A 115,343-nucleotide genomic window follows, 5' to 3' on the forward strand; every position below is an offset into this window, starting at 1 on the left:
TCGCGCTTGATTACTCTCATTGTCAATCGTCATAAAGTTCTTTGCAAACTCTTTATAATTAAAAAAACATAATATCCTTATGCTTCTTCAATAGACCAATTTCCTGAGATAAATTCTCAACGTGCGGTTAACAACGCCGGTATCTTATATGTCGCATACAATGCCAACATAAAAAATACAAAAAAATATATCTTCTATTCAATTTTCAAAAAACTCTTGCTCCAAAAAATCAGAACAAAATTCCATAATTACGCCAATGGTGGAGCCGAGCGGAATCGAACCGCTGGCATCCTGCTTGCAAAGCAGGCGCTCTACCGACTGAGCTACGGCCCCCTGAACAAAAAGTGGTGGGCCCAGGTAGATTTGAACTACCGACCTCACCCTTATCAGGGGTGCACTCTAACCACCTGAGCTACGGGCCCTCAAAACCAAATATTAACGACCCCCCATCATCGCAAAAAATCCGAAAAGAAAGAGAAACATGGACGGCGATCCTTTTAAAAACGCTGCTTCACAACAGCAAATTTATATCAAGCTTAATTAAAAGCTTTAATCTTCAAAAAACGTTCAGATCACTCAATAAATTCAATGATACTCAACATCTTCCTTAGAAAGGAGGTGATCCAGCCGCAGGTTCCCCTACGGCTACCTTGTTACGACTTCACCCCAGTCGCTGACCCTACCGTGGCCGGCTGCCTCCTTGCGGTTAGCACACCGTCTTCAGGCAAAACCAACTCCCATGGTGTGACGGGCGGTGTGTACAAGGCCCGAGAACGTATTCACCGCGGCATGCTGATCCGCGATTACTAGCGATTCCGACTTCATGCACTCGAGTTGCAGAGTGCAATCCGAACTGAGATGGCTTTTGGGGATTAGCTCCGCCTCGCGACTTCGCAACCCATTGTAACCACCATTGTAGCACGTGTGTAGCCCAGCCCATAAGGGCCATGAGGACTTGACGTCATCCCCACCTTCCTCCGGCTTATCACCGGCAGTCCCTATAAAGTACCCAACATCTAGGTAAAAACCTAAACTTGATGGCAACTAGAGGCAGGGGTTGCGCTCGTTGCGGGACTTAACCCAACATCTCACGACACGAGCTGACGACAGCCATGCAGCACCTGTGTAAAGGTCTCCGAAAAGAAAATACCATCTCTGATATCGTCCTATACATGTCAAGGGCTGGTAAGGTTCTGCGCGTTGCATCGAATTAAACCACATGCTCCACCGCTTGTGCGGGCCCCCGTCAATTCCTTTGAGTTTTAATCTTGCGACCGTACTCCCCAGGCGGAGTGCTTAATGCGTTAGCTGCGCCACTGAATGGTAAACCACCCAACAGCTAGCACTCATCGTTTACGGCGTGGACTACCAGGGTATCTAATCCTGTTTGCTCCCCACGCTTTCGCGCCTCAGCGTCAGTATCAGGCCAGTGAGCCGCCTTCGCCACCGGTGTTCCTCCGAATATCTACGAATTTCACCTCTACACTCGGAATTCCACTCACCTCTCCTAAACTCTAGACAACCAGTATTAAAGGCAGTTCCAAGGTTGAGCCCTGGGATTTCACCTCTAACTTAATCGCCCGCCTACGCGCCCTTTACGCCCAGTTATTCCGAACAACGCTCGCCCCCTTCGTATTACCGCGGCTGCTGGCACGAAGTTAGCCGGGGCTTCTTCTCCGAATACCGTCATTATCTTCTCCGGCGAAAGAGCTTTACAACCCTAAGGCCTTCTTCACTCACGCGGCATGGCTGGATCAGGGTTGCCCCCATTGTCCAATATTCCCCACTGCTGCCTCCCGTAGGAGTCTGGGCCGTGTCTCAGTCCCAGTGTGGCTGATCGTCCTCTCAGACCAGCTATAGATCGTAGCCTTGGTAGGCTCTTACCCTACCAACTAGCTAATCCAACGCAGGCTCATCTCTCTCCAATAAAATCTTTCCCCCAATAGGGCGTATACGGTATTAGCACACGTTTCCATGCGTTATCCCGTAGAAAAAGGTAGATTCCTACGCGTTACTCACCCGTCTGCCGCTCGTATTCGCATACGCGCTCGACTTGCATGTGTTAGGCCTGCCGCCAGCGTTCGTTCTGAGCCAGGATCAAACTCTCATGTTCTTGCCAAAGGCACTGCCATGTAAAATCCAATGCTACAAACATCTTCCAACGTCATAACAACAGAAAAACATGAACAACGAACCTCTCACATCGTAATTAATAACATAATTACAAAAATAAAAAAAACCGCCGTCCACGTCTCCCTTTCTTCTCTCTATTCTATTCTCAAATAACGTCACCAGTACTAAACAGATCACATAACCAAGTCAACCAAAATTACTCAAAAAAAATACTCCAACCAATAATACTCAAAGCAGGAAGACAGACCTATAAAATAAAATGGTACATGTCCGTTTCAGATGGAAAATCTCCTATATGCAAACGCACGTATTCAGCATCAATCACAACGGTTTTTTCTTGCAGATCCGAAGCAGAAAAAGATATATCCTCTAAAACCCGCTCCATCACTGTTTGCAAACGGCGAGCTCCTATATCGCCAACAGTGCTATTCAAATTCACCGCGACATCAGCAAGCGCATCTATTGAATCCTCTGTAAAATCTAGAATTATACCTTCTGTTTTCATCAACTCTTTATACTGGAGTATAAGATTTGATTCCGTATCCGTTAAAATCAATCTAAAATCACTTTTATTTAAGGATTTCAGATGGACACGCACTGGAAATCTTCCCTGAATCTCAGGCAAAAGATCAGCTGGCCTAGAGACATGGAACGCTCCGGATGCAATAAAAAGAATATGGTCCGTATTAATGGATCCATATTTTGTTGAGACAGAAGATCCCTCTACTAACGGCAAAAGATCACGCTGCACTCCCTCACGAGAAACACCTATTCCATTCCCTGAGTCACGCGCGACTATTTTATCAAATTCATCTAAAAAAACAATTCCATAATTTTCAACCATTTGGATACTATCTCTATGGACTGTATCCATATCGATTAATCGATCAGATTCATCGCGCATAAGCTCTGGATAACACTTCTGAACAGACATACGTATCTTTTTCTTACGCCCACTTCCCATAACCTTGGAGAATAATTCTGAAAGATTGAGAATCCCTACACTAGCCCCTCCCGGTATATCAAAGTTTGAAATATCAGAAGATGTGTCTGCTACCTCTATATCAATTTCCTTGTCAGATATTTCCCCGTCACGTAATTTCTTGCGAAATACTTCTCTTGTATTAGATGTCGCTGTCTTTCCAACAAGAGCATCTAATATTCTTTCTTCTGCATTAATACTAGCTTGTTCTCGTACCTCATCACGTCTACTTTCACGAACTATATTAATTGCAACATCAACTAAATCTCGTATAATCTGCTCGACATTACGCCCAACATACCCAATCTCAGTAAATTTCGTTACTTCAACCTTGATAAAAGGGGCTCCTGCCAATCTTGCTAGGCGACGAGAAATAGCCGTTTTCCCAACACCAGTAGGACCAACAAGCAATATATTTTTTGGCATTAATTCGTCGCGTAAATCTGCTGGCAATTGCTGGCGTCGCCAACGGTTTCTCAACGCTATTGCCACAGCACGTTTAGCATCTTGTTGACCAATAATATAACGATCAAGTTCAGAAACAATTTCACGCGGAGAAAAATTAAATGTGAGCTTCATCTTTCCTATTCATCCCCTACTTTCAACGTCTCTAATACAATGTTATGATTTGTATAAACGCAAATATCAGCAGCAATAGACATAGCCTTACGAGCGATTTCCTCCGCACTGTTCTGAGTACTCATCAAGGCACGAGCCGCTGAAAGAGCATAAGACCCTCCAGATCCGATTGCCATTACCCCGTTTTCTGGCTCAAGCACATCTCCCATCCCTGTAATAACCAACGTTATTGTCTTATCAGCAATCAGTATCATTGCCTCAAGATTGCGCAAATACTTATCCATACGCCAATCTTTAGCCAACTCAACAGACGAACGCAAAAGTTGATTTGGATACTGTTCAAGTTTTTTTTCTAATCTTTCCAAAAGGGTAAACGCATCTGCAGAAGAACCCGCAAATCCCGCTATGATGTTGCCTTTACCTAAACGACGAACTTTACGAGCATTAGCCTTCATCACAGTTTGTCCAAGACTTACCTGCCCATCACCAGCAATCACAACAACTCCGTCTTTACGCACTGTCAAAATTGTCGTAGCATGCATTTTAACGGCATAATGCTTGTCACCCATTACAACCATAATTGCTCCATAATCCCATATTTGACTAAAAAATTTCTGCTATTATAGAATAGCATGATAAAAATAGCGTTATAAATTTGTGTCCTGAAATGCAATCCAAATAAAATTTTTATGTACATGTCATTATACATTATTTTAATAAAAATGCGGTCAAGTTATCAATGAAATTCCTATTAAAAACGATATATTTAAAAGGTCATATACCCAATCTTTTCAAGATATGCAGTCACGAGTAATTATATACATTTTATAAATGGATTATCTTTAAATATGCCAAACCATTGCTTTTATCATTTTTTTACATCGCATGAATGGGCAGTTCATTCGAAATTTTCATCCATCTTATCCAAAAAAATATCTAATCAATTACTTTCTTTTGATAGCCCAATTGATTCAACTGAAATATATAAAATATACTTCCCCCTATCACATTTGCTATTGATAAATGTAAATTCCGCTAAAATTACTTGCCATCAATATAACAAATTTTTGAACCTTAAAGAAGAATCTAAAATACCCTTTGTTGTGGGCATTACAGGGTCCGTTGCCGTAGGAAAATCTACCTTCGCTCGCATCCTATGTATTTTATTGCAACAAATTTCTAATTTCAAAGTTTCTCTTATCACTACAGATGGTTTTCTTTTTCCTAACGCTGTGCTTACAGCAAATAATCTTATGCAACGCAAAGGATTCCCTGAAAGTTATGATTCAAACAAACTCTTAACATTTCTTTCTGATGTAAAATCTGGGAAAAAAAAAGTTGCTGTTCCACGTTACTCACACTCGCAATACGATATTTTAGAAGGAGAGTACGACACAATAATTCAACCCGATATACTGTTAATTGAAGGAATTAATGTCTTACAACAAAATTCTTTATCTGATAATCAAAAAGCCACTCCTATGATCTCCGATTTCTTAGACTTTTCGATTTACATAGACGCTGATAAAAGAGATATCCACCGATGGTATCTCAATCGCTTTCTCAAACTACGAGAAACGGCATTTCTGAATCCAAGATCTTATTTTCATCACTTCACAGAAATAAGCGAAGAACAATCTTTAAAAATTGCGGAAACAGCGTGGAACAATATAAATTTACCTAACTTACAACACAATATTTTACCAACGCGTAAACGAGCCGATCTCATCCTATCAAAAGGAGAAGATCACTCTGTAAAAACCATTAAGATAAAAAAAATATAATCCCTTACAGAAGGACATCTAAAAAGAAAAAATATTTCTAAGAACAAGGATTCTCTGACCTTTAAATTCTCCTGAAAAAAATAATTGATTTAAAAAAAAACTATTTGTGTAACACACAACACTTTTCAACTCTTCGCTTTGTAAAAAATGAAATATACAAAAAGTTATTATATCATATTTTTATCTGTTTTTTTTCAGCGTTATTCTCAAACATCAACAATAATTCTCTCATCTTTTGATCATATGCTTCAACATCATTCCAAGAATCTCGAGGATTTAACAATTTTCTATCCACACCCTTAACTTCTAAAGGGACAGAAAAACCAAAATTCTCATCGACACGATATGGTACACTTTTAATGGAATTATCAAAAATTGCTTTCAACAACGCACGCGTCACACTTAATGGCATACGATAACCCTCGCCATATGAACCAGCAGTCCATCCAGTATTAACAAGCCAACAATCAACACAATATTTGACAATGTAATCTTTGAGGATGTTACCATATTGAACAGGATCTCTCGGCATAAACGGAGCTCCAAAACACGCTGAAAAAGTTGCTTCTGGTTTTAAAACCCCTTTCTCTGTCCCAGCCACTTTAGCAGTATAACCAGAAAGAAAATAATATACGGCTTTTTCAGGATTCAAATATGCAACCGGAGGCAAAACCCCAAATGCATCAGCAGCAAGCATAATCACATGTTTCGGATGCTTGCCTATAGATTGCGGCGCATGATTATGGATAAAATTAAGAGGATAAGCAGCCCGAGTATTTTCTGTAACAGAAGAATCTTTAAAATTAGGAATGCCACATTCATCGACAACTACATTTTCAAGCACCGTTCCAAAACGACAAGAGGCAGAAAAAATCTCCGGCTCTGTTTCTTTCGAAAGGTTAATGGACTTCGCATAACAACCGCCCTCAAAATTAAATACCCCCTCTTTACTCCAGCCATGTTCATCATCCCCTATAAGGAATCTGTCAACACTTGCTGATAAAGTCGTCTTTCCTGTGCCAGAAAGACCAAAAAATAATGCCACATCTTCCTTTTCTTTGTCCATATTAATGGAACAATGCATTGGCATAATCCCGCGCTCTGGAAAAATATGATTTAGATAAGTAAATACTGATTTTTTTATTTCTCCAGCATAAGAAGTGCCCCCTATTAATATCAAGCCTGCGGTCAAATCAACTGCTATGATTGTTTCTGAACAGCATCCATGTCTATTCGGATCAGCAGAAAAATCAGGCAACACTACAACCTGTAAACTCATCATGTTGGGCACAGCACCAAGATCTTCTTTATGCTTCAATAAATTCCGGATGAACAAAGAATGCCATGCATATTGCGTTACGACGCATACGGAAATCGCATTCTTTGTATGGGGACAAGCTACTAAATCCTGTAAGAATAAGTCCTTGTCCTTGATATAATCTAACATATCCGCTTTCAATGTATCAAAATCGGCAGGAGAGATATACTTGTTATTCTCCCAAAACACATCGTTCTCAGTATGACTATCACGCACAATAAATTTATCAAAAGCAGAACGACCTGTATGTTGCCCAGTTAATGCCCTCAAGGCTCCATCACAGGTGAGAATTGTTTTTTCACGGCGAATGGATTCTTCATACAACCTACTAGTGCTCAAATTACGATACACACGAGAAGATCCCTCCAAATCAAATTTTTCCATAAAACGCCTCTCCCCTCACCACCATTAATTTAAAATTCAACATAGCAAAATATTGTCATCTTCAACACGACTATCTTACTACTATCAACGAACCCCATCTTTGATTATTCTGATCCATAGTGCATCTCTGTGTATTATAGCCAATATTTTTTTACATAACAATTTCATGATAATATAATATTAGTTGGTATGTATTAATAATGTAAATGTTCATCAATGATAGTTCAAAAGAATCTCTACTCTCAAATGTTTTTGATAGTCTTCAACATCGTTAATTATCAAAATTATAATCATGCTTATCTCATATTTAAAACTCACCTGATTTTGCAACTTGCTTGTAATTATTTAATTAAAACATACTTATGCTAATATCTCTTATTCTTCTTCCCCCAAATGCTGATTTTGATTTGTAATTAACTTGAAGTATAGTAGACACTAGGATGGTTGCAAAAAACTCCAACCAGAGTACAAGAATCGCACGGTGAATGGGACTATAACAATAATGTTGAAATTAATAAAATTCCTTCATCAAAATAAGCTACAATCTACTCAAAAAGATAATATATTCTCTGCAATAGCCTCTTAGAAGAGTAATTATTAACCATAAAATGATGGCAGGCATGGCAACAATAGGCATTGGAAAAGGAATAGAGATTTGCACGTTGTTCTCTTGTAAGATAGCAGTATTTGGAACGATAGCTGGAATGCTCTTAACCACTATTATTCCCATAATCTTACTCATTAGACAAAGAAACAGTCTCGCTAAAAAGGTCAACGAAACGTACTCGTTCCTTTCTGAAATATGCGATCAATTATCAAAATACCACTCATTGTTAACGGAGAATAATTGTCTCACCATTGTTTGGGATGGAAAAGATGAGACACCCGAAATAATTGGACAATTACATCAAAGAATAGACATTCCTCAAACAGACACTGATCTTCTATCTTTTGAAAATTGGTTAAAGTTTCATCATTATATAAAACTATCTAAAGCAACTGAAAAACTTCGCAAAGAGGGACAAAGCTTTGATCTTGTCGCAGAAACCCAAAATGATTGCGCAATTAAAATAGAAGGAAGGGTATCAGGGAGCTGTGCTTTTCTTCGCATTTTATCACTTGATGGAATCTACTCTGAATTAGCAGAAACGACTTTGAAATGCAAAAAACTCAGTAATCATATTTCGGTTTTCAAAGTATTGTTTGATTCTCTTGATTTCTTAGTATGGCACCGCGATCAAGCAGGGGATATTCTTTGGGCTAATATTAGTTATAAAAAGAATACAGAAACAGAAGGAATCGTCTTTCAAAAAGCAATTGGTGAAAGTCGTAAACTATTCAAAGAAGAAATTAAAAAGAGAATGATTTCTTCTAGTGCTTTAGAAAAAAATTTTTGCGAAACTGTCTCTACATTGGAACATGGAAACAATAAATCTTATAAAATAGTGCGAGTATTAAATTCTTTCGGAGAAGCTGGTATTGCTATTGATGTATCCAAAGAAATAACTGTCAATGATCAATTGACTCATACATATGAAATACTCCATAACTTGACTGTTGCTATAGCCATATTTGATCAAAATCGATACTTACAGTTTCACAATCGATCTTTTGTGGAATTATGGGAAATAGATCTTGCATTTCTAGCAACTAATCCAAGTAATGATGAACTTCTCGAATTTTTGAGGTCTGCCAACAAATTGCCAGAACAGCTCAATTGGAAAACTTGGAAAGAAAATATTTTTTCTGTTTACAAATCTTCAGAAACCCATAAAGACACTTGGCATTTGCCTAATGGACAGACGTTGCACGTCATAGTTACCTCTAATCCACGAGGGGGTACAATTTGGATGTTTGAAAATTTGACAGTCCAAGTAGATCTAGAAACAAAATATAATACCCTCGTAAAAGTACAAGGAGAAACCATCGATCATCTCTCTGAAGGAGTCGCAGTTTTCGGACCAGATGGTAGAATTAAGTTATCAAATCCAGCTTTTAGATCTCTTTGGAAAACAGAAGAAAATCGATTATCTCCTGGAACACATATACGGAATATTGCAGCTACATGTTCAAGATATTACAATGAATCAGATGGCTGGGATCTTTTCGCTGCAATCATCACAAGTTTTGATGATGAAAGGAAATCCTTACAGGGAACGCTTGAACTTTTATCAGATTCAGTTCTTGAATATTCTATCATTCCATTACCGAATGCACAAACTATGTTAACCTTCGTCAATGTGACTGATTCAGTTCGGGCAGAGAGAGCTTTAACAGAGAAGAATGAGGCGCTACGCAAAGCAGATGAAATCAAAAATAGTTTTGTCCAACACGTATCATACGAGTTACGTTCTCCCTTAACGAATATTATTGGATTTACTGATTTGCTTAAAACATCTAAATTAGGCAGCTTGAATTCTAAACAATCTCAATACGTAGAGTATATATCTGCCTCATCAACAATTTTACTTAATCTGGTTAATGATATCCTTGATCTCGCCACTGTTGATGCTGGGATTATGAAACTAAATTACAGCACTATTGTTCTTAATGATCTTTTAAATGAGGTAAAGCAATCAATTGCCACCAAGATGCATGAAAATAATATAAGGATCAAAGTTATTTCTGATGGTAAACTAGGATCCTTCGTTGCTGATCGGCAGAGATTGCTTCAAATTTTTTCAAAAATCCTCAGCAATGCTATGGATTTCTCTTCTAAAGGATCTACTGTTATTTTAAAAGCTGCTCGCGACAATGGTGATTTTATTTTCTCTGTTAAGAATAATGGATCAAGTATCCCTGAAGATATGTGTAAAAGCGTATTTAATAGATTTGTCTCGAATGCACATCGTGGACAGCGTAGAGGAGTAGGATTAGGTTTGTCTATAGTCGAAAGCTTTATCAATCTTCATGGCGGACATGTATCAATTAGTAGTTCTGATGAAGGAGTTACCACAATCAATTGCCGAATTCCCTCAAAAGAGTAGAACGAAAATTGCTATGAATTTTTCCGAAAAACATTTAACAGTGATCCCTATTCCTAATGAAAAAAATACTATTTGCCTTGGTCGTCACTTAGCATCTATACTCAGGCTTGGAGATTGTCTCACCCTATCAGGAGATTTAGGATCAGGAAAAAGTTTCTTAGCACGTTCTATCATACGTTTTCTGATGCATGATGATGCATTAGAAGTATTAAGCCCTACTTTTACATTAGTCCAACTATATGATGCTAGCATACCAGTAGCTCATTTTGATTTCTATCGATTATCTAGTCATCAAGAGGTAGTTGAGTTAGGATTTGATGAAATTTTAAATGAAAGAATATGCATAATTGAATGGCCTGAGATAGGAAGAAGTTTGCTTCCAAAAAAATACATTGATATCCACCTTAGTCAGGGAAAAACCGGAAGAAAAGCCACTATTTCAGCTGAAAGATGGATCATATCTCATATTAATCAGATGAATCGCTCCACATCTCAACAATAGAATAATTCACTGAATTATATAGATTATGCACAATAAGAAACCGAATGTTTTTACTATTGCACCTTCTTCTCCTTTTTTTAGAGAGATGATCCCCGCTCTCTTAAATGGGACACTAGTAGAAAATTTTCGATATGATCCACTTAACCCTCTATTGTTAGCTTCAGTGACAATTTATGTGCCAACAAAACGTGCAATCCAAGAACTGCGTTCAGAATTTATTGAAATTACAGGGAAAAAATCTACAATTCTACCTATCATCAAATCACTTGGAGATGTTGTAGAAGAAAAATTTACAGCAGATCTTCTTCTATCATATAATCTAAATCCTCCTGTCTCTAATATACAACGCTTGTTAGAACTAGCACGCTTAATTCTCATTTGGCGCAATAAGTTGCCTGACATAATCAAAGATCTTTATCCTGAATCACCATTAAGCCTACCAATAAGTCCTGCTAATGCTATTTGGCTAGCAAAAAATTTAGCAGATATTATTGATATAATCGAAACAGAAGAAAAAAAATGGGAAGACTTGCATGCGCTTAAAAACGAGAAATATGGAATGTGGTGGTTACTTGCTGCAGATTTTTTAAAAATTGCTAGCAAATATTGGACAGAACGGCTTGTAGAGCTTAATGCTTCTTCTCCTGTCGGCTATCAAATAGCTCTCATGCGTGCTGAGGCAGAGCATCTTATGAAAGGGACAAAAGGTCCTATAATTATTGCAGGATCAACTGGTTCTATACCAGCAACCGCTAGATTAATGTCGACTGTAGCAAATCATCCCAATGGCGCAATAGTTTTACCAGGGCTAGATTGCCATATACCCACTGCTATATGGAATACTATTACGGAAAAATCTACCAATATCACAAGTTCAAATACGACATACTCAACACATCCACAATATTCTTTAGCAAAGCTTTTGGACTTTTTGGATATTAAACGTGAAGACGTCAAACGTTTAGGAAATGTTAGTAACGAGATGTATGGACGTTCAATGGTTATTTCCAAATCATTCTTACCTCCTGATACTTCCGATATGCGTAATACAGATATTTTAGAAAATAAAATACCAAATATTCAAAAATGTTTTTCTGATGTAGCATTAATTGAAGCAGATAATGAACGAGAAGAAGCAATTTCTATAGCCATAGCACTGCGAATGTCTCTTGATGAAAATAAAAAAAAATCTGCTTTAATAACCGCCGATCGAAACCTCGCCCGTCGTGTAAAATTAGAACTTACACGCTTTGGTATAAATATTGATATTTCTGCTGGGATTCCACTGTCAACTACATTACACAGCTCCATTCTTACATCGCTTTTAAATGCAATCTTTAAACTCAATGATTTCATGGCTATTGCTACTTTAGTTAAACATCCTCTGGCAAAATTTGGATTTCCTGAAAAATATTTATCAAGAGCAAAAAACGCACTTGAATTGGTTGCACTTCGAGGAAATAAAAATTCCTATGATATCATGGACTTAAAATCTCTAGTTCTTGATAGAATTGCTACCCAAAAAAACAACACACACGTCCCTCATTGGCAATCACGTCTTTCTGAAGAAGATAAAGAACTAGCTGTTTTACTCGTGGACCACATCCTACAGTGTATAACACCTTTGGTTACATATAAAACAAATAAAAACTCTACTTGCGGTAACTTGAGCATATCCGACTGGACAAAATTAACAGTGACTTGCTTGCAAAATGTGTGTCTTGATGAACACAGGAAACTACCAAATTTGTGGTTCGAAGAAGAAGGAAAAACTTTATCTTCGTTGTTCAGCAAAATTATTGAAACTGGTTCTTGTATAAAAGCAAACGCTATTGAGTGGATTGATATCATTACCAGACTTATTGATGGAGAAACCGTCAAGCCTAAAATAGAAAAATCATCTACTCTCTTCATACTTGGTACGTTGGAATCTAGGTTGTTGAATTTTGATACACTCATACTAGGAGGGCTCAATGAAGGGGTTTGGCCAAAAAACACCGCTAAAAACCCCTTCTTATCACGCGTGATGCAATCTGACTTAAACTTAAAAACAGCTGAAAAATACATAGGTCAAGCCGCACATGATTTTGAAATGGCTAATGGAACACGTCATCTCATATATACACGCTCTTTACGGGAAAATAATATTCCGACTATTGCATCCCGTTGGTTGCAACGACTTTTGGTTTTGGGAGGAACCGATTTTTTTGACAACCTAAAAAAAAGAGGTCAATGCTATCTAGATTGGACTAGGAAGTTAGATTACACAACAAAACAACCACATTATAAACGTCCAAAACCTTTTCCACCCTTAGAAGCACAACCTAGAACTTATTCTTTTTCAGAAATCAAACAACTTATAAATGATCCATATGCTGTCTATGCAAGGAGAATCCTAAAATTGGATTTTATTCCACACTTTAAAAAAGATCCTGATCGCACAGATCGTGGAACGCTTTTTCATAACATTATTACAGAGCTCATCAAAAAAAGAATTAATAAAAATACACCTGAAATTAATCATCTGATGAAACAGATCATTGACTCTCATTTTGAAAAAGAAAATTTACCTCCGCATATTGACATTATTTGGCGTCATCTTTTTCATAAAATATCTCACTCTTTTTTAGAGCATGAAGAAAAAATACAATCTTCAATAGAAAAAATTTTTGTTAATATTCCTGCTAAAATGGCAATAGAATCTATTGGAATTCATCTTACTGGTTTTGCTGACCGCATTGATCTATTAAAATCAGGATTTGTTGATATCACAGATTACAAAACTGGCGATAATCCAAAAAAAGAAACCGCTCAGAAACTGATTGATCCACAACTTTCATTAGAAGCAGCAGCTTTGAAAGCTGGATCTTTTTCTCAAATTGATTGTAGAAAAGTTGCAAACCTTTTTTACATAAGACTCAAACAAAAATTTAAAATTGATTGTATTACAAATGATAAAAAAAAATATTCTGCAGACGAACTTTCAGAAAAATCCCTCAAGAATTTAATCGAGATTGTAACATTATTACAAAATGGTGAACAACCCTTTATATCACATTTACGTCTTTCAGAAAAATCTAATATTCAGAGTGAATATGATCACCTTGCCCGCGTAGCAGAATGGAGAGAAGAATATGATATATCATAATTCATTCCAGGAGCATTCAGAAACCATAGATTTAATATCTCAAACAAAATCAGAACAGTTATTAGCATCCGACCCTACCCGTTCTGCATGGGTCTCTGCTAACGCTGGCTCTGGGAAAACCCATATTCTTGTTCAAAGGGTTTTGCGTCTTCTCCTTGCAAATGCTCATCCTTCTACTCTTTTATGCCTTACTCATACAAAAGCTGCTGCTGCAGAAATGTCGCATCGTGTTCTTGAAATAATTACTGCATGGTCTCATTTATCCGACGAAATTCTTTCTGCTGAAATCACAAAAATACAAGGTAAAAAACCAAATAAAAGTGATATGTCAAAAGCTCGGCACTTGCTTATCACGATCCTAGAAACTCCTGGTGGATTAAAAGTTCAAACGATCCACGCTTTTTGTGAAGCGATCATGCAACAATTTCCCTTAGAAGCCAATATTACGAGTCATTTTGCTATCGCAGACGAGGAGCAATCTAAAAAGCTAATAGAAGAAGCAAAAAAATCAACGCTTGCATCTATCATGCTAGACAATAACGAAGAGCTCAAAAAAGCTTTTTATGAAATACTTGAAATATCGAACGATGAAGATATAGAAACACTAATATCTGACATTATCAGTAACCGTACTGCTCTTAAACAATTTTTTTCTTTTTCTCATACTTATGGAGAAGAAAAATTATTGAAAAATCGCTTTGGTCTATCGCTTAATGAAAGCTATGAACTGATCTATAAGGATTTATGGCCTTTACCATACTTTCAAGTAAGTGATATCAACAAGTATGTTTCCCTATCTATGGAAACTGGCAACCCTACAATATTAAAAAAAGCACAAACACTTCAACAAGCATCTCAAACTCAATGTATTGAAGAGCGTTTTAGTCTTTTATCTTCTTTTTTTCTAACCCAAAAATTCACCCCTCAAAAGAATATTATAACACAAGAAATTAATAAGAAATCACCTGATTTAAAGGAAAAACTCAAAAAGTCACAAGACGAGTTTATCAAAATACGGGATCGTTTTAACACATATAAAATGTTTAAATCCACATTAGCATCATTAACATTAGCAAAATATCTCAATGCCCACTATGAAGAAGCTAAAAAAAAGAACTGTGTTCTTGATTTTGAAGATCTCATCATCAATACCAATGACCTTTTGAAAAAACGTGATGTAAGCGCATGGATACGCTATAAAATTGATCAAGAAATCAATCATATACTCATCGATGAAGTACAGGATACTAGTCTCATTCAATGGGAAGTAATTCGCTCTCTCACTGAAGATTTTTTTGTTGGCAAAAATACACATTCAAGTCCTCGTACATTATTCGCAGTAGGTGACGAAAAACAATCTATTTATTCTTTTCACGGGGCAGAACCCAAACGAGTTTTGCGTGAAAAACGAATCAATCAAAAACGGGCTACTAATGCAGGACAGAAATTTTCAATAATAGAGCTTCCTTTATCTTTTCGGTCAACTGCCGATATTCTAACGGTTGTGGACAAGGTATTTTCTATACCGGAAAACGCACAAGGACTCAGTGAAGATAGCACCACTACTATTAGGCATCGTTCTAGTCGCATTGGACAAGTTGGAACAGTACAACTCTGGGAACAAGTAGTCTCACAACACGATTCCCAATGCAATCCTCAACAGGAAAGTTGGACATCTTATTTTGATTCTCTTCCACAAGAATCTTCCGCTTCTATTCTAGCACGACGTATTGCCTATACTATTTCAAATATGATCGGTACTGATACTATCTTCAGTAACGGCAAAAAAAGGGTTATTCAAGCGAAAGATATCCTAGTACTAGTACGCAAGCGCAAGGATACGCCTCTTATCACATTTCTGACGCGATTTCTTAAAAACGATTACAAAATATCTGTTGTTGGCAATGATCGATTCATTCTGACAGATCATCTTGCTATAAAAGATTTAATGGCATTAGGACGTTTTATTTTATCACAAGAAGATGATCTATCTTTTGTCTGCATGCTCAAAAGCCCTCTCTTCAATTTTTCCGAGGATGATATATTTAAAATATGCACACAGCGCCATGAAACAGAAACTGTGTACGAATATATACAAAAATTTGCCAACTGCGGTATATCCAAATTCCAACATGTCATTAAGTATATTCACGAACTCATTCATATTGCTCAGTTTTGCTCTCCTCACGATTTTTTTACATTAATATTAGGAGCAAAGAAAGGAAGACAGCAATTCATTTCTCGTTTTGGAAATGAAGTTATTGATGTCCTTGATGAATTTCTTAACTTTACATTACGAAATGAACAAAACAGTTATTCTAGCCTACAGGAATTAATTTCAGAATTAGAACAGTATCCACCTACTATAAAAAGAGCACATAGTGCTAATCACAATGAAGTTCGAATTATGACCGTGCATACTGCGAAAGGATTAGAATCTCCTGTGGTTTTCCTTGTTGATACAGGATCACAAGTCTTTTCTCATAAGCATATTAAAAAAATGCATATTATGCCTTCTTTGAACGATGATCCTGGAATACCAATATGGATTCCACAATCAAAATCACGCAATAATATCGTTTCCGATCTAATTAAACATCTCAAAAAATCCACTCAAGAAGAATATAATCGTCTTTTATATGTTGGAATGACACGCGCTTCGGATCAGTTAATAATTTGCAAGCATTCAAATACTAGTAATGAGAAAAAATCGAATCAAAGAACTTGGTATGACATGGTCTATGATTCTTTCCATAACGATGAAAGAGTAAAAAAAATAAAGCTAACAAATTCTATAAATAAAGATGAATGGATAGCATATGAATGGAGTACTCATCACCCCGAAAACACCCCTCTTGAAAGGGAAGAAACGATAAAACAATTAATGGATGAGCAAAAAATCCCAAAAAAACTTTTTTCTCCTATTAAAAACGATATAAACGAACCGTATATTCTCAATCCTTCTACGATAGATACAAAAGGTAAAACGAATCTAGAATCATTATTATCTGATAATCAAACTTTCAATCGTGGATTGATTATCCATAAATTATTACAAGTGATTTTTACACTTCCTGAACACAAACGAAAAAATTTTATAACTTCATACTGTACAAAAAATGCGAAGTTATGGCCCGCAAAAGAGTATAAAAATTTATTGTTATCTATTACACGCCTTTTAGAGAATCCCATGATGACTACAGCTATGTCTTGTGATTCTTATTCAGAAGTTTCTGTATCTGGAAAAATAAATTGTCCAAAAAAGGATATTATAATCTCTGGACGTATTGATCAGATATCAATCTCGCAACAAAATATTTTTATTTTTGAATACAAAACTCATCATCATGTTCCTCAAGAAATTGAGCATATTCCATATACTCATATCGCACAACTTTCCATATATGAAAAAATACTCAAGGATTCATATCCTAATAAGTCCTTAGTATGTTTACTGATTTATGTTTCGGAGCCAAAAGTATTTATAATTCCTCAAAACAAATTAAATAAAGCTTTTGCAGAAATAAGTACAAAGATACCTTGATTCTTGATCAAATTAAGATTAGTAGACTGTCAAATTATTTTTGGAAATGGAGTGTGTGATGAGTGCATTAAAAGTAGATACAAAGAGCTTTGATTCGGAGGTTTTGGAATGCTCGAATCCAGTAGTGGTCGATTTCTGGGCAAGTTGGTGTCGTCCTTGTGTAAAACTATCTCCTATTATTGACGATATTGCAGATGAACTTGCTGATAAAGTAAAAATCACGAAACTTGATATAGAAGAAAGTTCTGAAATATCTACACGCTATCAAATATCTTCCATCCCTACTCTTATTTTATTTAAAGACGGGAAAGTAATAGACAGGATGATGCCTGGTGCCTCTTCTCAGAGTGATATTATCGAATGGATATTATCCCGAGTATAATATTGTGAGTAAAAATTACTTGCGGAGCGATACTGAGCATAACAAGAACCAAATAAAATTTAATTGATGCGTACCCCATTCTCGCGAAGAGCTTCCCCTGCAAGATAAAGCGATCCTGCTATGAGGATCAATGGAGGGGGAAGCTCTTCATTAATTTTCCTCACTCTCGAAAGTGCTTCTATCATGGAAGAACAAGCCATTGCTTGGAAACCTAACTTTTTTGCTTCCTGCATCAAAACCTTTGGGGTAATACTTATCGATTGGCGCTCACGCCCTCTGCATATAAGAGAAACCGACAACACAATGGGAGATAATTCTACAAATGCTTCTAAATATCTCCCGTATTTTTTTCCCTCTACCATACCTATCACAAGATAGAATGGCTTATTACTAGATCCTTTTAATTTAGATATTTCTTTAGAAACCACCAATCCAGCATTTGGATTGTGACCACCATCTATCCACACTTCAGAATGATCTGGTAATTTATTGAGTAAAGGACCCTCTGTAATTTTTTGAAGGCGTCCAAACCATTGAACCGACTGTAACGCAGCGTTAATACATTCCTTTTCTAATGTAAAACCAGCCATTTGAACAGCACAAATCGCAGTTGCTGCATTAATATACTGATGTTCCCCTACGAGTCCGAGGACTGTCAAATTGGTTTGAGAAATCTTATCTTGATAGACAAGACATTTATTTTTTTCGAAAGCATAAAAATCATCGCCGTAAACATTATACGGACATCCCATTTTTTCCGCTTTTGAAACAAGAATCTCCCGCACCTCATCATACACCTGATGACCTATGACTACGGGACATCCAGGTTTTATAATACCTGATTTATCTTTTGCAATTGCACTAACAGTATTGCCCAAAATTTTCTCATGGTCCAAAGAAATTGACGTAATGACAGAAACAGCAACTTTTTCAATTATATTAGTAGCATCAAGGCTACCACCGAGACCTACTTCAATGATAGCGCAATCTGCAGGATATTTTGAAAATAAAACCAAAGCAGTAGCAATTGATAATTCAAAAATAGTAAGATTCTGAGCACTTTTTACTCGTCTGACACGACGAAACACATCAAGCAATTCTACATCTTCTACTAACCTCCCTCTACCTCCTTTCACTCCCAAACGAAAACGTTCATTCCACCTGATCAGATGAGGAGAAGTATGAACATGTACCGATAAACCCGATGTTTCAAGCAACCTTTGAGAAAATGAAGCCACTGATCCTTTACCGTTTGTTCCCCCTATGTGAATTACTGGAGGAAGACGATCTTGTGGTCTACCTAAATCTTCCAAAAGATATCCCATTTTTAATAGAGAGTCTGCAGCCATTCCATTGATCTCTTCAATTAAAAACTAAACAAGAATTTATTTTTCACTGTACACTTTTAGTCAATATCTTACACAACGAAGATACAACCTCAGGAATATCATGTCTATGAACGATTCTATCAATCATCCCATGCTCTACTAAATACTCGGATCTTTGAAAACCATCTGGCAACTTTTCTCTTACTGTTTGCTCGATGACCCTTCTTCCAGCAAAACCGATTTCAGCACCAGGTTCAGCTAAATGAATATCACCAAGCATAGCATAAGAAGCTGTAACACCACCTGTTGTAGGATTGGTCAAGACGACAATATAAGGAAGTCCAGCATCTTTCAGCATATTGATTGCAATTGTGGTACGAGGCAATTGCATAAGCGATAGAATACCTTCTTGCATACGCGCACCACCGGATGCTGTAAACATCACAAGAGGACACTTTTCGGCAATAGCCCTTTCGCAAGATTTCACAATAGCTTCACCTGCGGCAATACCTATTGATCCCCCTATAAAAGAAAATTCGTGAACAACAGCAACTAACTTAAAATCACGCACATTACCGACAGCTGACACGATTGAATCAATCAAACCCGTCTTAGAACGATTTTCCTTCAATCGATCTATATACTTTTTATTATCACGAAATTTCAATGGATCTTGACATACTTGAGGTTGATCTAATAGACAGTACTTCGCATTATCAAATAGAAATTTTAATCTTTCTTTTGCAGGTATTTTCATATGAAAATCTGAGGAAGATATAACCCATTGGTTTTCTTTCAAGTCTTTGTGATAGACCATCGCCCCTGTTTCTGGACATTTGACCCAAAGATTTTCCGGAATTGCCCTACGACCGAATACAGAATTTATACGTGGACGAACAAAATTTGTGATCCAATTCAAATTAAAAACTCCCAACTACACTGAGCATTTTTATAAATATTTCCCCATAATACGCAAATTACCGAATATATCAAAAAGTTTTTTCAAGATTACAAACTGAAACTCAAAAATACAATTAAGCTCGCCATTTTCTAAATTTACTTTACAAGGATAATACCCTTCGCTCAACTACTCTTTTCCATATGATTGGATGGAAATATTCTGATCAGAATATATTTCACATTCTCAAACAATTTTCTAAAAGAATAAAAATACTTTAACTATCACTAAGATCATATAATTCTCTTGATTAAATGGCACCTAAATTTTAAAATTTTAAACGAATGTCTGTTATAGAAAAATAAACTCATGATAATTTTACAGTTTTTTACTGACATTGAGGTGTATAGGTGTTGATTATAGGATTGACTGGATCCATTGGGACAGGAAAAACAACAGTTGCAGAATTTTTGAAAAAAGAAAAAATTCCAGTCATTAGCTCTGATGATATCGTTGATAAACTGTATCATTATGAAGCTGTAGATATAATAAAAAAAACTTTTCCTAGGTCGATCCAAAATAATAAAGTGAATAAAGCTCGTCTACTAGGGATATTACAAAAATCACCTGCAAAATTGGAAATTCTTGAAAAAATCGTACATCCGATGGTCAGGATGCATGAAAAGAAAATCTTACATGATTTGTCTTGTAGAGGGGAAAAAATAGTTTTTTTTGATACACCTTTGCTCTTTGAAAAAAGAAAGGAGTATCTATTCGATGCGGTAGTCGTTGTTACTTGTAGTTTTGAAACACAACGTGAACGTGTTTTGTCAAGAAAAAAGCATACGGAGGAAAATTTTCTTTTTATCTTATCTAAGCAAATGAACGAAAAAGATAAAATATCTCGCGCTGATTATGTTATAAATACAGAAGGGACAATTGAAGCAATAGAAAAAGAAACTCAGAAAATGCTCAAATATATTTTAAAAATAAATGATTCGAAAAAATAAAATGCGTAAAATAGTATTTGATATTGAAACCACGGGGCTTGATTCAAAAAACGATAGAATCATTGAAATTGGAGCTGTCGAACTATTGGATTATTCTAAAACTAATCGAACTTTTCAGGTTTTTCTTTGCCCCAACGGTAGAAAAAATAGCCCAGAAGCTCTAAAACTGCATGGTATAACCGACGAGTTCTTAAAAGATAAACCTTCTTTTTCCTCAATTTTTTCTGAATTTTGGGATTTTTTTAATGAACAAAATGCAGAGTGGATAGCTCATAATGCTAAATTCGATGTTGGTTTTATTAACGCTGAATTGCAACGAATCAACAAAGATCCCTTGGATCCATCAAGAATCATTGATACTTTATCTATTGCAAGACGTAAACATCCTTCTTCTAGGAATGATTTAAACTCTCTTTGTAAACGATATGGAATAACTATTTCACATCGATCAAAACATGGAGCATTATTGGATTCTCATCTTCTTTCAGATGTTTATATAAAAATGATGGTCGGAGGATCACAGATAAACTTTGGATTCAAAACAAATGAGGATCGTTTCTTTAAAGAAGAAAAAAAAACAGTCCCAAATATCTCCCTTTTAAAACGAGATAAACCCCTTTTCACACGGATCACAAAAGAAGAATTAGATGAACATGATAAAACTATTCAGACGCTAGGTAAAAATGCTATTTGGGATAGATATATTTCATCTAATCAATAATCTTATTTCATCAGTCCTTCTTTATTTTTTATCAAGGATTTTTCTTGTTGGAATAATTTTAGAAAATCAATCGTATCAATTACAAGGGGGGGGAAGCCACCATCTCTGATCGTATTTGAAATAATTTGTCTTACAAAAGGAAAAAGGAGTTGAGGACATTCAACAAATAAAATTTGCGAAATATGTTCTTGTGGACAATCAAGAATCCGGAGAATACCACTGTATGCTAATTCCAAACGAAAAATTACCTTGTCGTTATTCTTAGCTTCAATATCAAATGAAAGAATAACATCAAAATCAGCACCTGAAATGGTATTTGCGTTGACTTGTACATTGATTTTTATTGTAGGTTGTTGATTTTGAATATCAAAAAAACAATGTGGGGCGTTAGGAGATTCAAAAGAAAAATCCTTTATATATTGATTCAAAATAGTAAATGCTTGCTTTTGTTTTTTTTCCATCTCTGATCCTTTTGCTCTGTTTCTAAAATTTGAATCTGAATCATACAAGCCTTGCCTATGGAAATATAAACAGGTATTGTAGCAATGCTTATCTTAAAAAGATTGAATATAGATTTTCTTTGGAAATATACATGTATTTCAAAAATTTCAAACACTCTTTAAACAAGATATGTTTCTTTGTAATAGTTTCCCTCTGATTTTGGATAAATATAAATTGAGAATTTATTATTACAGCAAGCGTATTCAAACTTTAAAAAAATGGTTTTTATCAAAATGGATTCAGGTGATTTCTTGATACTTTTATTTGCTTTTATAACGTTTTTTGTTTTCCTGCAATTACGTGGTGTTTTGGGAAAAAAAACAGGAAATGAAAAACCTTTCTCAGGTTTTTTCTCTGGAAAATATGTTTTTTCAAAAAGAGATGAACGGGGAATTATAACCTTAGGAAAAGGAAAAAAGAAGGATAATTTAGATTCCATTAATGAATTATTTCCTATTGGTACTCGATTAAATAAAGTTATGCGGGACATTGTTTCAGTTTATACTGATTTTGATCCTAAGGATTTTTTGAATGAAGCTCGTAACTCTTACGAAGCGATTGTAGATTCTTTTTTTGAAGGAAAAGTTCATGCAATTGAAAAACTAGTTGATAGTCGAGTTTATCAAGATTTCAACGATTCTCTTTCAACACGAAAATCTAATGAAAAAAATGTTAAATCAAGTCTCGTGGGCATCGATGATATGAAAATTATTAATGCAAGTATCGAAGAAAATACTGTATATATAACAATACGCATAGTTGGACAGTTTATTTCTGCTTCATATGATAAAGATAATTTATTGATTTCTAGTGATCCTGAAATTTTTGGCAAAGTCATTGATATTTGGACTTTTGTACGGAACATTCCTCCTAGTAATCCTAATTGGGTATTAATTTCTACAAAACTAGGAGAATAAATGTGATTTTATCTAACCCTTTTGTTAATGTATCAGCAAATTTGAAGGTTTCCCCCAAAATATGAGCGATAATATCCAAAATTCCAGTTATGATGCTGATTCTATACAAATTTTAAAAGGTCTGGATGCCGTAAAGAAAAGGCCATCCATGTATATAGGCGATACGGATGGTGAATCTGGATTGCATCATATGATCTATGAGGTGTTGGATAATGCAATAGATGAATCCTTAGAAGGTTATGCAGATATCATTACCGTTACCTTGAATATGGATGGTTCTTGTACAGTATCGGATAACGGGCGTGGTATTCCAACGGATCTTCATAAAGAAGAAGGTATATCTGCTGCAGAAGTTATTATGACTAGACTGCATGCTGGAGGAAAATTCAATCAAAAATCTTATAAAGTGTCGGGAGGACTACATGGAGTTGGTGTCTCTGTAGTTAATGCACTTTCTTCATGGTTAAAGTTACGAATTAAACGTGAAGGTAATATATATGAAATGTCGTTTATTAATGGAATACTTGACAACCCATTGGTTGTGACGGGTAGTGCTGGTAACGATACTGGTACAGAAGTGACCTTTTTACCGAGTAGTGATATTTTTTCTGTTCAAGATTTTAATTATGACACTCTACAACATAGATTAAGAGAACTCTCTTTTTTAAATTCTAGTGTCCAAATTTCCTTGATAGATAAGCGTAGCCCTGAACCTCGAGAAATAACAATGTTTTATAAAGGGGGTATAGAAGCTTTTGTTTCTTATTTGGATAGACATAAAAAACCATTAATGCAAAGTCCTATTAGAATCCAAGGATCAAGGGATAATATTAGTATTGATTTAGCAATGCGATGGAATGATGGATATCATGAAAATGTTTTGTGCTTTACAAATAATATTCCTCAAAAAGATGGTGGAACTCACTTATCAGGATTACGTTCTGCGTTAACTCGTCAAATCACCTCTTATGTAGAAAAAAGTTTTGGTTCCAAAAAAGATAAAAGATCCGTTATTGGAGATGATTGTAGGGAAGGATTCACATCGGTTCTTTCTATAAAAATGCCTGATCCAAGATTTTCTTCTCAAACCAAGGAAAAGCTTGTATCTTCAGAAGTCCGTTCTGTAGTAGAGAGTTTTGTTAATGATGGTCTTTCTGCTTGGTTAGAAGAACATCCACTAGAAGCAAAGATTATAGTTAAAAAGGTTTTAGATGCTTCTATGGTGAGAGATGCAGCGCGACGTGCTCGAGATCTTACACGCCGTAAAGGGGTTCTAGATATAGCATCTCTGCCAGGAAAACTTGCAGATTGTTCAGAAAGAGATCCTAAAAAATCAGAGTTATTCTTAGTTGAAGGTGATTCTGCTGGTGGTTCCGCAAAGCAAGGCCGTTCACGCGAAAATCAAGCTATTTTACCGTTACGTGGAAAAATTTTGAATGTAGAACGTGCTCGATTTGATAAAATGCTATCAAGTCAGGAAATAGGAACTTTGATTACCGCTCTTGGTACAGGAATAGGACAAGATAGTTTTGATATCAATAAACTGCGATATCATAAAATTATAATTATGACAGATGCTGATGTTGATGGAGCGCATATTAGAACTCTTCTTTTAACATTTTTTTTTAGACAGATGCCTTCTTTAATCCACAATGGGTTTTTATACATCATAAAACCCCCTTTGTATGGCATAACAAGGGGAAAATCTTTACAATACGTTAAGGATGAAGAGTCTCTTGAGGATTACCTCATCAATCAGTCTCTTTCGGAAGAAATAGAGCTTTTTTGCGATTCTAAAGGAGTAATAAGTAAAAATGACTTACGAAATTTTATTGATGATGCTTTAAAAATTGATAAGCTGATTAAAGATTTTTATCCAAACCATGATAAGACGTTTATTGAACAAGCTGTAATTTCTGGTGTTTTTAATTGTGAAAGTGATCAAGAAATTAATGTAAGTCTCGCTTCTAAATTGGCAAACAGATTAAATTTTATTGCAGAAAAATCTGAAAAATCTTGGCACGGTAGCATTAATAATTCTGATATACTTGTTAAGCGCATTGCACGAGGTGTTCAAGAACAATTTGTTCTTGAGGGATCCTCAATTTTTTCTTTTGGGTCTAAATACAAGAGAATTTTTTCGAATAGGATCGAAGAAAATTATCTAACAATTCTATCCCTAATTTGTAATGGAGATAAAATAAAAATAACAGGCCCTTGTTCTTTGTTAGATACCATATTTTCTATAGGAAGAAAAGGAATCTCGATGCAGCGTTATAAAGGATTAGGAGAGATGAATGCTAGTCAACTTTGGGAGACTACACTTAATCCCGACACTCGTTCTTTATTGCGTGTTAAAATAACCGATGCTTCTCAAGCTGACGATCTTTTTTCTCGTCTAATGGGTGATGAAGTAGAGCCACGCCGCGAATTTATACAAGAAAATTCCTTACCATCTGCCCTTGATATATAAATTTTTATAAGTACTTTTTACAGTTTAATCTATCATTCCGTAACAAGTTGACGTTTTTTTAATAGTAATTTTGAAAAAAATATCAATCTATTACTTTTTCAATTTTAAGATCATTAATAAGCTCTATAATGGGTAGTCCTACTATAGAAAAATAGCTTCCTTTAATTGAACTAAATAATTGAATGCCTTCTTTATCAATTTGGTAAGAACCTACACTGAGTAAAGCTTTTTTGCCAATCTTGTTTAAGTAAAATTTAATAAATTCTTCGGATAATTTATACATAGTCAACTGTGCTACAGAGATATGATGACGTAAGACTTTTCCGTTTTGTACTAAAACATATGCACTGCTAATACGGTGTTTTTTTCCTGATATTCTTAATAAATTTTTTTCGGCTTCTAGCATATCTACGGGTTTGTGGTAAATAGAACTCCCTAAGGACATGGTTTGATCACATCCTATAACAAAAGACTCAGGATATCGGTTACTCACTTCTAAAGCTTTTTTTTCTGCTAATATTAGGGCAATTTTTTCAGGTCTTTTTCTCTCAGAAAAATCCATTTTTTTTTCCATCTCTCTTTCATCAATATTGGGTTTTACAACTGAAAATTGAATACCAGAATTTTGCAATAATTTTCTGCGTGATAAACTAGAAGATGCTAAAATGATGTTTTTTATCATAATTTTAAAGAAATATAAACTAATTAATCGATACAATCAGTATATGTCAGTTGTATGTTTATTAATAGTATTTTTTCCACAGTATGATATTTTTTTTTGCGATTTTTAGAAAATAAATATTTTTCTTGTTAAAAAGTAAAGAAATTATTCACTTATTGTAAATGTTCTTTCTTTTTTTCAAAGAAAGTAAATATTTACGGGAATTATGAGAATTTATTTTTTTTCACAAATTATTCAATATATTTTCATCTATAAGTGAAAGGTAAGTGTTTGATTTATCTTTTCCAATATAAAAAATGAATATTAATAATAAAAAAAATATTTTTCTGTGTATTGTAGATTATTGAGTGATAAATGTAATAGTTTGTGTATAAAAAATAATTACCATTTTCTACACATTAATAGAATAATAAATCTTTATAAAAATATTTAATTATCAATGAATGAACGAAAACAAAAGATTCTTGAAGTCTTGCAAGGAAATGTAATTAATCCCCCCCCTATTTGGCTTATGAGACAAGCAGGAAGGTATTTGCCAGAATACAGACAGATACGTAAAAAATTTAAAAACTTTCTAGATATGTGTTATACACCTGAATATACGGTAGAATTAACATTACAACCTATAAGACGATATAATTTTGATGCTGCTATTTTATTTTCTGATATTCTCGTAATAGCTGATGCCCTTGGTAGAAATGTTCGTTTTGTAGAAAATGAAGGTCCTAGAATGGATCCTATAACTACTCAAGAAATTTACTTATTGAACCCTAATATTGATCTTTTTCTCAATTATCTTTTACCAATATTTCAATCAATTTCCATTTTACGTAAAAAATTACCGAATCATATAACTTTAATAGGATTTTGTGGCGCACCATGGACTGTTGCGTCATATATGATATCCGGTGGTTTTATAAAAGATCATGGACAAAACCGAGTTTTTGCTTATCAGAATTCTCGTGCATTTAATTGGCTTTTAGATTTTTTATCTGATGTTTCAGCGGAATACTTAATAGCTCAGATTCATGCTGGGGTTGATGTAATTCAAATATTTGATACACATGCTGGCTGCCTTGGTGAACACGAGTTTGAGAATTATGCTGCTAGGTCAGTTGGTCGCATAATATCAGCAGTACGCAGGAAATATCCTAACGCTAAATTTATTAGTTTTGCTAAAGGTGCTGGATACATGCTTAAAAACTATCGTCGTCTAACTGATTCTAATGCTATAGGTTTAGATTGGTCTGTTCCCTTATCATTTGCTTTGGAACTTCAAAAAGAAGGTCCTGTTCAAGGAAATCTTGATCCGATGCGTCTAGTTGTTGGTAATCAAGTAATGATAGATGGGGTGAATGCAATTTTAGATGTATTAGGTTCTGGTCCTTTTATTTTTAATCTTGGTCATGGTATTACTCCACAAGTTGATCCTAAAAATGTTTTGGACTTAGTTAAAACTGTACGTTCGGAGAAGATTTAATGAAATTTTTCCTTTCGGATTCGATAGGTAAAAAAGCACAAGCTATTGCTTTTATTGCATTATTCGTTTTTTTATTTTTATCCTTACTTTGTTTCTTTTTTTTAACGTCTCAATTTAATTTATGTATAAAAAGTATACATATCTTATCCGTCATATCTTGGATGGCGGGATTACTCTACATGCCAAGAATTTTTGTCTATCATAGTTTATCAGCACCAGATACAGACCAATATAAAACTTTTGAAATTATGGAAGAAAGACTTTTTAAGGTCATTATGAATCCGGCTATGATATTATCGTGGGTATGTGGTTTATATTTAGCATGGAAAACGTTTTATATTCACATTGGATGGTTACGTTTAAAAATGATTTCTGTTCTTTTTTTATCGTTTTATCATGTTTATTTATCATTTGTGATGAGAAAATTTCGCGATAAAAAATTGTTTCACAGTCCAAAATATTTTAAAATAATCAATGAAATACCAACTTTAATTATGATTATCATTGTTTTTTTATCCGTTATAAAACCTTTTTAGTTGTTTTTATTTTTATTTTTATTTTTTTTTTGATTTTGTGTTGATTTTCTTGTATTTTGTGCAAGGATTATTATCAATTAATACTTGTATTGATTTGTTAATTGGTATTTTTTAGGCATAGATTTCTTTTATGCTTTCTTGTTCGCTTATCTGTGCGTTATTTCTTTTATTCTTAAATATAATCTAGGTGGTTTACTATATGTCTGAAATGAAGCTCCAAGAGCTTAAAAATAAGTCTCCAACCAAACTTCTTGCTTTTGCTGAATCACTTGAAATAGAAAATGCTAATGTTATGCGAAAGCAAGAACTTATGTTTTCTATATTAAAAGTTTTATCTGGTCGAGATGTGGAAATTATAGGGGAAGGAGTTATTGAAGTTCTTCAAGATGGTTTTGGTTTTTTACGCTCTCCTGATGCTAACTATTTAGCTGGTCCAGATGATATTTATGTTTCTCCTTCTCAAATTAAAAGTTTTTCTTTAAAAACAGGTGACACAGTTGAAGGGTCAATCCGTGCTCCTAGAGAAGGTGAACGGTATTTTGCCCTTTTAAAAGTAAATGCTATTAATTTTGATGTTCCAGAAAGAGTGAGAAATAAAATACATTTTGATAATTTAACCCCGCTTTATCCGGATAAAAGATTCAATATGGAGCTGAATAATCCGGAAAATAAAGATATATCTTCTCGTGTTATTGATCTAATAGCTCCTATTGGTAAGGGACAAAGAAGCTTGATAGTTGCTCCCCCTCGTACAGGTAAGACAATTCTTTTACAAAATATAGCTCATTCAATTAAAAAAAATCATCCAGAATGTTATCTAATTGTATTGCTTATTGATGAAAGGCCAGAAGAAGTAACTGATATGCAGAGGTCCGTACAAGGGGAAGTGATATCTTCAACGTTTGATGAGTCTGCAGCCCGCCATGTACAGGTTGCCGAAATGGTCATTGCGAAAGCTAAGTGTCTTGTAGAATATGGACTTGATGTTGTCATACTATTAGATTCAATTACTCGTTTATGTCGTGCTTATAATGTTCTAATGCCATCTTCTGGAAAGATTTTAACTGGAGGAGTGGACGCAAATGCACTTCAACGTCCAAAAAGATTTTTTGGTGCAGCGAGAAATATAAAAGAAGGGGGATCTCTTACTATTATTGGTACAGCGTTGGTAGATACTGGGAGTCGTATGGATGAAGTGATTTTTGAAGAGTTTAAAGGTACTGGTAACTCTGAAATAGTTTTAGAAAGAAAGATAGCAGATAAGCGTATTTTCCCTGCTATGGATATTATTAAATCTGGAACTCGTAAAGAAGATCTTTTGGTAGAACGGCAAGATCTTCAAAAAGTGTTTATGTTACGTCGTATTGTTTCTTCTATGAATAGTTCTGATGCTATAGAATTTTTAATTGATAAGTTAAAACAAACCAAAGACAATAAAGACTTTTTTTATTCAATGAATAAACAGAATTGATTTACTGGAAATCATTGTGTATGAATCATGAGAAAGAGACAATTTTTGCTGTATCGACTGGAGCTCTGCCATCAGCTATTTCTATAATTCGTTTATCTGGCCCTTCTTGTTTTCAGGTTTGTGAATTTATATGTAAGAAAAAAAAACCTTTTCCACGCAAAGCGTCTTTGAGATATTTTTTTGGTTTAGATGGTAGAATACTAGATAAAGGTTTGCTGATAGTTTTTCCTTCACCTGAATCTTTTACAGGAGAAGATTCAGCTGAATTTCATGTGCACGGTGGTATTGCTGTTGTAAATGGGATTTTAGAAGAATTAGCAAAAATGCCAAATTTACGCCTTGCAAATCCTGGTGAATTTTCTCGTAGAGCTTTTGAAAATGGTAAAATTGATTTACTTGAAGCAGAAAGTTTAGCTGATTTAATTTCTTCTGAAACTGAGATGCAACGTCGTCTTTCTATGGAAGGAATGTCTGGAGAATTATCAAGTTTATATGGTCAGTGGATAGATAAATTAACTCATATACGGTCTTTTATAGAAGCTGATTTGGATTTTTCAGAGGAAGAAGATGTCCAAAATTTTTCTTCTAAAGAAGTTTTGAATGATATCTTATTCCTGAAAAATGATATTTCTTCTCATATATCTCAAGGAAAATTAGGTGAAATTATTCGTAATGGGTATAAAATTGTTATTTTAGGACATTCTAATGCGGGGAAATCTAGTTTATTCAATGCACTAGCGAAAAAAGATGTTGCAATTGTTACGGATATTCCTGGCACAACGCGTGATGTTCTTACAATAGATTTGGATTTAGAGGGATATCTTGTAAAAATATCGGATACTGCTGGTATTCGGGAAACAGATGATATTGTGGAGAAAGAAGGTATTAAAAGAACATTTCTTGAAGTAGAAAATGCTGATTTAATTTTGTTATTAAAGGAAATTAATTCAAAAAAAGAAATTTCTTTTCCAAAAAATATTGACTTTATTTTTATTGGAACAAAAAGCGATCTTTATAGTACTTATACTGAAGAATATGATCATCTTATATCTAGCTTTACAGGAGAAGGATTAGAAGAATTAATAAATAAAATAAAGAGTATTCTTTCTAATAAATTTAAGAAATTACCTTTTTCTATTCCAAGTCATAAAAGGCATTTATATCATTTGTCTCAGACGGTAAGATATTTAGAAATGGCTTCTTTAAATGAAAAAGATTGTGGATTAGATATTATTGCGGAAAATTTACGTTTAGCATCAGTTTCTTTGGGAAAAATAACAGGATGTGTTGATGTAGAACAATTGCTTGATATTATTTTTTCAAAGTTCTGTATAGGTAAGTAATTTCCTGTGATATGAGGTAAATTATGATAAATAGATCTTATGATGTTATTGTTATTGGTGGGGGACATGCTGGTTGTGAGGCAGCAGCAGTAGCAGCGAAATTAGGAGCTTCTACTGCTCTTATAACTCATAAAACTTCTACTATAGGATCTATGTCTTGTAATCCCGCTATTGGTGGACTTGGAAAAGGACATCTCGTAAGAGAAATAGATGCTTTAGATGGTTTGATGGGACGTGTTGCTGATGCTGCTGGTATCCAATTTCGTGTATTGAATGTTAAAAAGGGACCTGCAGTCCGCGGACCACGTACTCAAGCAGATCGAGAATTGTATCGTTTAGCGATGCAAAGGGAAATTTTATCCCAAGAAAACCTAGATGTAATCCAAGGTGAAGTTGCTGGATTTAATACGGAAAAAAATATAATTTCTTCTATAGTGATGCAAGATAATAGTATGATACGTTGTTCTACTGTGGTTTTAACGACAGGAACATTTTTAAGGGGTGTTATACATATAGGAAAATTAAAAATTCCAGCAGGGAGGATGGGTGATTCCCCATCAAATTCTCTTTTTAATAGTTTTATGAAATTTGATTTTGATACTGGACGTCTTAAAACTGGCACCCCTGCTCGTCTTGATGGAAAAACTATTATTTGGGATAAAACTGAAAAACAATTTGCAGATGAAAGACTGATTCCTTTTTCTTTCATGACAGATAAAATAACTAATAGGCAAATTGAATGTGGAATTACTAGGACAAATTTAGAAACTCATCGTATTATCATGGAAAATATAAAACATTCTGCGATTTATTCGGGTGATATTAAATCTTATGGTCCACGTTATTGTCCATCAATAGAAGATAAAATTGTTAGATTTGGCGAACGATAATGACCAGACAGATTTTTTTAGAACCAGAAGGACTTAATACTGATGTAGTATATCCTAATGGTATATCTACTGCTTTACCAGAAGAAATACAACATCAGTTTATTCGCACAATACCAGGTTTAGAAAAAGTAAATATTATTCGTCCTGGATATGCAATTGAGTACGATTATATCAATCCTAAAGAATTATTTCCAACTTTAGAAACGAAAAAAATTTCTGGTTTATTTTTAGCTGGACAAATAAATGGAACAACGGGATATGAAGAAGCAGCTGCTCAAGGGTTAGTTGCTGGTATAAATTCTGCTCGAAAATCTAATAAATTAGATTGTATTTGTTTTAGTCGTACTGATTCCTATATTGGGGTTATGATAGATGATTTAACCTCTAAAGGAGTTTTAGAGCCTTATAGGATGTTTACATCTCGTGCGGAGTATCGTATTTCCCTTCGTCCAGATAATGCTGACAATAGATTAACTCCTATTGGAATGAAATTAGGATGTATCGGGGAAAGAAGACAAAAACGTTTTGCAAAGTATATACAGGAATATAATTTTCTGCGTAGTTTATTAAAATCTTTGGTTTTGACTTCTAAGAATCTCTCTTCTACTTCCATATCTTTTAAGCAAGATGGTAAAACTCGTACTGCTTATGAATTTTTATCATATCCAGATTTTTCTATTCAAAATCTTTTTTCTATATGTCCTGATGCGCGTAAATTTTCTTCGCTTGTTATTGAAAGACTTCAGATTGAATCTTCTTATGCGGCTTATACAGGAAGACAAATGATAGAAGCAAAAGAAATTAAGTTTGAAGAAAAAAGACTTATTCCAAAAGATTTTGATTATTCTTCTCTTCCAGCGCTTTCAAATGAACTAAAAGAGAAATTATCTATTCTAAAACCTTTCAATTTATTACAAGCTTCGAAAATTGAAGGTATGACGCCTGCAGCCTTAAATTTACTCTTAATTTATATTAAAAAAAAATACTGTAAAATTAAATGAAATTGTTTTAGTATGAAGTACTGCGATTCGAATAGTATATTGAGAGCAAATTATTTATTAAATACATATAATGTTTCACGTGAAACACTAGAAAAACTAGAATATTTTTATTTTTTATTTTTAAAATGGTCTAAAAAAATAAATCTGGTCTCATCGTCTACGGTGGAAGATTTTTGGATACGTCATGTTGAGGACAGTCTTCGAGTTTTTCAGTTACATCCTTATCCTTCAATTTGGATTGATCTTGGTAGTGGAGGTGGTTTCCCTGGAATTATTACGTCTATTCAACTTTCAAGTATTGAAGGAGGATTGGTGAATTTAATTGAATCCAAAAATAAAAAAGCTAGTTTTTTGCGATATGTTGTCCAAAAAACTGCAGCTCGAGGTAAGGTTTTTGCTTGTCGTATTCAAGAAGCACCTCAAATGATTACAACATGTGATGTTATCTCTGCTAGAGCTTTAGCTGATCTGGATACTCTTTTAGAATATAGTTTTCCGTGGCTTTCCAAAAAAAATAATAGAAAGGCTTTTTTTTATAAAGGATGTAATTATGCATTAGAAATTAGTAAAGCGCGGCGTCGATGGGATTTTTCTCTTATAAAACATAATAGCCTTGTTAAAAATAATTCTGTTATTTTAGAAATATCTCATGTGAATCGTATTTTAGAATCTTAAATATTTAAAAGGGTATGTCATGGAAGAAAAAAAAAGTCGGATTATTACTATAGCGAATCAAAAAGGAGGGGTAGGGAAAACTACAACAGCTATTAATCTTTCCACTGCTTTGGCCGCTATTGGAGAAAATGTTTTGTTAATTGATTTAGATCCTCAAGGTAATGCTAGTACTGGTCTTGGAATTGAATTATATGATAGAAAGTACTCCTCATATGATTTATTAATTGAAGAAAAAAATATCAATCAAATTTTGATCCAAACCGCTATTCCTAATTTATCAATTATTCCTTCTACTATGGATCTTTTGGGAATAGAGATGATATTAGGTGGAGAAAAAGATAGATTATTTCGTCTTGATAAAGCTCTATCTGTTCAACTAACAAGTGATTTTTCTTACATTTTTTTAGATTGTCCTCCTTCTTTTAATTTGTTGACTATGAATGCTATGGCAGCTGCTGATTCAATACTAGTTCCATTACAGTGTGAATTTTTTGCCTTAGAAGGATTAAGTCAACTTTTAGAAACAGTTGAAGAAGTACGTCGTACAGTTAATTCCGCTCTTGATATACAAGGTATTATATTAACTATGTTTGATTCTAGAAATAGTTTATCTCAACAAGTAGTATCAGATGTTAGAAAAAATCTTGGGGGAAAAGTATATAATACAGTCATACCAAGAAATGTTAGAATTTCTGAGGCACCTTCTTATGGAAAACCTGCTATTATATATGATTTAAAGTGCGCGGGAAGCCAAGCGTACTTAAAATTAGCTTCAGAATTGATACAACAAGAACGTCATAGAAAAGAAGCTGCGTAGTTTAAAGGGAAAAAATGTCAAATAATTATTCTAAACGTCGACTTGGTCGTGGACTTGCTGCTCTTATTGGAGAAGTTAATCAATCTATTGATTCTCCCGAAAAGAAAACAGAAACAATTCCCGAATCTCAAGATTGTATTTCTATTCATTCTATAGTTCCCAATCCGCATAATCCTAGAAATTATTTTGAATCAGAAGGATTAGAGGATCTTTGTCAATCAATTAAATCTCATGGTATAATACAGCCATTAATTGTACGTGCAATTGATAATGGATTATATAAGATAATCGCTGGCGAAAGGCGTTTTCGAGCTGCCAAAATGGCTTCTTTATCAGAAGTTCCTGTAATTATTCGTAATGTAGATAATAAATCTTCTCTTGAAATTGCTATTGTAGAAAATGTTCAGCGTAAAGATTTAAATCCTTTAGAAGAGGCTTTAGGATATGAACAATTAATTTCTGAGTATGGGTATACACAAAATGATATTGGATCAATTGTCGGGAAAAGTCGTAGTCATGTTGCGAATATATTAAGAATTTTAAAATTACCTTCTTCTGTTAGAGAAATGATTCGTAAAGAAGAAATTTCTTTGGGTCATGCTCGTACTTTAGTTTCAACTTCTGATCCATTATCTCTTGCGCAAGTTATCGTTTCTAAAAAAATGTCAGTGCGTGATACAGAAGAACTAGTTCAAGAGCAAGATAATAAAAAAGAAAAAAGAAAAAAAATTTTTGAAGGAAGTCGTGAGAAAGAAAAATATCTCACTGATTTGGAAAAGAAGATATCATCTAAAGTTGGTTTAAATATTTCTATAAAACATCGCAATAATAAAGGTCAGTTTTGCATTAAATATGAAACAAATGAACAATTAAAAATAATATGTTCTTTATTAGGTGAAAATGATTTTGAGTATTGATTTTTTTATGTTCTTTTATAAAAATTGTTATTTTTTACAAGCTGTTTGTGCAATATATAATATAGTTTGGAATATAATATTTTTTTCAAGATATTTTTTTTTCCGTGCTAGATGGATTCTGTGGTCAATTTTATGTAAAGTTTCTCGTACGAGATTTTTATTCCAAATTCGTAAGGATTCTTGAAGTATATTTCTTTTCATAGGGATAATATTTTTTTCAGTTTTTTGTATTATTTTTTCGAAAGATATATTAGAGCATTCTTTTATTATATGGATTTTTTCTAGTAATTGAAATTTCTGTAAAAATCCATGTAGTAGTGCATGTGAAGGCATTTTTGATGCAAGAAAAAAATCAGCTAGCATAATTGCATTGTATATTTTCCCTTGTATAGTAGCGTTAATAATTTCTTCAATATACAATACATGTGTATCACAAATTATGTCTTTTACATGTTGTTCTGTTATCAAAATATCTTCTAAGCAATAAGATGATAGTTTCTGGAGTTCATTCCGAGAAGCTATACGATCTCCGCCTAAATTTGCAAGTAATATTTGTTTTGCTTCTTTGGAAATTGATTTTTGACCTATCAAGAGACTTTCCTCTATTAAGTCCATCAAATGAATTTTATTATCAGGATAACAAGATATGGCAAGAACAGATGTAAATTTTTCTGCTATTTTCCTTAAGGTATTGTTTTTCTTTATTTCGTTAGACTTAATAATAATAATATGATTACAAATATTTTTTATAATGATTTCTTCTAAACAGTCTAACACTTTTTTTTCAGTAGATAAGTTTTCAATTAGAATAATTTTCTTTTTACTAAATAAACTTGTTGAGTTTATTTCATTCCAAAACGTTGATATGTTTTTTTGAATTTCTAAAGCATTTAGGACAACAAGAGAAAAGGGATCATGATATGTAATACTTATATTTTTTTTGAATTGGTTAATTAATTCAAATATTAATCCTTTATCTGATCCATAGAAAATAAATACAAAATGAGAAAGAAAAAGATTTTTCGTAGATTTTTGAATGAATTTATGAGATTCTATTGTAGCCATTTTGACTATTCTATGGTTCTTATAAAACTGATAATGTCAATATAGATATTTTCTGATAATTCTTGAATAGCCTTCTCTTCTGAACTTTTATGAGATCGAAGTTGGGAAAATTGTTGATCTGAAAAATCAAATAAAGAAGTTACATCTGTATTATTCTCATATAAAATATTTTTTCCAGAGATTTCTTTAAAATAATATTTTGCCTTTAAGGTAATCCTTCCTATGTTTTTGAAGAATGCGTTGCTAATAGCATGGTCTGTAAAAGAATCTATATTGACTTCTAATTGATATAAATTTTTGGTACGAACGGTAGATGTTAAGAAATTTATACTTCTGTATATTTCGTTTTTATTATTCTTGGATACAACCAATACTTTTATAGGATGGATATATTCTGTACGATCCTGATTTTTTAAGTAGTAAAAAGGATATACGCTACAAGAATTAATTAATAAAAAGAAATTAAAAACAACTAATATTCGCAATATACGTTTATACAACAATGTTAACAATCCGTTTTGAGATAATAATTATTTTTTTGGGACTTTTCCCTTGTAGTATATTTTTTATTACATTCAATTCCAGTACAGTTTTTTTAATAAAATCATCGTCTGTATTCATTGATACTGTGATGCAAGCTCTTTTTTTACCATTTACTTGAATAGGAAGAATAATATCTGTATTAACTTCTAAAATAGGATCTAATTTTGGCCATTTCTGTTGCGCTACTAACCCCGCATTCCCCAATAATTGCCAGCATTCTTCTGCTAAATGGGGAATCATGGGAGACATCATAATAATCAATTTCTCTAATATATATCGGATGGTAGATATACGATCTGCATTACTTTTCTTTTTTGCAATTTCCATAAGTGGCTTGCTTATGACATTCACTAACTCATGAATATTAGCAACAGCTTTGTTAAAAGAGAGATTCTGATAATTCTCTTCTATCCTTTCTAAAAATTTTGTAGATCGGAATTGCTTATAAGAGATATATCTTTTTTTGTTGACGATGTTTGTAATTCATCTTTGGCATTATAAATTAAACGCCATATTTGCTGTATAAATTGGTAAGTAGAATCTACTCCTTTATTAGACCATATAATATCACGATCTGGAGGAGAATCTGATAAGACAAATAATCTAGCTGTATCGGCACCGTAAGATTTTATAACTTTCATAGGATCTATGACATTTTTTTTTGACTTCGACATTTTTTCTAAAGGTCCGATAACGACTTTAGAATTATCAGAAAGACGAAATGCACAATTTTCTCCTTCTATATTTCTGAGGATCACTTCATCAGGTTTTAAATACTTCTTTTTTATTCCTTCTAATTGATAATACGTTTCATGAACAACCATTCCTTGAGTAAATAAACGTTTAAATGGTTCGTCAATTTCGATATATCCTATTTTTTTCAATATGTGAGCAAAAAATCGAGCGTAAAGAAGATGTAAAACTGCGTGCTCAATACCACCAATATATTGATCTACTGGAAACCACTGTCTAACTAATTCCTTATTGATAGGATCTTTTGCATGTGGTGTCATATATCTCATATAGTACCATGAAGAGTCGACAAATGTATCCATAGTATCAGTTTCACGCAAAGCTTCTGATCCACATTTCACACAAAATATTTTTTTCCACGTTGGATGATTTTCAAGTGGATTTCCAGGAAGTGTAAAATCTAAGTCTTCTGGCAATTGTACAGGTAAATCCTCCTTGGGAAGTTCAACAATACCACATTTTTGACAATGGATAACGGGGATGGGACATCCCCAACTGCGTTGGCGTGATATACACCAATCGCGCAAACGAAAATTAATTTTTCTCTTTCCTATAGGAGAGTTTTTAATATTTTGTTTTTCTAAATGTGACATTACAGCTTGCAAAGCTTCTGTATTAGTCATCCCATCAAGAAATGACGAGTTAATCATAATACCATCGCCACTGAATGCTTTGCCTTCCTCAATATCTTGAGAATGGTTAATACTCCGTTTCATGATAGGAATAATAGGTAAACCATATTTTTTAGCAAAATCCATGTCACGTTGATCTGCAAAAGGGCATCCGAAAATTGCACCGGTTCCGTAGTTCATAAAAACAAAGTTCGCAATATAAACAGGTATTACTACATTAGGGTTTAAAGGATGTTTGACATGGATACCAGTATAAATTCCTTTTTTTTCAGTTTTGTCTAATACAGAAAGCGAAGTCCCTTTCTGTTTTTCTTCATCACAAAATTCTTTTATATCTGTATTATCACAGGATAATTTTTCAGAGATTGAATGATCGACAGCGATAGCTATAAAGGATGCACCAAAAATTGTTTCAGGTCTTGTAGTATATACTAAAATCTCTTCAATTTGATCTATCGTATTTGAAACAATTTCCCAACGGATTTCCATTCCTTCTGAACGCCCAATCCAATTTTTTTGCATAATTTTCACTTTTTCTGGCCACTCAGAAAGAGTTTCAATAGAATCGAGCAATTCTTGGGATAAATCAGATATTTTAAAAAACCACTGGGGTAAACTACGTTGTTCAACTGGCGCGTCAGAACGCCATCCACGCCCATTGATTACTTGTTCATTAGCAAGAACAGTTTGTTCTACAGGATCCCAATTTACTTGTGCGGTTTTGCGAACTATTACATTGTGTTTCATGAAATCTAAAAACAACAACTGCTGGCAATGATAATAATCAACATCGCAAGTAGCAAAGTCTTTGCTCCAATCTATAGATAGCCCTATAGATTGGAGTTGTTTTCTCATAACTTTAATATTTTGATAGGTCCACATCTTGGGATGAACATTGTGTTCCCGAGCGGCATTTTCCGCAGGCATCCCAAAAGCATCCCACCCCATAGGATGCAATACAGAGTAACCACTTGCTCTCATAAAACGAGCTACAACATCGCCTATCACATAATTCCGTAAATGTCCCATATGAATATTTCCCGAAGGATAAGGAAACATTTCAAGAACGAAATATTTTTTCTTGTTTTTTCCATTTTCGGCTTTAAAAATATTAGAATCATACCAGGCACTTTGCCATATGGAATCTGTTTCCTGGGGAGAATAGCTTCTTGTTTCCATCCTGATACCTATGAAGTGGAAAAAATTATTACAATTACTTAAGGCAAGTATTATTTAATAATTACTGATTAGTAGATATAGTAGTTGGATTTCATTATGTCAAATAGGATAGGCTATGTCCTTGGGAAACAAATTACAGGTTTTTAAGCAAAAGATCGAGAATAGCGCGATACTTGCAAAACGTCCAAAGGACAGTGTGTCTTTGGTAGCTGTTTCAAAAATGGTTGATAGTAAAAAGATTAGGGTTGCTTTGTCTTGTGGACAAGTGATCTTTGCCGAGAATAAGTTGCAAGAAGCAAAAAAAAAATGGATTCCTTTGCGAAAGGAATGGGATGTACAATTGAGATTCATTGGTTCTTTGCAATCTAATAAAGTATCCGAGATTGTTTCTCTTTTTGATGTTATTGAGACAGTTAGTCGAGAAAAGACAGCTTCTTTATTATCCCTTGAAATGATCAAACAAAGTCGTTTTTTACCTGTTTATATTCAGGTGAATACGGGATATGAGATACAAAAATCTGGAATAATGCCTAACCAGACAAAAGATTTTGTTATTTTATGTCGACAAAAATATCAACTTAATGTCGAAGGCTTAATGTGTATTCCTCCTGCCATGGGTAATCCTAAACCTCATTTTTATTTATTATCTGAAATCGCTAGAGAGTGTAAACTCACGAAGTTATCTATGGGAATGACGAGAGACTTTGAGCTAGCTATTGCATCTGGTGCCACTAGTGTCCGAATAGGTTCTGGCATATTTGGAGAACGTCCATGTCAAACATAGTCAAAATACTGAAAATAATCGGTTCGATCATGTAGATAAAATTAGTGTCTACATAAATTTTTCTCCTCTCTTTTAAGAGGAGAAAGGTGTGGATATATCGTCGACTGCCTTGTTATATTTTGCTTCTGTATTTTTTGAACACTTTTCAATTTCTCTATCCAAGTCAATTTGAGCACAAAGGCCTAGTGTTACAGGATCCATAGGGACCAGATTTGCTGTGTTCCAATGTGTACGATTACGAATCTGCTCGATGGTCGAACCTGTAGTACCGACTAAGTGAGAGATTTGTGCATCTTTAAGTCTAGGATAATTACGAATTAACCAAAGTATTGCGTTGGGTCTATCTTGGCGCTTTGATACAGGGGTATATCGTTTTTTCTTTTTAGTACTTTCAAGAATATACGACTTCGGTTTAGATATTTTTAACTTGTAATTCTTATCTTTTTCCCCCAAGGCTATTTCTTCAGCAGATAACTGTCCAGAAGAAATGAGATTAAATCCTTTTATGCCTTGTAATGACTCTCCATCGGCAATAGCCATCACTTCTAAGAGATGTAAACCACAAAATTCCGCTATTTGATCAAAAGAAAGCGATGTATTATCTATAAGCCATACAGCACTAGCTTTAGGCATTAAAGGTCTTTGACACATAGTGCATATCCTTAAATCACGCAAATAAAGCCCGTTTTTTACAAAAATCAAAGCCAAAAATTTTTCAGCTATAATAGCAAGGAAGGAATAAAAATGGCAACAGTAATTTTGTATTTATTCGATATCATTATCCACTTTATATTTTCATCAATTTTATTTTTCTTATCTCAAAAGATGAACTAATTTTTAACTTTAATAGATGACTAATGGATGGACATGTTTTTTTAAAAAAACGTTTATTGGTTTTCGTCATCTAATATATTTTTAAAATTTAAAACATGGTTTTGTTGTGATGTCTGAAAATATGTCTTTCATTATAAGTAATAAAAATGAGAATTTTTTATTATCAGATTGGTCCAAAAAGAAAATGAAAATCGTTGCTGGGTTGATATTGCTTTGTACAGTATTTGCTATTACTTTAGCCTTGGGTACTTGGGATGTATATGATCCTAGTTTTTCGTATATTACCCTTCGTTCACCTAAGAATTTTTTAGGATATGGTGGTGCCATTTTTGCTGATGTTGCGATACAGTTCTTTGGTATTGCTAGCGTATTTTTCTTGCCTCCTCCTACGATGTGGGCTTTATCATTATTATTTGACAAAAAGATATATTGTTTTTCGAAGCGGGCTACCGCATGGTTAATAAATATTTTGGTTTCAGCAACTTTTTTTGCCTCTTTTTCTCCATCTCAATCTTGGCCCATTCAAAATGGCTTTGGTGGCATAATTGGTGATTTAATTATACGATTGCCTTTTCTATTTTTTGAAAGTTATCCAAGAAAGTTAGGTATTTTGTTCTTTCAAATGATACTTTTTTTGGCTATGTCTTGGCTTTTGATTTATTCTTCAAGTGCTATTTTTCAAGGTAAACGTCGCGTGCCATATAATATGGCAGATTGTCTTATTAGTGATGAATCAAAAACACAGCTAGAAGATGTTATGGCATCGAGTCTTTTGAAATATCTTTGTAATATGTTCAGGGTTTGGATTGGTCGTTTTTTGGGATTTGCGTTTTTCATATCTTTTGTTAAAAAGTGTTTAGGAGATTCGAATATATCTGTTGATGATTATCGTAAAAAAATAGAACCTACTTTAGATGTCAGTTTTCATGATGCAATAGATATAAATTCAATAACAGAATATCAATTAAATGCTGATATTGTTCAAAATATTTCTCAATCAAATTTAATAAATCATGGTACTGGGACTTTTGTTCTACCTTCTAAAGAAATTCTTTCTACGTCGCAGTCACCTGTAAATCAGATGACTTTTTCTCCAAAAGTTATGCAGAACAATGCATGTACACTTAAAAGTGTGCTTAGTGATTTTGGTATTCAAGGAGAGATTGTTAATGTGCGTCCTGGACCTGTTATAACCCTTTATGAATTGGAGCCCGCTCCAGGAATAAAATCGTCGCGTATTATTGGTCTTTCTGATGATATTGCAAGGTCTATGAGTGCTATTTCAGCACGTGTTGCAGTGATACCGAGGCGTAATGCTATAGGCATTGAGTTACCAAATGATATACGCGAAACGGTTATGTTGAGGGACTTGATTGTATCTCGTGTTTTTGAGAAAAATCAATGCGATTTGGCAATAAATCTTGGAAAAAGCATAGAAGGGAAACCTATCATCGCTGATCTTGCCAGAATGCCACATCTTTTAATAGCAGGAACTACTGGATCAGGCAAATCTGTAGCTATAAATACTATGATTTTGTCTTTGCTTTATCGTATGACACCAGCTCAATGTCGTTTGATTATGATTGATCCAAAGATGTTAGAACTGTCTGTTTATGATGGAATCCCTAATCTTCTTACTCCAGTCGTCACTAATCCCCAAAAAGCGGTTACTGTACTTAAATGGTTGGTCTGTGAAATGGAAGAGCGATATCAGAAAATGTCTAAAATAGGTGTACGTAATATTGATGGATTCAATCTTAAAGTTGCACAGTACCATAATACAGGGAAAAAATTTAATCGTACCGTTCAGACGGGTTTTGATCGTAAAACAGGTGAAGCCATTTACGAAACAGAACATTTTGATTTTCAACATATGCCATATATTGTCGTGGTTATAGACGAAATGGCTGATTTAATGATGGTGGCGAGGAAGGATATAGAGAGTGCTGTACAACGTTTAGCACAGATGGCGCGTGCATCAGGAATTCATGTAATTATGGCAACACAGAGGCCTTCGGTAGATGTGATCACTGGTACGATTAAGGCAAATTTCCCCACAAGAATTTCTTTTCAAGTTTCTTCCAAGATTGATAGTCGTACTATTTTAGGAGAACAAGGGGCAGAGCAACTTTTAGGACAAGGTGATATGCTTTACATGACAGGGGGTGGACGTGTCCAACGTATACACGGGCCTTTTGTATCAGATATTGAAGTTGAAAAAGTTGTTTCGCACCTGAAAACACAAGGAGAAGCGAAGTATATTGATATAAAAGATAAAATTTTGTTAAATGAAGAGATGCGTTTTTCTGAAAATTCTTCTGTAGCGGATGATCTGTATAAACAAGCTGTAGATATTGTATTGCGAGATAATAAGGCTTCTATATCTTACATACAGCGTCGATTGGGAATTGGGTATAATCGCGCTGCGTCTATTATCGAGAACATGGAAGAAAAAGGGGTTATCGGTCCAGCTAGTAGTACTGGTAAGCGAGAAATTTTAATATCATCTATGGAAGAATGTCATGAATAAATATCATTATTTGATCTACCTTTTTATCGATATTTGGTTTAATATTATCTTGACCCTGATAGGGTTCGCGAGGATTGGCCTAGTTTATTGTATTGTCCTGTTTTTTCTTCAACCGGTTACTTTCCTTTTAGCAGGCGTTTGCGAAGGATTATTCCAGTTAATTTGCTGGATTACTTTCCGTATTCGCAGTTTATCTGCTTGTCTGCTAAGGTAAATCTCAAATTCTTCTACCGGTAGCCGCTCAATTTCACTGGGCTGCGAGCGAAACCACTTTGTCGGTAACGTGCCTTTGCCTTATGCAATTATCTCGGATATTGTATTCAGCCCTGCGAGGCCGCAAAATTGGCTATGCAATGCTTGGAATCCGCCAAATCCATCTTTCTCCAGATCTTCCGCAATAGATCAGTATGCTGGCAATCAACAGTTTATCCAAATTCGATGGATTCTGACTGTATTTGCATGCTATCTGTGTATGGTAAAAAGCTCATGGTGACGGTGACCTAGATGAGTATCTCACCGTTGGCGGGCATAGGGAAAATGTGGGTAATAATAAGCACCAGAAGGGAAGATTATTTTGGAATCTTAGATCTAAGGAATGAATGACGTGGTTAACCAGCTAATATGATCATGCTCTACTCTGCCCACGCGTGAATATTTTATGTTCGAGTAAGTATTTCACCGTTCATCAACTACTTAATATGAGTATAAGTAGAGAAAATTTGTAAGAATTGTGATATAAGTGCGATAAGGTAAGACCAATTTGTATGAGAAAGCATAGCGAGATTAACCTCTATGTGATTTAGGAGTGAAACATAACTATTATTTTATTTGGTTTCTCTTCATAATTTTTTTACGTGAGGAAGTATTAGAAAAAATGATTTTTATTGAACATTCTTAAGAGACTATATTTGTCATCTTTGTGTAATTTATTTTCTTTTAGCAGGAATTACTTATATGGCATTTTTGTTGTATAAAAGCGTTATAGGAGTTGTTATTTTATTTTTTTACAGTGCAATTTTCCCCTTTAATGCTGCATATCCTATTACCAAAGATCAATCTGTGAAGAAAGCGATTGAACACTTTTTATCTATTCAAACGATGCAAGGTACATTTCTTCAAGAAGATGCTGGTTATGTCATGAAAGGAGAGTTTTTTATGGCTCGTCCAAGTAAATTTTATTTTAAGTATAGTTCCCCATCCTCTGTAAGTCTTATCTCAGATGGGAGCAATATAGCGGTATATAATGCAAAATTGGACACATGGAGTGTTTATCCTCTTCGCTACATGGCTTTTAGTGTGATTTTTTCGAATAATCAGCATGTGATACAAGAAAGTATACAACGTGTAGAGTCGAATAATAGCTTTATTACTATTTTTTTTAAAGATGATTTTATGGGAAATATGATTTCTGTGACTTTTGATAGACTATCTTACCGTCTTTTAAATTGGAAGATCATGGATAGTTCAAGAAGGTATAGTATTATAAAAATATTGAAATATAAGGAAAATACTGTGCTTGATCCCAAAGTTTTTGAAATTCCTTATGATAAGATCCACAATATAAATTGACTTTTTTGATTTGCAAATATTGTTATTGTTTTTTGAATATCTAAAGGAATATTTTTAAAAACAAATCAATTTATATAAGCACAATCGTCTTATTGTTTAAAATCATAATCAATAGTTATAGGACAATGATCACTCAAGCGATATCATTTATTAGTGGCATCTTCTTGTGTATATAGAATTTCAGAAAACTTTCCTTAATTAAGTATCTAGAGGCATTTTTATCCATAACGAAAAAATCTATGGGTTCTAAATTTTTAGTATTTTTGTGCGTATTGCATTGTGATTTTTTTTATGGGGTAAACGCATCAAAGTATTATCTTGATTTATTTTTTGCCATAGTTCATCTTTAATCCCAGAGTGAGAGTGATTGATTTTTCTATTGAAATCTCCCGCAATAATGAAAGGCATATTTAAGTTATTCTTCTGATCAACCCATTGTTTGAGCCAAGTAGCTTGTAAATTGAGCATGTAACAGCTTGAAATGTAAGAATCTTCTATGCTATCAAGGAAACAAAATGATTTCAGATGTATATCAAGAAGCCATATTTTCCTTCCATCAACTTCAAATAAAATTTCAACAGCACGACGTTTTCCTGCTTTAGAATCTAATCCTTCAGTATCCATTGGTAGATAAGATTTTTGCAAAAGATGGATGGCACCTTTGCGGATAACTATTGCTGTATGCATAGCATGTTTGTCAGTATTACTACCAGAATATAAAATATCCCATTTATCATTAGGAAATACTCTCTTAATGGCTTCGTAACTTCCTATTTCTTGGAGACATACAATATCAGCATCCAGTTGTTCAGCATACTTTTGCAGTAAAGCATAGTCATTATCTTCTCGTATTACCGAATTTTTAAACAGAGCAACACCAGATTTTTCAGAAAGATTATTGATATTCCAAGACGCAATTCGAATTCTCTGAGCGAGAATCACATTAGGGATGAGATAAAAAAAACAAAGCTAATGTAATGCTTTTTCCTAAGTAAAAATTTTGTTCACGCAATATAAACTCTAGAAAAATTAATTAATAAAATGATTCCTGCAGTTTATCGAAATAAGTTTTATTTTAAAGGAAAAAATTTATATTTTGTTTTTAAAAGAAACGGCAGCGTTCCGTGCTATACGATCAACCTTCTCGTTTTCTTGATTGCCCGCATGACCTTTTATCCAATACAAATCAACTTTATGTTGTGCAGAGGCTTCTACAAATTTCATCCAGAGATCTATATTTTTAACGGTTTTTTTATCAGAAGTCTTCCACCCATTTTGTTGCCATTTTTTTATCCATTGTGAAAAACCTTTATGAACATAGGAGCTATCTGTATATAAAAGTACTTTACAAGGGTACTTGAGAGCAGTCAGAGCTTTAATCGCAGCCATCAATTCCATTCTATTATTAGTTGTTTCTTTCTCTCCTCCAGAAATAATTTTTTCTTTTCCTTTATATCGTAGTAGCACGCCCCATCCTCCAGGACCTGGATTGCCGGAACAAGCGCCATCAGTATATGCGTGAACTTCTCTCAAATGTTTAGAATCCATATTCTGATATAGAGGATATTTGTTTATGAAACCGTGTTTTAAGAATATATTCCATCGGATCTTTTGTAATTGTAAGAGCATTGCATGGCATATTTTGGCTATCGTAAAGCCGTGTTAAGAAGAATCGTAATGCTGCTCCACGTAAGAGTGTAGGGAGTGATTGTAGTTCATTTTCTGAAATCTTCCGTACTTTATTATATCCATTAAGAATAGAGAATCCTCTAGATGGATTGTAAGTATTATTTTCATCAAAACACCAAGCATTAATGCAAATAGAGAGATCATACATAAGGAAATCATTGCAGGAGAAATAAAAATCAATCAATCCCATAATTTTATTGTTGTAAAAGAGTACGTTATCTGGGAATAGATCTGCATGAATAATACCAGTTGGTAAATTTTTAGGCCAAGATTCTTTTAAGAAGCAAAATTCATGGTCTATCTCTTTTTTTAAATCCTCATCTACCTTATCAAAACATTTTGCCCATAAAAATTTTAAATTAAGAGGAGATAGTGTGTTTTTTCTATACAAATGAAAATTCTTTGTTTTTTGATGCATGGAAGCGAGCATACTTCCGATTTCTTCACAATGTATATCAGAAATATGATTTAACGGACTTCCTTTAATAAAAGAGAAGATATTTGCAGGTTTTTTACAGAGAAAGCCATAAAGCTTTCCATCGTTTCTAGGAATCGGTATAGGACACGGTAATTTATTACGAGAAATATAGTGTAATAATTCAATAAAAACAGGAAGGTCTTTTTCATTCATACGTTTCTCATAGATAGTAAGAATAAAGGTTCCCTTAGAAGTCTGAATGACAAAATTAGAGTTTTCTACACCATGAATGATAGGTTGTACTGAATTTAATTGTCCTATTGCGTATTCTTGTACAAAACTCTGGATTTCTTTTTGAGGAGGATGGGTATAAACAGCCAATATTTTACCTCTTATACACAAGCACTGATAAAATTATTCTAATTTATGAATGATGTACTATTGAACAAAACAACAGAGAATTTGATGTGTTTGCATATTTTATATATAATTACTTTCAAAAGGAATATTTCTTCTGTTTAGGGAACATCACTTTGCCAAGTACTATAAAACACACGCAACTTTAAACGCACATGCGCTATTTCTTTAATCTATTTATATACCTATTTAATGAGACAGTCCGACTATTTCATTAACATATTTCATGGTTTCTTGAGCACGACAGCGAGCGCGATTTGCTCCTTCAACTAAAATAGTATCAAGATAAGATTTATCTTTTAAGAGATGTTGTATTTTTTGAGATATAGGTACAATTTCCTCTATAACAGCATCTGCCAACGCTAACTTGAATTGAGAGAAATTCTTCCCTCCAAATTGTTTGAGAGCTTCTTCTATTTTAATTTGTCTCATTGTTGCGAAAATTTCTATAAGATTTTTCGCTTCAAGTCTGTTTTCAAGTCCAGAAACTTCTGAAGGTAATACATCACCATCAGTTTTGGCTTTTTGAATCTTCTTTGCAATAATATCAGGATTATCTAGTAGGTTAATACGCGAAAAATCCGAAGAATCAGATTTAGACATTTTTTTAGATGCATCCCTTAAAGATCGGATACGGGATGCTGAACTGTCTATCAAACCCTCAATGATAGGGAAAAAACCTTTGCTATATTGTTCTTCCTGTGCATATTTTTGAGCAACTTCTTTTATTTTACGTTCAAATTCTGTGTTAAACCTTTGCGCTATAAGGCGAGTGATTTCAAGATGTTGCCTTTGATCTTCTCCTACAGGCACATGAGTAGCACGATATAACAGTATATCTGCCGCCATTAAAACAGGGTACATAAACAATCCAAGAGAAGCAGTCTCTTCCTTATTTTCTTTACTTTTTTCTTTGAATTGTATCATATTATTCATCCATCCCATGCGTGCGACACAACTCAAAATCCACGATAAATCAGCATGGTAACCAACATCGGATTGTTTGAATATGATGTTTCGAGATGGATCAACTCCGGCTGCCAAGAACGATGCAACGAATAAACGAGATTGATATCGCAGATTTTCTTGAACAATGTTATTGGTAATAGCATGCAAATCTGCGATGAAGTACATTCCAAGATGATTGCAAGTCTCTTGCCTCCTGATAACATTGCGGATCATACCTAGGTAATTACCTAGATGCAATACCCCGGTTGGCTGAACTCCAGATACAAACAAATTATCAGATGAAAGCATTGAATCTCTCCAACGAAATAAGATCATCGTATGAGAATAATGAGAAGTGAAATATACGTCAAGCAAATATTGTGATTATTTTCGAATCATTTGTTGCAATGGGGATAGAAAATCTTTTCCAAGAAACAGAAAAATTGAAAATAAATAGACTAACATTGCACCTGACAACATGATTACAAGGTTTTTAAACGGGTCGAAAAATGTTGTCGCTGAGGAAAATTGATTGAAGTAAGGTCTAAATAATATGATAAAAAATCCCATTAATCCTGCAGATATTGAAACTGATAAGATTCTATAAATAGTTTTGAATGGTAAATTTATTTGTTTACGTTTTAGCAAAGTAATAGCTAGACAAATTGTGTTTACCCATGATGAAGAGACTTCCGCAAGAGCAATGCCATATCCTCCAATAAATGGAAATGATCCTATTGCTATCGTCAAATTTATGGCAATCGATACTATAGTAAATTTCATGGGAGCCTTCATATCATTTTGAGCATAAAATGCTGTACTCAGGCTTTTCGATAAAATATTTGCGAGTATACCTATGCTGTAAATCGATAAAAATGAAGATACAAGGATGGTATTTTGGGAAGAAAAAGCACCCCGTTCATAGAGTGTTTGGACAATTTCTTTCGAGAGCATAAATAAAGCAACAGCAGAAGGAATACCGAAGAACGAGATACATTCAATTGCTTGATTTTGCAGTTCAAAGCTTTTTTGTTTGTTTTTTGATCTTAGAGAACGAGATAGTGCTGGTAATATTACAATCATCATAGCCCCTCCAATGACTCCTACTGGCAGGCTATATATCCGTTCTGCATATTGAATTGCGGAAATAATTCCTGTTTCTCTAGAAGCTATAGCTCGTCCTACAATATTGCTTATTTGAATAATACCACCTGTCACCATGAGGGGGAATGTGAGCTTTAAAAAAAATTTAACATTGTGTGTTAGGCGAGGATATTGAAAGCGCAATTTAACTCCATCATTTTTTGCACAACAGTAAACGATCCAAAAGTGGACTACGTTGGACAAGAATACTCCCCAAGCCAAAAGATATGTTGTTTCTTGCGGACTAGAAGGATGCCAGAGTGCGTATGTTAGCGCAAAAATTGGGAAAACATTGATGACTATTGGGGCTATAGATGCAATAAAGTAACGCCCTAATGCAAATAGCATGCCTGTTACTAATGAGGCAAGTGATATGAAAATTATGCTTGGAAACATTACTCTGGATAATTGTATAGTTAAGAAATATTTATCTGATTGATCAGCAAATCCAGGAGCTATTATAAAGCGAATGAGCAATGGTAGGATGAGCTCTACGACAACCGTTAGTACTACGAGGCTAAGGATTAGAATGCTGAAAATTTCAGAAGACAGACGCTGAGCGCTTTCAGATCCATTATTTTCTTTTTCTTGGGAAAATAGGGGAATAAAAGAATTATGAAAGATACCTTCGGCGGCTAATCGACGAAAAATAAAAGTCAAATAAAATGCTACGTAAAAAACATCGGTTACCTTTCCTACCCCAAGCGTCGCGGCTACTAGGGTTTCACGTATAAATCCGAGAAAACGACTCCCTAATGTTGATGCACATACCGTAAGAAAGTTTCGAATAATCTTCATTTGGTGCAACATTCCTTGATAGCCCTGAGATTAGAAGGCGATGTCCATGTACGATTTTGTATATACATTGATTCCGGAGGAATAAGATAAATGACTCCTAATCGCGAGCAACATGAACGACCATCCTAGTATTTGTTTATATACTGGGCTATACGATATTGCAATTTCTTTTGATTGAAGGATAGGCAAGACTTACGAGGCATTGTATTGGATTCTAGAAGTTAATTTTACAGTCAATCGTTCTTTAGGATAGGGAATTGACCATTATTATTAATAAAGAGGTTTCTATGGATAAGAGTATTTCAACTGTCGCTCATGTAGATGAATTTTTACTGGAAAAACTTGCAAAAGTTGCATTACAAGTTGGTGTGAATATTCAAGAAGGACAACATCTTATAGTTATGGCTCCGGTTAGCGCGTTGCCTCTAGCAAGATTAATCACTAAACATGCTTATATGTTGGGCGCTGGATTAGTTAGTGTTTTTTATAAAGATAGCGAAGCTACTCTCATGCTTTACAAGTATGGCGCTGATTATGCTTTTGATAGAGTTGCAGATTGGTTTTGTGAAGGACTCGCAAAGGCGTATTCGGATAATACTGCTTTGTTGAGTATTTCTGGTGACAATCCGTTACTACTTGTTAATGAAGATTCTGACAAAGTGAGTCGTGTGAACCAAGCGTATTTAAAGGCTTATAAACCGGCTTTAGAGAGGATTTCCAATTTTGATATTAATTGGAGTATTGTTCCTTTTCCAAGTTGTGCTTGGGCGGAAATCGTTTATCCGGACGATCCTGTTCCAATCGCTATAGCAAAACTCGCAAACACCATTTTTTCTGTATCTCGCGCCCATTGCATTGATCCCATAGCTGCTTGGGCAGAGCATAATAATTTTCTCCATCAAAAGTCTCAATGGTTAAGCCAAAGAGATTTTGCGGAAATTCGTTTTTCGGGCCCCAATACATCTTTAAAGGTTGGGTTAGCAGAGGGACATCGGTGGTCAGGTGGGTCTTCTATCGCACAAAATGGCATCATGTGTAATCCTAATATTCCCACAGAAGAAGTATTCACCGCTCCACATGCAAGGAGAGTAGAGGGATATGCAACTAGTACCAAACCGCTCGTATATCAAGGTATGTTGATTGAGAATATCAGGGTGCGCTTTGATCAAGGGCGCGTCGTTGAAGCGTCTGCTTCGAAGGGAGAAGAGATGCTGAATAAAATTTTGGATATTGATGAAGGAGCGCGTAGACTTGGAGAGGTGGCGTTAGTCCCACATTCTTCTCTTTTGTCCAAAATGAATACTTTGTTTTATGATACCTTGTTTGATGAGAATGCTGCTTCGCATATAGCTTTTGGACAGTGCTATTCTAAATGCTTTAAAAAACCTGATAATGCACTTGATAATTGGCTAGAAGAAAGAGGTGGCAATTCAAGTATAACTCACATTGACTGGATGATTGGTTCTGGAGATATGAACGTTGATGGGCTTACAAAAAACGGCGTCCTTGTTCCTATTATGAGGGGAGGAGAGTGGGCTTTTTAAAATAACTCCCCTTGAGTTCCTTGCTTTTCCCTCTTGTTATTATGGAGTTGGCATTTCTTTGTAGGCTGTTCCTTTGGAGGGGCTTTATTTATTACGATGGCGTTGGCTTGTCCATCAAAAAAATTGATCAGAATTCTTGTTTTGGTGGCTAAGTTTCTTTTTTGGGTGATAAAGTTATTATTGGTATCTTGGATAGAGGTATATCCTCGTTTAAGTGTGTTTTTATAAGCAAAGGATTGCAAGATTCGGGTGGTAATTGAGACAGATGTATGGCAACTTTTTATTTTATGCGATAGTATGAATTCGATACGGGTGATTAGCTTTTTTATATGAGTATGAAGGTAGAATATGCGATTTTTTGTTTGTTCGCGTAGCATGTGGAGAATTGCGATTTTTTCTTTTTTTTCCAAGAAAATATAACGTAGGTGTTGTTTGACAATTTGTTCAATATGCTGTTGTTTTTCTAGGATATGTTGACGATTTTTTTGAATGTTGTGTATAAGAAAATCTGATTTTATCCTATTGATTATGTGGTTGAAGTGACGATATTTACGAAAAATTATGATTTCAAGATTGTGTTCTAATTCGCGGGGTAATCTATCAAGTCTATAACGTGAACATGAAAGAGTTTGATCAGAGTTTGGAAGAGCTTTGAGTAAAGAATTAAGGGTATTGATTTTGTATTTTATTAATCGAATGATTATGTTATTTAATCGGGCTTCAAGGTTTATGAGAGATGATTGCAGGTGCTCTTTCACAGGGACTGCCATTTCTGCGGCTCCTGTGGGAGTGGGGGCTCGTAAATCTGCGGCATAATCAGCAAGTGTCCAATCGGTTTCATGTCCGATGGCTGATATGATAGGAATAGAGCTATTTGCAATAGCTCGTACAATCATTTCATCGTTAAAATGCCATAGATCTTCTATGCTACCACCACCACGGGCAAGAATGATAATATCTGGTCTAGGACAGGTTCTTCCTTCTTTTAGGGTGTTTAGTTGAAGAATTGCATTGGCAATTTCTTTGGGGCATTCGTCTCCTTGTACTTTGACTGGGAAAATAATGACTCGCAAAGGAAATCTGCAGGAAATTCTTTGTAAAATATCACGAATGACCGCTCCGGTAGGAGATGTTATAACTGCAATGATTTTGGGTATAAAGGGTATAGGATTTTTGTGTTGGTCGGAGAAAAGCCCCTCTTCTAGTAGTTTCTTTTTCCTTTTTTCTAAAGCAGTCAGAAGTGTTCCCGAGCCTGATGGGATCAAGGATTCTATGATGATTTGATATTTCGAAGATCCTGGAAAAGTAGTGATTTTCCCGATGACAAGAAATTCTATTCCTTCTTCTGGAAGAAACTCTATTTTGTTGAGTGTGCCTTTCCAGATGATAGCATCAATTCGTGAGTGATTGTCTTTTAAGGAGAAATATGCGTGTCCTGATGAGTGGATTCCTCGATATCCAGATATTTCCCCTCGCACGCATACATGAGAAAGATTCGATTCAACTATATGTTTTAGATGGTAGGATAGTTCTGATACAGAATATTCTGGGTGGTCCAAAGAGTTTTTTTGAGAAAAAGGATTCATTGTTCGCAAGCGCTTTTAATTGTTTTGAGATATATTGGGAGAGGAATTATCATAATTCATAGATAGGATGAAAGTTAGATAAATTTTGATAATGAGGTTCATAAGTTTCAGCGTTATAATGCAATATAAATTAAATTGCCGTTCCTTATAGAAGCATTATGTTAAAAATATTTTTTCATAGTAATGCCATCTGATTATGTTATGGCGAGCTTTTTTAAATATGTTTTGGTATGTGTGTAAGTCCTTTAGGTATGAGATGCTTGGTGGAGTAAGAAAGTCTGTTCACGATATCCTATACTAATTTTTAATATAACATTATATTGGGAATATTTAGATACGTATTGAAAGTATCTGCGGGTTTAAATTAATAAAATTTATGAAAGATGTCATGTGAAGCAATGTATTATTTTTATTATCAATATCGTTGTTGTTTTTTTTATAGATGTGATGGGATTTTTTATATTGATGAAATGTGGAGCTGATCCATTTTATAGTAGGATATTTTCTATCGCAGTAGCGTTTTTAGTGACTTGGATACCAAGCCGTTTGTTTATATTTCTTAAATTGCGGCGTAAGTCTTTTCTTGAAACAGTTCGTTATGGGGTCATGTATTTTATGTTATCCATCCTAAATTACGCTTTTTACGTAAAATTATTACTAACTTTTCAGGGTTTACAACCGTTATTAGCGACTGTTTTATCCGCAGTGTCTTCAATGTTATTTGTTTTTTTACTGTATATTCGCTTTATGACTAGAAGAGTTTATTTTATCAAAAAATAATACAGTTGGTAATTAATCTTAAGTGGAGATTTTGATAATATAGGTGTCTTTGAAATTTACAAGTTATTGTATAAAGTGCTAGTTTGCAGGTTTTTATGGCATAGTATATAGTGATGAGTATTGACAATTTAGACATGAGAGCATTACTATTTTAGCATTATTGTTAGTGCTTTTGATTATGGTAGGGGCGGGGTCATTTCCCGCCGTTTTGTTTTGTAAGGTTGGGTATAGTGAGGGTAAGCGTTGGAAAGTACGCATTTTTTGCATAGTAAATATGAGCCTCGGATTTTTGGAGATATGGGATTGGCTGGTGATATATCTAGTGTAATTCAGCCTGTTATCGAAGAAATGAGTTTTAGGAGTGTACAGATATCTCTTTTAGAAGAAAAAAATCTTTTGTTGCAGATTTTTGTGGAACGTGATGATGGGAATATGACATTGCGTGACTGTGAAGAGTTATCTCAGGCTATATCCCCGATTCTTGATGTGGAAAATATAATAGAAGGGCATTATCGATTGGAGGTTTCTTCTCCTGGAATTGATCGTCCGATGGTTAGAAAATCTGATTTTCTACGATGGAATGGTCACGTTGTGGCGTGTGAGATAGTTTTGTCCTCAGGGGACAAACAAAAATTAATCGGGAAAATTATGGGAACTAGTGAGACTGGTTTTTTTCTTGAAAAAGAGAAAAGGGGGGAGAAGGATATGAATGAGTTGCAGATTGCAATATCGTTTGATTCTCTTCTTTCGGCTAGGCTTATTGTTACTGATGAATTACTACGTGCTTCCTTGAATAACTATGGAAGTTATGCTGGATTGTGAGAAATTAGGGAGATTTGTATGATGGTTTCCGCAAACCGACTTGAGCTTTTGCAAATTGCAGATGCTGTTGCTTATGAAAAATCAATAGATAGGGATGTAGTGCTCTCGGTCATGGCAGATTCTATTCAGAAGGCTGCGCGCTCTCTTTATGGCACGATGTCTGATATTCGGGTTGAAATTAATCCAGAAACGGGAGATATTTCCTTGTTTCGTCTATTAGAAGTGGTAGAAGAAGTTGAAAACTATACTTGTCAGATTTCATTGAAAGTAGCTCGTGATCGTGATCCTAGTATTGATATAGGCGGGGTTGTGAGTGATCCTCTTCCTCCAATGGATTTTGGTAGAGTGGCCGTTCAATCTGCTAAACAGGTAATTATCCAAAAAGTGCGTGAAGCTGAACGCGATCGTCAGTATCTCGAGTTTAAGGATAAGGTTGGGGAAATTATTAGTGGCACTGTTAAGCGTGTTGAATATGGTAATGTAATTGTTGATCTCGGGAATTCGGATGGGGTGATTCGTCGTGATGAGACAATTTCGCGGGAGAATCTGCGTCCAGGAGATCGTGTGAAAAGCTACATATATGATGTGAGGCGCGAACAAAGGGGGCCTCAAGTTCTATTGTCTCGCACGCATCCACAGTTTATGGTGAAGCTGTTTCATATGGAGGTTCCGGAAATTTATAATGGGATTGTTCAGGTAAAAGCAGTCTCACGTGATCCTGGTTCTCGTGCGAAATTAGCAGTTTTCTCTAGTGATTCTTCTATTGATCCTGTTGGTGCTTGTGTTGGTATGCGTGGATCACGTGTTCAGGCAGTTGTGACAGAATTAAGGGATGAGAAGATAGATATAGTCGTTTGGTCTCCTGATTCTGCAACGTTTGTGATCAATGCACTGCGTCCAGCTATCGTGACAAAAGTTGTCTTAGATGAGGATGTTGGGCGCATTGAAGTTATCGTTCCTAAAGAGCAACTCTCCTTAGCAATCGGTCGTCGTGGACAAAATGTACGTCTTGCTTCTCAGTTAACAGGTTGGACAATTGATATTATCACTGAAGAAGAAGATTCTATTAATCGTCAAAAAGATTTTAATGAACGCACTCAGTTTTTTATGCAAGCTATTAATGTTGATGAAATAATAGCGCATCTCCTTGTCGCTGAAGGTTTTGCTGATGTTGAAGAGTTGGCATGTGTTAAGATTAGCGAAATCGCCTCTATTGAAGGTTTTGATGAAGAGACAGCTGTTGAAATACAGGGGAGAGCGCGAGAGTACCTTGAAGGTATAGATATCACTCTTCAGAAGAAAATAAGGGAATTAGGTGTTTCAGAAGAATTGTGTAGTATCCCTGGAATCGATTCTAAAATAAAAGTAGCTCTTGGAGAAAATGGTATTAAAACCATGGAGGATCTAGCAGGCTGTTCTGTGGATGATTTGTTAGGTTGGAGTGAAAATAAGGGTGGTAATATTGAAAAGTTTGATGGTTTTTTATCGAGTTTAGGGACTCCAAAAGATCAGGTTGAAAGTATGATTATCCATGCGCGTTATAAAATGGGTTGGATTGAAAAAGAAAAAGTTGCGGATGAAGAGGTTCAAGATGCTAGTTAAAGAGGATCAATTGATTTGATTTGTTCTTAATGAGTGGTGTGGTAGTATCCCCTCTGTTCGCATTGGTTGTGATTACTAGGTGAATTTTTTATTTTCGTGTAGCTATGTTCCAATTATTTTGCAATTGGATAGTATTTATTATGGTGGTAGGTCTGATAATTATATTTAAGGGCTTAGATAAGTATTGATAAGCGTGGGTATATTAGAGATTTGTGTAATAGGATTTGGAAGTGTATAAAAGGTTGGTTTTTTATTTTCTCCGCGGTGGATTAAGGGCTTATGACAGATAATAAAGATAACAAGAAATCGAATGTGGTGGAGAAAAAGACTTTAACTCTAAAAACCTCATCTTTAGGCGTTGGGCATTCTTCATTCCAAAACCAGGGCGCAAATCAAGGTCGGGCTAGATCTGTCGTGGTGGAGACACGTAAGCGTCGTTCCTATGTTCAGGGAGAAGAGAAGGTATCTGTGTTTCGTAAGAGTTCACGGGTTATAGAATCTTCTTCCGATAGTTCTCAAGATTTATCGCAGGCGAAGGCTAAAGGAAATTTTAGAAGAGCATCTCGTTCTGACAAAGTGTCTTCGCAAAAAAATGATTCTTCTTTTGCAGGACTTTCTCAAGGGGAGATAGAAAGTCGCCGTCGTGCACTTCATGAAGCACAGGTACGTGAAGAAGAATTGCGAAAGAGATTAGAACAACAATCGCTTGAACAACCTTCTCAAGAAAGCAGTATTGACCTCCCTGAGGTATGTGATAGTCAGCAGGTTCCTGAGCAGGTTTTAGAAGATCCTTGTAAAGAAAAGGATCTTGAGATTAAAGATGTTGATGTGGGCACAGAGGTGGAATCCTCTGTTATTTTATCGCATGATATGGGTGATAGCGATTCTTCAAGTGTAGTTAATAATAAATTTAGAGAATCCTCAAGTGATGCGAGTAGTAATCGTGGTAAATCTCGAGGTGGGGCAGGTAAGTATGCTTCTGTTAATTCATCCAAGCCTGTGACTCGTAATAAGGTGGGAGATGATGATAAAAAGTATAAGAAAGTTAGGATTGCTGTAGCGGCTGATGTTGATGAAGAGGGAGGAGCTTCGCGAGGAAGATCTCTTTCAGCGATGCGTCGTAGGCAAGAGAAATTTCGTCGGAATCAACAGCAGGAAAAGAGAGAAAAAATTTCTCGCGAGATCGTAGTTCCCGAAACTATTACAATACAAGAATTATCTCAACGTATGTCGGAACGTTCAGCGGATGTTATAAAGTTTCTGATGAAAGAAGGGCAGATCATGAAGCCGGGAGATGTCATAGATGCAGATCTGTCTGAGATAATCGCCAATGAATTTGGAAATACTGTGAAGCGTGTTTTAGAGTCAGATATCGAAGTGGGTATTTTTGATGTCGCGGATAGTGAAAGTGACTTGGATATTCGTCCTCCTGTTGTGACGATTATGGGACATGTAGATCATGGTAAGACATCTCTTCTTGATGCTATACGCAAAGCTGATGTGGCAAAAGGAGAAATAGGGGGGATAACTCAGCATATAGGTGCCTATCAAGTTGCTTATCAAGGAAAAAATATTACATTTCTTGACACTCCAGGTCATGCCGCTTTCTATGAAATGCGTGCTCGTGGTGCTCGTGTTACGGATATTGCTGTTCTTGTATTAGCTGCAGATGAGGAAATAATGCCTCAGGCTATTGAATCTATTAATCATGCTAAAGCCGCGGATGTTTCAATTATCGTTGCGATTAATAAGATTGATAAGCTAGGCGCAGATCCGCAAAAAGTGCGTATGAGTTTGTTAAAACACGATGTCTTTGTTGAAAGTATGGGGGGGGATATTCTAGATGTTGAGATTTCTGCAAAGAATAACCTCAATTTAGATAAGTTACTTGATGCTATTCTTTTGCAAGCAGAAATGCTAGATTTGAAAACCAGTATCAACCGTAAGGCGGAAGGGATTGTAGTTGAAGGCAAGCTTGACCGTGGAAGGGGGCCTGTTGTCACTGTTTTAGTGCAAAAGGGGACCTTAAGTAAGGGTAATATTTTGGTTGTTGGTGATCAATGGGGAAAGATTAGAGCGTTGTTTAATGATAGGGGGCAGGGTATTTCAAAAGCTGTGCCATCTATGCCAATTGAAGTTCTTGGTCTTCAAGGAATGCCGATGGCTGGGGATAAATTTGGTGTTGTTGATAGTGAAAGTCGTGCACGAGAGATCGCGCAATATAGACAGCGTGTGACACGAAATAAGTCTATGGCACGTCGATTGGGTTCGCATAGTGCTTTAGAGAAGCTTGTGAAGAATGCAAATATATCATCTAAAATGAAAGAATTTCCTGTTATTATAAAGGGTGATGTTCAGGGTTCTGTAGAGGCCATTGTTGATTCTTTGGGTGCATTGAAAAATAGTGAGGTTTGTCTCTCCATCGTCCATTCTAGTGTTGGAGCAATTAACGAAACAGATGTATCTTTGGCTAAAGCGTCTGGTGCTGTCATTTTTGGTTTTAATGTTCGGGCAAGTTCTCAAGCGCGAGTTCTTGCTATAAAAGATGAAATCAAGATACTTTATTACAAGATCATTTATGATCTTCTTGATTCAATAAAAGATTCTATGTCAGAGTTATTGTCTCCGGAAATTCGAGAAACGTTTTTAGGTAATGCTGAAGTATTAGAGGTTTTCGCCGTTACTAAGTTGGGAAATGTAGCTGGTTGTAAGGTGTCGGAAGGTAAGGTGGAGCGTGGATCAGGTGTACGTCTTATACGTAATAGCACGGTGATTTATGAAGGAAAACTTAAAACACTTAAGCGTTTTAAAGATGAGGTTTCAGAGGTCCATGCAGGACAAGATTGTGGTATGGCTTTTGAAAAATATGATAATATACAAGCTGGTGATATGATTGAATGTTTTAGTATAGAGCATATAAAACGTTCTCTTTGATAGATTGTTATTGTTTTTATGGCAGTTAAGTATTTAGAGGATATCATGCTTTGAAAAATAAGAATCCAAAAAATTCTAGGCGTGCGTTACGTGTTGGAGAAGAAGTTCGTTCTGCTCTGATGTGGGTGATCTTAAATAATGAGTTTCAAGATCGTTTAATTAGTAGGGATGTTATATCTATTTCAGAGGTTTGTATGTCAGTCGATTTGAGAGTTGCTACGGTGTATATCTCGTTACCTCTAGATGTTTCTCCTGACAGAGTAATTTCTGCTTTGAATTGCAACATCAAATTTATTCGAGGACGTATAGGTCGATCTCTTAGAAACCTAAGATATGTGCCGGAGCTTCGATTTCGATATGATACATCCTTGCAGAGTTATTGGAAACTAAATGCATTGATGTGTTTGCCAAAAATACCTGTAGCACTTGAAAAGTGATAAGGTTTTTAAGTGATAAAAAGGTTATTTCAGTAAAATGGTTTTCCATTGATTGAAAAAATGTAGATTAACACAATTCATTGGTCTATTGGAAGAAGGGTGTTGGTTTACATTTGTATATTTTTCTTTGAAAGGAGTGTTTATGTCAATAACTTTAGAGCGCAAAAGAGAGTTGATGAAGGAATATGCTGTATCACCAGGGGATACTGGTTCTCCAGAAGTACAGGTTGCAGTTTGCACCGAACGGATAGCAAATCTTACAGAGCATTTTAAGAGTGCTAAAAAAGATGTGAATTCTAAAATAGGACTTGGTAGATTAATTTCTTTAAGAAGTTCTCTTTTGAAATATCTTGAAAGAAAAGATGTAGAGAGATATAAGAGACTAGTTCAAAGTTTGAAACTTCGTCGGTAATCTTTTTCTTTTCCCTTCCATATTGGGTTTAAGTAAGTTTTTATGTGGTGATAGGTAACTGATCCATCGTATTTTATTGAGATGGGTTCAAGTGTTAATGAGGACAATTGGATTTTTTTATCCAGCTGATTCTTTTTTGCATGCTTTTTGTGAAGTATGTTATTCTGATTGGTTTTTGAATTAGGGATGTGTAATATGTTCGATGTGCATACAGTTGAAATTGAGTGGGCTGGTCGTCCGCTTAAATTGGAAACCGGTAGGATTGCACGACAATCTGATGGAGCTGTTTTGGCAACTTATGGAGAGACGGTTGTTTTAGCTACTGTTGTGTACGATAGGTCTCTTAAAGATGGACAAGATTTTTTCCCTTTAACTGTCAATTATCAAGAACGGACATATGCTGTTGGTAAAATTCCAGGGGGATACTTAAGGCGTGAGTCTCGTCCTACAGAAAATGAAATTTTGATTTCTCGTATGATTGACCGTTCTATTCGTCCCTTGTTTTCAAAGTGTTATAAAAATGAGACACAGGTAATCATTAATGTTATGCAACATGATTTGGAAAGTAGTCCTCATGTTGTCAGTATGGTAGCCGCATCTGCTGCGTTAATGTTATCGGGATTGCCATTTGAAGGTCCTGTTGTGGGTGCACAAGTGGATTATATCAATGGGCAATATGTTTTAAATCCACGTTTAGATGAAGATCAGGGATCTCTTGATCTTTTTGTTTCGGGTACTCAAGATGCTGTTCTTATGGTTGAGTTAGAGGCTAACCAATTGTCCGAAGATGTTGTGTTGGATGCTATCATCTTTGGTCATAATGAATGTAAGCCTGTTATTGAAGCTATTTCCAAACTTGCAAAGATGTGTGCAAAAGAGCCGATAGTCATAGATTCAAAGGATTTTTCGAAATTGGAAGAGGAAATGTCCCAGATGATCAAAGAAGATCTTCGGGTTTCTTGTTTTATCCCTGAGAAATATGTGCGTTGTAAACAGATTGATGATCTTAAGAAAAAAATGGTTTCTTATTTTAGTAGTGAGCATTCTTCTTGGAACGAAGGAGAAATCGTTTCTGTGTTTGAGGATATACAGGCTAAGGTTGTTCGTACGGTCATGCTGGACAAAAAAGTTCGTATGGATGGACGTGATTCTGAGACAGTGCGTGATATTAGTGCACAAGTTGGTCTTCTACAGCGTACACATGGTTCATCGCTTTTTATTCGAGGTGATACCCAGGCAATAGTAGTGGTAACTCTTGGGACAAGAGAAGATGAGCAATATGTCGATTCTTTATCTGGAACACAAAGAAATGATTTTATGATGCATTATAATTTTTTACCTTGTGCTACAGGAGAAGTTAGTCGAATGGGAGCTCCTAGTCGGCGTGAAATAGGTCATGGTAGGTTAGCGCGACGAGCTATTCATCCTGTTTTGCCACAGACTGCACAGTTTCCTTATACTTTACGCATAGTTTCTGAAATCACTGAATCTGATGGCTCTTCTTCAATGGCAACAGTATGTGGATCTTCATTAGCGTTGATGGATGCTGGTGTTCCTATCTCCAAACCAGTTGCGGGCATAGCTATGGGATTGGTAAAAGACGGGGATGATTTCATTATTTTGTCTGATATATCGGGAGATGAAGATCATCTAGGGCATATGGATTTTAAAGTTGCAGGGACGGATTCGGGTATTACTGCAATGCAAATGGATATGAAGATAGGGGGGATTTCTGAAAATATTATGGTGATGGCCTTGCAACAAGCAAAGAGAGGGCGTCTTCATATTTTAAATGAAATGTCTAAGGTTCTCTCAGAGAGTCGTTTGCAACTTGGTGAGTTTACCCCACGTGTTGAAATTATGGCTATCCCTCCTGATCAAATACGAAATGTCATTGGAATGGGGGGTAAGGTTATCCGTGGTATAGTTGAACAGACGGGTGCAAAGGTCAATATAGATGATGATGGTACCGTTAAAATAGCATCTTCTTCCCTTGCAGAAATAGAGGCTGCGCGTGAGATGATACGTTCCATTACGGATGTACCAGAAGTCAATAAGATTTATAAAGGACAAGTAGTTAAGGTTATGGATTTTGGTGCTTTCGTGCATTTTTGTGGTGCACGTGATGGACTTGTACACATATCTCAGCTTTCTACGGAGAGAGTTGCTAAGACAAGTGATGTCGTCAAAGAAGGTGATACTGTGTGGGTGAAATTATTGGATTTTGACGATCGGGGAAAAATTAAATTGTCTATGAAGGTCGTTGATCAGAATACAGGAAAACCTATTGTTTGATTGTTAGTGTTTTAGTTTTTCGATTTTTTTAATTTATGTGTATGAGTGAGTATATTGATGAAATGACTTTTGTTGTAAAATCGTATTAACAAAATATTCTCTTTTCGTTGAAAAGTGGCGTTTGGTTTGCTTTGGTAAGTGTAATCTAGTATTTTTTGTGAGTGTTAGTACTCAATCTATAATGTGTAAGTGTGTTTTTGTAATTCGAATATCGACTAGGTATGTTCTGTAGTTTTTATTATGTTGTAAGGTAGAAAGACAAGTATATGGTAAGTAAAAACTTTTATAGAAAGTAAAGGTATATAGGTAATCAATAATATTTTTTGAAAAAATTTTTTATTATAGAAATTATTTTGTTACTGAATTATAAAATGGCGATTCTTTTTTTTTTTTTGATATTTTTACTATGAATTGTTTTTATTGATATAAATTTTTAAGTAAAAAAGGTGTGCGATAGATTCGCAACTTTAATTGTATGAGAAGTATTGATTTTTTTAATTTTTATATCTAGGTGCATGTGTCTTCCTGTATTCATGCTATGTAGTGTCGTACGTAGAGAAGAGATTTGCCACCAAAAGAGAGGGGAAATTGTATATATGGATGACGATGCTTCTTTTGATAGCTCTGAGAGATTTCTCGAGATGACTGTTGATATAGTTGCCGCGTATGTGAGCAATCACGTTGTTCCGATGGCTGATATCGGAAGTCTCATTACGGACGTGCACTCTGCGCTTCAGAGAGTAGTTTCTCGTGCTCCTTGTCAGGATAACGTGCAACCTGAAAGGCTCAAACCAGCAGTACCAATACGCAAATCTATAGAAAATGGTTGTCTATATTGTTTGGAAGATGGGATGCAATTTAAGTCTTTAAAGCGTCATCTTAAAACGCATCACAATATGACTCCTGATGAGTACCGTATTAAGTGGAATTTAGCTAGTGACTATCCGATGGTTTCTCGAGAATATGCTACTACTCGTTCGAAACTTGCTAAGAATATGGGTCTTGGGCGTGGTCGTAAAAAACGTGTATTGACTTCTAAGGTATGAATTCTGATATTTTTTTTGTTAATGCTTAACAAAAAAATAGTTATTGGGACAGCAAAGTATTCTTTGATTATCTATATTAAAATACTTTGTCATCTTATTGCGAAGGAGTTATGAACCAATTTTGTAGAAAATTTTCATATATACAGGTTAAATCTTCAAGATCTTGAAGGGATGCGTTTTCATTTAGGGCGTGCATTGTTCTTCCTACAAGTCCAAATTCTATAACAGGACAGTAATCTTTGATAAAGCGTGCATCAGATGTTCCTCCAGAAGTGGATAATAGGGGAATATTTCCAGTCGTATTGTAGATGCTCTTACTTAACAGAGATGTTAGTTTCCTATCATGTGTTAAAAAGACAGGACTCACAGGCGATGAAAAGTGTACGGTATGAGATAGTTTTGGTACATTTTGGATTCCTTTTATTAGACGCGATCTAATTTCCTCTTTTAAGGTTTTTTCATTCCAAAGATCGTTGAAGCGTATGTTAAAAGACATCTTAACTTGTGCTGGAATGACATTTTTTGAAGGATTTCCTACGTCTATTGTTGTTATTTCCATATTTGTAGGTGAGAAAGTAGTGTTGCCAGTATCAAATCCTATGTTGGTTAATTGATGCAATAGTGGGATCAGTCCCCTTATGGGATTCTCCGTTAGATGTGGATAGGCTACGTGTCCTTGTTTGCCATGAATGGTGATCTCTCCTGAAAGGCTTCCTCGGCGTCCGATTTTTATTGTATCTCCTATTATATGGTTGCATGTTGGTTCTCCTACTATACATGCATCCCATTTTTCTCCCTTTTTTTCGATCCATGATAGCATTTTTTTTGTGCCATTTATTGCAGGACCTTCTTCATCTCCGGTGATTAAAAGGGAAATAGATCCAAAATTTTTATATTTTGGAATAAAGCGGGCAACGGCAGCTATAAAACAAGCGATGCTTCCTTTCATATCGACAATTCCACGTCCATATATTTTTCCTTCTGCAATAGTTGCTGAAAATGGTGGATATGTCCAATGATTAAAATCGCCAGGAGGCACAACATCAATATGTCCAGCAAACATTAAATGGGGTGCTTCCGTACCAAAGCGAGCATAAAGATTTTTGACGATTGAGGTGTTTTTTGTTTGAAAATCTTTTTCTTCAATAGAAAAGCCAAGTAGCTTTAAAGTATTGACTAGTATGAAAAATGCTCCTCCGTCTTGTGGAGTGACTGAAGGGCACTTTATTAATTGTATGAGATGTTCTAGACAATCTGGGGTCATTGTAGCAAAACGTTTTGATATTATGAATAATCACGTAATAGTGTATTGATGCTAGTTTTAGATCTAGTTTTTTCATCTACTTTTTTAATTATAACTGCGCAATAAAGGTGTGGCCCTGCTATATCACCTTTTAAATTTATACTAGGATAACTGCCAGGAACGACTACAGAATACGAGGGAACTTCGCCATAAGTAATTTCTCCTGTATTACGGTCTATAATTTTAGTAGATTTTCCAATAAACACCCCCATTCCGAGGACAGATCCTTCGCGAATTATGCATCCCTCTACTATTTCGGAACGAGCTCCAATAAAGCAATTATCTTCTATGATAGTTGGTCCTGTTTGTATTGGTTCAAGTACACCACCAATGCCTACTCCTCCAGAAATATGGACATTTTTCCCAATTTGAGCACACGATCCTACTGTTGACCAAGTGTCTATCATGCTTCCTTCGCCAATATAAGCTCCCATATTGACAAAAGATGGCATCAAGACAGCTTTAGGTCCGATATATGCGGAATGACGTACTATTGTGCCAGGAATAATGCGGAAGTTATGTTTTTCAAAATCCTTGGTTTTCCAATCATCAAATTTTGCAGGTATTTTATCCCACCATGTTGAATAACCATTCCCATCTGAAATAATTTTTGTAGGATTGATTTGGAACGATAACAAAATAGCTTTTTTGATCCACTGATGTGTGTTCCAATGACCATTATCATCACGTGATGCAATTCGTATTATCCCTCTGTCTAATAGGTCTAAGGTAGATTGGACGGCATCTTTCACATCTTGTGGAATTGATTCGTTTTTAGAGTTGGATTCTTCGAAGAAAGAATCAATGATTTCTTCTAAGGTGCTAACGATAGTGATCATGAGGGATCCTTATTACGGAGTAAAAGTAGCAATTGATAGTTTGAATCAGAGGCGCAGTAAATGTATTTTCCTGTTATGTAATACGATATTTTATGTCGTTTTTAGAAAGTTTTGTAGTTCTTTGCGAATTTTTTGTGCATTAATCTCCAATTTTGCAAAATTTTCTATTTTTTGTGTTGGGTGAATATTCGTATGGGAGGCGTTGTCCCCATTTTTGCAAGGAATAACATGAAAATGCAAATGGGGAACGGTTTGTCCTGCAGCATGTCCATTGAACTGCAAGATTTGGATGCCATCCGCTTGGAAAGCGCTTTTGCACGCTATTGCAATTTTTTTGATTAAAAACGCTATCTGAGAAAGAATCTCTGGGGGGGCTTCAAAAATATCTCTTATACGAGATTTTGGAATAATCAAAACATGTCCTGGATTACGAGGCATAATATCCATTATAGCAAGTAAAATATCATCTTCGTAAACGCGACATGCATTTGTTTCGTTACGTATGATTTTTATGAAGATATTCTGATTATCGTAATGAGTTGAAGATTTTTCTTTCATAGGTGTATATCTCTTAAGTGGTGTGATGTTATTTTAGCGAGTTGATAATTAATATTTTAGGAAAGTCGATAAGACAAATCAAAGCCTAGTAAGAGCGAGTTTATTAGCGTTTTTCTATTATGCATCCAACGCGGTGTCATATAATGAAACTACTGGCGATAATAATAGTTTATTTTCTTTTTGAAAAGAGAAAAGGTATTATTTGTGGACGCCTCTTGAATATGTTGTTAGAAGAGAAAAGCTTTTTAAGCAATTAAGTACAATATCTAGGGGATGAACTTGATTTTATATTAAGTCGGGTGTATTCCTGAAGTAGTTGAATATTTCACACGCAAAAGTACGGAGTTATCATCTTTTTATTTAGTTGGTGGCTTTTCCGGTGGCATGATGTTTTGGCATTGTGATTCACGTTTTGCGGAGGACAAACCGGATATACAAGGATTTTTAAGTTATGGCTCTTCCACAATTTACCATACGACAGCTCTTAGAGAGTGGAGTACAATTTGGTCATCGGAATTTTTTATGGAATCCGAAGATGGAACGTTACATTTTTTGTGAGCGGAATAACACTCACATTATAGATCTTTCTCAAACAGTTCCTATGTTGCAGAAGGCGTTGCAAGTTATTTCTGATACTGTTGCACGAGGCGGCCGTATTTTATTTGTAGCTACGAAGTCACAAGCTTCTGATTGTGTCATGGAAGCTGCCAAACGTTCTGCGCAGTATTGTGTAAATTCTAAGTGGTTAGGTGGTATGATGACCAACTGGAAAACTGTTTCTCAATCTATTCAGAAATTGCGAGATTTAGAGGAGCTCCTCAATAAGGAAAACCAAGGGTTTACTAAGAAAGAACGTTTAAATATCGAACGTAAGCGTGATAAGCTCAAAAGAGCTCTAGATGGTATCCGTGATATGGGTGGATTGCCTGATTTAATGTTTGTTGTTGACACCAATCGGGAGAAGCTTGCTATCCAAGAGGCTCGTCGCTTGCGCATACCCATAGTAGCAGTGGTTGATACTAATAGCAATCCTGACTTGGTGGATTATGTCATACCAGGAAATGACGATTCCTCTCGCTCTATTGCGCTGTTTTGCGATCTTGTTGCATCGGCAGCTATTGATGGTATTGCACGACAGCATAGTTATATGGGTGCAGATACAAAGTCTGCAGGTGAAACTGTGGTTCATTCAAAAGAGGGTATGCAGCTGGAAGAGGATTCACAATCTTCCGAAAGTTCGGTGCTTGATGGTCAAGAGGTGGCTGTTGTTCCTGAATTGATGAGTTGATTTTTTTGCGTATTGGGGGAAAGTGTTTAAATGAGTAAGGTATCTGCTGTTGCGGTAAAGGAGTTACGTGGGAAAACTGGTGCAGGTATCATGGACTGCAAAAATGCCCTTTTGGAAGCTAAGGGTGATAGTGAATTAGCGATTGATATTTTGCGCACTAAAGGAGCTATGGCAGCTAGTAAGAGAGAGGGTAGAAAGGTTTCAGAGGGGCTTATAGGAATTGCTCGTGATGGATATAAGAAGGCATCGATTGTAGAAGTCAATGTTGAGACCGATAGTTTGGCAAAAAACACTGATTTTCAGAGTCTTGTTTCTAATATTGCGGGTATTGCTCTTTCCACCGATGGTTCTTTGGACAATGTTCTTGCGATGCCATTTGACCATAGTGGGATTACTGTGGGGGATGGAATTAAGCAGCAGATTGCTATCACCGGTGAATGTATTAAGCTGAGGCGTTCCGCTCTTCTGTGTGTTTCGGAAGGGGTCATCTCTTCGTATCTTCATGCTTCTCCTTCTGAGGGTTTAGGATCGATTGGTGTTCTTGTAGCGTTGCAGTCTTCTGCGGAAGATAAGGAATTGCTTTCTGCGATTGGAGAGAAGATTGCAGTGCATGTAATGCTGGCTTCTCCTTCGGTGATTTCTGTGCAGATGCTTGATCCTTCTATTGTTGCTAATAAACGTGCCCATTACATGACAGAAGCACTTGATTCTGGGAAATCAGGTAATATTGTTGAAAAGATCGTAAATGGAAAGATGCAAAGCTTTTGTAAGGAATGTGTTCTTTTGCATCAGGGGTTTGTTGTTGATCCTTCCAAAACTGTATCAGATTTTTTGAAAGAATCTGAAAAATCAATCGGTGCTTCTATTGAAGTTGTTGGTGTATCTCATTTTGTTGTGGGTAAAGAAAATGATGATGGTTAGAGAAACAATAGATTATCCTTTGTGTTTTATAATGTTCAAACTTAATTAGAGAGAAGTAATTGTCTGATTTTCCGTATAAACGTGTTCTTTTAAAAGTTTCAGGTGAGGCTCTTGCTGGAATTTCGGGGTTTGGAGTTGATATAGATTCGGTTAATCGGATATGTGCAGATATAGCAGAAGTATATGCGAAGGGTATTGAAATTGGAATTGTTGTAGGTGGGGGTAATATATTCAGAGGCAGTCAAGTTGTTGCAGAGAATTATCTGTTATGTGAACGCTCTACAGTTGATTCTATGGGTATGTTGTCGACAGTTATAAATGCTTTGGCGTTAGATCTTGCTTTGCGTAAAATTAACGTACCGACTGTGATTTTGTCCTCTATATTTATGCCGCAAGTATGTGAGGTTTTTTCGTGTCGAAATGCGGTGTCTTATCTTTCTCAGGGTAAAGTGGTTATATTTTCTGGTGGAACTGGCAATGCTTTTTTGACGACTGATTCAGCGGCAGCATTGCGGGCAAGTGAGATAGGAGCTGATGTGATTTTAAAAGGTACGCAAGTAGATGGTGTGTATTCTGCGGATCCTCGTGTACATGCTTCTTCTACGCGTTTCGATAGTTTAACGTATAATCAGTTTATAGAGAAGGGTTTAAAAGTGATGGATTGTGCGTCTGTTGTTTTGGCTCGTGATTGTTCTATCCCTATAATTGTGTTTTCTATTCATTCTCCAGGAGGAATTTGGGGGGGGTTGTCTGGAATAGGACGTAGTACTATTATATCTGGGGAATAGTTTTCTTATAAGTCTTAGTAATTTGTGCGAAAGGTAAATATGAATCAGGTGATTGATTTGCAAAACATCAAAGATCGTATGGGTGACACTATTTCTTTTTTAAAGAAAGATATGATGACTTTGCGCACTGGGAGAGTTTCTCCCTCCATGCTTGATCTAGTAAAAGTTGAAGCGTATGGTTCACATGTCCCTCTAAATCAGGTGGCTAACGTTACAGTATTAGAGCCTCGTATGCTTGTAGTTTCTGTTTGGGATAAGGAAATGGTTGCATCTGTAGAGCGTGGAATTCATGAATCTAATCTTGGATTGAATCCTATTGTTGAAGGTCAAGTATTGCGAATACCTGTTCCCGAGACTACTGAAGAGAGGCGTCTTGCGCTTGTCAAAGTTGCGCATGCTTATGCTGAGAAAAGCAAAATTTCTGTACGCAATATTCGTCGTGATGGTATGGATCATTTAAAGAAATCTAGGAAATCTGGGAAAGCCAGTGAGGATATGGTAGCGAGTTTAGAAAATGATATCCAGAAAATTACGGATAGTACAATAAAAAATATTGACTCTTTTTTTGAAGAAAAGAAAAAGGAGATTATGCACTTTTGAATTTTTAGGAATATTCTGTTTAAGTGGTTGCTTCTATGATGTCCTCATCACCTCCCGATCATATTGGTATCATTATGGATGGTAACGGGCGTTGGGCAGCTGCTCGTGGTCTTCCGCGTTGTGCTGGACACCGTAAGGGCATAGAGGTGTTCAATGAAATAGTTGCTGCTGCTGCTGAAGTGGGTATAAAAAATCTTACAATTTTTGCTTTTTCAATCAACAATTGGCGTAGGCCTGTTTCTGAGATTTCAGAATTAGTAAAATTGATCAAGTCCTTTCTCAAAAAAGGATTTTATAGCTTAAAAAAAAATAATATAAAAGTACGCGTTATTGGGAATCGTTTAAGCCTCGATGATGATATTTTATGTGTGTTAAAAGAAGCTGAAGATCAAACTAGGCTTAATACAGGATTAAACTTATTTATTGCTTTTAATTATAGTTCGCGTGACGAGATTTCACGTGCTATCAAAAATATTTTTCAAGATATAGAATCTGGTTCTGTGTGTTCGCATGATGTAGATAGTTCTTTAATTGCTAAATATTTGGATACGTCAGATGTTCCTGATCCAGACCTTATCATTCGTACAGGTGGTGAAAAGCGTCTGTCTGATTTTTTGCTCTGGCAAGTTGCTTATTCCGAATTTGTTTTTATACCAGAATACTGGCCTGATTTTTCTCGAGAACTGTTTTTTCATGCGTTAAATCAGTATAATCTTCGGGATAGACGGTTTGGTGGTTTATCTAAAAAGGGATAGGTGTTATTTGAATGTTACAAGAGTTGAAATGGAGAATCGTTACCGGATTAGTTATGGCGTGTAGCTTTATCCTAATATCTTGGATAGGAGGTATATGGTTTCGTCTGTGGACGATGGTAATGAGTCTATGTATCTACTATGAATGGAAGATTATTACGGGTTCAGTCTCTTTAAGTTTGAGTGAGAAAATTCTAGGATTATTCACTTTTTTCCTTGTATTTTTTATGATAATTACAGGTTTTTTTAAGTCAGCTTTTTTTCTTTTGATGCTTTATTCTTTTATAGATTGGATGATTTCAATAATGAAGAATAGAGCCTTTTGGCGTGCGTTAGGCGTTGTATACTCTGGATTACCATCAATTGCACTGTCTTCTCTTCGTGGAGATGATGCTAAGGGGTGCGTTATAGTTTTTTTTGTTTTGTCTGTAGTATGGGCAACTGATATTTTTGCATACTTTATCGGGCGTTTTGTAGGTGGGCCTAAAATAGCACCTAAAATATCTCCTAGAAAAACTTGGTCGGGATCTATTGGTGGGCTATTTTGTGGTGTTGGTGTCGGCGTGGCTTTGTTATCTTTCTTTTGTGCTAATTGTTTCGAATTAGCGCTGGCTGTTTCTATATTGCTCTCTGTATCTTGCCAACTAGGAGATCTTTTTGAATCCTATATTAAAAGGTATTTTGGTATTAAACAATCAGGATGGTTGTTGCCAGGGCATGGTGGTGTGATGGATAGGGTTGATGGATTAGTTTTTTCCTGTTTTCTTATGTCTGCTATTTCTTTTTTTGGAATAGCGACAGAGATGATAGGCGTGCTAAAATAGTATTATAATTATACAAATATATTGATGTGGAATTGGGTAATTTTTTGGAAGAAGATATAGAGTCCGTTGATGTTTTGGTTAGATTGTTTTTTGTTATATACTGTATCCCTGATAATCATCGTAGTTATACATGAATTCGGACATTATATGGTAGCACGTTTGTGTAATATCAGGGTGCTATCTTTTTCTGTGGGATTTGGGCCAGAGCTTATTGGGATAACCAGTCGGTCTGGTGTGCGTTGGAAGGTTTCTCTTATTCCTTTAGGGGGATATGTTTCTTTTTCAGAAGATGAGAAAGATATGCGTTCCTTCTTTTGTGCTGCGCCATGGAAAAAAATTCTGACTGTATTAGCTGGTCCATTGGCAAATTGCGTTATGGCTATTTTGTTCTTTACGTTTTTTTTCTATAATACAGGCGTAATGAAGCCGGTTGTATCTAATGTTTCCCCCGCTAGTCCTGCTGCTATTGCTGGTGTTAAAAAAGGCGATTGTATAATATCGCTTGATGGAATAACGGTATCGGCGTTTGAAGAAGTTGCGCCTTATGTAAGAGAAAATCCCTTGCATGAGATATCGCTCGTGTTGTATCGTGAACATGTTGGTGTATTGCACCTGAAGGTCATGCCTCGTCTTCAAGATACTGTGGATCGATTTGGTATTAAGAGGCAGGTTCCATCTGTTGGAATATCATTTAGTTATGATGAGACCAAATTGCACAGTAGGACGGTTTTGCAGTCATTTTCAAGAGGATTAGATGAGATTAGTTCAATTACGAGAGGATTTTTGGGTGTATTAAGCAGTGCTTTTGGGAAAGATACAAGATTAAATCAAATATCTGGACCCGTGGGTATTGCAAGGATTGCAAAAAACTTTTTTGATCATGGTTTTAATGCCTATATAGCATTCTTGGCTATGTTTTCTTGGGCGATAGGTTTTATGAATTTATTGCCTATTCCTATTTTGGATGGTGGGCATTTAATAACTTTTCTTTTGGAAATGATAAGAGGTAAGTCGCTTGGAGTTTCTGTTACAAGAGTTATTACGAGGATGGGATTGTGTATAATCCTGTTTTTATTTTTTCTTGGTATTCGTAATGACATTTATGGGTTAATGCAGTAGTTTGTGTCTTATTGATGATAAGATATGAATTTCAGAGAATCGGTTTATAAGGTTCGGAGATGATAGGTGCATAAAAGTACAGAAGATTTTCGCAGAATTAAAAGGTTGTTAGAAAAATATTTTCCAAGATCTTTTCAAATGGGATTTATCATTCTTTTTTATGCTATTTTTGGGCTTTCTGCTGTTTATGGGTCAAATACATCTATTGTTCGCCGGATTGAGATTCGAGGTGCCACGAATGTAGGTAAAGAGGTAATTTTGTCTCGTATTCCTGTAGTAGTAGGACAATCTATTTCTGATGCAGATTTGGATCATGCCGTGAAAAATATTTACGCTATGGGATATTTTTCTAATGTAAAAATCAAAATTGTAGATTCTGTTCTTATTATAGATTTAATAGAAAGAAAGATTATCAATCATCTTTTTTTTAGTGGGAATAATAATCTCAAAGATGATCAATTGAAGATGATAGTTCGCTCTCGATCTGCGGCTGCATACGATGAAGATACCGTCAATGCTGATGTGCATAACATCAAGCAAGCATACGCATCCATAGGATATTTAAATGTCATGGTGAAAGTACAACACCATTCTATTTCTCCGACAACGCTTAATATTACTTATGTGATTGAAGAAGGTGTCAAAGCAAAAATAAATTCGATTAGATTCGTGGGTAATAAAAATTATTCGCATGCTAGATTAGAAAGAGTTATTTCTATAAGAACATCGGGTTATTTTTCATTTGGTAAAACAGATGTTTATAGTAAAGAACGAATGAGTTTTGATGAAGAAGCTATACGGGCGTTTTATCATGATAGGGGTTATGCTGCCGTTAAAGTGTCTTCGCAAGTTTTATTTGATAAACAAAAGAGTGGTTACGTTCTGATTTTTCAGATTGATGAAGGTGAAATTTATACAGTGGGGAATATTTCTATTCAATCTACTTTACAAGAAATCCAGAAGAAAACGTTGCTTTCATTGATTCGAATTCGATCTGGTAATCTCTATAACCCACAGGAGATTAAAGAATCTAGTGAAAAGATTTCAAAATATTTCTTTTCTGGTGAAAGGCCTTTTGTTCGGGTAAAGACGAGAATTAATCGAGATTTTGCAAAGAGGATAGTGGATATTGAGTATCTGATTGATCAAGGTTCTCCTTTATATGTAAAGCGGATAGAAATTGAGGGGAATGATCAATCGTATGATTCTGTAATTCGGCGTGAACTTGAATTGAGTGAGGGAGATCCAATTAATTATTCCATGATTGAGCGTGCTAAGCGTCGTATCATGGCCACGGGTTATTTTTCTGAAGTCAATATTTCGCAATTGCCAGCAAATGATGTATCCGATTATGTGATTCTGAGGGTGAGCGTAAAACAACTGAGCGCTGGTTCTGTAGGTATAGCTACTAATTACGAAGTTGATAAGGGTATGGGCGTAGAAGGGCATATTGATGATAATAACTTTTTTGGTCAGGGGTATAGAGCTCGTTTAGCGGCAGGGTTTGGACGTCATGCAGTACAAAACTATACTTTTAGTGTTGAGGATCCATATTTTTTAGGGAGTCCTATATCCGCGGGTTTTGATCTCCAAAAAACCCATCTTGAAGATGGCTCTCTTGACATAAATGATGAATCTGCTGCTGTACGTATGATAGTTCCTATTACTGAAAGCATATCGACAAGTTTTAAGTATGATCTTAGGTTTTTACAATATGGTGCTATATCAGAAAAAGAAAAGATCCCTTCGATATATACAACGTTAATAGAACATGGAAAATTCAGCAGCCATTCTATTTCCCAAAGTATCATCTATAATACACTAGATAACCCAATTGTGCCACGTAAAGGCATGTTGATATCATCTTCTTATGATTATGCAGGTTTTGGAGGAGATTCTCAATATCATCGGATTGGATCTCGAGCATCGTATTTTTATCTTCTATCAGATGATTCTGATATTGTCGGTTCTTTACGATTTGGATATGGATGTGTCATTCCTAGCAATAAAAATTTGCAATTGTTTGATCAGTTCTCAGTGAGTTCGAATTATTATCTGAGGGGATTTGCATATAAGGGTATAGGTCCGCGTGTGGATAAGAAATATGCGATTGGAGGTAAGATTTATTCGTCTGCAAGTGCAGCAGTGAGTTTTCCCATGCCTCTTGTTCCTGAAAGGGCTGGTTTGCGTGGTGCTTTTTTTGTTGATTCTGCGACTCTTTATGCAAATCATGTTGCTCTCGGTGCCGATAAGCTGGAAGGGAATGATTCTTTCTGGCGTGTTTCTACTGGAGTAGAAATAATGTGGAATTCTCCACTCGGGATGATGGGTGTCTATTATGGTATACCATTGCGTCACCGAGAGGGTGATAAAATTCAGCAGTTTGGTTTTCGTATAGGTAATCGCATGTAGGTATATTAAGAAGCAAAGGGATTTGTTGAGTGCAAAGATTGAATTTTTTTGTATCCCATAAGGGTATTGCCTTAATGAAATTAGCGCAAAGCATAGGGGCATCTCTTTTAGATGAAAATTTCGGCGAAAGGATGATTTATTCACTTTCTCCTATTGCACGTGCATCGACAGGAGATATCTCTTATATTATATCACGGAAGTTTCTTAATAATATTGAGAAATGTAAGGCTTCTGCGATAATTTGTAGCCAAGATATTGTGCCATTTATCCCTAAGAATATACCGTGTTTGTTGTCAGATAAGCCAGAAGTTTCTTTTGCAATTGCTGGATCTATTTTATATCCACAAGCAATGCATATGGAGGCATCTTCTTTTGAAGGAGGTATTAGTCCGCAAGCGTTTTTAGGCGAAGATGTGAAAATTGAAGATGGAGTTGTCATTGCCCCCATGGCTGTTGTATATCCGGGCGTTGAGATTGGGCGTAAAACATATGTGGGTCCAGGATCTGTGATAGGTGCAGGAGTTAGAATTGGGCGCAATTGTAGCATCGGAGCTGGTTCAAGTATTTATTCGTCTTTAATTGGAAATAGCGTTATTTTGCATTCGGGTGTAAGAATTGGGAATGATGGTTTTGGATATGCTCGGGGTGTATCGGATATACATAAAATAGTGCATATTGGTCGCGTAATCATTCAAGATAAAGTTGAAATTGGAGCCAATAGTGCTATTGATCGTGGTACAATCGATGATACAATCATTGGAGAAAATACGAAGATTGATAATCAGGTGCAAATCGGACATAACGTTCATATAGGTTGTGGGTGTATTATTGTTAGCCAAGTTGGTATTGCTGGATCTACTTATATTGGTGATAATGTTTTAATAGGAGGACAGTGTGGTATTGCGGGATATCTCAAGATAGGGGATAACGTACAGATTGCTTCTAAAAGCGGTGTGCTTAAAGATATTCCCGCGGGGCAGCAATATGGCGGTATGCCAGCTCGACCTATAGGCGAATATCTTCGCCATATGGTTATGCTAAGTAAACCTAGTAAATATAAGATAAAGAGGTAAGATGATCAGTGATCTTGCATGCTTAGATGCAAAAGATATTGTTGAATTAATGCGGTTTTTGCCCCATAGGTATCCTTTTTTGCTTGTGGATAAGGTAGTGAATATCCAACGGGACGAATCCGCGATAGGAATCAAGAATGTTACGTTTAATGAACCTCATTTTATGGGTCATTTCCCAGGGAGGCCTGTTATGCCAGGTGTTCTTATTCTTGAGGGTATGGCGCAAACAGCAGGTGCTATATGTGCAATTCATAATGGTTTCGATCAGTATGCGCCACCATACTTGATGTCAATTGATAAAGCGCGTTTTCGCAAACCAGTTTTCCCTGGAGATCGTTTAGAATATCATGTAAATAAAGTCCGCAATCGTGTTGATCTTTGGAAGTTTCAGTGTTGCGCAAAAGTGGAAAATACTGTTGTCGCTGAAGCGGAGATTTGTGCCATGGTTATGCATGAGAAAAAAGAGAAAAATGAGTCGCATGGGTAACAATCCTATTATTCATCCCCTCGCTTTAGTAGAAGAAGGAGCTGTTATTGGTCCCAATAGTTTGATAGGTCCATTTTGCTGTGTGGGTTCGGAAGTTGAAATTGGCGCTGGTGTTGAATTAATATCGCATTGTGTTGTGGCGGGTAAAACTAAAATCGGGGATTTTACTAAAGTTTTTCCTATGGCGGTTTTAGGTGGGGATACGCAGAGTAAATATCATAACTTCGTCGGGACGGAGTTGTTGGTCGGCAAAAAATGTGTAATTCGCGAAGGTGTGACCATCAATAGAGGAACCGTTGAGTATGGCGGGAAAACCATTGTAGGTGATAATAATTTCTTTTTGGCTAATTCGCACGTTGCGCATGATTGTAAGCTTGGGAATGGCATTGTTTTATCTAATAATGTAATGATTGCAGGGCATGTCATTGTTGATGATAGAGTGGTTTTCGGAGGTGGTTCTGCTGTACATCAATTCACACGTATTGGAAAATATGCCTTTATAGGAGGGATGACGGGTGTTGTTCATGATGTTATCCCTTATGGCATCCTGAATGGTAATCCTGGAGCCTTGAGAGGAGTGAATGTCGTAGCAATGAGGCGTGCTGGTTTCAGTAGAGATACGATTCATCTTATTCGAGCTGTGTATAAACAAATTTTTCAACAGGGTGATTCTATTTATAAGAATGCAGGAGCTATTCGCGAACAGAATGTCAGCTGTCCTGAGGTATCAGATATAATTAATTTTATTTTTGCTGATCGCAAGCGTCCTCTTTCTAATTGGGGAAATTCGAAAAAATAGGGTTATATGTGAAACGTCTTCTTATCATTGCTGGTTCTGGTATGTTGCCTTATTATGTTGCAAAGGCTGCTAGGTTAAAAAATGATGAACCTGTCATTGCATCAGTTTTAAATGAATGTTCTTTTGATTGGCAAGATTTCGAATGTCGAGAACTGCCATTAGGTGATTTTTGTGTTTTACGATCAATTTTACACCAATACAATATAGGTAGGATTGTTGTAGCAGGAGCAATAGATCGTCGTCCGAATGTGCAAGATTTATGTTTTTCTATTAAGGATTCATTGAGAATTTCAAAGATGATATGGCAGTTAGTCTCTGGTGGAAATGCAGCTATTCTCAAAGCAAGCATTGATCTTCTCGAGAGTTATGGAGTGAGTGTCGTTGGAGCACATGAGATTGTACCTGAGTTATTAGTACAAGTAGGCTCTTTGGGTACTTGTGTTCCTAATAGAGATGTCAAACGGGATATATTGGCTGCTATGAAATCAGCAGAGGCGTTGTCTGAACTTGATGTTGGACAATCTGCAGTTAGTATTGGAGGGAGGGTTGTCGCTTTAGAAGGGATTGAAGGAACCGATTCTATGTTGCAACGTATCGTAGACTGTAGAAATAATGGGAGAATTCTCGCCGGTAAATCTGGAGTGTTAGTCAAAATGTGTAAGTCACAACAAGATATGCGTGCAGATTTACCTTCTATTGGAGCAAAAACAGTGCAAAATGTGATTAAGGCAGGTCTTGCTGGGATTGCTTTGGAGGCTGGGAAATCTCTTGTTTTGGAAAAAGAACTTGTAAAAAAACATGCAGATGAAGCGGGTATTTTTGTTTGTGGCATAGATCGTGAATTTGCAATATGAATTCACTTAAGATTGCTGTTATTGCTGGTGAGATATCAGGAGATCTTCTTGCTGGTGATCTGATAAAGTCTCTCAAAGAGATGGTAAGTTATCCTATCAATTTAGTAGGGGTTGGTGGTCCTTCTTTGCAAAAAGAAGGGCTTGTTTCTTTGTTTGATTTTTCTGAATTATCAGTAATTGGAATTATGCAAGTTGTTAGACATTTACCTCAGTTTATTTTTCGTATTAATCAGACCGTAGAATTAATTGTTTCTTCTAAACCGGATGTCTTATTGATTGTTGATAATCCTGATTTTACGCACCGTGTGGCAAAACGTGTTCGCAAAAAAATGCCAAATCTTCCAATAATTAATTACGTTTGTCCAAGTGTTTGGGCATGGCGTGAAGGACGTGCACGTAAAATGTGTGCGTATATTAATCAGGTTATATCTATTCTTCCTTTTGAAAAAGAAGTTATGCAGAGGTTAGGCGGACCTCCTACTACATTCGTAGGTCATCCTTTGAGTAGTAGTCCTTCGATATTAGAAGTATATAGTCAGAGAAACAAACAACGAAATACTCCTTCTCAATGGAAAAAGATACTTTTGTTGCCTGGATCACGTGCTCAAGAGATTTATAAAATTTTGCCTTTTTTTGAAAGTGCTGTAGCATCTCTTGTTAAACGAAATCCTTTTTTTAGATTTTCATTAGTGACAGTATCATCGCAAGAAAATCTTGTGCGTTGTATAGTCTCGAAATGGGATATATCTCCTGAGATTATTATTGATAAAGAACAGAAAAAACAAGTGTTTATGACATGTAATGCTGCAATGGCTGCATCTGGAACAGTTATTTTGGAGTTAGCACTATGTGGCATTCCTGTTGTTTCTATTTATAAATCAGAGTGGATTGTGAATTTTTTTATTTTTTATATAAAGACATGGACTTGTGCTTTGCCTAATCTTATTGTTGATTATCCTTTAGTCCCTGAGTATTTCAATAGTATGATTCGTTCGGAGGCATTGGTGCGTTGGATTGAAAGGTTATCTCAGGATACTTTGCAACGGCGTGCTATGTTACATGGTTTTGAAAATTTGTGGGATCGTATGAATACAAAGAAGCCAGCAGGTCACATGGCGGCAGAAATAGTGCTTCAAGTATTAGGTTAGGGAAACGAGGTATTGGTGCAATTGAAGGGTGATTGCTCAATAGGAATTGATTATTATATCCTTTTTTACTTTATGGCAGATTCTTCCTGTAATTAGATTATGACTAATAGAATCAAAATTAAGTTTTTAAATATTAGTGAATTTCGTAATTATGCTTCCTTGCGTCTAGTATTTGATGCCCAGCATACTATTTTCGTTGGGGATAATGGAGTAGGTAAAACTAATATTTTAGAAGCTATCTCATTCTTATCGCCTGGTAGAGGATTTCGTCGTGCATCGTATGCGGATGTCACTCGGATTGGATCTCCCTCTTTTTTTTCTACTTTTGCACGCGTAGAAGGAATGGAAGGATTAGCAGATATATCTATAAAACTAGAGACCAGAGATGATAGAAGTGTGCGATGTTTACAGATCAACGATGTTGTAATACGTGTTGTAGACGAATTAAACAAGCATCTTAGAATTAGTTGGCTTGTTCCTTCTATGGATCGGATTTTTAGTGGTCTTTCTATGGAAAGACGCCGTTTCTTGGATAGAATGGTTTTTGCGATTGATCCGAGGCATAGACGTCGTATGATCGATTTTGAGCGTTTGATGCGCGGTCGTAATCGCTTATTAACAGAAGGTTATTTTGATTCGTCTTGGTGTAGCAGTATCGAAGCGCAAATGGCAGAGTTAGGGGTAAAAATAAATATTGCACGTGTAGAGATGATAAATGCACTTTCTTCTTTAATTATGGAATATGTACAAAAAGAAAACTTTCCTCATATTAAGTTAAGTTTAACAGGCTTTCTTGATGGGAAATTCGATCAATCTTTTTGTGCATTGAAAGAAGAATATGCAAAAAAACTTTTTGATGGACGAAAGATGGATTCCATGTCGAGGCGTACTTTAATAGGTCCTCATAGAAGTGATTTGATTGTTGATTATTGTGATAAAGCCATAACCATAGCACATGGTTCAACCGGAGAACAAAAGGTTGTTTTAGTTGGAATTTTTTTGGCGCATGCACGTTTAATATCTAATACCACTGGTTTTGCTCCGATTTTACTTTTAGATGAAATTTCAGCGCATCTTGATGAAGATAAACGCAATGCGCTTTTTAGAATTGTTACTGATATAGGTAGTCAAATTTTCATGACAGGAACTGATAAATCAGTCTTTGATTCTCTCAATGAAACGGCGAAATTCATGCGTATTTCTAATCATCAAGCATTATGTATTTGACTATTAACTCTTTAATATTTTATCGTTAAAAATTTTCTTATAAAGGCCTTTATGGTGGTCATGAGGGATTAAAGTACGCACTTTTTCTAGATCGTTTGTAGTATCAACGCTCATTGCATTTGATTGGACTATTTTAACATCAATGCGCATACGTGCTTCTAAAGCACGTAATTGTTCAAGGGATTCCCTTTGTTCTAGCACGGAAGGGGAGAGTTGAGTAAAGCGTTTCAATGCTTCACGTCTATAAGCATAAATACCGAGATGTTGGTAGAACGGTCCTGTTCCATGCGGAGTTTTGGTACGTGTAAAATATAGTGCACGAAAACATCCATTTTCGGAAGGGGAAGCAACAACTATTTTGACAATATTAGGATCATCTGGATCTGTACTACCATGAATTCTTGTCCCGAGGGTTCCTATATCAACTATAGGATTTTGTAGGGGTAGAAGTACAGATGCTAAGATTTCAGGTTCTATGTTCGGAATATCTGCTTGCATATTCACAATGATTTGGGATTTTTTGTCTGAATCTATAATATTTAAGGCCTCAAATATGCGGTCGGATCCTGATTGATGACTTGTATGTGTCATTACCGATTCGAATCCTGCCTGTAATACAATTTCATTTATTTTTGTGTCGTCAACAGCAACTATTACACGTCCAATATTTGCTTTGCGTGCACGGATTGCAGTATGGAGTATCATAGGCAGTCCATTGATATCGGCAAGAATTTTTTTGGGGAATCTCATTGAGTTTAAACGAGCTGGAATGATAACCAAAACTTTTTCTTTAATGTGTTGATCCTTCATATGCTATATGTCCTTAGGTTAAATGAAATAAAGATGAGGATATAAAAAAATATTTCTAGAATCTCATAAATGTGATCTTTCGTAGAATTCTAGAAACGCATAAAAATTAATTATACATGTTTCGAGTATTGTAAAATATTGATTTTCTTATGTGGAATTCCTTTCTTTATTTGAATACTTCTCCGGGATATATTCCCCAAATTTTTTGTTTCTTGATCCATCCCTCTGTATCCAAGTTGTATCCAAAACACCATTCCCCCGAACATTCCCGTATTGTGAGCAAAACTCCAGGTTCTACTTTAGCTACGATTATAGATTGTATATCTGGTTTCTTATATAGATTAATATATATTGGGTTGTTTGTTTTACGATTCCATGGGGAAACGATAGCAGAACGTTTGCCGGAAAGTAAACTTTTGTTGATCCAACCAATGGTGCCATCAAAATCACGAATTTGTCTCCAATTTTCATATTCTTTCACAACTTCGACAGGAAGCCCTTTTGTTAAATATGTACAAACAACAGTATACATTATCCCAGGTCCTATACGGGAATTAGCGCGACTAGCTTTAATTGTGACAAAACGTGGTAGAGGTTTTTTTTCAAATATTTCTTTTTCGTGAGAGAGGGCAAGAATCGGAGCTAAATAAAAATATATTGCTAACGTAAAAATAAGCGAATTCTGCAATATTTTAGGCATATATTTTCTTAGATCCAAGCTATAGAGAATTTTTTCAGCGTGAGTGAACATGATCTATTCTCGCTAGTATGTAAAGAAAGAAAAACACATGTTCTAGTCAGAAATAGTATCAATCCTGAGATATGAGGATCTGTAGTGTCGTTTTTTTTTAATAATGTAAAAATATTCTTTTTAATGATATGGGGCATAGAAAACTAAAATTAAGAATTTAATGCATCAGTTTTGTGAGGTGCATTCCTTTTATCCCGAGAGAAGATATTTTCTCTAACATAGCGTAAATAAATTATGTGATATTTATTTAGGCATTAGCTTTTCTTTCGGGTGAAAAAGTGCGGGAAGGATAAAAAAATATTGTAGAATTAATGATATATTTGTAGTGGTGTTTGAGAGTATTGGCAATATAAGTGGTTGATTTATCAGTATATATATAAATAATTATAATAGTTGGTGATATTGACTTGTGTTTTATATGCAGATCCCTGATAATCATGTTGAGGGGTTGGAAGGTAGACGCTATTTTTGTGAATCGAGTCAGGTCTGGGAAGAAGCAGCTCTAACAATGTTGTAGCGGGTTATTTTTTCAGCCTCTCTTGTTGAATTTTGGATTTTTTTACAAATGTGAGAGCATTTTCCTCTGTCTAAGTTTGAAACTAATTATCGTATTTTAGCACGAAAATATCGTCCGCAGAGCTTTTCGGATATGATAGGTCAAAAACCTATGATTAAGACTCTGACTAATGCTTTTAAATCAGGTCGGATAGCGCAATCCTACATGCTATCTGGTACAAGGGGTATTGGAAAGACAACTACTGCTCGTATTATTGCGCGATCTTTGAACTATAAAACAGCTCATATAGATGTTCCTACAGTAGAATTTGAGGGATTTGGAGAGCATTGTCAGGCCATCATACGGGGGAATCATGTTGATGTGGTTGAACTTGATGCTGCTTCTCACACAAGCATTGACGATGTTCGTGAAATCATTGATCAAATTTACTACAAGCCTATTTCTGCGCGCTTTAGGGTTTATATCATGGACGAAGTTCAGATGTTGTCAACAGCTGCCTTTAATGGTTTGTTAAAAACCCTCGAAGAGCCTCCTCCACATGTGAAATTTATATTTGCTACTACAGAGATTCGTAAAATCCCAATAACAGTGCTGTCGCGATGTCAGCGTTTTGATTTGCATCGGATTTCTATTGGGGATCTTATTGAATTATTTACAAAAATTTTGCAGGAAGAATCAATAGAATTTGACCCTGAAGCTGTTGCGATGATTGCGCGCGCATCTGATGGATCAGCCCGTGATGGATTGTCTTTATTAGATCAAGCTATTGCCCGATGTAATGATAAGATTGTGACTTCTAGCGTGCGTTTGATGCTTGCGCTTGCTGATCGCAATCGAATAATGGATTTGTTCGGATATTTAATAAAAGGGGATATTATCAATGTTTTACAAGAATTTTCTTCACAATATGATTCCGGCGTAAATCCTTCAGTTATCCTTCATGATCTTGCTGAATTTACTCATTTAGTGACAAGAATTAAATACATTCCAGAGATGGCAGATACTTTGTTATATAGTGAAGCTGAAAACGCGCGAGCATTGCAATATTCCAAAGAGGTGTCCATTACTTTTCTTTCTCGCTTCTGGCAAATGATTTTGAAAGGTATTTCTGAAATAGAAGGTTTTTCGCGTCCTATGGAAGCTGTTGAAATGGTCCTCATACGTTTAGCACACGCTGTTCAGTTACCTTCACCGGAAGAAATTGCACGCTATATCGTGGAAGAAAAGAAAAAAAAAAACTTGATGCATTGAATGTTTCTTCTTTTGCTATTGGTGAGAATGCACTCCCGAGAAATATATCTTCTGATGAATGTTTTCCGTTAGCTGAGGCCGGTATTACTGAAAAACAAGATGTATTGAATCGATTAAGTGCGTGTACTCCAGATAATTATACAAAGCAATTAATCGAGTTATGTGAGAAAAATCATGATTATAAAATGGTAGAGATGTTGCAAAGGTTTCTGCATGTCGTTTCTTTTGAACTGGGAAGATTAGAAGTCTCTTTTCTAAAGGAGATTCCTGAGGATTTTATTGAAAATCTTGCCACAAAGCTTAAAAATTGGACAGGTGAAGATTGGGAAATCAGATTTTCTCTAGGAAGATGTTGTGAATATTTTGAAATTGATTCAGATATTAAAGCTGTTCGTACTATTTTCCCGACGGCTCAAGTTGTTTGTATCCGTACTATTCCCAATTTATAATGATAGAAAATAAATAGAAAATTTTTAGTAATGGAGGGGTTATACTAATGAGCAATATAATGAAAATGGTTGGACAATTCAAAGAAATACAGGGAAAAATGGAAAAAATGAAGGAATCCATCACTTCTTTAGAGGCAGAAGGCAATGCTGGAGGAGGAATGGTAAGTGTTCGTATCAATGGTAAGAATATGCTAACAGGGGTAAAAATTGATAGGTCTCTGTTATTTGAAGACAATGTTGAAATATTAGAAGATCTAATTATTGCTGCTCACAGTGATGCTCATAAAAAAATAGAAGATCTTGTAGCCACAAAGACTCAAGAGATCACGGAAGGATTGCCTATTCCCCCTGGTTTGAAATTCCCTTTCTAATAGATATAGATGTTGATCAAATCTACCGGTATATCAGATCAATTGTTAATGGTACATAGATTTTGGTTTAAATGTGAGGTGAGTATATTTTAGAATGATAGAGGAAGTACTATCAATGATCTTGAAGAAAAGATCTGAAATTTTTTCTCTGTTTTAAATGGATATACAATATGCAAAAAAAAATAACAGGGAAAGAAATTGAAAATCTCATTAAAATATTAGCGCGTATACCGGGTTTTGGTCCTCGTTCTGCGAGGAGAGCGACTTTACATTTGGTCAAGAAAAAGGAACAATTATTGGGTCCTTTAGCAGAGGCTATGGCCAACATATACAATAAAGTCTGTCTCTGTTCTATTTGTGGGAATGTTGATACTACAGATCCTTGTGCTATTTGTATAGATCAACAGCGGGATGCCTCAGTGATTATAGTAGTAGAAGATGTTGCTGATTTATGGGCTTTAGAGCGCTCTAAAGCAGTAAATGCTCTATACCATGTGCTAGGTGGATCCCTTTCTCCGCTTGATAGAATTGGTCCAGAAGATATTGGAATACAGTCTTTGATAGAGAGAATCGAAGTTAAAAAAATTCGAGAACTGATTTTTGCCATTAGTGCTACAATTGAAGGGCAAACGACAGCCCATTACATTATGGACAAACTTAAAGGAATAGATGTTAAAATTACCAGATTGGCTTATGGTATTCCTATGGGGAGTGAATTAGATTACCTCGATGATGGGACTATTTTTGAAGCCATTCGTTCTCGAACTGTTTTATAAGAAATAATTATTTTTTATGCGTACATAAATATTTTGTTTGTATCCGTAATTTATACAACTATAGTATTGCATTTTGGTGATTCCCTAGGTGCGATTAGTGGGGTTGGACTGGGAAATAATCTGTCGCGAGTCTGTGTTTGTTTCAATGCTTGTGCGAATGAAGGTAGGGAGTTGTGCTAATGAAGCTTGTTCGAAATTTTTTCACGCTGGTGGCATCAGAATCAGTAAATCGTTGTCTTGGGTTTGTACGTGCGAGTCTTATGGCTGCAGTCTTTGGTGTAGGAAAGATAACAGATGCTTTTTACACAGTGGCTTATGTGGAGTTTATTTTTGTTCGGTTAGCTGCTAGAGGCGACGGTGTCATTCATAATTCTTTCATTCCTATGTTCAGTCAAAGAAGAGAACAAAATGGATCTGAAAACGCTTGGCGTTTGTCATCTGAGGTTTTTAGCGTCTTACTCCCTATCCTTATGGTAATGATCATGGTCATAGAGCTGGTTCTACCATTGCTCGTCCGCTATGTAATGGCTCCTGGATTTCCTTATCAATCAGATGAATATTTTTTAACAGTACAATTATCTAGAGTGGTGATGCCGAGCATATTTTTCATATCGCTCGCCTCATTGGTGACGGGCATATTATTTGCATCAGGTCGCTATTTTATTGCATGTATGCCTTCAATGGTTATCCATATTCTCCCAATTTTTGTACTGACATATGCACTTTGCTATGGTTCTAATATGCATAAGGCGGAGATGATCTATCTTCTATGTTGGGGGGTGTTTTTGGCTCATGCAGTCTACTTTTGGATTCTTTATTTGTCTGCTAAAAAATCTGGAGTTGAGCTACGCTTTCAATATCCCCGCTTAACGTGTAATGTAAAACTTTTTTTAAGTTAGCATCTCCTCTATTAGTGACAGCTGTTTTCGTACAGGTTTTTTTCGTCATAATACGAGCTATAGCTACTCGGGAGATGGGTGCCGTTTCCGCAATGCAATATGCATCACGGATATATTTCCTACCGTTAGGGCTTATTGGAGGATCTATGATGGCTGCGTTGTTACCGAAATTGTCTAGTGCTATACAATTGGAAAATAAACAGCAGAGCTCTGAACTGCGCAATCGAGCCATTGAATATGTATTGTTTTTTGGGATACCTTGTACTGCTATTTTATTAATGCTCCCGAAGGAAATTATCCAAACACTTTATGAACGAGGAGCGTTTACTGCCCAAGACACTATTCTTGTATCCTCGTATTTGTCTATTTACAGTACAGAAATTGTAGGATTTCTCCTTTCAAGAGTTCTGTTATCAGAATTTTATGCTCGAAATGATGTGAAGACTCCTGCGAAATTCTACATATTATCGATCGTCATGGGTTTTGTGATAGCAATAGGGTTATTTCCGTTTATTGGGGGATATGGTATTGCTACTGCAGAAGTTTCATGGGTGTGGGTCAACACAATTTGTCTAGCAGTCGCTTTGTTGAAACGTAGGCAAATAGATTTACCATTCCAAACTATCTATAGAATCTTATCTATCTTCATATCCTCAGGGTTAATGGGAATGTTTATCGTGTTTTTTAAGCCTTGTTTATTCAATCAGTTGTCCGCAGAGACAGCTTTTAGTCCGTTTAAAAACCTCGCTATCATCTTGTCAGGAGCGGTATTGGTCTATTTATGTTCAATTTCTCTTTTGCTTGGTAAAGGATTCTTAGCATCATTAAAATATTCATTAAAAACCGATAAAGGATAAATGATAAGAATATTTGCTGAAATATATATACTTTTCGTTATCTTAGGATAGGGAGGAAATTGGTCATATATTTTTTTGCATGAAGATTATCCCTAGATAATCTAAGGATCTATCTTAGAAGAACCATTCAGATATTAAGAAAAAATAAGTATAAGTTTGATTAGAGGCAAAGTTAGTGGTGATTTTTTCTGAAAATCTGTATTGCGATAGAAAAGATATTTTTTAAAGGAACTTTCCTGGATTCATGATACCAGCTGGGTCAAATATTTCTTTTATTTTTTTCATTATCTTTATTTCTGTGGGTTCGAGTATCCCTTCTAGTCTTTTTTTATGTAATTGTCCGATACCATGTTCAGCAGCGATGGATCCTCCATAAGATAAGACAACGGAATAGACGATGTTGTTTATTGTGTTCCAATGTAGAGATAAGAATTCATCTTGATTTTCATCAGTGGGGGGGAATACATTAAAGTGAATGTTCCCATCTCCTATGTGGCCAAATAAACCTATACGTGTTTTAGGGAAAATAGATGATACGGATTTTTTTACTTCTTGTAGAAAAGATGGTATTTGTCCGATAGGAACCGAAATATCATGTTTAATGGATCTTCCTTCTCTTTTCTGTGCTAAGGGAATATTATTGCGCAAACACCAGATTGCGTTTTTCTCTTCATCAAGGGAGGGAAGTATCCATTCGGTGAGTATCTTTTTGTTAAATCCTGTAGCTAATATAGTATTGGCTATGTTCTGAGCTCTCTCTAGTGTTTCGGTAGAAGATATTTCTAACAATATATACCAAGGAGATGTATCTGATAAGGGCGAAAAAGTATTTGGAATATGCTTTACAACTAGTTTCAGTATGAAATTAGAAATTAATTCAAAAGCTGTGAGCATACTTCCTGCAGTTTTTTGAGATAGTTGTAAAAGTTGAAGGGCTTGTTCGAGAGAGTTGACTGCAATAAACGCAACTTGTTTCCCAGTTCGATAAGGCAGTAACCTAAGTACAGCACCAGTAATGATCCCTAGTGTTCCTTCTGATCCTATGAGCAGATCACGTATATCATAACGGCTATTGTCTTTTATAAGTTTGTGCATGCCATTCCAAATATCGCCAGTAGGAAGGACAGCTTCTATTCCTAAACAGAGATGTCTTATATTCCCATAAGATAATACAGCGGTTCCTCCTGCGTTAGTTGCGAGGTTCCCTCCGATATGACAATATTTTTCTGATGGGAGAGACAGGGGAAATAATCTATGATTTTTTTCTGCTATTTTTTGTACATTGAAGAGATTAATACCAGCGTCAACGGCAATGGTATTGCTTCTCAAATCAATATCCCGAATACGGTTCATACGCTTGATTGATAAAATAATATCTTTTCTATTTTTACGTGGTATTTGTCCGCCAACAAGTCCTGTATTCCCTCCTTGAGGAGTAATAGACGTATTTGTTTCTGTAGCTAATTTTAGAATTTGGGATACTTCATGAGTACAAGATGGCAGTAGGACTAAAGGAGATGTCCCATGATAAATTTTTCTTTCTTCTGTAAGGTAAGGGGATATGAGTTTTTGGTCATCTAGTATCCCCTCGGATCCAACAATGGATATAAATCTTTGGATAAGATCAAGAGATAATTGATTCATGGAACTATTCTTTGTGATTGATTGCGGGGTGCAGCTGCCCTTTCAAGTCTATTATTAATAGCTATGCCTAATCCATGGTTTGGTATAGAGCTAAAGGCGATGGAAGATGCGCCACTGTCATCAGCTATTTTCATGTAATTAAAAAGATTAAATGCTGCTTCTTTTAATTTTCCAGTTTTGCTTAAGTTAAGGGAGATAATGGCATTTTCAATATTTTTAATAGGAACATTGCCAAAACGAATCAAAGCTTCTCTAGGATTGACATGAATAGCTCTAAGTCTCACTTGGGATCGTGGTGCGTAGTGCGATTTTAACATCCCTGGTGATTGAGGTGTAGAAGTTTCATCTACGCAATATTCTAATTCTACAGAGATAGCTCTTTTGAGGGTTTCTATTTCTAATCCACCTGGACGTAAGATACGGACTTTCTTTTCACATTGCACATTGACAATAGTTGATTCTAAGCCAATTTTAGAAATTCCTCCATCAATTATAAGGGGTATTTCCTTACAAATAGAAGAAGATAAAATGTGTTTTACATTTGTTATGCTTATTTGTCCAGATCTATTGGCAGAGGGAATTGCTAAAGGATGCCCATAAGTCTCAATAAGCTTTTTCGTAAATCCACAAGGAACGCGAAAACAAGCTGTTTTGAGGTTAGCCGTGGATAATGGATGGATATCAGTTGTTGATAGAAGATCTAGGACGAGGGTTAGAGGGCCTGGCCAAAATAATTTTGCTAAATGAAGGGAGAGGGGATCAACAGATGCATGTTTTTTGACCATAGATATATCGCTTACATGGCATATCAGAGGATTCATAGCTGGACGTTTTTTAATTTCATAAAGGCGACGAATAGCAGTAGGATTTCTAGAATCTACAGCTAAACCATAGACAGTTTCGGTCGGAATCGCTATAGGCAGTCCAGCATCTAAAAACTCGCAAGCTTTTCGTAGGGCGTTTGAATCTGTGATAGACATAATCTGCATCATGAAGTTCTTTATATAGTTTTTTGTATATTTTTGCTATGCCCATGACCCCAGTATAGTGTTTTATTATCCCAGCCATATGATTGATTCTTTTAATATTTTAGATGATCTATACAGGTCAGATATAAATTTTTCTTCCGACATTGATAAAGTTAAAAAATGGAAAATCACAAGGTAGTGGTAAATGATTCGGATTCAAGAAGCCATCGAGCGATGACGGAAAACAAAGATACGAGACATAAGTCCGCCACCTTTGATGAGCAGTTTTTAAAAAAGTCGAAGGCACGGATATTTATAAGTTCAGGGACATAAACCCTTTGACGTCGTATTCTCGCATTCGGCACAATGATTAAGATCATACTGCCCAGGAGTGCTCGGAGACGGACACTCAACACATAGCGTGCTTTTGTTTCCTTTATCGTCAGACGCACATGCAGATATGGTATACTTTTCATCATTTTTTGGTACTGAGAACTCAGCATTCATTGTGTGTTTCGATCCTTCCTTATCATGGGCAGACAGAGAGATCGTAGCTTTTTCGCGACGGAAATCAGTATCACTTTCAATCTTTTTCGTAAGAGAAGATATGGTATACTTTTCATCATTTTTTGGTACCGAGAACTCAGCATTCATTGTGTGTTTCGATCCTTCCTTATCATGCGCAGACAGAGAGATCGTAGCTTTTTCGTGACGGGAATCAGTATCACTTTCAATCTTTTTCGTAAGAAGAGCATGCGCAACACAGCCACTCGCTAAAAAAGATATTAACATCGCTATTCTGAAGTTCATTAGCATAAATCCCTTGCAAATTTCAAAAAAAGAAACACTACTCATCCAATACCTGACTAAACCTTAGATTATTTGGGTCAAATATACAACAATATTTTTGCAAAAGCGTAGATAAAGAAAAACACAGAAGAAGGGAGGATAATTGAGGATAGAATTGTGATATCTTGTACATAGGCCTAAAAAACTTTTTGTGATGAGGACCTCTTAGAGAAGGTGAAGTATAATCATCCTGAGAAAATGCACATCAATATTTTTAGATTATTCTCGATTAACAGGAGGCTAAAGGTTGACAATTGATATGATGGCTTGTTTTTAGAGTTTCAAGCTTTATGTCTTTGTGTGTATTGTTTTATCATTTATCTGAACACTATCTGGGAGATAAATCTATTATCCGCATCGATAAAACATATTGTAAGTATAGCCTGATTATTTGTAGAAGATTGTAAATTAAGGTTGCCAGAGCTATCAAATTTACTTGTTAACGGCTTCAAGAACCGTATATTTTTCTTCTAACCCTGTAATTTTTTTTAAGTGAATCATATGAATTAGCATCACTTTCTCAAGAAGTTAAGGATACAAAAAAATATTAACGTTATTTATGGTATCGAGTGCTAATAGCCTAGATTCTGGTATACAGGTAAATTAGATTGCAAAAGAGGAAACAAGGTAAAAAACAACGCGATAAGCTAATTGCTTTTGATATTTTTATCTATTGTAAGGAAAGATTGATTTATGAATAAATGTCATAAAATAAATGGACTATAATTATAATGGTGCACCCGACAGGACTCGAACCTGTGACCCTTGGAATCGGAATCCAATACTCTATCCAACTGAGCTACGGATGCTTGAGCTTATATATATCTCAGCTTGTTATAAGAAATAAAGCCCTGAATATTTTTTACTTTGATTTTAAATAGTGATGGTCATGAATAACAAAATATTGCTATACATGACGTCTTTTTGAAAATATTGGTTTAATGTATTAATAGTTAGATTGACTGATGTTATGATACATTAACTTTTGTGTTTTTAGGAACTTATATATTCGATTTTAAAAAAGGATTTAAACGGCGTTCTCTCCCTATAGTGCTGTTAGGACCATGCCCACAAACAAAGGATATTTCATCTCCTAAGGGTAGTATTTTATTATTGATTGAGTTTATTAATTGCTGGTAATCTCCGTGGAGAATATCGGTTCTTCCAATACTACTTCTAAATAATGTATCTCCTAAATGAGCAAAATTATTTTCAAAATTGACGTAAATGACGTGACCAGGTGAATGGCCTGGACAGTGAAACACTTTAAAAATATGTGTACCAAGTAGTAAAGTATCTCCATCTTGCAACCATCGATCTGATGAAGCATTGCGTGCATTCATACGGATTGATAGTAATCTAGCTTGTTCGTCTACTTTTCCCATCATCGCCGCATCATCTTTGTGAGGACCTATAATTGTTAAAGATAAATCTTCTTTTAATTGTGCAGCTCCTCCTACATGATCAACATGTCCATGGGTAATCCAAATTTGTTTGACATGGAAATTACGAGATTGAATGACATCTTTTATGATATCAAGATCGCCACCAGGATCCACAACAACAGCTTCTAAACTCTCTTCATCAAATAGGAAAGTACAATTTTGTTTGAAAGGAGTGACCTGTACAATATGAAAAGATAATTTGGACATAAATGCTCTCTTTTGTAAATTAATGGTTAATGGTTAATGGTTTTTCAATATGGGAGGTCTATTTCAGATATTGACTATTATTGCAAGTGCTAACAATACCAACGTAATTCTTATTAGCGCGTTGTGAGTACTATTAATGTCCTCCATTCGGTGTCATTAAGAACGCTTCGCCACAAGCTTTTGCCAGAGATCGGATTCGGAGAATATAGCGTTGGCGTTCTGTAGTGGATATTACGCCACGCGCATCTAAAAGGTTAAAGATATGGGATGCTTTGATACATTGGTCATAAGCGGGGAAAACGCATAAGTGATGGCGATGATGTTCGTTGGGGATGCCTTTTTTTAAAAGATCTAAGCATTCCTTTTCAGAATCGATAAAATGATTATGTAAAATCTCTGGATTAGCATATTCAAAGTTATAACGGGAATATTCTTGTTCTGATTGGGCAAATATATCGCCATAAAGGACGTTTTGTCCTTCAATAGCATTGAATACAATATCATAAACGCTATTAACATTTTGAACATACATTGCGAGTCTTTCAAGTCCATATGTAATTTCCCCTGATATGGGAGAACATTCTATGCCACATACTTGTTGAAAGTATGTAAATTGCGATATTTCCATTCCATCGCACCAGCATTCCCATCCTAATCCCCAAGCGCCAAGAGTTGGGCTTTCCCAATTATCTTCCACAAAACGTACATCATGGATTAGGGGATCTATTCCCACGGCTTTGAGGGATTCTATATAGAGATTTTGTAAATTAAGCGGATTGGGCTTTATAATAACTTGGAACTGATAATAGTGTTGTAAACGATTTGGATTTTCGGCATATCGCCCGTCTAATGGTCTACGTGATGGTTGTACATACGCTGCTTTCCAAGATAGTGGACCAAGAGCTCGTAAGGTAGTTGATGGATGGAAAGTACCAGCGCCAACTTCCATATCATAGGGTTGCAAAATCGTACAGCCTTGTTGTGCCCAATATTGCGTCAAAGTTAATATGATATTTTGAAAAGAAAGATCATTTTTTTTATTATGAATGGGCGCCATAAAGTACCTTTCGTTTGAAGTAGACTCTTGTCAAAAAGCATTTGTTATTTATTCGCTAATAGGTTTTTTCTCATAATATAATAAAAATGCTCAATATTTATATTAGAAGGGATCGTTTTTTATCTTTCAATCTGTTTACATTTGGTGTTACGTACATTCTTCTCTAGTGGGTTGGAATATTAAGAAATGATGGCTACTGTTGTAAACCTATGATGAGTAATTGGTGAAAATTTCCTGAGTTTTAAATTTGGGTAAAAGATAGCTGAGGATATTCCTTTTACAGAGTAAATTCAAATGAGAATTATTTTTGAAGTGAAGAACTCGTTCTTATAAACGTGTTAAGGATCTTTTTCCATTAATGAGATCAGTGACAAAACGTGAATAAGGTTGACCATTAGGTTTATGGAGAACGATAGGGTAGCGAAATCTTAATTGTCCGCGCATGCCTTTGCGACCTGTCACTAGAATACGGGAAGCACATTCTCCTTCTCGAGGATGAAGAGGAGTGATTTCTAGGGATCCGATGCGTCTTGCACAAGCGTTGACAATCTGTATCAGTGATTGGGGTCGTGCAATTAATGATAATTGTCCACTGGATCGCATTATAGCACAAGCAGTGCGGATCCATTTTTCGAAGGAATCTTCTAACATTACGTGTGCTTCTTCTTTTATTTTGTCGGGAGTCATAGTTCCAATTCTTTCATTGAAAGGCGGGTTCATGATAACATGGTCATAAAAATTATTTTTTAATCCAGCTAAATTACGATTTTCTCCGACTAATGTAACGTCTACTTCGATAAGGGAAATGCGCTTAGAAATTTGTGCATTAGCAGGTAATGCCAAAGTTTTACGTGCGTAATGGGCCATTAATGGGGATCGTTCAGCTAATAGAATTTGTGCTTCATGTAATCTAGAGGCGACGGCTAGTCCAGCCGCGCCTGCACCTGCTCCAAGATCTGCTAGATGAAAGGAGCCTGTAGCGTTCACTAAGGATGCTAGGATCATCGCATCCATCCCAGCGCGGTGTCCGTATGTTAGTGGTTGTACTAGATAAAACTTACCTTGGTGAAAAGCATCTATTGTCTCGTCTTCTACGTTTTTATTATTAATGTTTTCAAACATGTTGTTACTAAAAAGATTGTTAGAAAGAACGTTTACTGTTCCAAAATATTTGGCGATTTGATACGGATATTGATGATATAATCTAACTTATATCACATTAGTAATAAACATTCATGATTATGGTTATTGTGATGAGGATTCCTTGTACATACAAAGAGGGGTAAATGATTTTTCATGAAAATGCTAGAAGACCTGACTTTGAAGGACATGGAAAAAGTAAATTTTCTTATTTTAAAAAGAATCTGTTCAGATGTTGAAATGATTCCAGATGTGGTAAAGTATCTTATTTTTTCTGGAGGGAAAAGACTGCGGCCTATGCTAACTTTAGCAACGGCATTGATGCTTGAATATCGTGGAGATAATCATGTTTTGTTAGCGTGTGCTATTGAGTTTATTCATACTGCAACGCTATTGCATGATGATGTTGTGGATGATAGTGCATTAAGAAGAGGAAAAGTTGCTGCTCGATTGGTATGGGGGAATCAAACAAGCGTTCTTGTTGGAGATTTTTTGTTGAGTCAAGCTTTTTGTATGGTGATTGAGACCAAATCGCAAGAAGCACTAGAAGCATTATCATTAGTAGCGTGCACTCTCGCAGAAGGTGAGTTACGACAATTATCGCTATCCAAAAATCTTGATGTTACAGAAGAAGATTATCTTCATGTTATAAAATCTAAAACAGCTGTGTTATTTTCTGCCGCTTTAGAGGTATCTTCTTTAATTGCAGGAGTACAGAATTCTGTACGGCAAGCTCTTAAATCTTATGGAATGAATCTTGGAATTGCTTTTCAGCTTGTTGATGATGTTCTAGATTATAGAGGAGAAGTCAATGAAATGGGTAAGAATATTGGAGAGGACTTCCGCAATGGTAAGCCCACTTTGCCGGTGATTCTTGCATTTCAGAGAGGAACGAAGAGGGAAAAGAATTTTTGGAAGTCGACTATTAATGATGGAAAAATTAGCGTAGAAAATCTAAAAAAAGCTTTTATTATAATGCGAGAGAATAGAGCATTAGTAGATACAGAGTATCGAGCATATTCTTATGGTCAGAAAGCTAAAGACTCTCTGCGATGTTTACCTGACAGCTCTTGGAAGAAGTCTTTAATGGAAGTAGTTGATTTTTGTCTCCAACGTCTCAATTAAAAATCATAAAGTAAGTAGTGTAGGATTTTCTTTTGACAATAAAAGTTTCATAAATGTATTGTATGGCTACGTTGAAATGATCTTGCAAGGATATTGGTTGGTATTTGTAAACGTTGTATATCAATAAAGGATTTTTCGAGGAGAGTTACGGTGTCTTTGCAACGTTGTTTTCCGTATTTTCCTTTTTAGTCCATTTATTTAATGCGATTTTTCTTTCCTACATGAACGAGTTATGAGAGATATATTATGGATAGAAACATACAAAAGATCCATTTTAAAGCATCTAATGCTAAAAAAGCACAAGAAGCGTATGATAAGTTTGTGAAAATTTATGGGAATAGCACTTCTGAAGAAGCAGATGTTATCGTCGTATTAGGGGGTGATGGCTTTATGCTTCAGAGTTTTCATCAATCAAAGGAATATGATAAACCTATATATGGTATGAATTGTGGTTCTGTTGGCTTCTTGATGAATGAATATTGCATAGAAAATCTTGTAGAGCGTTTATCTGTTGCTGTAGAATGCACCTTTCATCCTTTAAAAATGACAGTTTTTGATTACGACAATTCTATATGTGCAGAGAACATTCTTGCTATCAATGAAGTGTCTATCATTAGAAAACCAGGTCAGAATCAACTTGTCCAAGCAGCCAAATTAGAAGTCAAAGTAGACGATCAAGTGAGGTTACCTGAATTAGTTTGTGATGGATTGGTTGTTTCCACTCCCATTGGTTCAACCGCATATAATTTTTCCGCGCTTGGACCGATTTTACCTTTAGAATCTCGTCATTTATTGCTTACCCCAGTGAGTCCTTTTAAGCCACGTCGTTGGCACGGAGCTATTCTTCCCAATGATGTTATGATAGAAATTCAGGTTTTGGAACACAAACAACGTCCTGTAATAGCTACGGCTGATCGTTTGGCTATTGAACCAGTATCGCGAATCAATGTAACTCAATCTTCTGATATAACCATGCGTATTCTTTCTGATTCTCATAGATCTTGGTCAGATCGGATTCTAACAGCACAATTTTCCTCTTAATGCAATGTCAATTATTTTTTGATTGCTAGCGTCGCTTTCATGAAATCATCTAAATCTCCATCAAGGACATCCGAAGGTGAAGTTTTTTCTATATTCGTACGTAAATCCTTGACCATTTGATATGGTTGCAATACATATGACCGGATTTGTCGTCCCCATCCAATTTCTGTCTTTGATGATTCTCCAATATTTGCTATTTCTTCGCGTTTTTGTAATTCAAGTTCATAGAGTTTGGCTCTCAACATGTTCCAAGCTTGAGCTTTATTTTTGTGTTGAGAGCGCTCTTGTTGACACTGAACCACTACGCCTGTTGGAATATGTGTAATGCGTACAGCCGAATCTGTTGTGTTGACGTGCTGTCCACCCGCTCCAGAAGCCCTATACGTATCAATGCGACAGTCACTTTCACTTATTTCTATTTCAATTGAATCGTCCACAACTGGGTATACCCATATTGAAGAGAAAGAAGTATGACGACGGGAATTGCTATCATAAGGTGAAATTCGGACTAGCCTATGGACTCCTTGTTCTCCTTTTAGCCATCCATAAGCGTTAGGTCCTTTGATTAATAACGTAGCTGATTTAATTCCAGCTTCTTCTCCATCGTGAATTTCTAGAGCTTCTGTCTTGAATTTTCGCTTTTCAGCCCATCGAGTATACATTCGTAGTAACATATTTGCCCAATCTTGGCTTTCTGTTCCTCCTGCCCCAGCATGCACTTCAAGATAAGCATCATTAGAATCTGCTTCGCCAGATAGAAGGCTTTCAAATTGTTTGTATTCTACTTCTAATTTGATTCTTTGGAGGTTGTCTGAAGTTTCTTGTAATATAGAACAATCGTCTTCTTCTAAGGCAAGTTCTAAGAGTATGAGATTATCACAAAGTCGATCTTGGATTTCTTTTATAAAAGAAATCGCATTATCTAGATGTTGACGTTCGCGCATTAACATTTTGGCTTCTATTACATTTTGCCATAAATGAGGATCTTCAGTTTTGGTATTCAAAAAACTTAAGCGTTGTACTGCATTATCCCAGTCAAAGAGACCTCCTAAGCAGTTCAATTGCCTGCTTAATTTCATTGATAGTATTCTGCATATCGTTATTTAAGGATGCCATATCTTCGTTCCTATATCCCGTAAAAAATTTAACAATTATTTTCTGTTTTGCGAGTGTTAGTATAAGCCTCCACTTCCAGAATTAATTGCTTGATTGGCTTGAGGAGATCTGCGGAGAATTTCTTCGGAAGAAACATTACTATCTTCATCAATGACAGTATAGGTTTCTGCTGGTCCTGTCCCAGGTTTAAATGCTTCAATAATGGTATCAGGATCTCCTTTTTTAGACAACATGCCTGTCCATTTATTGATAGGAATCAGACTCATGCCTGGTGGAGCAACAAAACGAGAAGAAGGAATGTTTTTTAGTGCTTCTTTCATGAAAGCATTAAAAATAGGTGCAGTAAGAGTGCTTCCGGTTGCATGGTTGTTTAAAGGAGCTGGGATGTCATAACCAACATAAACGCCAACTACAAGTGTAGGGGTATATCCTATAAACCAAGTATCTCTATAGCTACTCGTTGTGCCCGTTTTCCCAGCGACAGGCCGATTCAATCGGACTTTACCTGTGGCAGTTCCATGCTTAATAACTCCTTCTAACATAGAAGTAATTTGATAAGCAGTCATGGGATCCAACACTTGTTCTCGTTTATCGATTATTTCCGGTTCGTCTTGTCCATTCCAAGTATCATAATTGCAATCATCACAAATGCGTTGTTCTTGATTAAATATGGTTTTGCCATACCTATTTTGAATGCGATCAATAAATGAAGGTCGAATTTGTTTTCCTCCATTGGCAAAAACAGCATAAGCCGAGACCATACGTAGTACTGTGGTTTCTCCTGCCCCCAAAGACATTGGTAAAACAGGTAACATTTTATCATAAATGCCAAAGTTTTCGGCATAATCGGCTACAACAGTCATTCCCATATTATGGGCAAGACGTACTGTCATGAGATTACGAGATTTTTCGAGTCCAAAGCGCAAAGTGGACGCACCAGAAAAGTTTTTGCTATAATTTTCAGGTTTCCAAATTTTTCCTCTGGAAACGACTTCAATTGGGGCATCCATAATGACCGATGCAGGAGTATATCCGCTATCTAATGCGGCTGCATATACAATTGGTTTAAAACAGGATCCGGGTTGGCGCATTGCTTGAGTAGAGCGATTAAATTCTGACTGTGAATAAGAGAATCCTCCTATAGTGGCAAGAATGCGACCAGTACGAGGATCCATAGCTATTAATCCTCCTTGTACTTTTGGAATTTGACGGAGTCTCCATCCTTCATTAATATGTTCTACGTAGATTACATCGCCGAGCGAAAGAACATTGCGATTTTCTGATGTTTCTTCTGTGGTTTGCTCTTTATTATAGACCCATCGCATCGAATCTGCTTCAATTATGCCTTTTTTCCTTTCGGTCGTGACTTTCCCATTTGAGTCAATAGTTGGACGGATCCCTATAGTTATATGAGAATTGGATACTTCTAGAACGACAGCAATGTCCCATTCGGGCACATCATATAAGGTAGGGATTGATGCCAGAGTATTTCCCCAATCTTTTTTTAAATCTATGCGCTTTATAGGTCCACGAAAACCGTCATTCTGATCGTAATTGATCAATCCATTTTGGAGGGCTTTTCTTGCATAGAGTTGTAATTGTGGATCAAGCGACGTTCGTATGGATAAACCATCTTCATAAAGTGCCTTTTCTCCATAACGATCAATAAGCTGTCGTCTCACTTCTTCAGCGAAGTATTCACTTCCAAAAAGATGGGATCTACGTTGTTTAATCGTGATTTTGAGAGGTTTCTGTTTGGCGACAAGAGCTTGCTCTTGGGAGATATACCCATTTTCCTCCATACGGTCAATGACCCAATTTCGGCGAGCAATCGCCGCTTTATTCTTGCGGAAAGGATCATAATTACTCGGACCCTTAGGAAGAGCTGCTAAGTAAGCGGCTTCTTCTATGGTTAATTCACTCACTGATTTATTAAAATAAGTTAGAGCGGCGCTTGCTATTCCATAGGAGTTAAATCCGAAAAAAATTTCATTTAAGTAAAATTCTAGTATTTTTTCCTTGTCATAGGCTTTTTCAAGGCGAAAAGATAGGAGGATTTCCTTGATTTTTCGATCCATGGTTTGATTAGAGGTTAAGAGAAAATTCTTTGCAACTTGTTGTGTGATAGTTGAAGCTCCCTCTGGACGTCGTCCATGACTAATGTTTCTTATATTGTGCAGGACAGCGCGCATGATACCAAAGATATCAACTCCTGAATGATAGTAGAAATTTTTATCTTCAGCAGAAACAAATGCATATTTAACGTGTGAGGGAATGATTTGAATCGGTAAAAATAATCGATTTTCTCTTGCATACTCCGCCATGAGAGCTCCATTTCCTGCATGAATTCTAGTAGTAACGGCAGGTGAGTATGAATTAAGAGCAGCGTAATCAGGAAGATTCTGAGAAATTTTAGCTATATAAATGCTAGCTCCTAATATAGCACCGAGAATCGAATAAGTAGCAAACCCGAAAAAATATCCAATGAAGCTAACTATACGATAATACAATATAAATTCTCCAACGTTTGGATTATAAAGTTATCAAAATTTGATTCAATGCCAAAAAATTTTTTACGTAATTTGACTTTCAGCACTTTACAGTAGATTTTGTAACTAGAACAAGTCTCTATGTTTGATTTTCAAGAGAAAAGCAAGCTTTTCTCTATAATGAGGAAATATAAGATTTTTTTGTAAATATATGAAAATTTTTCTCTGATATTTCTTTCTATTGTACAGGGATAACTTTATGTGAGATAATTGTTGCTAAATGAATTAATTAAATTTCTAATATACAAGTAAACGCGTCTTCCCACTTGCTATATTGATGCATAAAAATTACTAGTAAACTGTTACCTTTTTCTTTTTTGAGTAATATATCGGTAGAGTTATGTGATTATTTTTAAAGAGGGAGGATTTGCCTCTACGACTGGGGGTACATGAAGCTAGTAACATTTATTTTTAGGTGGTATGCTTTTCTCAGTTTCCTCGATTTACAATTGGTTTTTCCTATCTTCTGTATTTTGATGGTTGATAGGAGGTTTTCGTCGGATTCTTCCATTAGGAAGGTCTTTGGATATAGTTATAAGTTAGTTTGACTCATGCGTATGAAAGTTTTTTGAGTTATATGGTGCGATCGGAGGGAGACGCTTCGTATTTTACTAAGTGCGCATTTGAGATCCAAAATATCTTTGTCATCAAGTGCTATCAATCGTATTTTCTGATTCTTTTTAATTCAGATTATTATGGATTGAATGCCTAGGAGAGAGAAATTCATGGCTAATAAGATGCTTATTGACGCTTCGCATGTTGAAGAAACACGCGTCGTAGTCTTGCGAGATAATCGCGTTGAAGAGCTTGATTTTGAATCTGAGCATAAAAAACAAATAAAGGGAAATATCTATCTAGCGAAGGTTACACGGGTTGAACCTTCCTTACAAGCGGCTTTTGTGGATTATGGAGGGAATCGTCATGGTTTTCTTCCTTTTCTTGAAATTCATCCTGATTATTATCAAATACCATTTTCTGATCGTCAGGCGTTATTGAAAGAATCCAATATTGCGCAAACGGATAGTGAGGCTGTGGCGGATGATGTGACACATGGTGATGTTACTATACCGAATGATCATAGCTTAGAAGAGGTTGCTCCTATAGCGAATTTTTCTCAGGAAACAGAGGAAGAATCTATAATATCTGCAAACAATGATGTTGTTTCTAATGTAGAAGATGTTAAAGGAGGTTCTCCTGAAGATGTCCCTAAGAAGTTTAAGAGACAATATTGCATTCAGGAAGTTATCAAGAATCGTCAAATTTTATTGGTACAGATCGTTAAAGAAGAGCGAGGGAACAAAGGTGCGGCAGTAACGACGTATCTCTCTTTAGCAGGACGTTATTCTGTGTTGATGCCTAATACATCTAAAGGAGAGACTATTTCTCGTAAGATAACGAATCCTGTTGATCGAAAGAATCTCAAAGAGATTGCTCGTGGACTTGAAGTTCCGGCAGGTATGGGAGTAATTCTGCGCACAGCAGGTGCATCCCGTACGAAGATTGAAATAAAGCGTGATTTTGAGTATCTTATGCGTCTTTGGGATAATGTACGCGAATTAGCTCTTAATTCGGTTGCGCCTCATTTGGTATATGAAGAGGGTAATTTAATTAAGAGAGCTATTCGCGATCTTTATTGTAAAGATATATCGGAAATTATTGTTTCGGGAGAGAAGGGATATCGTGAAGCAAAGGATTTCATGAAACTTTTGATGCCTAGTTATGCTAGAATAGTTCGGCAATATGAGGACCCACATCCAATTTTTTTTCGTTCTGGAATTGAGGTGCAATTGGATTCTCTCCATCAGACAGAGGTTACGCTTCCATCTCGGGGTTATGTTATCATTAATCAAACGGAAGCGCTTGTCTCTATAGACGTGAATTCAGGTCGTTCGACGAGAGAACATTGTATAGAAGATACTGCTCTTCAAACTAATTTAGAAGCTGCCGAGGAAATAGCACGTCAACTACGTCTGCGTGATTTAGCAGGTTTAATAGTTGTTGATTTTATTGATATGGAAGAAAAGAAGAATAATCGTTCTGTTGAAAAGAAGCTTAAAGAAAGTTTGAAAAAGGATAGAGCGCGTGTTCAAGTAGGAGCTATTTCCAACTTTGGACTTTTGGAAATGTCTCGACAACGTATTCGATCGTCTGTTTTGGAAAGCACAACCAAAGTTTGTACGTATTGTAAAGGAGCTGGGTATATTCGTTCTCAATCTTCGGTAGCATTAAGTATTTTAAGGAGTGTAGAGGAATATTTGCTACAATATACTGCTCACAATATTATCGTTCATACGCATTCGGATGTTGTCTTATATTTACTGAATCAAAAGCGTGCTACAATTGTTGAGTACGAGGCTAGATTTGGTGTTTCAATTAATGTCGTGATTGGAATAGAATTAGCCGATAAGCTTTTTTATATTGAAAAAGGATCTCCCGTTCAAGCTCTAGTAAATACTGGGCATAAGGTTGGTTCTGATTCTCAAGCACCAAGTTACGATAAAAATATTGAGTGTGTATGGCAAGATGAGGCTCTATTGCCAATTCCCAAATCGGAATCATTGGAAGATATTCAGGATAACATTGTATCTGAGGAATCTACAGGTGTTATTCGTAAAAGAAGAAGGAGGCGCAGGCGTAGACGTCCTGCTACAGACCATCATGATGCTGGTGTGGTATCTGATGTAAGTTCTATTCAAAATGTTATCGATGATTCATTTGATATGTACATGGAGCCTTCTGATATAACAAATCATAATCTATTGGAGAATGGTGCTCATGGGTTCACAGAAAATTATGATGTTTCTATCCCTCCTGTGAGTACTCCTGAGATGGAAAGTTCTAACTCTAGTTCTGATCCGATCGTCAAAAAAACAAGATGGTGGAAGCGTCGTAAATAATTTTATTCATGGAAAGAATTCATAATTTATAAGAAGAAAATATTTGGGATGTTCTAGATTTTAAGATGGGAGATGGTTGGGAGTATATATATGTTTTTTCTTCGTGTATGGTTCACGTACTGCGTAACTATGTCAAGTCAGTATTTTGCTATTTATTAATGGTATGTTGCATATTGGTAGTGGAAAAGACACAAGAAGGATTCATACTATTATTACCCTACAATTAATTTTCTTGTTTTGAAGAAAGCGGTTCTGAGTCTTCATCTGTGGAATATTTTTCTAAAGTCCATGCCTTTACAGCGTATAAGGTTTTCAATGCTGTTAATGGAGACATTTCATCAAGATTCAGACATTTTATTTTTTCGACGAACAGTTTGTCATTTTTTGATAGGTTATTTTTCGATTCTTTTGTTTGAATTTCTGGATAATATAGTCGCATATCTTTTTGATTATGATGATATAGCTTTTCGAATGTTTTTAAAATGTCATACGCTCGTGATATAACTGTATTAGGTAGTCCTGCTAATTTTCCTACTTGTATTCCATAAGAATGATCAGCGATGCCTGGAATGACTTTGTGCAAAAAAATTATTCCTTCATTGCTGTCGCTAACTTGTAAAGTAGCATTATGAAATCTTTTTAAGCTCTTTGATAAATCTGTTAACTCATGGAAATGGGTTGCTAATAACCCACGGCAACGATTGGTTTCGTGTAAATATTCTATAGTAGCCCATGCTATAGACAGTCCATCTAACGTGGCAGTTCCTCTTCCAATCTCATCTAAAATAACAAATGATTGATTGGTTGCTTGATTTAAAATTGATGCTGTTTCAATCATTTCCACCATGAAAGTGGAGCGTCCACTTGCTAAATTATCCGCAGAACCAACGCGTGAAAATAATTTATCTACTATACCAATATGGGCATAAGATGCCGGAACATAAGATCCCATTTGCGCCATGATTACAATGAGAGCATTTTGACGTAGAAAAGTGGATTTACCTCCCATATTAGGTCCTGTAAGGAGCCAAAGTTTTCCAGAATTTTTGTCATTAGGGCAGGACAGATCACAATCATTTGCTATAAAAGGCTTTGATGATTGCTGTTTTAATGTTTTTTCAACAATAGGATGACGACCATCTTTTACAATAAAATTTGTTGAATTATCGATGATAGGACGACAATAATTTTGTTCTTTAGCTAATATTGCCAAAGCAATAGAGATATCAATGATAGCTATCACCTGTGAGGCATTATCGAGTGATTCTGATTGCTCGATTATAGCATTAGAGAGAATCTCAAAAGATTCTAGTTCAATTAATAAAGCGCTATTTGTAGCATTAGTAATACGATTTTCTAGATCAATAAGTTCGAGAGTAGTAAAGCGAGTTAAATTGGACATAGTTTGTCGATGTATAAAGCGATCTTTAGATTCTAAGTCTTTTTTTAAAACGCTTGCACTACTGGAGGTGACTTCAATGAAGTATCCTAAATTATTGTTATGTTTAATTTTCAGATTCTTAATTTTTGTTTCTTCTGCGTACTTCAACTGTAGAGATGCGATAATACGTTTGGATTGATCACGTAGTGATCGCGTTTCGTCTAAAGATGCATCCGCTCCATCGCGTAAAAATCCTCCGTCTCTTTTAAAGGTTGGTAAGTCGTCAGATAACATTGATGACAGTGTTTTTTCCAGAGATTGAGGTAATTTTTTTAATTTTTCTACAGCGCCTCGCAACTCTTCTGGTAGATCATTTTTTAAGAAGAGATTTAAAATATCTATTCCAGAGCGTATACCATCGCGAATGACAGCAATATCTTTTGGTTCTCCTCGCCCGATTTTGAGACGAGAAAGAGATCGTGGTACATCAGGAGAAGATTTTAGTATCTTCTGTATAGGATTGATTAATATTGGGTTTTGAATAAAAAAATTAATTGAATCGAGACGAGTATTGATTTTTGTAGAATCAGTCAAAGGTGATGCAATTCTCTCAGCAAAAAGTCTTCCTCCAGCTCCTGTGATACTATAATCAATGGTTTTTAACAGAGATTGTTCGCGAGATCCTGAAAGAGTGCGTAGAATCTCTAAATTAGAACGAGCAGCAGAGTCGATGAACAATGTAGATTGTATATCTTCTCGTTCAGGATATCCAATAGTTGGCTTATTTACCATCTGTGTTTTTTTGATGTAAGAAATGGCTGCTGCCGCTGCTGTCTTTTCGACTTGAGAGAAAGAACCAAAAGTATCAACGGTTGTTATGTTATAGTAGTCGGCAATACGACTTTCAGAAATGGAATGATCGAAAAACACATTTGGTTGTGCTACAGCTACATTCCCTAACGTTTCAAAAAGTGACTTGTATTCAGCATGCGACAGTTCTTTTTCAGAGAAGATAATTTCCCGTGGATCAATGCGCATGATATCTGAAATTAATCTATCGTGATTTGACGTTGATATTTTAAAAATTCCTGTTGAGATATCAATCCATGCAATGGCCCATTCTGTCCGAATACGGGCGACTGCCATGAGATAATTAGAATCTGTTGGAGAAAGTAACTGATCTTCGGTAAGCGTTCCAGGCGTTACAAGACGAACTACATTGCGGCGTACTAAAGATTTATTCCCGCGTTTTTTTGCTTCAAGAGGAGATTCAATTTGTTCACATATAGCGATTCGATGTCCTATTTTTATGAGCTTTTGAATATAGTGGTTTGCAGTATGTACTGGAACTCCACACATCGGAATATCTTTTCCTAGGTGTTTTCCTCTTTTGGTTAAGGTAATTCCAAGGCAACGAGATGCTAGGAGAGCGTCATCAAAAAACAATTCATAAAAGTCTCCCATCCTATAAAATACTAAACTATCGGGATTAATAGATTTTATTTCGATATATTGACGCATCATAGGAGTCGAAGACTTCAAGTTTTCTTCTAGATCAATTTGTTCAGAGTACAATTTTTGAGGAGATGAAAACTCTTTTGTCATGTATTATAAGCTTCCTTGCATATTTGAAAATAGAGTATATCAGGAAAGGAACAACTTAAAATTTTTTCTATTGGAAAATCAACTTTTTATTGAGGAAAATCGATTTTTCCTTTCTGACGGTGTTGAAGAATAATATCATCATATATGATAATACACGTTCCGATAGATATGAAAAGATCTGCAAGATTAAAGACTGCGAAAGACCATGTTTGAGTATGAATCATTATATAATCAATAACATAGCCATATAAGCAATGATCCACTACATTTCCCAGTGCACCCGTTGTAATGAGGATATATCCTATATCGAATATACTTTTTGTTTTTGGATTTTTTTTCCATATAAAAAAAATAAAAGCGATTATTAGAATGCGGATGCTCACCAGTATTGTCGGTGATACATTTGATAGCATCGAGAAAGATATTCCTGTATTATGTGTTAAATACAGAGTAAAAAAATGGAAAATATGTTTGGGACTATGCAGAGTTAAATAAGACTCCATGATTACTTTAATGGATTGATCCAGTATGAAGAAAAACAATATAGCAGAAAAGATTATCATTCGACGGCAAGAAACCATTTACAAAACCTCTCAAGTAACTTCCAAGTGCTGATGTTATCTAACATACTTAAGGAAAAGATAATACCTTGATGCGCTATAAAGATTACCATATTATTCTTTTGCCTTTATAAAGAAAAAGTTAAATCACTTAAATATTCTCAACAAGGGATTGAATTTATCTGGTTTACACGGTTAAGAATTTGATAAAGTGCTATCAGGAGAATTGAGACGTTCTTTCAAATTTTTTCCCGCTCTAAAGAAGGGAACCATTTTTTCTTCAACAGAAATAACTTTCTGAGCAAGTGGAGCTCTTGCTAATCTGGCAGCGCGTTTTCTAACAGAAAAACTTCCGAAACCTCGGATTTCAACACGTCCACCATTTGCCAGAGCTTGTGTCATTTCTTCCAACAACATATTGACTATTTTTTCAACATCCTGGTAGTTTAGTTTGGGATTCTTTTTTGCAATTGTACCTATTAAAGAAGACTTTATCATAATCTTATCCTATTTTAATGCATTTTAGAAATTTCAAGGGTTCCACACTGCCCATAATCCTTGAACCTTCGTTTGTTTCATCAACGGGATAGTATCCTCTAGGAGAGATGATATTGACAGATTTTTTAAATCGCAAAACCAATAATTTTTCGGAGGATTCCAGTCTTTTATTTTTCGAATACTCTGATCGACTCCCAGTGCATACAAGCTTTGCCAGACCTCTTCTTGCCCTCCTACAACATCTATCAATCCTACTTTTTTAGCTTTAGCTCCTGTCCAAATACGCCCATCGGATAAAACTAAGGTTTTATCATATGGGATATTACGACTTTCAGAAACAAGTCTTACAAACCAGTGGTAGCTACTATCTACCACATCTTGCATCATTTGCACTGCTTTCGGATTTACCTCTGAAAACGGAGAAGGCTCTGCTTTCATTGGCGATGATTTAACAGATTTAATTGACACCCCTAATTTGTCCAAAAATGGTTTGACGTATGGGTATTGGAAGAGTACCCCAATAGACCCAACCAATGAAGTTTCAGCTGCTACAATAATATTGCTAGCACAAGAAATTAAATATCCCGCAGATGCAGCCATTTCATGAACTTCCGTAATTACTGGTTTTCGATTTTTAACTTTTTGGATAGCTCTAAATATTGCCTCACCTGCATATGCAGATCCTCCTGGAGAGGATAATGATACGATGAGTGCTTTTGCAGAATCATCTCTACTGATTCTTTCGATGCGCTCTATTAGTTCTTGGCTATCTTCTATCTGTCCTCGGATTGCTATTCTTGCTACGTGGGGACTGTTATCTTCAACGTGTGAACTCCAAGAAAAGTATACTACGGTCAGTGTTACTAACGACAACATCACATATCGGGTTTTTATTTTTTTTAATACAAATTCCATAATAGAAGAACCACTTAAATGTAATTTTTGAACACCTTATCATTAAGCGCATGCTATCACGCTACAAGGCAAGAAACGAAACACCAAATTTTTGATGTTTCACACAGAATTATCCAAGGATCTATTGTGGGATAAAATTGATTATTTTGCAAGTTCAAATATTTTCATTATGATAGGGATGATCATTAGTATGGCTATATGCAAAGCTCACCGTAATTGCATTAGGGGAATAATCAGTTGGATCATCTGGATAGAAGAAATAAAATATTATTGCAAAGAAGCAAATATCGTCAGCATGTTCGGTTTATACAGTTCTTGAAATTTTTTTTCCCTTTTGCGACTGTAACGATTGTAGGTTGGTTTTTGCTTTCTTCTTGGATACGCATTTCCACTTTTTCCAAATCTTCGATAGATTTATTGGACTTTGAGCCTATGATTATGAAAAAATTTATTCTATCGGATTATAGTAAGGATCGTGTTAAATATTCATTAGTTGCAGAGCGTGCGAAAACTAGTTTTAATAGTGGAAAAGGTATTATTTTTTTGCAGGATTTTGAATTAACTGTGCCCACGCAACGTAGTGAATATGGTGATATGTATCTATTTGCACATTCTGCGCGCTTTAATTTAGCTAATCATACCTTGTATATTTCACAACCTTTCAAAATGAAAGTTAAGGATAATCTCCGGTTGGATTTTGAAACCGCTGTTCTAGATGTCAAAAACATCACTATAAATAGTTCGGATCCTGTGATAATTACACATTCGGATTTTGTACTTTCCGCAAATTTTGCTAGAATAGAAAATAGCAGTAGAAGTGCTGTTTTTGCAGGACAAGTATCTGTAGTGGTGAATCCTGGAGTATTGCAAAAAAAAGAGAATTAAGGCATGAAAATATTTCCTTTTGAGTTTTGATGAGTGCTTTTTTGAATAGTATACATCTATACATACATCTATTAGCCTTGGTATTTGTTTTATTAAAAGCTGACTTATCTCAAGCAGCAGCTTCTTATATGACAAGGTTTAAAGTGTTGGGGAATGAAAAAATTCATATCAAGGCCGATATGTTGGAGGTTAAGGATGCGGTTCAAAAGGCTTTTTTTAAGGGGAATGTATTCATGACTCAAGAGGATTTTTCCTTACAAGCCGACAAAATGACAATCGATTATAATAATACGAATCGTGATGTTAGCAATAAAATTAATCGCATGGATGTAGAGAGGAATATCTTTATACAATCAGGAGAAATTAATGTCATAGCTAGCAATGGTTATGTTGATTTCCAAAAGAGAATCTTGGTTTTGAACGGAGATCGTGCAGATAAAGTGATATTAAAAGAAAAGCTCAATACATTTTTAGGTTGTAAGTTGATTGTAAATATAGATACGAGTTTTGCTAGTTTGCAAGGATGTGAATCTGACCAGGTACAATCTATAATACGTTATGACGGGCGTCCATGAAATCGATTAGAAATTACTTAGGTATTGAGATGCCAGAGTTTCAGGAGAATAGAGCTTCTAAAGACAGTCTTTTATCTGCTTGTTCTTTAACGAAAAAATATAATTCAGTGTATGTAGTTAAAGGTGTGGATTTATACGTTAAACCAGGTGAAATAGTGGGATTGCTTGGTCCTAATGGGGCGGGAAAGACGACTTTTTTTTATATGATGACAGGTTTGATTTGCGCGGATAGTGGTTCAATTAAAATTGATGGGAATGATATAACAAAAATGCCTATGTATAGGCGGGCTCGCCTTGGGATTAGTTATTTGCCACAGGAAGCTTCAATTTTTCGAGGGCTAACCGTTGAAGAAAATATTCTTGCAGTTTTAGAAGTATATGAAAAAGATAAAAAGAAGCGTCATGAAAAATTGGATTCTCTTTTGAAAGAGTTTAATATTACGAAGTGGCGTCATGTATTGGCACCATTATTATCTGGGGGACAACGAAGACGTTTGGAAATAGCTCGTTCTCTCGTGAGTTTTCCTTCTTACATTTTACTTGATGAGCCATTTGCTGGAGTAGATCCTGTTGCTATCTCTGATATACACGTTCTCATTCGAGATTTAGCTTCTCGTGGGATTGGTATTCTGATAACAGATCATAATGTGCATGAGATATTAACCTTGATTGATCGTGCCTATATAATTCACGCAGGTGGAGTTCTAGCGCATGGTACGGTACAAGAGATTATTGATAATCAAGATGTACGACGTTTATATTTAGGGGATAGGTTTGCATTCTAAGAAAAATTTGTAGTGTTTTTTGCATTATGAATTATTTAAGAATGGCATACTATCCGATAAATACTTATTGAATGTATCCTGTTCAAGGTAGAAAATATTAAAATGAAGACATAAGACGAGCAGTAATGGGGGAGACGCTACATATTCCCCTTGCTTAAAGGTAGCACGCTCGTTGACTGCGAAATATAAGGACACCTTGTAAGGTATCCTTATGCGCGATGAAAAAATATATAAAAATTTATTATAAAAATAATTTATGAAATTTCTTGGAGCGAACTTCGGATAAATACCCCTTAGGATATTAAAAAAGAACACGCGTATATAATACATAAATAATACTGGAAAAGAAGTGATATTAATGAATAACAGCAATGCATAAATTGCATTGTACTTCAGAGAGGTGGTTCGATCACTATAAGTTTTTCAAGGCTTTTTTGAGGGTTATCAAAGCGTGCCAGGTATTTTTCTTAATAAGGGGATATTGAATCAGTTCTTGAGGATGCACTGTAGCTAATGTTGGAATGATACTATGAGGGGTGCAGAGATTACTCCATTTCCCAAGATTTTGATAGGTTTTCTGAGCATCGTTGTTGAAAAAGAAGTTTTTCGTCTTATTCCCGATGAACAAGAGTATTTTGGGTGAGATAAGTTCAATTTGTCTCATTATAATAGGGCGACATATCTCCATTTCTATATTAGATAGATTCCTATTCCCTGGAGGATGCCATGGAGAAATCATGGATATATGAATTTGTGTTCTCATAATTTCGATAGATTGGAGCATTTTGTCTAACATATTTCCTGTCTTTCCTGAAAAAGGTTTTCCGCTAATATTATCACTATCGCTAGGTGTATAGCCTATAATCATGAGGTCCTGTCCTTCTGTTTGAGTGGCACAAATAGTAGAAAGAGATGTGCTACAGAGATGACAGTCATGAAAAGAACGCAGTAGTGATTTGAGTTCATGTAATGAACAAGCTTTTTGAGCGATTGAATCAGCTTGTTGTACCAATGGAGAGTGTATATGACGAATATTTGTTATTGGTTGTATGGCAGAATCAATGGATTTTTCTTTTCTTTGTGATTCGTATGTTGCTTCGTTATTAGGTTCGTCAAAAACCCAATAGACTCCAGAATCTGCGTAAAAGAGAGCAATGGTTAAGATTTGCTCTTGCGATAATATGCGTTTAGAAGTCATGTTGTTACTTTAAAAAGCGTTATCACGGTATAAAAACCCCTGTTATATAAAAATCCAACTTTAATGTAGTAGGAAAAAGGTTTTATTCCTAATATCTTTTTATATTTTTTATGACGGTTTAAAAAAAACTATTGATTAATGAGCTTTTCATCAAATTGTAACTGGTGTTCTTTGTGATTTGTGCGGAGCGATGTAGCAAGCCCCATTCTTTGGAGAGTGCCGAGGAATGGTTTCGGAGGGAGTTCTTCGATATTCACCATTTTTCCAATGTCCCAGATGCCTTGTGCTATTAAAATAGCTGTTGCGACAGGGGGGGTTCCAGCGGTGTAGGATATTCCTTGGCTGGCTATTTCTTGATATGCATTTTGATGATCGCAAATATTATACAGAAATATCTCTCTTGTTTCTCCGTGATATATCCCATTAATAAGGCAGCCGATACAGGTTTTTCCCTGATAATTTGGTGCCAACGAAGAAGGATCGGGTAATACAGCTTTTACTATCTTTAAAGGTGCTATTTCTATGTTTTCTGCTGTTCTTATAGGTTGTTCCGATAGAAGTCCAATATTTTTTAATACTGTGAATACATTGATATAATGGTCGCTGAATCCCATCCAGAATCGTATATCGGCGCCTTGTATGTTTTTAAATAAGGAATGGATTTCATCGTGCCCACTTAAATAAACTTTATGTTGTCCAACGGTAGGGAGGTCATATGTTCTACTGATTTCAAACATTTTGTTGACGCACCATTGGTTTTTTTGCCAACTATAAACCACTCCTGTAAACTCGCGTAAATTGATCTCTGCATCGAAATTTGTTGCAAAATATTTATCATGTTTTCCAGCATTAACGTCTATGATATCAATGTCTGTTATTTTATCGAAGTACTCATCTTGTGCTAAGCGAGCGAAAGCATTGACTACTCCTGGATCAAAGCCTGCGCCTAAGATAGCAGTAATAGATTTTGTGCGACATTCATCGAGCAAACTCCATTCGTAATTGTTGTACCACGGAGGAGATTCGCATATTTTAAGGGGAGATTCGTGAATAGCAGTATCGATATATGCTACATTTGAGTCAATGCAGGCGCGTAACACCGACATGTTGAGAAAAGATGAGCCAACATTGATAATAATTTGAGAATTTGTCTTTTTAATTAATTCTACTACCGCTTTAATATTTAAAGCATCTACTTGGTGTATTGCAAGCTTACCATCAATTTTCAGTGATTTTTTTTTGTAGATGCTATCAATTATTTTTGAACACTTTTGGAGTGTGCGCGATGCTATATTGATATCTCCAAGAATATCATTGTTTTGAGCACATTTATGTGCCACGACGTGTGCAACGCCTCCAGCACCAATAATTAAAACGTTCTTTTTCATAGCTGTAGGATTTCTCTATTGATGTATAGATCTCATTATGTGATAGGTATGCTCTTTATTTCTTTTGATCAAGAAAGATTGTTATAATAGTCATTGTAGGAAAACTCGCGTATAGCTTTTATTGTACCATCCACATTTTTCACTGCGATTGTAGGCATGTTTATCCCATTAAACCAATTCTTTCTATTGATGTTATAGCCTGCAACATCTTCAAAAGATATCCTATCTCCAATTTTGACGGGTTTCTCAAAATGGAACTCGCCGAATATGTCTCCTGCAAGGCAAGACCTTCCACATACCATAGCCGTATAAGGGCCTGTGTTAGGATATATAGTTGCTGATTCTTGATAAAGTAAATAATCGGGTACGTGGGCTTCGACAGAGGAATCCACAATCACTAGGTTTTTGATATTTTCGGATATATCAAGTACAGTGGTGTTTAAGGTTGTGGTATTGGTTACGATAGCTTCTCCTGGTTCTAGATAGATTTGAACAGAATATTTTTCCGAGAATTCCTTGAGCCGTTGACAAAAATCCTTTACGGGATAGTCTTTATCGGTAAAGTGGATTCCCCCACCTAAACTAATCCATTCAATTTGGGTGATGAAGTGACCAAATTCTTTCTCAATATTTTTTAGCATTGCGCTGAAGCAAAGGAAAGATTTATTCTCACAATTATTATGGAACATCAGACCGTTAACATTTTTGATTTCAGATTCTATCTTGTCCTTGCATTTTTCTCCCAGACGACTGAAAGGGCGATTGGGATCAGCAAGAATGAACTTGGAATAAGATACAGATGGATTAATGCGCAACCCGATTTTTTTGTGTAGTTTTTGTGCCTTGTCTTTAAATTTATTTAATTGAGAAACAGTATTAAAAATTATTGTATCGCAATTAGAAAGCACTGCATCAATTTCACAATCTTTATAGGCGACATTATAAGCATGTGTTTCCCCACCGAATTTTTCATGTCCTAGCATAACTTCATACAGAGATGAAGAAGTTGTGCCATCCATGTATTGATTCAACGTATCAAACATTCCCCATGCGGCAAAGCATTTGAGCGCAAGAAGTAATTTTACTCCAGCATTTTTCCGAATATACAGAGCTGTGTCTAAGTTATTCAAAAGTTTTTGTTTATCAATCAAATAGTAAGGTGTTTTAATCATGAGTTTCTAAAATTCTTTCGTAAAATCAAAAGTTCTATGCTTTTTTCTCTAGATTAATATAATAGGAAAATTGGTTTCTTCATAGGTTACATTATATTTTCTGATACTAAAAGGTATCTCTCATCATGTTTATTGTTTTTGCAAGGTTGCGTCGTATCTTGAAAAAATCAGCCTATAACCCTAACTCTGTACAATAACGCTTTTGACTTTGATAGTTCTTGTATTTTGATAGTAATACGTCCATCATGAGTTCCTATGATAAAAATGTTAAGATAACTATACTAGTCTTTGTAATAATGGTAGAAGCATGTGACGTTTTATAGGCGTACGTACGAGTGGTGATATTGATGAAAATTGGTAATACAATATACAAAAATCGTGAAGACTTACCGTGTTTATTGCCGATTTTCCCTCTTTTAGGTATGTTGTTATTGCCGGGCAGTCGCTTTTCTTTTAGCGTTTTTGAACGGCGGTATATTGCTATGTTTGATTCTGTATTAGCAGGGG

Annotated in this window: 91 protein-coding genes, 3 tRNA genes, 2 rRNA genes, 1 other RNA gene and 3 pseudogenes (2 of these 100 cut by a window edge); 58 read left to right on the top strand and 42 right to left on the bottom strand. The window is 35.7% G+C overall.

Translation table 11 applies throughout. From position 1 onward, the window contains the following. From CD16_RS01860 to hslV, 6 genes are all read right to left on the bottom strand, one after another. Window positions 1-12 (bottom strand): 23S ribosomal RNA (locus tag CD16_RS01860); it reaches 2,781 nt to the left of the window's first position. Window positions 13-257: 245 nt separating this feature from the next. Then, window positions 258-333 (bottom strand) — tRNA-Ala (locus tag CD16_RS01865). A gap of 12 nt (window positions 334-345) precedes the next feature. After that, window positions 346-422 (bottom strand) — tRNA-Ile (locus CD16_RS01870). Between the two features lie 189 nt (window positions 423-611). Beyond that, window positions 612-2,113, bottom strand: a 16S ribosomal RNA gene (locus CD16_RS01875). Together the 16S and 23S rRNA genes with 2 tRNA genes alongside form the textbook arrangement of a ribosomal RNA operon. A 267-nt stretch (window positions 2,114-2,380) precedes the next feature. After that, complete coding sequence (hslU, locus tag CD16_RS01880; protein WP_012778712.1) at window positions 2,381-3,694, bottom strand: ATP-dependent protease ATPase subunit HslU; 1,314 nt, start codon at window positions 3,692-3,694, stop codon at window positions 2,381-2,383. A 5-nt stretch (window positions 3,695-3,699) separates the two neighbouring features. Beyond that, on the bottom strand, window positions 3,700-4,272 hold the full coding sequence (hslV, locus tag CD16_RS01885) for an ATP-dependent protease subunit HslV (protein ID WP_012778713.1): 573 nt from the start codon (window positions 4,270-4,272) through the stop codon (window positions 3,700-3,702). A 270-nt stretch (window positions 4,273-4,542) separates the two neighbouring features. On the opposite strand from hslV, the gene coaA reads away from it, so the two are divergent. Further along, window positions 4,543-5,478: a type I pantothenate kinase gene (gene coaA, locus CD16_RS01890; RefSeq protein ID WP_012778714.1), complete on the top strand. Its 936-nt coding sequence runs from the start codon at window positions 4,543-4,545 to the stop codon at window positions 5,476-5,478. 172 nt (window positions 5,479-5,650) lie between these two features. On the opposite strand, the gene CD16_RS01895 is transcribed toward coaA, so the two are convergent. Beyond that, window positions 5,651-7,180, bottom strand: coding sequence for a phosphoenolpyruvate carboxykinase (ATP) (locus CD16_RS01895; protein ID WP_012778715.1), 1,530 nt, complete (start codon window positions 7,178-7,180; stop codon window positions 5,651-5,653). 608 nt (window positions 7,181-7,788) lie between these two features. On the opposite strand from CD16_RS01895, the gene CD16_RS01900 reads away from it, so the two are divergent. From CD16_RS01900 to trxA, 5 genes are read left to right on the top strand one after another with little or no spacing between them, the layout of a single operon-like run. Further along, window positions 7,789-10,167 (top strand): sensor histidine kinase, encoded by a 2,379-nt coding sequence (locus tag CD16_RS01900; protein ID WP_012778717.1) that lies wholly within the window; start codon window positions 7,789-7,791, stop codon window positions 10,165-10,167. Window positions 10,168-10,180: 13 nt separating this feature from the next. Next, entirely contained in the window at window positions 10,181-10,669 is a 489-nt protein-coding gene (gene tsaE / locus CD16_RS01905; protein WP_012778718.1) for a tRNA (adenosine(37)-N6)-threonylcarbamoyltransferase complex ATPase subunit type 1 TsaE, read from the top strand. Between the two features lie 25 nt (window positions 10,670-10,694). After that, complete coding sequence (addB, locus tag CD16_RS01910) at window positions 10,695-13,817, top strand: double-strand break repair protein AddB (protein ID WP_012778719.1); 3,123 nt, start codon at window positions 10,695-10,697, stop codon at window positions 13,815-13,817. After that, window positions 13,804-17,361, top strand: a complete 3,558-nt coding sequence (gene addA, locus CD16_RS01915; protein ID WP_015452369.1) for a double-strand break repair helicase AddA — start codon at window positions 13,804-13,806, stop codon at window positions 17,359-17,361. Before addB ends, addA begins: the two co-directional genes overlap by 14 nt. Before the next feature lie 58 nt (window positions 17,362-17,419). Then, window positions 17,420-17,743, top strand: coding sequence for a thioredoxin (gene trxA, locus CD16_RS01920; protein WP_012778720.1), 324 nt, complete (start codon window positions 17,420-17,422; stop codon window positions 17,741-17,743). 59 nt (window positions 17,744-17,802) lie between these two features. Here the strand turns inward: trxA and CD16_RS01925 are convergent, their stop codons facing one another. Together CD16_RS01925 and accD are read right to left on the bottom strand one after the other, a co-directional pair. Continuing rightward, entirely contained in the window at window positions 17,803-19,092 is a 1,290-nt protein-coding gene (locus CD16_RS01925; RefSeq protein WP_012778721.1) for a bifunctional folylpolyglutamate synthase/dihydrofolate synthase, read from the bottom strand. A gap of 43 nt (window positions 19,093-19,135) precedes the next feature. After that, the gene (accD, locus tag CD16_RS01930; RefSeq protein WP_012778722.1) at window positions 19,136-19,990 is read right to left on the bottom strand and encodes an acetyl-CoA carboxylase, carboxyltransferase subunit beta; all 855 of its coding nucleotides are present in this window, start codon (window positions 19,988-19,990) and stop codon (window positions 19,136-19,138) included. Window positions 19,991-20,379: 389 nt separating this feature from the next. Here accD and coaE point away from each other — a divergent pair, with 389 nt between their 5' ends. Together coaE and dnaQ are read left to right on the top strand one after the other, a co-directional pair. Continuing rightward, window positions 20,380-20,979, top strand: coding sequence for a dephospho-CoA kinase (coaE, locus tag CD16_RS01935; RefSeq protein WP_012778723.1), 600 nt, complete (start codon window positions 20,380-20,382; stop codon window positions 20,977-20,979). A 1-nt stretch (window position 20,980) separates the two neighbouring features. After that, the gene (gene dnaQ / locus CD16_RS01940) at window positions 20,981-21,700 is read left to right on the top strand and encodes a DNA polymerase III subunit epsilon (RefSeq protein ID WP_236301229.1); all 720 of its coding nucleotides are present in this window, start codon (window positions 20,981-20,983) and stop codon (window positions 21,698-21,700) included. Between the two features lie 2 nt (window positions 21,701-21,702). On the opposite strand, the gene secB is transcribed toward dnaQ, so the two are convergent. Beyond that, window positions 21,703-22,161, bottom strand: coding sequence for a protein-export chaperone SecB (gene secB, locus CD16_RS01945; RefSeq protein ID WP_012778725.1), 459 nt, complete (start codon window positions 22,159-22,161; stop codon window positions 21,703-21,705). Between the two features lie 273 nt (window positions 22,162-22,434). Between secB and CD16_RS01955 the strand changes: the two genes are divergently transcribed. Continuing rightward, a complete protein-coding gene (locus tag CD16_RS01955) occupies window positions 22,435-23,118 on the top strand; it encodes a Tim44/TimA family putative adaptor protein (protein ID WP_238556183.1) in 684 nt (227 codons plus the stop codon). A gap of 61 nt (window positions 23,119-23,179) precedes the next feature. Then, window positions 23,180-25,591 carry a DNA topoisomerase (ATP-hydrolyzing) subunit B gene (gene gyrB / locus CD16_RS01960; protein ID WP_012778728.1) on the top strand — a complete coding sequence of 804 codons (2,412 nt, stop codon included), beginning with the start codon at window positions 23,180-23,182 and terminating at the stop codon, window positions 25,589-25,591. Window positions 25,592-25,673: 82 nt separating this feature from the next. On the opposite strand, the gene CD16_RS01965 is transcribed toward gyrB, so the two are convergent. Continuing rightward, on the bottom strand, window positions 25,674-26,273 hold the full coding sequence (locus tag CD16_RS01965) for a Maf family protein (RefSeq protein WP_012778729.1): 600 nt from the start codon (window positions 26,271-26,273) through the stop codon (window positions 25,674-25,676). Window positions 26,274-26,712: 439 nt separating this feature from the next. Between CD16_RS01965 and hemE the strand changes: the two genes are divergently transcribed. The 8 genes and pseudogenes from hemE to CD16_RS02005 all read left to right on the top strand — a co-directional run bounded on the left by hemE (window position 26,713) and on the right by CD16_RS02005 (window position 35,403). Continuing rightward, window positions 26,713-27,753, top strand: a complete 1,041-nt coding sequence (hemE, locus tag CD16_RS01970) for a uroporphyrinogen decarboxylase (protein WP_012778730.1) — start codon at window positions 26,713-26,715, stop codon at window positions 27,751-27,753. Continuing rightward, window positions 27,753-28,289 (top strand): protoporphyrinogen oxidase HemJ, encoded by a 537-nt coding sequence (gene hemJ / locus CD16_RS01975; protein WP_012778731.1) that lies wholly within the window; start codon window positions 27,753-27,755, stop codon window positions 28,287-28,289. Before hemE ends, hemJ begins: the two co-directional genes overlap by 1 nt. 199 nt (window positions 28,290-28,488) lie before the next feature. Further along, window positions 28,489-29,760 carry a transcription termination factor Rho gene (gene rho, locus CD16_RS01980; RefSeq protein ID WP_012778732.1) on the top strand — a complete coding sequence of 424 codons (1,272 nt, stop codon included), beginning with the start codon at window positions 28,489-28,491 and terminating at the stop codon, window positions 29,758-29,760. 20 nt (window positions 29,761-29,780) lie between these two features. Beyond that, the gene (mnmE, locus tag CD16_RS01985) at window positions 29,781-31,103 is read left to right on the top strand and encodes a tRNA uridine-5-carboxymethylaminomethyl(34) synthesis GTPase MnmE (RefSeq protein WP_012778733.1); all 1,323 of its coding nucleotides are present in this window, start codon (window positions 29,781-29,783) and stop codon (window positions 31,101-31,103) included. A 23-nt stretch (window positions 31,104-31,126) separates the two neighbouring features. Continuing rightward, a pseudogene (mnmG, locus tag CD16_RS01990) lies at window positions 31,127-32,994 on the top strand (tRNA uridine-5-carboxymethylaminomethyl(34) synthesis enzyme MnmG). A 12-nt stretch (window positions 32,995-33,006) separates the two neighbouring features. Continuing rightward, a complete protein-coding gene (gene rsmG / locus CD16_RS01995; protein WP_015452374.1) occupies window positions 33,007-33,669 on the top strand; it encodes a 16S rRNA (guanine(527)-N(7))-methyltransferase RsmG in 663 nt (220 codons plus the stop codon). A 19-nt stretch (window positions 33,670-33,688) separates the two neighbouring features. After that, window positions 33,689-34,486 (top strand): ParA family protein, encoded by a 798-nt coding sequence (locus tag CD16_RS02000; RefSeq protein WP_012778736.1) that lies wholly within the window; start codon window positions 33,689-33,691, stop codon window positions 34,484-34,486. Window positions 34,487-34,500: 14 nt separating this feature from the next. Further along, a complete protein-coding gene (locus CD16_RS02005) occupies window positions 34,501-35,403 on the top strand; it encodes a ParB/RepB/Spo0J family partition protein (protein WP_012778737.1) in 903 nt (300 codons plus the stop codon). 27 nt (window positions 35,404-35,430) lie between these two features. Here the strand turns inward: CD16_RS02005 and holA are convergent, their stop codons facing one another. From holA to leuS, 3 genes and pseudogenes are all read right to left on the bottom strand, one after another. Further along, the gene (gene holA, locus CD16_RS02010) at window positions 35,431-36,468 is read right to left on the bottom strand and encodes a DNA polymerase III subunit delta (RefSeq protein WP_015452375.1); all 1,038 of its coding nucleotides are present in this window, start codon (window positions 36,466-36,468) and stop codon (window positions 35,431-35,433) included. Between the two features lie 5 nt (window positions 36,469-36,473). Beyond that, the gene (locus tag CD16_RS02015) at window positions 36,474-36,968 is read right to left on the bottom strand and encodes a hypothetical protein (RefSeq protein ID WP_240532090.1); all 495 of its coding nucleotides are present in this window, start codon (window positions 36,966-36,968) and stop codon (window positions 36,474-36,476) included. After that, window positions 36,961-39,575: pseudogene (gene leuS / locus CD16_RS02020) on the bottom strand (leucine--tRNA ligase). Before leuS ends, CD16_RS02015 begins: the two are co-directional and overlap by 8 nt. Window positions 39,576-39,690: 115 nt before the next feature. Between leuS and CD16_RS02025 the strand changes: the two are divergent. Then, window positions 39,691-40,359 carry a YggS family pyridoxal phosphate-dependent enzyme gene (locus CD16_RS02025; protein WP_012778741.1) on the top strand — a complete coding sequence of 223 codons (669 nt, stop codon included), beginning with the start codon at window positions 39,691-39,693 and terminating at the stop codon, window positions 40,357-40,359. A gap of 72 nt (window positions 40,360-40,431) precedes the next feature. On the opposite strand, the gene CD16_RS02030 is transcribed toward CD16_RS02025, so the two are convergent. Further along, window positions 40,432-41,010 (bottom strand): DUF1013 domain-containing protein, encoded by a 579-nt coding sequence (locus tag CD16_RS02030; protein WP_012778742.1) that lies wholly within the window; start codon window positions 41,008-41,010, stop codon window positions 40,432-40,434. Between the two features lie 292 nt (window positions 41,011-41,302). Between CD16_RS02030 and CD16_RS02035 the strand changes: the two genes are divergently transcribed. Both CD16_RS02035 and CD16_RS02040 read left to right on the top strand, forming a co-directional pair. Then, the gene (locus CD16_RS02035; protein WP_012778743.1) at window positions 41,303-43,723 is read left to right on the top strand and encodes an FtsK/SpoIIIE family DNA translocase; all 2,421 of its coding nucleotides are present in this window, start codon (window positions 41,303-41,305) and stop codon (window positions 43,721-43,723) included. A gap of 954 nt (window positions 43,724-44,677) precedes the next feature. Further along, a complete protein-coding gene (locus CD16_RS02040) occupies window positions 44,678-45,292 on the top strand; it encodes a LolA family protein (protein WP_012778744.1) in 615 nt (204 codons plus the stop codon). Window positions 45,293-45,538: 246 nt separating this feature from the next. On the opposite strand, the gene CD16_RS02045 is transcribed toward CD16_RS02040, so the two are convergent. The 5 genes from CD16_RS02045 to murJ (CD16_RS02065) all read right to left on the bottom strand — a co-directional run bounded on the left by CD16_RS02045 (window position 45,539) and on the right by murJ (CD16_RS02065) (window position 50,705). Next, complete coding sequence (locus CD16_RS02045) at window positions 45,539-46,234, bottom strand: endonuclease/exonuclease/phosphatase family protein (protein WP_012778745.1); 696 nt, start codon at window positions 46,232-46,234, stop codon at window positions 45,539-45,541. A gap of 147 nt (window positions 46,235-46,381) precedes the next feature. Beyond that, complete coding sequence (gene rnhA, locus CD16_RS02050) at window positions 46,382-46,825, bottom strand: ribonuclease HI (RefSeq protein ID WP_197538643.1); 444 nt, start codon at window positions 46,823-46,825, stop codon at window positions 46,382-46,384. A gap of 4 nt (window positions 46,826-46,829) precedes the next feature. After that, entirely contained in the window at window positions 46,830-47,780 is a 951-nt protein-coding gene (locus CD16_RS02055; RefSeq protein ID WP_012778747.1) for a homoserine kinase, read from the bottom strand. A 225-nt stretch (window positions 47,781-48,005) separates the two neighbouring features. After that, the gene (gene trpS / locus CD16_RS02060) at window positions 48,006-49,073 is read right to left on the bottom strand and encodes a tryptophan--tRNA ligase (protein WP_012778748.1); all 1,068 of its coding nucleotides are present in this window, start codon (window positions 49,071-49,073) and stop codon (window positions 48,006-48,008) included. 75 nt (window positions 49,074-49,148) lie between these two features. Then, entirely contained in the window at window positions 49,149-50,705 is a 1,557-nt protein-coding gene (gene murJ, locus CD16_RS02065) for a murein biosynthesis integral membrane protein MurJ (RefSeq protein ID WP_012778749.1), read from the bottom strand. Window positions 50,706-50,992: 287 nt separating this feature from the next. Between murJ (CD16_RS02065) and CD16_RS02070 the strand changes: the two genes are divergently transcribed. Further along, on the top strand, window positions 50,993-52,249 hold the full coding sequence (locus CD16_RS02070; RefSeq protein ID WP_012778750.1) for an aminopeptidase: 1,257 nt from the start codon (window positions 50,993-50,995) through the stop codon (window positions 52,247-52,249). On the opposite strand, the gene xseA is transcribed toward CD16_RS02070, so the two are convergent. Then, a complete protein-coding gene (gene xseA / locus CD16_RS02075; protein WP_012778751.1) occupies window positions 52,246-53,835 on the bottom strand; it encodes an exodeoxyribonuclease VII large subunit in 1,590 nt (529 codons plus the stop codon). The genes CD16_RS02070 and xseA overlap by 4 nt on opposite strands. Window positions 53,836-54,225: 390 nt before the next feature. Here xseA and CD16_RS02080 point away from each other — a divergent pair, with 390 nt between their 5' ends. The 8 genes from CD16_RS02080 to CD16_RS02115 all read left to right on the top strand — a co-directional run bounded on the left by CD16_RS02080 (window position 54,226) and on the right by CD16_RS02115 (window position 64,163). After that, window positions 54,226-54,615: a GtrA family protein gene (locus CD16_RS02080; RefSeq protein ID WP_012778752.1), complete on the top strand. Its 390-nt coding sequence runs from the start codon at window positions 54,226-54,228 to the stop codon at window positions 54,613-54,615. Between the two features lie 243 nt (window positions 54,616-54,858). Beyond that, complete coding sequence (gene rimP / locus CD16_RS02085; protein WP_012778753.1) at window positions 54,859-55,437, top strand: ribosome maturation factor RimP; 579 nt, start codon at window positions 54,859-54,861, stop codon at window positions 55,435-55,437. Between the two features lie 18 nt (window positions 55,438-55,455). Beyond that, window positions 55,456-57,039, top strand: coding sequence for a transcription termination factor NusA (nusA, locus tag CD16_RS02090; RefSeq protein WP_050815691.1), 1,584 nt, complete (start codon window positions 55,456-55,458; stop codon window positions 57,037-57,039). Window positions 57,040-57,318: 279 nt separating this feature from the next. Next, window positions 57,319-59,973 (top strand): translation initiation factor IF-2, encoded by a 2,655-nt coding sequence (gene infB, locus CD16_RS02095; RefSeq protein WP_012778755.1) that lies wholly within the window; start codon window positions 57,319-57,321, stop codon window positions 59,971-59,973. A 50-nt stretch (window positions 59,974-60,023) separates the two neighbouring features. Beyond that, on the top strand, window positions 60,024-60,410 hold the full coding sequence (locus CD16_RS02100) for a ribosome-binding factor A (RefSeq protein WP_012778756.1): 387 nt from the start codon (window positions 60,024-60,026) through the stop codon (window positions 60,408-60,410). A 142-nt stretch (window positions 60,411-60,552) separates the two neighbouring features. Next, complete coding sequence (rpsO, locus tag CD16_RS02105; protein WP_012778757.1) at window positions 60,553-60,822, top strand: 30S ribosomal protein S15; 270 nt, start codon at window positions 60,553-60,555, stop codon at window positions 60,820-60,822. Window positions 60,823-61,008: 186 nt separating this feature from the next. Continuing rightward, window positions 61,009-63,117: a polyribonucleotide nucleotidyltransferase gene (gene pnp, locus CD16_RS02110; protein WP_413464081.1), complete on the top strand. Its 2,109-nt coding sequence runs from the start codon at window positions 61,009-61,011 to the stop codon at window positions 63,115-63,117. A gap of 596 nt (window positions 63,118-63,713) precedes the next feature. Then, complete coding sequence (locus CD16_RS02115; RefSeq protein ID WP_012778759.1) at window positions 63,714-64,163, top strand: Ros/MucR family transcriptional regulator; 450 nt, start codon at window positions 63,714-63,716, stop codon at window positions 64,161-64,163. 94 nt (window positions 64,164-64,257) lie between these two features. Here CD16_RS02115 and dapE read toward each other — a convergent pair whose 3' ends face one another. The 3 genes from dapE to CD16_RS02130 all read right to left on the bottom strand — a co-directional run bounded on the left by dapE (window position 64,258) and on the right by CD16_RS02130 (window position 66,863). Then, window positions 64,258-65,427, bottom strand: coding sequence for a succinyl-diaminopimelate desuccinylase (gene dapE, locus CD16_RS02120; RefSeq protein ID WP_015452377.1), 1,170 nt, complete (start codon window positions 65,425-65,427; stop codon window positions 64,258-64,260). Between the two features lie 20 nt (window positions 65,428-65,447). Further along, window positions 65,448-66,302 (bottom strand): 2,3,4,5-tetrahydropyridine-2,6-dicarboxylate N-succinyltransferase, encoded by an 855-nt coding sequence (gene dapD / locus CD16_RS02125; RefSeq protein ID WP_031934844.1) that lies wholly within the window; start codon window positions 66,300-66,302, stop codon window positions 65,448-65,450. A 93-nt stretch (window positions 66,303-66,395) separates the two neighbouring features. After that, window positions 66,396-66,863 carry an HIT family protein gene (locus CD16_RS02130; RefSeq protein ID WP_015452380.1) on the bottom strand — a complete coding sequence of 156 codons (468 nt, stop codon included), beginning with the start codon at window positions 66,861-66,863 and terminating at the stop codon, window positions 66,396-66,398. A 451-nt stretch (window positions 66,864-67,314) separates the two neighbouring features. On the opposite strand from CD16_RS02130, the gene rpsB reads away from it, so the two are divergent. The 14 genes from rpsB to recF all read left to right on the top strand — a co-directional run bounded on the left by rpsB (window position 67,315) and on the right by recF (window position 81,155). After that, a complete protein-coding gene (rpsB, locus tag CD16_RS02135) occupies window positions 67,315-68,151 on the top strand; it encodes a 30S ribosomal protein S2 (RefSeq protein WP_015452382.1) in 837 nt (278 codons plus the stop codon). A 30-nt stretch (window positions 68,152-68,181) separates the two neighbouring features. Beyond that, window positions 68,182-69,072 (top strand): translation elongation factor Ts, encoded by an 891-nt coding sequence (tsf, locus tag CD16_RS02140; protein ID WP_015452383.1) that lies wholly within the window; start codon window positions 68,182-68,184, stop codon window positions 69,070-69,072. 59 nt (window positions 69,073-69,131) lie between these two features. Next, entirely contained in the window at window positions 69,132-69,860 is a 729-nt protein-coding gene (gene pyrH, locus CD16_RS02145; RefSeq protein WP_015452384.1) for a UMP kinase, read from the top strand. A gap of 39 nt (window positions 69,861-69,899) precedes the next feature. Further along, entirely contained in the window at window positions 69,900-70,460 is a 561-nt protein-coding gene (gene frr, locus CD16_RS02150; RefSeq protein WP_015452385.1) for a ribosome recycling factor, read from the top strand. A 35-nt stretch (window positions 70,461-70,495) separates the two neighbouring features. After that, on the top strand, window positions 70,496-71,215 hold the full coding sequence (uppS, locus tag CD16_RS02155) for a polyprenyl diphosphate synthase (protein ID WP_031934847.1): 720 nt from the start codon (window positions 70,496-70,498) through the stop codon (window positions 71,213-71,215). Window positions 71,216-71,226: 11 nt separating this feature from the next. Next, window positions 71,227-72,036, top strand: a complete 810-nt coding sequence (locus CD16_RS02160; RefSeq protein ID WP_015452387.1) for a phosphatidate cytidylyltransferase — start codon at window positions 71,227-71,229, stop codon at window positions 72,034-72,036. 147 nt (window positions 72,037-72,183) lie between these two features. Beyond that, the gene (rseP, locus tag CD16_RS02165; RefSeq protein ID WP_236301231.1) at window positions 72,184-73,155 is read left to right on the top strand and encodes an RIP metalloprotease RseP; all 972 of its coding nucleotides are present in this window, start codon (window positions 72,184-72,186) and stop codon (window positions 73,153-73,155) included. A gap of 66 nt (window positions 73,156-73,221) precedes the next feature. Beyond that, the gene (bamA, locus tag CD16_RS02170) at window positions 73,222-75,567 is read left to right on the top strand and encodes an outer membrane protein assembly factor BamA (protein WP_015452389.1); all 2,346 of its coding nucleotides are present in this window, start codon (window positions 73,222-73,224) and stop codon (window positions 75,565-75,567) included. 29 nt (window positions 75,568-75,596) lie between these two features. Beyond that, window positions 75,597-76,640, top strand: a complete 1,044-nt coding sequence (gene lpxD / locus CD16_RS02175) for a UDP-3-O-(3-hydroxymyristoyl)glucosamine N-acyltransferase (protein ID WP_015824877.1) — start codon at window positions 75,597-75,599, stop codon at window positions 76,638-76,640. A gap of 1 nt (window position 76,641) precedes the next feature. Next, complete coding sequence (fabZ, locus tag CD16_RS02180) at window positions 76,642-77,127, top strand: 3-hydroxyacyl-ACP dehydratase FabZ (RefSeq protein WP_015452391.1); 486 nt, start codon at window positions 76,642-76,644, stop codon at window positions 77,125-77,127. Further along, window positions 77,111-77,926, top strand: a complete 816-nt coding sequence (gene lpxA / locus CD16_RS02185) for an acyl-ACP--UDP-N-acetylglucosamine O-acyltransferase (protein WP_015824878.1) — start codon at window positions 77,111-77,113, stop codon at window positions 77,924-77,926. Before fabZ ends, lpxA begins: the two co-directional genes overlap by 17 nt. Before the next feature lie 8 nt (window positions 77,927-77,934). Continuing rightward, window positions 77,935-78,780: an LpxI family protein gene (locus CD16_RS02190; protein ID WP_015452393.1), complete on the top strand. Its 846-nt coding sequence runs from the start codon at window positions 77,935-77,937 to the stop codon at window positions 78,778-78,780. After that, window positions 78,777-79,928 (top strand): lipid-A-disaccharide synthase, encoded by a 1,152-nt coding sequence (lpxB, locus tag CD16_RS02195; RefSeq protein ID WP_015452394.1) that lies wholly within the window; start codon window positions 78,777-78,779, stop codon window positions 79,926-79,928. Before CD16_RS02190 ends, lpxB begins: the two co-directional genes overlap by 4 nt. A 99-nt stretch (window positions 79,929-80,027) precedes the next feature. Then, complete coding sequence (gene recF / locus CD16_RS02200; RefSeq protein ID WP_015452395.1) at window positions 80,028-81,155, top strand: DNA replication/repair protein RecF; 1,128 nt, start codon at window positions 80,028-80,030, stop codon at window positions 81,153-81,155. A 3-nt stretch (window positions 81,156-81,158) separates the two neighbouring features. Here the strand turns inward: recF and CD16_RS02205 are convergent, their stop codons facing one another. Both CD16_RS02205 and CD16_RS02210 read right to left on the bottom strand, forming a co-directional pair. Continuing rightward, on the bottom strand, window positions 81,159-81,965 hold the full coding sequence (locus tag CD16_RS02205; RefSeq protein ID WP_015452396.1) for a 3-deoxy-manno-octulosonate cytidylyltransferase: 807 nt from the start codon (window positions 81,963-81,965) through the stop codon (window positions 81,159-81,161). A gap of 166 nt (window positions 81,966-82,131) precedes the next feature. Further along, a complete protein-coding gene (locus CD16_RS02210) occupies window positions 82,132-82,716 on the bottom strand; it encodes an SH3 domain-containing protein (RefSeq protein WP_015824879.1) in 585 nt (194 codons plus the stop codon). 443 nt (window positions 82,717-83,159) lie between these two features. Between CD16_RS02210 and ffs the strand changes: the two genes are divergently transcribed. The 7 genes and pseudogenes from ffs to murJ (CD16_RS05875) all read left to right on the top strand — a co-directional run bounded on the left by ffs (window position 83,160) and on the right by murJ (CD16_RS05875) (window position 87,836). Beyond that, window positions 83,160-83,257, top strand: an RNA gene (gene ffs, locus CD16_RS02215) — signal recognition particle sRNA small type. Window positions 83,258-83,299: 42 nt separating this feature from the next. Continuing rightward, window positions 83,300-84,454 (top strand): annotated as a pseudogene (locus tag CD16_RS02220) (DNA polymerase III subunit gamma/tau); the annotation flags it as partial. Window positions 84,455-84,480: 26 nt separating this feature from the next. Continuing rightward, a complete protein-coding gene (locus tag CD16_RS02225) occupies window positions 84,481-84,933 on the top strand; it encodes a hypothetical protein (protein ID WP_031934854.1) in 453 nt (150 codons plus the stop codon). 47 nt (window positions 84,934-84,980) lie between these two features. After that, the gene (locus CD16_RS02230) at window positions 84,981-85,304 is read left to right on the top strand and encodes a YbaB/EbfC family nucleoid-associated protein (protein ID WP_015452400.1); all 324 of its coding nucleotides are present in this window, start codon (window positions 84,981-84,983) and stop codon (window positions 85,302-85,304) included. Window positions 85,305-85,474: 170 nt separating this feature from the next. Continuing rightward, window positions 85,475-86,080, top strand: a complete 606-nt coding sequence (gene recR / locus CD16_RS02235) for a recombination mediator RecR (RefSeq protein WP_015452401.1) — start codon at window positions 85,475-85,477, stop codon at window positions 86,078-86,080. A 179-nt stretch (window positions 86,081-86,259) separates the two neighbouring features. Then, window positions 86,260-86,979 carry a lipid II flippase MurJ gene (locus CD16_RS05870; RefSeq protein WP_272543971.1) on the top strand — a complete coding sequence of 240 codons (720 nt, stop codon included), beginning with the start codon at window positions 86,260-86,262 and terminating at the stop codon, window positions 86,977-86,979. Between the two features lie 14 nt (window positions 86,980-86,993). Then, window positions 86,994-87,836: a murein biosynthesis integral membrane protein MurJ gene (gene murJ / locus CD16_RS05875; protein ID WP_272543972.1), complete on the top strand. Its 843-nt coding sequence runs from the start codon at window positions 86,994-86,996 to the stop codon at window positions 87,834-87,836. A 222-nt stretch (window positions 87,837-88,058) separates the two neighbouring features. Here the strand turns inward: murJ (CD16_RS05875) and CD16_RS02245 are convergent, their stop codons facing one another. The 7 genes from CD16_RS02245 to CD16_RS02275 form a co-directional block, all read right to left on the bottom strand. Further along, window positions 88,059-89,480, bottom strand: coding sequence for an FAD-binding oxidoreductase (locus CD16_RS02245; protein WP_015452403.1), 1,422 nt, complete (start codon window positions 89,478-89,480; stop codon window positions 88,059-88,061). Next, window positions 89,477-90,472, bottom strand: a complete 996-nt coding sequence (locus CD16_RS02250) for an L-threonylcarbamoyladenylate synthase (protein ID WP_040055299.1) — start codon at window positions 90,470-90,472, stop codon at window positions 89,477-89,479. Before CD16_RS02250 ends, CD16_RS02245 begins: the two co-directional genes overlap by 4 nt. Window positions 90,473-90,769: 297 nt before the next feature. After that, window positions 90,770-91,258 (bottom strand): hypothetical protein, encoded by a 489-nt coding sequence (locus CD16_RS02255; protein ID WP_015452405.1) that lies wholly within the window; start codon window positions 91,256-91,258, stop codon window positions 90,770-90,772. A gap of 771 nt (window positions 91,259-92,029) precedes the next feature. After that, window positions 92,030-92,106 (bottom strand) — tRNA-Arg (locus CD16_RS02260). A 192-nt stretch (window positions 92,107-92,298) separates the two neighbouring features. Then, a complete protein-coding gene (locus tag CD16_RS02265; protein WP_015452406.1) occupies window positions 92,299-92,949 on the bottom strand; it encodes an MBL fold metallo-hydrolase in 651 nt (216 codons plus the stop codon). A 133-nt stretch (window positions 92,950-93,082) separates the two neighbouring features. After that, on the bottom strand, window positions 93,083-94,006 hold the full coding sequence (locus CD16_RS02270; RefSeq protein ID WP_015452407.1) for a glycine--tRNA ligase subunit alpha: 924 nt from the start codon (window positions 94,004-94,006) through the stop codon (window positions 93,083-93,085). A 327-nt stretch (window positions 94,007-94,333) separates the two neighbouring features. Next, complete coding sequence (locus tag CD16_RS02275; protein ID WP_015452408.1) at window positions 94,334-95,128, bottom strand: tRNA1(Val) (adenine(37)-N6)-methyltransferase; 795 nt, start codon at window positions 95,126-95,128, stop codon at window positions 94,334-94,336. A 174-nt stretch (window positions 95,129-95,302) separates the two neighbouring features. On the opposite strand from CD16_RS02275, the gene CD16_RS02280 reads away from it, so the two are divergent. Together CD16_RS02280 and CD16_RS02285 are read left to right on the top strand one after the other, a co-directional pair. Next, window positions 95,303-96,271, top strand: a complete 969-nt coding sequence (locus CD16_RS02280; protein WP_015452409.1) for a polyprenyl synthetase family protein — start codon at window positions 95,303-95,305, stop codon at window positions 96,269-96,271. Window positions 96,272-96,517: 246 nt separating this feature from the next. Beyond that, window positions 96,518-97,312 carry an NAD kinase gene (locus CD16_RS02285; protein WP_015452410.1) on the top strand — a complete coding sequence of 265 codons (795 nt, stop codon included), beginning with the start codon at window positions 96,518-96,520 and terminating at the stop codon, window positions 97,310-97,312. A gap of 11 nt (window positions 97,313-97,323) precedes the next feature. Here the strand turns inward: CD16_RS02285 and prfB are convergent. After that, window positions 97,324-98,428 (bottom strand): peptide chain release factor 2 gene (prfB, locus tag CD16_RS02290; RefSeq protein ID WP_102134466.1). Its coding sequence is split into 2 segments (ribosomal slippage): window positions 97,324-98,349 and window positions 98,351-98,428, totalling 1,104 coding nucleotides; the frame shifts between segments, so codons are not numbered across the junction. Between the two features lie 56 nt (window positions 98,429-98,484). After that, entirely contained in the window at window positions 98,485-100,926 is a 2,442-nt protein-coding gene (locus CD16_RS02295) for a penicillin-binding protein 1A (protein WP_040055318.1), read from the bottom strand. Between the two features lie 776 nt (window positions 100,927-101,702). Here CD16_RS02295 and CD16_RS02300 point away from each other — a divergent pair. Next, on the top strand, window positions 101,703-103,874 hold the full coding sequence (locus tag CD16_RS02300; protein ID WP_015452413.1) for an Rne/Rng family ribonuclease: 2,172 nt from the start codon (window positions 101,703-101,705) through the stop codon (window positions 103,872-103,874). Window positions 103,875-104,097: 223 nt separating this feature from the next. Here CD16_RS02300 and mutS read toward each other — a convergent pair whose 3' ends face one another. The 4 genes from mutS to sppA all read right to left on the bottom strand — a co-directional run bounded on the left by mutS (window position 104,098) and on the right by sppA (window position 108,833). After that, a complete protein-coding gene (gene mutS / locus CD16_RS02305; protein WP_015452414.1) occupies window positions 104,098-106,860 on the bottom strand; it encodes a DNA mismatch repair protein MutS in 2,763 nt (920 codons plus the stop codon). Window positions 106,861-106,946: 86 nt separating this feature from the next. After that, window positions 106,947-107,441, bottom strand: coding sequence for a signal peptidase II (lspA, locus tag CD16_RS02310; protein WP_015452415.1), 495 nt, complete (start codon window positions 107,439-107,441; stop codon window positions 106,947-106,949). A 174-nt stretch (window positions 107,442-107,615) separates the two neighbouring features. Beyond that, complete coding sequence (locus tag CD16_RS02315; RefSeq protein ID WP_015452416.1) at window positions 107,616-107,918, bottom strand: integration host factor subunit beta; 303 nt, start codon at window positions 107,916-107,918, stop codon at window positions 107,616-107,618. Between the two features lie 33 nt (window positions 107,919-107,951). Continuing rightward, a complete protein-coding gene (gene sppA / locus CD16_RS02320; protein WP_031934863.1) occupies window positions 107,952-108,833 on the bottom strand; it encodes a signal peptide peptidase SppA in 882 nt (293 codons plus the stop codon). A 237-nt stretch (window positions 108,834-109,070) separates the two neighbouring features. Here sppA and CD16_RS02325 point away from each other — a divergent pair, with 237 nt between their 5' ends. Genes CD16_RS02325 through lptB form a run of 3 tightly spaced genes read left to right on the top strand, consistent with a single transcriptional unit; the run spans window position 109,071 to window position 111,078 of the window. Continuing rightward, window positions 109,071-109,718 carry an LPS export ABC transporter periplasmic protein LptC gene (locus CD16_RS02325; RefSeq protein ID WP_015452418.1) on the top strand — a complete coding sequence of 216 codons (648 nt, stop codon included), beginning with the start codon at window positions 109,071-109,073 and terminating at the stop codon, window positions 109,716-109,718. Between the two features lie 41 nt (window positions 109,719-109,759). Further along, window positions 109,760-110,293 carry an LptA/OstA family protein gene (locus CD16_RS02330; RefSeq protein ID WP_236301232.1) on the top strand — a complete coding sequence of 178 codons (534 nt, stop codon included), beginning with the start codon at window positions 109,760-109,762 and terminating at the stop codon, window positions 110,291-110,293. Continuing rightward, window positions 110,290-111,078 carry an LPS export ABC transporter ATP-binding protein gene (lptB, locus tag CD16_RS02335; protein WP_015452420.1) on the top strand — a complete coding sequence of 263 codons (789 nt, stop codon included), beginning with the start codon at window positions 110,290-110,292 and terminating at the stop codon, window positions 111,076-111,078. Before CD16_RS02330 ends, lptB begins: the two co-directional genes overlap by 4 nt. 412 nt (window positions 111,079-111,490) lie before the next feature. Here lptB and CD16_RS02340 read toward each other — a convergent pair whose 3' ends face one another. The 3 genes from CD16_RS02340 to CD16_RS02350 form a co-directional block, all read right to left on the bottom strand. After that, complete coding sequence (locus CD16_RS02340) at window positions 111,491-112,276, bottom strand: uracil-DNA glycosylase (RefSeq protein ID WP_015452421.1); 786 nt, start codon at window positions 112,274-112,276, stop codon at window positions 111,491-111,493. Between the two features lie 128 nt (window positions 112,277-112,404). Continuing rightward, a complete protein-coding gene (locus CD16_RS02345; RefSeq protein ID WP_015452422.1) occupies window positions 112,405-113,664 on the bottom strand; it encodes a saccharopine dehydrogenase family protein in 1,260 nt (419 codons plus the stop codon). A 68-nt stretch (window positions 113,665-113,732) separates the two neighbouring features. Beyond that, window positions 113,733-114,836, bottom strand: a complete 1,104-nt coding sequence (locus CD16_RS02350) for a carboxynorspermidine decarboxylase (protein ID WP_015452423.1) — start codon at window positions 114,834-114,836, stop codon at window positions 113,733-113,735. 347 nt (window positions 114,837-115,183) lie between these two features. Here CD16_RS02350 and CD16_RS02355 point away from each other — a divergent pair, with 347 nt between their 5' ends. After that, window positions 115,184-115,343 carry the beginning of an LON peptidase substrate-binding domain-containing protein gene (locus CD16_RS02355; protein ID WP_015452424.1) on the top strand. The gene runs 506 nt beyond the window's last position, so only the first 160 of its 666 coding nucleotides appear in the window; its start codon is at window positions 115,184-115,186; the stop codon falls past the right edge of the window.

It is taken from the genome of Candidatus Liberibacter asiaticus (genome assembly GCF_000590865.3).
Classification (GTDB): domain Bacteria; phylum Pseudomonadota; class Alphaproteobacteria; order Rhizobiales; family Rhizobiaceae; genus Liberibacter; species Liberibacter asiaticus.

Excerpts from the sequence above, each read along its gene's own strand:
- hslU (WP_012778712.1), bottom strand. The coding sequence starts at position 3,694 with ATGAAGCTCACATTTAATTTTTCTCCGCGTGAAATTGTTTCTGAACTT.
- hslV (WP_012778713.1), bottom strand. The coding sequence starts at position 4,272 with ATGGTTGTAATGGGTGACAAGCATTATGCCGTTAAAATGCATGCTACG.
- coaA (WP_012778714.1), top strand. The coding sequence starts at position 4,543 with ATGCCAAACCATTGCTTTTATCATTTTTTTACATCGCATGAATGGGCA.
- CD16_RS01895 (WP_012778715.1), bottom strand. The coding sequence starts at position 7,180 with ATGGAAAAATTTGATTTGGAGGGATCTTCTCGTGTGTATCGTAATTTG.
- CD16_RS01900 (WP_012778717.1), top strand. The coding sequence starts at position 7,789 with ATGATGGCAGGCATGGCAACAATAGGCATTGGAAAAGGAATAGAGATT.
- tsaE (WP_012778718.1), top strand. The coding sequence starts at position 10,181 with ATGAATTTTTCCGAAAAACATTTAACAGTGATCCCTATTCCTAATGAA.
- addB (WP_012778719.1), top strand. The coding sequence starts at position 10,695 with ATGCACAATAAGAAACCGAATGTTTTTACTATTGCACCTTCTTCTCCT.
- addA (WP_015452369.1), top strand. The coding sequence starts at position 13,804 with ATGATATATCATAATTCATTCCAGGAGCATTCAGAAACCATAGATTTA.
- trxA (WP_012778720.1), top strand. The coding sequence starts at position 17,420 with ATGAGTGCATTAAAAGTAGATACAAAGAGCTTTGATTCGGAGGTTTTG.
- CD16_RS01925 (WP_012778721.1), bottom strand. The coding sequence starts at position 19,092 with ATGGCTGCAGACTCTCTATTAAAAATGGGATATCTTTTGGAAGATTTA.
- dnaQ (WP_236301229.1), top strand. The coding sequence starts at position 20,981 with ATGCGTAAAATAGTATTTGATATTGAAACCACGGGGCTTGATTCAAAA.
- secB (WP_012778725.1), bottom strand. The coding sequence starts at position 22,161 with ATGGAAAAAAAACAAAAGCAAGCATTTACTATTTTGAATCAATATATA.
- CD16_RS01955 (WP_238556183.1), top strand. The coding sequence starts at position 22,435 with ATGGATTCAGGTGATTTCTTGATACTTTTATTTGCTTTTATAACGTTT.
- gyrB (WP_012778728.1), top strand. The coding sequence starts at position 23,180 with ATGAGCGATAATATCCAAAATTCCAGTTATGATGCTGATTCTATACAA.
- CD16_RS01965 (WP_012778729.1), bottom strand. The coding sequence starts at position 26,273 with ATGATAAAAAACATCATTTTAGCATCTTCTAGTTTATCACGCAGAAAA.
- hemE (WP_012778730.1), top strand. The coding sequence starts at position 26,713 with ATGAATGAACGAAAACAAAAGATTCTTGAAGTCTTGCAAGGAAATGTA.
- hemJ (WP_012778731.1), top strand. The coding sequence starts at position 27,753 with ATGAAATTTTTCCTTTCGGATTCGATAGGTAAAAAAGCACAAGCTATT.
- rho (WP_012778732.1), top strand. The coding sequence starts at position 28,489 with ATGTCTGAAATGAAGCTCCAAGAGCTTAAAAATAAGTCTCCAACCAAA.
- mnmE (WP_012778733.1), top strand. The coding sequence starts at position 29,781 with ATGAATCATGAGAAAGAGACAATTTTTGCTGTATCGACTGGAGCTCTG.
- rsmG (WP_015452374.1), top strand. The coding sequence starts at position 33,007 with ATGAAGTACTGCGATTCGAATAGTATATTGAGAGCAAATTATTTATTA.
- CD16_RS02000 (WP_012778736.1), top strand. The coding sequence starts at position 33,689 with ATGGAAGAAAAAAAAAGTCGGATTATTACTATAGCGAATCAAAAAGGA.
- CD16_RS02005 (WP_012778737.1), top strand. The coding sequence starts at position 34,501 with ATGTCAAATAATTATTCTAAACGTCGACTTGGTCGTGGACTTGCTGCT.
- holA (WP_015452375.1), bottom strand. The coding sequence starts at position 36,468 with ATGGCTACAATAGAATCTCATAAATTCATTCAAAAATCTACGAAAAAT.
- CD16_RS02025 (WP_012778741.1), top strand. The coding sequence starts at position 39,691 with ATGTCCTTGGGAAACAAATTACAGGTTTTTAAGCAAAAGATCGAGAAT.
- CD16_RS02030 (WP_012778742.1), bottom strand. The coding sequence starts at position 41,010 with ATGTGTCAAAGACCTTTAATGCCTAAAGCTAGTGCTGTATGGCTTATA.
- CD16_RS02035 (WP_012778743.1), top strand. The coding sequence starts at position 41,303 with ATGTCTGAAAATATGTCTTTCATTATAAGTAATAAAAATGAGAATTTT.
- CD16_RS02040 (WP_012778744.1), top strand. The coding sequence starts at position 44,678 with ATGGCATTTTTGTTGTATAAAAGCGTTATAGGAGTTGTTATTTTATTT.
- trpS (WP_012778748.1), bottom strand. The coding sequence starts at position 49,073 with ATGCTTTCATCTGATAATTTGTTTGTATCTGGAGTTCAGCCAACCGGG.
- murJ (WP_012778749.1), bottom strand. The coding sequence starts at position 50,705 with ATGAAGATTATTCGAAACTTTCTTACGGTATGTGCATCAACATTAGGG.
- CD16_RS02070 (WP_012778750.1), top strand. The coding sequence starts at position 50,993 with ATGGATAAGAGTATTTCAACTGTCGCTCATGTAGATGAATTTTTACTG.
- xseA (WP_012778751.1), bottom strand. The coding sequence starts at position 53,835 with ATGAATCCTTTTTCTCAAAAAAACTCTTTGGACCACCCAGAATATTCT.
- nusA (WP_050815691.1), top strand. The coding sequence starts at position 55,456 with ATGATGGTTTCCGCAAACCGACTTGAGCTTTTGCAAATTGCAGATGCT.
- infB (WP_012778755.1), top strand. The coding sequence starts at position 57,319 with ATGACAGATAATAAAGATAACAAGAAATCGAATGTGGTGGAGAAAAAG.
- rpsO (WP_012778757.1), top strand. The coding sequence starts at position 60,553 with ATGTCAATAACTTTAGAGCGCAAAAGAGAGTTGATGAAGGAATATGCT.
- pnp (WP_413464081.1), top strand. The coding sequence starts at position 61,009 with ATGTGTAATATGTTCGATGTGCATACAGTTGAAATTGAGTGGGCTGGT.
- CD16_RS02115 (WP_012778759.1), top strand. The coding sequence starts at position 63,714 with ATGGATGACGATGCTTCTTTTGATAGCTCTGAGAGATTTCTCGAGATG.
- dapE (WP_015452377.1), bottom strand. The coding sequence starts at position 65,427 with ATGACCCCAGATTGTCTAGAACATCTCATACAATTAATAAAGTGCCCT.
- CD16_RS02130 (WP_015452380.1), bottom strand. The coding sequence starts at position 66,863 with ATGAAAGAAAAATCTTCAACTCATTACGATAATCAGAATATCTTCATA.
- rpsB (WP_015452382.1), top strand. The coding sequence starts at position 67,315 with ATGGCTCTTCCACAATTTACCATACGACAGCTCTTAGAGAGTGGAGTA.
- tsf (WP_015452383.1), top strand. The coding sequence starts at position 68,182 with ATGAGTAAGGTATCTGCTGTTGCGGTAAAGGAGTTACGTGGGAAAACT.
- frr (WP_015452385.1), top strand. The coding sequence starts at position 69,900 with ATGAATCAGGTGATTGATTTGCAAAACATCAAAGATCGTATGGGTGAC.
- uppS (WP_031934847.1), top strand. The coding sequence starts at position 70,496 with ATGATGTCCTCATCACCTCCCGATCATATTGGTATCATTATGGATGGT.
- CD16_RS02160 (WP_015452387.1), top strand. The coding sequence starts at position 71,227 with ATGTTACAAGAGTTGAAATGGAGAATCGTTACCGGATTAGTTATGGCG.
- rseP (WP_236301231.1), top strand. The coding sequence starts at position 72,184 with ATGGTAGCACGTTTGTGTAATATCAGGGTGCTATCTTTTTCTGTGGGA.
- fabZ (WP_015452391.1), top strand. The coding sequence starts at position 76,642 with ATGATCAGTGATCTTGCATGCTTAGATGCAAAAGATATTGTTGAATTA.
- lpxA (WP_015824878.1), top strand. The coding sequence starts at position 77,111 with ATGAGTCGCATGGGTAACAATCCTATTATTCATCCCCTCGCTTTAGTA.
- lpxB (WP_015452394.1), top strand. The coding sequence starts at position 78,777 with ATGAATTCACTTAAGATTGCTGTTATTGCTGGTGAGATATCAGGAGAT.
- recF (WP_015452395.1), top strand. The coding sequence starts at position 80,028 with ATGACTAATAGAATCAAAATTAAGTTTTTAAATATTAGTGAATTTCGT.
- CD16_RS02205 (WP_015452396.1), bottom strand. The coding sequence starts at position 81,965 with ATGAAGGATCAACACATTAAAGAAAAAGTTTTGGTTATCATTCCAGCT.
- CD16_RS02210 (WP_015824879.1), bottom strand. The coding sequence starts at position 82,716 with ATGTTCACTCACGCTGAAAAAATTCTCTATAGCTTGGATCTAAGAAAA.
- CD16_RS02230 (WP_015452400.1), top strand. The coding sequence starts at position 84,981 with ATGAGCAATATAATGAAAATGGTTGGACAATTCAAAGAAATACAGGGA.
- recR (WP_015452401.1), top strand. The coding sequence starts at position 85,475 with ATGCAAAAAAAAATAACAGGGAAAGAAATTGAAAATCTCATTAAAATA.
- CD16_RS05870 (WP_272543971.1), top strand. The coding sequence starts at position 86,260 with ATGAAGCTTGTTCGAAATTTTTTCACGCTGGTGGCATCAGAATCAGTA.
- CD16_RS02245 (WP_015452403.1), bottom strand. The coding sequence starts at position 89,480 with ATGAATCAATTATCTCTTGATCTTATCCAAAGATTTATATCCATTGTT.
- CD16_RS02250 (WP_040055299.1), bottom strand. The coding sequence starts at position 90,472 with ATGATGCAGATTATGTCTATCACAGATTCAAACGCCCTACGAAAAGCT.
- CD16_RS02255 (WP_015452405.1), bottom strand. The coding sequence starts at position 91,258 with ATGAACTTCAGAATAGCGATGTTAATATCTTTTTTAGCGAGTGGCTGT.
- CD16_RS02265 (WP_015452406.1), bottom strand. The coding sequence starts at position 92,949 with ATGTCCAAATTATCTTTTCATATTGTACAGGTCACTCCTTTCAAACAA.
- CD16_RS02270 (WP_015452407.1), bottom strand. The coding sequence starts at position 94,006 with ATGGCGCCCATTCATAATAAAAAAAATGATCTTTCTTTTCAAAATATC.
- CD16_RS02275 (WP_015452408.1), bottom strand. The coding sequence starts at position 95,128 with ATGTTTGAAAACATTAATAATAAAAACGTAGAAGACGAGACAATAGAT.
- CD16_RS02280 (WP_015452409.1), top strand. The coding sequence starts at position 95,303 with ATGAAAATGCTAGAAGACCTGACTTTGAAGGACATGGAAAAAGTAAAT.
- CD16_RS02285 (WP_015452410.1), top strand. The coding sequence starts at position 96,518 with ATGGATAGAAACATACAAAAGATCCATTTTAAAGCATCTAATGCTAAA.
- CD16_RS02300 (WP_015452413.1), top strand. The coding sequence starts at position 101,703 with ATGGCTAATAAGATGCTTATTGACGCTTCGCATGTTGAAGAAACACGC.
- mutS (WP_015452414.1), bottom strand. The coding sequence starts at position 106,860 with ATGACAAAAGAGTTTTCATCTCCTCAAAAATTGTACTCTGAACAAATT.
- lspA (WP_015452415.1), bottom strand. The coding sequence starts at position 107,441 with ATGGTTTCTTGCCGTCGAATGATAATCTTTTCTGCTATATTGTTTTTC.
- CD16_RS02315 (WP_015452416.1), bottom strand. The coding sequence starts at position 107,918 with ATGATAAAGTCTTCTTTAATAGGTACAATTGCAAAAAAGAATCCCAAA.
- sppA (WP_031934863.1), bottom strand. The coding sequence starts at position 108,833 with ATGGAATTTGTATTAAAAAAAATAAAAACCCGATATGTGATGTTGTCG.
- lptB (WP_015452420.1), top strand. The coding sequence starts at position 110,290 with ATGAAATCGATTAGAAATTACTTAGGTATTGAGATGCCAGAGTTTCAG.
- CD16_RS02340 (WP_015452421.1), bottom strand. The coding sequence starts at position 112,276 with ATGACTTCTAAACGCATATTATCGCAAGAGCAAATCTTAACCATTGCT.
- CD16_RS02345 (WP_015452422.1), bottom strand. The coding sequence starts at position 113,664 with ATGAAAAAGAACGTTTTAATTATTGGTGCTGGAGGCGTTGCACACGTC.
- CD16_RS02350 (WP_015452423.1), bottom strand. The coding sequence starts at position 114,836 with ATGATTAAAACACCTTACTATTTGATTGATAAACAAAAACTTTTGAAT.